Genomic DNA, 115,343 nt, shown 5'->3' with positions numbered 1-115,343 from the left:
TTTAACGGCATGATCCCTTGCCCTGTTATATTCCTGTCTTTTGCCATACAGAATGGAAAGTCCCATATACGGTTCAGCTTTCCCTCTCGAAATATTTATTTTACCCATAATCTCAAGTGCCGTTTCATAACATTGAATTGCCAAATCCGGATCATAATGATCTGTCAATTGAACCGCATGACCCATTCGCATCCAGCCGCAAGCCTCCACAAAAGGTGCCTGTATGGAGAGACCTAATTGAATCCCCTCGGAAGCAAGCTGCTTGCTTATCTCGGCATTGCCCATAAAAGCTTCAATAATGCTTAAAATTATATCCGTCTCACGATGGGATTGAGGCAAATGCTTCTGCTCATTGTGATTTGCTCCCTTTTTTCTCTCCAGTAAATTCGCTCTTGCCTTATCCAACCGCCCGGTGCGGAGGTAAATTCTTGATTGTAAATTATTTTCCTCTATCGGCAGATTAAGCCGCTTTGCCCGTTCAAACCATGCTTCTGCTTTGGACGCTTTACCGGCGTTCAGCAAATTTTCTGCCATCAGCAAATACAATTGTGCCATATCCTCCGGCAGTGCCTCGGCTTTCTCACGGTACTGGATTGCTTGATTCACAAATCGTTCTGCTTTATCTGGCTGGATTGTATCAAGGTAAATACGTGCCATCCCTTCTAACGCCAGACTGCGGAGATAATGGTTCTCCTTTGATTGCTGAGGCAGTAAATGAAGAATCTGTTCATAATGATTCACCGCCAATTCATATAATGAGTGGTAGCGTTCAATTTCCCCCTGATAAAAGTAAAGGACCGGATGCTGGGCTTTATGAACCTCCGGCAAATCCACCAATAGATCATAGAGTGTTTTAATCCTCCCCGAATGCAGCATGTCCATTCCATTATCTTTCAGCAAATGTGCAATCGCCGGATATTCCTTTACTTTCTGGTAATGGGTGAGTGCTGATTCCATATCATCGTTTTTTTCAAAATAGCTGGCTGCACGGAAATGCAATTCACTGTATTCGCTTTCATGTTTCTTCACTAAAAGATTTTCCAAAAAAGCTTTAAAAAGTGCATGATACCTGTAATAACCGCTCTCACCTTCAACAATGAACAAGTTCTGCTCTACCAGGCCTGACAATATATCTTCTGAACCGTTTATACGCAATACTTCATCACATACTTCAGGAGTGAGAACGTCGAATATGCTCGACTGCATGAGAAACTGCTGAATGATGAAGGACTGCTTCGTCAATACTTCCGCAGCGAGGTAGTCAAAGAGATCCCTCAATGATCTCTTTTGATTCGCAAAGATCTTTTCCAGCGATGTACCCGCATTGATTTGCTGGATAAGCATATTAAATGCAATCGCCCAACCTTCCGTCAGCTGGTAGATTTTAGTTGCCTCTTGTTCTGTCACTTTCACGTTGTGTACATCTTCCAGAATGTAATGCATTTCTTCAGGGGAAAAGATTAGATCCAATTGCGTTATTTCGAGTAAATCCCCCTTCACCTTCAATTTGGGAAGTATTTCCCACCTTGGTTTTTTCCTGCTGGACAGTATAATATGGAGATTTGAAGGAATATGGTCAAATAAATACAGCATCCAGTTTTCAATCTCGCTGGAATTTGCAGCATAATGAAAATCATCCAAAACAAGAATGACTTCTTCCTGCAAATTAATGATTTCATTGATAAAGGATGTCGCCAGTGAATAAATATGTTCCAATTCAACATATTTATCGAGGCTTTCCAGTTCTTGAAAAATCGAATCACCAAAATCAACATGGCTTTGTCTGACCGATTGGGCAAGTTTGCTTAAAAATGGCAGGATAGCGGCATCATTTCGAGAAACAGAATACCAGCAGACATCTTTATTTATCGTTTGAACAAACAAGGATAATGCTGTGCTTTTTCCATAACCAGCACCAGCATATAGCAGTGTCAAAGGATATTTCTGGATGTTCACCAGCTTTTTATTTAATTTGCTCCGCTGTACAAATCGTTCTCTCACCTGTGGCGGTGCAAGCTGACTTTGAATGATTGGTATCGTCCTCAAATGCTGTACCCCCCTTTTTGATTTGTCTTAATCTTCTATTATTTTATCACAAAATTCACTTGATTTGATTGGTTTTATCTAATATATTCAATATTATTCCTACTTCCGATCGAATAGAATATGATTGGCCTGCTTAGAAAACAGCCTTAGTTGCACTTATGCAGAAAGAAAGGTTTTATACTTTCCTGTCTGCAAACAAATGAGCATACCTTTAATTCAGATATGCTCATTCTCATTGTTATTCTTTTTTGCCTGGCATTGTTTCGGGTTGAACTTCCGTTTCCGGTTTTATTGGATTACTTTTCCCGGCAGGTTTTTTCTTTGGATTCATCAATCTGCCTTTACGCACCTGCTTCACCCAGAAACCGCCATGTATTTGTTTTGGTTCGTAGGATATGATGAAAGCCTTTGGATCAATCTCCTGAATAAATTCATATAGTTTGAGTTCATATTTTCTCGGCGTCAGGATTTGCATGGACAGCCGATCTCCATCCATCCCATAGGAGGACCAGCTCGTTACACCATACCCCTTTTCCCTTATTTTCCGAGTGAAATTAAGATCTGGATTTGTTGAAACAACATTAACCGTTATATAACCCAGTGCCAGTTTTTCTTCAATTTTTGTACCTGCAATTACACCAGTTCCAAAACCGACAGCGTAGGCAATCAGATTCTGAATTTCATTTAAGTTATCGAGCACCAAGCCAAGCCCGACAACATAGATCACAACTTCAAACATACTTACCAATGCAGCTATATACCGGCGTCCCTTCAATGTAAGAATCATACGTACCGTCGATAATGATACATATACGACATTGATGACAAAGATGATTGCTACCATTATGAATGCATTTTCCAACAACGTCATCCCTCCTAGTGTCTATTCTATAAGCATACATGAATTTGAAATAGGTTGGAAATATTCCACTGCCCTCTATTATATAATGGTTATTTTCACATATTTAATGTTTATATACCCTTTATTCATTTTTACAATCAGTTCTTTCTGTGGCATGGGATGTTTTTTGCCGAACTTATTCTGATGGAACATCGTCACGAGTTCTTTACTATGAAAATGGATGTGGCAGTTTATGTATGTGAACAAATCGTCTTAAAAACCTCTCAGTCTTTTCCGTAGGGAATTTCTCCAAATTCCACCGAGGAGTTCACAGGAATATAACTCGTCTGCTGCCCGTAAATTATGCTTATCCAAAAAAATGACTTCCGTACATGCGGCAATCGACCATTGCGGGTATGGGCGGTCAATCAGTTCCAAATCTGTTCCTCCACGAATCTCCCCCTCCTGGACAACCCGGAAGTACCAACCTGTGTTCAACCCGTTCTGCAGATGTTTGGCCGTAACAGGCCCAGGCTGTGATACTTGAATAATTGCTTCACCCATTCGGAATGTATCACCAATAAAAACGGTGAACTCATCCATTTCAAGCACTGCAAAATTTTCTCCAATGGTCCCCATGCTGTCCTCGGAGTTTCTTCCTTCTGTATGGTCCTCTGAATAATGTTTAATTGGATACGTGAACACAGCCTTGTCCATTCCAAGGCTTTTCGATTTATGAATATCAATTTCGTTCAAGAATCCATGCTTTCTTAAAAGGAAAGGACCTTTGAGTTCCTGTTTTACAAGAAAAATTTTATGTACATATGGCTCTTCCACTATGTCACCTGCTTTACATATATGTTATATTAATTTTATTCTACTAAAAAAAATATACGAAACATACTAAATACACTTTGGGGGAAAACAATTATGACAATAAAAAAAGCGACATTCGCTGGCGGCTGCTTTTGGTGTATGGTTAAACCATTTGATCAGTGGGATGGTGTCCACAGTGTAATTTCAGGATATACTGGCGGCCATGTAGAAAATCCTTCCTACGAAGAAGTAAAACAGGGGAATACAGGACATTTGGAAGCAGTGGAGATCACCTATGATCCGCAAATTATTTCCTACGAGACAATGCTTGATCTTTTTTGGAAACAAATCGACCCGACTGATGATGGTGGGCAATTTGCCGACAGAGGAGACCAGTACAGAACTGCAATTTTTTATCAAGATGAAGAACAAAAAAATCTAGCCGAGGCTTCCAAACAGGAGCTTGCTGCAAGTGGCAAATTTTCGAAACCGATTGTAACACAAGTGATCCCGGCAGAAGTATTTTATTCAGCAGAGGATTACCATCAGGACTTCTACAAGAAAAATAAGAAGGAATACGAAGAGGATCGCGCAGAGTCCGGAAGAGATGAATTTATTGATACCGTTTGGAAATAATCCACCATTCAGGTTGGAACGGAGCTAGGATAAGAGTGGTTTAATAATAGAAAAATCCGAACCAATTCGAATGTCAGAATTCGAATTGATTCGGGTTTTTTAAAAGATTGCTTAGGTTGTTTTTAGTGATGCCCCAGTCCCGTTTCTTTATGATGGCTTCCTGCACGCTTCAATAAAACCTTGATAGATTTTAAGGGATGGATCACTTTCATCATGAATTAAAGCTTCCGGGTGCCACTGCAGGCCAAGCACAAATGAGTGGGACTTACTTTCAATTGCTTCAATAATGCCATCACTTGCTTTTCCGCTAATCTGAAAATCTTCTGGAACAGATCTGTTCGCCTGATGGTGAAAGCTGTTTATTCGAAATTTGTCTCGCTCTGTCAAACGATGCAGTAATGAGCCTTCTTGGACTTCCACAAAATGGGAACAATAATCAAAAGGGGCTTTTTGTGAATGCTGCAATAGATCGGCGTTAATTTGAGAATAGATATCCTGATACATATCACCGCCGGCAGCGATATTCAAAACCTGACTTCCTCTGCATACTCCGAGGATCGGTTTGTTCTTTTCAAGCATTTTTTTCATTAAGATTAGTTCCGTCTGATCCCGCTCAGGAATAATTGTCCCAAGTTTAGGGTGGGGCTCTTCATCAAAAAGAATTGGATCGATGTCATATCCTCCTGTAGCATACAACCCGTCAATTCGATCTACTATGTGGTCTGCATCAGCCTCATCTCTAAAATAAGGCAAAATCATCGGGATTCCTCCCGTTGTCATAATAGCTTTCATATTCCTGTTTGCAACTGCATAATAGGCTCTATCCGTTTCCATGGATGCTGTAACACCAATAATCGGTTTCATCACACTTCCCTCTTTCCATATCATCTTCCATCAGTTTAATTTATTTTTCAATCGATAACCAGTTCGATTGGCTTAATCTTTAAATGTTTTACTTATCTATTCTATTTAACTGCAAACAATCGTGATATAGTTAGTAAGTAAAATAATTTGTGCGGATGTGCTATTCCGATGAAAGCCACCGCTTTTAGAAGTCAGGAGAGCTGAACGAATTTGTCAAAAAAGGAATCATTAATACCGTTAAAAACCTTATTTATTAGCTATCATGCATCAAATACGATTCTCATTAGTTTTTTACCTTTATATCTGCAGTTTCGCGGCTTAAATGGTACACAGATCGGCTGGGTACTTGCTGTTGAATCACTTGCATCGATACTTGCACAGCCATTTTGGGGATATTTAAGTGATAAATATAAAACAGTTAAAAAAATATTGCTTGTTTGCATAATCGGATTGCTCATTGGAGGTACGCTTTTCTTTCAAATGGACACATTGCCAACCATTCTTTTTATGGGTGCGCTATTCTACTTTTTCGCCACACCAGTTGGTGCACTTACAGACAGTCTGGCACAACGCAGGTCCACCGAACTAGGCGTATCTTTTGGTTCCATCCGGATGTGGGGATCGGTCGGTTTTGCCCTGTCATCCCTGCTTGTCGGAGAAATATTTGCCAAGTTCGGTATTGAATATATGGTCTGGGTCTATTTGTTATTTGGATCTTTTGCTTTAATTACATTGTTGCCTTTAAAAGATGTAAAGGTTGATGCTCAACCGATTAAATTAAAAGATTTGAGCAGAATTGTCAAAAATAAACCTTTCCTTATCTTTTTGGCAGTTATCGTGTTCATCACCGTTACACACCGGATGAATGATTACTATATGGCAATTTATATAACAGAGCTCGGCGGAACGGAGGGCATGGTAGGAATAGCTTGGTTTGCCGGGGTTATTGCAGAAGCAGCAGTATTTGCATTGGCTGGTTTATGGTTTAGAAAGTACCATGCCATGATATTTATCATTGGGGCTGCCTTCCTGTATACGGTACGCTGGTTCCTTTATGCCACTGTAAGCGATCCGATGTATATCGTCGCACTCCAATTCATGCACGGATTAACCTTTGGTGTATTCTACACAGCGGCGTTCGATTATGTGACTAGGTTGATTCCAAAGTTATTGCAATCAACCGGACATCTTGTATTTTTCTCCGTATATTTCGGTTTATCTGGAATCATTGGTTCCCTTGCCGGTGGTCCAATCATTGAAAACTTTGGCGGAGACACCATGTACATCTATATGGGATGGATAGCAGCTGCAGGAACAGCCCTACTCCTAACCTACCACCTCCTCCCTTACGGCAAAGAACTCGATTAGGTGCCTGTCACTTCCCGGTTTTTGTTGGAATTTGTCGAATGGCCCGTATCCAAGGGGAATTATTTTATTCTCTCTTGAAGTTATCGTATGATAACGATAAATTGCTTTAGTTGCACTTATCCAAGAAAGAATGTTTGTACTTTCTTACTTGCCAAAAAAGGGCTGAACCCACATGGATTCAGCCCCTAATAATATTTCTAGCTCAAGAATATAAAATACAGAACAAAGACTACGAACAAGCCATACATGATCGGATGTATTTCTTTTGCTCGACCTTTTACAATCATTGTAATTGGATAGAAAATAAATCCGATTGCAATCCCTGTAGCGATGCTATATGTTAATGGCATCATCAATACCGTCAAGAACGCTGGCACTGCAGTTTCAAACTCGTCCCATTCGATATGTTTCAACGAGGATGCCATCATGACACCGACGATAATCAATGCTGGTGCAGTTACTTCTGACGTGACAACACTCAGTAAAGGTGAGAAGAATAGTGCAAGCAGGAAAAATCCTGCAGCAACGATTGCTGTGAATCCAGTACGACCACCTACACCGACACCTGCTGTCGATTCTACATAAGAGGTTGTAGTAGATGTACCGACAGTTGCACCGACTACAGTTGCAGCTGAATCTGCAAATAACGCTTTTCCGGCACGCGGCAGTTTGTTATCCTTCGTCAAACCAGCCTGAGATGTTACTGCAACAAGTGTCCCTGCGGTGTCAAAAAAGTCTACGAACAAGAATGTTAAAATGACAACCAACATTTCTATCGTGAAAATATCACCAAAATGCAGGAAAGCCTGACCGAAAGTTGGTGCCACACTTGGAACACCACTTACAATGCCACCAATTCCAGATGGAACACCAATCAATCCAACAATCATCCCTGTAATAGCAGTAATGATCATTCCGTAGAAAATCCCTGCTTTAAAACCAAAAGTAAGTAAGATAACAGAGACAACTACACCAAAAACAGCCAATAGTACCGTTGGAGAAGTAAGGTCACCCAAAGCAAGCATTGTTGCCGGATCTGATACGACGATACCTGAATTCTGTAAGCCAATAAATGCAATAAATAGTCCAATCCCTGCTCCAACAGCCATTTTCAAGCTAGCTGGAATGGCATTAATAACTTTTTCCCGAATTCCAGTTAATGTTAATACAATAAAAATAAGTCCAGATGCCAAAACACCAGCCAATGCTGTTTCCCAAGGGATTCCATAGCCTAGTACAACCGTGTAGGCAAAAAATGCATTCAGTCCCATACCCGGTGCAAGAACGATAGGGTATTTAGCTATAAGTCCCATCAGGATAGAACCGACTGCTGCTGCAATCGCAGTTGCTGCAAATACTGCCCCATCATCCATTCCCGCTTCACTTAAAATGGATGGATTGACAAAAAGAATGTAAGCCATAGCTAGAAATGTTGTCAAACCAGCCATAAATTCCGTTTTATAGCTTGTACCAAGTTTTTCAAACTGAAAATACTCCTTCATTCGAAACTCCTCCTAATTAATATAAAGTGCACTTTAAATAACTTCCTGTAACATACGGGATAAATCCACGGAAAACTTGGCAAATGCCCATGCCTGCTGAAGGGCGAGTCTTCATTGCATTCACGCAATAGAAATGTTTCCTATACATTAGTTTATGTAGGTTTGCAAGTTTATCCTTTCCTACCTGCCTAAAAAAACACCCTTGGATTTCCCCCAGGAGTGCTACTTTTACTATACAGAACAAGCAGTGCTTAACCGAATGGCCAATCACTTTATTCCGCGTAGTCAGACCATTTACGGCAGTCTGGTAGAAACTCTGGGCCATATCCCCGAAATTATACGCTTTTTTATTAAATTACAATACTATATTACTAACCATTTTAATCCATGTCAATAAAATACGAACAATAAACGGAAATAACGTGTGATTTGTTCGTTTTATGGGACTTTTCTAGAATTTAATCAAAAAGAAAATACCTTCAACCTAAGGCTGAAGGCACTTCCCCTACTCCCATTCAATCGTCGCTGGCGGCTTACTCGTAACATCATACACAACACGATTGATATGCTCGACATCATTAACCAATCTAGTTGATATTTTTTCGAGTACATCCCACGGTATACGGGCCCAATCAGAGGTCATCCCATCAATGGATGTGACTGCACGGATTCCGATTGTATGATCATACGTTCTGGCATCACCCATTACACCGACACTTTTTATATTTGGTAAAACAGTGAAATACTGCCAAATGTCACGGTCAAGACCTGCTTTTGCGATTTCTTCACGTAACACAGCATCCGACTCACGCACGATTTTAAGTCTTTCTTCAGTTACTTCACCCAATATCCGGATTGCAAGTCCAGGACCTGGAAATGGTTGACGCCATACAATCCGGTCTGGAATACCAAGCTGTGATCCCAGTTCACGGACTTCATCTTTAAATAATGTATTCAATGGCTCAATCAGTTCAAACTGCATATCTTCCGGTAATCCACCAACATTATGATGTGATTTGATCGTCTGCGCTGTCTCTGTTCCACTTTCAATCACATCGGTATACAGTGTACCTTGTGCAAGGAAATCAATTTCCTTTAATTTCGCAGCTTCATCGTCAAACACATAGATGAATTCATTACCAATGATTTTACGTTTTTTCTCCGGATCAGTTACTCCTGCAAGTTTGGAAAGGAAACGATCTTTCGCATCCACCTTGATAATATTAATCTGGAAATCTTCAGCAAATACCTTCATTACATCATCTGCTTCATTTTTCCGAAGCAGACCATGGTCAACAAAAATACATGTGAGCTGATCACCAATCGCTTTATGGATAAGTGCCGCTACTACAGAAGAATCAACTCCACCGCTTAATGCACAAAGCACTTTACGGTCTCCAACTTTATTTTGGATGTTTTCCACTTCCATATCGATAAAGTTTTCGATACTCCAGTCCCCTTTGCAATGGCAGACATCAAAGACAAAGTTATTCAATACATCATTTCCATATTCGGAATGTCGTACTTCCGGATGAAATTGCACCCCATACAAATCTCTTTCTGTATCACTCATAGCCGCAATCGGTGTTGAAGCGCTTGTTGCATCAACTTTGAATGAAGGAGGTGCTGCAGTCACTTTATCTCCATGGCTCATCCAAACGGATTGCTTCGTTGGAGTATCCTTGAATAATGTTGGGTCAAGATTTAATTCAATAAGTGCTTTTCCATATTCCCGAATTTTTGACTTTTCCACAGTTCCACTGTAATGCAATGCCATGAGCTGCATTCCGTAACATATTCCCAGGATAGGAATACCGAGATCAAAAATTGCCGGGTCACATCTGAAACTATTTTCGTCGTACACGCTATGCGGACCACCGGATAAAATGATTCCTTTAGGATTCATTTCCTTAATTTCCTCAGCGGTCAGTTTATGCGAGTGCAATTCACTGTATACGCCAAACTCTCTGATACGTCTTGTGATCAGCTGATTATATTGGCTGCCAAAATCTAGTACGAGGATTAATTCATTATTTTCCATGGATTGATCTCCTATCTGCTTTGTGATGTTCGTTTAGCTGTACCGGGCAATTAGCTTCATGTACAGTATTCCCCACATCGTGCTATCTTTATTAAAGGGTGTTTCTAAAAGTTTGGGACTGCGCTTACTCGTCCCAGAGAAAAAACTGTTCTTAAAAACAATATATGTAACGTGCGACGCGGGATAAGCAGTTCTAATGAACCGCTCTTGGAAAAACACCTGCGTCGCACTTTATATCCACTGCAAAAAACTAAATGCAACAAAACTCACGAAAAGTGCTTATTAAAAAAACCTGGTTTCCCTTCTTGCATTCTATATAAAATAACATATAGATAGCTGCAAAAAGGCAGAAATCCAGGTATTCAAACCAGATTCTGCCTTCATAGTCAGAGCATTTACGGTGCCCCGGTAGAAACTTTCGACCCATATTGTCGAGGATATACGAACGGCATAATTATTATTTGCATATTTAAACTACATAAAGCATCTGTTAGCATACTGTATGTTTTAGTACATTACTTTTTTCACAAGTCTTATTCTACTAACCAAGCTCCGGCAGGTCAACCCATTATACGGTAAATTAAATTTTTCCATAATTGAGTAACTTCATTTATTTTTGGTTGATTTGCACCATTTTTATAAAGCATCTGTTCATAATACCCCGTCAGCTGCCCCATTTCATCTGTGGAATACCCTGTATCAACCAGCTCTGCAAACTCTCGTAACGTCTGATCCGGATCCCTTGTATATCCATGATCGCCAAGTATCTTAATAAGATAATGATAGGCATCCTGGAACGTTTCTGCATCTTTATTTTTATGAAGTTTTGCTGTAAGCACCTTCGTCTGCCAACGGTACCTGGTTTTATAAATAAATATGGACGGTACAGTGATCACAGACAATATCAGTAATATCAGCCACCAATTAATGTTGCCTGCAGTATTTGCAGCTGTTTCCTCTGACGCGGCAGTATCCGCTTCAGCCTCTTCCGGTAAATCAGTCTCAGGCTGTTCGGGTGTTTCTATTTCGGGCGCTTCCAGGAGATCACCCTCACCTTCTTCCGGATTGCTATCCACATCTACATGGAAATCAGATAGATTGGAAAATCCCTTCGTAGGCTCGAATGGCACCCACCCTGTCTCAGGAAAGTATACTTCCACCCAAGAATGAGCATTTGCATTTGTTACCTGATAAATAGTGTTTGAGCCGTCTTCATCAACTACAACTCCGCTGGTAAAGCCTTTGGCCCATCTTGCAGGTATATCGAGAGTGCGAAGCATAATAACCATCGATGTCGAAAAGTTATCACAGTATCCAATTTGTGAATCGAAAAGAAATTGATCGACATAATCCTCATTCGCTGATGGAACGGGGACATCGGTTGTTTGGTAAACATAATCATTGCTTGCGAAATAACGCTCAATTGCTTTTGTTTTATCATATCTGGTTTCATGGACTGAAGTAATCTCCTCTGCCAGATCACCGACACGTCCAGGAAGTGTATCCGGGACCTGTGTATATTGCTCCATAATTTCTTCTGGATCACCCTTGGTGCTGTTACGCAGCGTATTCATTTCATAGGACGGATGATCATATTCCAAATGATATCCTGCCAAATGGGCCACCGCTCCATTGATCCGTGCCTCTATAGCTTCCGTATTTGTATCAAGGAAAAATTGCGCTTCATCCCCAGTAGTCACTTCATTGATTCCATAAGGATAAACCAGCTTATTAAGCGCTTCATTATCGTAAAACTCTACATAAGAATCTACACTCTCTGCTTCCACACCCACACCTTCACCAAAGGTATCTAAATCGATGGAACCATTATTTTGTTCGACATAATTTGGTTCTGAAGAAGAAATCCATCCTTTACCCGTATACACATCTTTCGTTTCTATCCTCCAGTAGTGGTTCTCTGAGGTATACGCATTAAATACCGGGCTGTCATCCTGGATAAAGGAGCCTCCAAGTCTGGAATCGTCTTCACCATAACCAACCTTCTGAACAGCTGAATTGCCACCTCCAGCATTTTCAGCGGTGCTTTGTATAAACGGAACCGGATCGGGCCACTGCGGCTCAGCCTTTGGTGCAGCTAAACCAATCATGGCAGAGAAAAAAACAATCGCAAGGAGCGGCATTAACCATACGAATGAATTTTTAAGCCAGCCAAAGCGCATAAATTCCCTGTCCATTTCCTTAATCAAATTAGCTATTCCAAGGGCTGTAAAGGAAATGACAAACACCCTGATGATGGAAATGGAGGCATCATACACCGTAAATGTATCAAGGATAGCCAAATAAATAAAGGTCAGCAGGATAAAAAGGAATACACGCTTCATTTGGACAAACCAATAGTACAATAAGTAACTCATGAGCCAAATCAACAGCAGGAACAAGAAGCTGCGAAACATGGGAGTCAGATAATACCATTCTGCAGAAAATAATACCTGCAGATTGAATGATACTTCCATTAATAGTTGTTCCATCCATAAGGGACTTAGCATTGCTTCCGTAAAATATAAGCCATTTAAGATAAACAGCAATGCAAATCCTTTAAGAACCAAACCAATCCACCATCGTAATTTAAAAAGGGAAATGAAAAAACAAAAAAATGTATAGATGACAAAAATTATGCTGTTAGTCGTGTCTGAAACCTGTTCCAGGGGATACAGCCATTCAAGAAACAGGAAGAATCCGCAAAGGTATAGAATAGTAGTGTAAAAGAATATCGATATATTTTTTTGCTCATTCATCCTATTTTCACCTCTATTGGATCCTTACTTAATTTTGTCTCATTCAGCAATTGAATCCCCACATTGACATAATGAAGCTGTTGGATCAAATGTCGTTCTTCCACGGAAAGTGAGTCACTGGACTTTACTAAAACAATGACAACATGTTTTGTTCGAAGTCTGAACTGTTGGATCGTCTGCTTTAAATATTCATCAAGTTGCGTAATAATGAAAACAACCAAATCCCCTTTATCCATTCGCATGATCTCTTCTTTCACTTTTACGGAAAATGGCATGGTGCCTCCAGGCTGCAGTCGAGTCAAATGCTGGTTTACTGGGGAGCTGTTCCCAATACGATGGTGGGGTTTAAAATATGCTGTCTTTTCTCCAATGGAAAGCAAACCCGCCTGAAGATCCTGTTTCCGAAATTCCTCCATAAGCGCAACACAAACTTCGATGGTGGCTTCAAAAGCAAGAGGATTCATGCCTTCAACGTGACAACTATCATGAACCAGCAGAACGTCCGTACTTTTTTCCTTTTCGAACTCCTTTATCATCACTTCATTTTTTCTGGCTGTCTGTTTCCAATCAATCCAAGAAAAACGGTCCCCTGGTGCATATTCACGAATTCCTGCAGTCACATTTGTATTGTTCGGGCTAAGAGAATTTGAAGCAACAGAACCCTGTTCAAAGCTATTGAATTTCTCCGCGATTTTCAGTATACGTTTATTTGGATAGGCAATGATTTCATCGGATACTTCAAATAAATGCTCTTTTATTACAAAGCCGAAAATATCTCCGGCTCTGATCCGGACTGCCTGCAAACGATGTTCACCCCGCGGCACCTGCTGGATGGAATAGGTGAAATTCATACTGCGCCTGAAAAGAGGAAAAATCATCTTTTTGATCGAACGTTCTACATTTATCTTATTAGGTTGATTTATATATTGGTATTTTTCTTTGCCACTGTCGACCTTCATTAATGATCCAGGAAAAACCTCTTCAATAATGCAGTAGTATAGTGGAAATGGAAACGACCTTTCCAGTTTGATAGTTGCGGAGACACTACCCCCTGCTTCGATGATAGGATGTGAGATATCCCTTGATACATTCCATTTTTTCAATGAATACATCAGGAATCCTATTTGGTAGAGAAAAATTGGCGAAAAGCTGAAAAACAGAAACCAGCTGACAAATCCCCCCTGAAACATTGCATAGGAAAACAGTATAGCAAAGAGTGTTAAAACGAACACAACATTCCATATCTTCCGGAGTGAATCTCTCATCAACTAAAATCCCTTCGTATTGGAACATGTGTCGATTTTACAATGGACGCTATTGTGTCTTCAGGTGTTACTCCTTCATATCTTGCTTCAGAAGTTAAAATGATTCTGTGGGAAAGTACGAATGGCGCAAGAAATTTCACATCATCAGGCAAAACATAATCCCTGCCGTATATGTATGCATATGCCTTGGATGCCTTCATCAGAGAGATGGAACCCCTTGGGCTGACTCCAAGATAAATTGCACTGTTCTCTCTCGTTCTCGTAACCAAATTAATGATATATTGCTGTACATTTCTATCAATGTATATTTCCTTTACTTCTTCTTGCATTTCCACCAATTCATCTCTGCTTGTAACTGCTTCTATTGTTTCGATAGGATGGTTTCCTGTAGTCCTCTCAAGCATCTTAAGTTCATCTGCAAAGGATGGATACCCCATTCTCAATTTTAAAATAAAGCGGTCGAGCTGTGCTTCTGGCAATGGATATGTTCCTTCATATTCAATAGGATTTTGGGTAGCCATAACAAAAAAAGGCTTTTCTAGAGGTTTTGTTGTCCCGTCAATAGTTACGTTTTTCTCTTCCATTGATTCAAGGAGTGATGACTGTGTCTTAGGGGAAGTTCTATTGATTTCATCTGCAAGTATAATATTTCCAAAGATTGGGCCGCCACGGAATTCAAATTCCATTTCTTTTGGATTGTAAATGGAAACCCCGGTGACGTCGGAAGGAAGTAAATCTGGTGTGAACTGAATTCGTTTGAAATCACAGCCAAGTGATTTTGCTAGTGTTCGAACGAGCATTGTCTTTCCGACACCTGGCACGTCTTCGAGCAGCACATGTCCCTCGGCCAGTAAAGCTACAAGGCTCAGGGTCGCTACATCCTCTTTGCCTATCATTACTTTATTAATATTATTCAATACTCTTTCTATCTTTTCGTTATAGACTTTTGTACCATGTATCAATTACATCGCCCTCTCCCTCAGAACCTCTAATACGTTCTCTGTCTACTTTAACTATACAAGAAAAAACAGTTAAGTTAAAGATAATTGCAAGACATTTAGAACTATTATAAACATATAGCCGCCTTCTTATACGAACCTTTTTACTACATATCCAACGGGCAATATTACCCCCACCTCAGAATTCCAAAGAGGCTGAGGGGCGATGGAGGTGGATCCCTTAACTTTATGAGAGCGCCAGATTTCATACACCCAAAAAGGAGAGGGATGTTTACACCCCTCTCCTTTTACGAATCTATATTTAATAGTTTTTTTCTTAAGAGTTATTATTGTTACGCTGATTTCCGCCTTTTTGACCGATTTCGCGGTAGAAATCTTTGTCGTGGTTATCGGAAGTTGCGTTTCCACCCTTTTGACCAATTTCTTCATAGAAATCTTGGTCATATTTATCGGAAGTAGTTTCTCCGCCCTTTTGACCGATTTCTTCATAGAAATCCTTGTCATATTTATTGGAAGTGGTTTCTCCACCTTTTTGACCGATTTCTTCGTAAAAGTCTTTATCATGATTGTCGGATGTGGCGTTTCCGCCTTTTTGTCCTATTTCCTCAAAAAATTCCTGATCATGGTTGCGTGCTGTTTGATTGCCACCTTTTTGACCTGCTTCTTCACGAGACATTTTGCTGTTATTGTTTCTAGCCATTCTTAACCTCTCCTTTCGGAATTAGTTAGCATCTTGCACTTCGATTTAAGATCTTTCACGTTTGCTGCGCTATACTGATTTCACATTTTTTCAATTAGGAATTGTTGCTTCCATGTCCACCATTGCTTCGCTTGCCGCCTTTGCGGCCAATTTCTTCATAGAAATCCTGATCATGGTTTCTGGAAGTAGCTTTTCCGCCTTTTTGACCGATTTCTTCATAGAATTCCTGGTCATGGTTTCGTGCAGTTTTGTTACCGCCTTTTTGACCTGCTTCTTCACGAGACATCTTATTATTATTGTTTTTTGCCATTTTAAAACAGCTCCTTTTCAATAGTGTTAAGCGTCTTCGCTTACAGTTATTGTTTTCCACGTGTACATTTAAATAAACATGTAGAACGTCTTTTAATCTTTTTGTAATATTGAGTAACTTCCATGAAGTGTTTTTTATTTACCGTATTTTTCATTTAACTTTTCAAATACCTTCTCTGCAACCTGGTCTTTTTCGGCTTTCTCTTCTTCCTCCAAATCAAAATCCAACTTGTCATTCTTTGGCAGATTAAAGTACTCCTTCTTTGGCTTATCTTCTTTTAGAGGCATACCCTTCATCCCTTCCTGAATTTAAAATCTGGCATTGATCACCGGGTCAACGTAATTTTTCCGTTTCATCCAAACAAATCCGTCCCCTTTTGTAATCACCGCAACATCAATCGGAGGGCCAACAGATTCGGTCGCCCTTGTAACTCTGCGTTTGAAGGAAGTCAAATTAACAAGCGCTTCGGCCATTTCTGCTAGATCCTCTTTAGGCAATGAACGGACAATGCCCATTAACGGTTCAATATAGTTCTTTTCCTGGTATTCCTCTACAGCATCTTCAATGGACCGATATAAGTCATTACCCATATTTTCCATTCCCTTAACCTGCTCGTCTGTAAATTTAATATTTAAGTACTTTTGAACTTGTACATGGTAACCTGTTAACACCTTTTTTATTATATTAAATATGGTATCTTCCATATTCGGTTCTATCCCGCCAATAAACGAATCTACCATTTCCCTTTGTGCAAAAGCGGTAATGGCAGCCGTTCCATCCTTGCAATCACTCGTATAGCTGATTTTCTTTTCCTTTAGCTTCTTATACTTCAACTGACCGAAAACAAACCCTTCCAACCGGTAATTCAACAGGTGTGGAAATATTTCTTTTTCCCCATAACCGGCAATGACAATTCCCGTACTGCCAAGACTGAAATAATCTTTTCTCGTAACTTCATATGCCAGCTCATGAAGGTTCTCCATAAGTTCATCAGGAAGCTCGAAGGATATTAATTCCTCTTTAATTTCTTTAACAACCGCTCCGAATTCTTCCTTGAAACGGCTATATTCCACGGTTAGAAATACTTCCTCTTTCTCCCTGTACACGGCCAAAGTTCTGCCGATATAACCTGAAAGCATTTCGGTTACTTCGTCATTGGTCATTTCACTACCACTGTTCTTCTCATTCTCCATATCATCCTCAACTTCTCTTACGATACGCTTCAAAATATCCGAGAATGAGCGGTAAACAATAATCTCTTCCAATGCAGTGTTCTTGAATCTATCATCCTGACGAAGAAAATTGAGAAGATCCTCCAAATATAATGTAAGATCGGAAAATTTACGATCCCCAACATAATCTCGATAGGACTTGATGATGACATCCCATGGTACTTCCATAAAGGATGCGGCACCATATACCATTATCCCGACTGGATGATCGCTCGATAAGGAAAACAGTTTATTTGCTGAATTATAAACCTTCTGTACACCATCACGACCACTAGTAATTGCACTATCTGCAGCCAATGACATCCCAAGCTTATTCATTATCGCAACTTCTGCAGTCATTACTAACCACCCTCCCCTCACCAACCTATTCCCCGATCAGGTGCCTGTCACTCCCCGAATTTTGTCGAAAAAAATGGCATTACCCAATTGCTGAGTAATGCCATTTCCGTTTATAGATTTGTTTAATATGTGAGTGGTCCGCCTGGTCCAAGTGGTACTCCAGCCAGCATCCAAATGATCAGCATAATTGTCCAACCTATCAGGAAGTAAATGGTATATGGAAGCATAACAGAAATTAATGTTCCAATTCCCATTTTCTTATCATACTTTTGCGCAAAAGCGATAATGATTGCAAAATATGTCATTAATGGTGTGATAATGTTGGTTGTTGAATCTGCAATACGGTAAGCCATTTGAGTAAGCTCCGGTGAATAGCCCAGCTGCATCATAATCGGCACAAATATCGGTGCCATCATTGCCCATTTTGCAGATGCACTTCCAATAAAGATATTTATGAATGCAGTGATTAAAATGAATAATAATATCAGCGGAATACCTGTCAAGTTCACGCTGTCAAGGAACTCTGCACCATATACTCCAAGAACAATCCCCATATTTGATTCATTAAAGTAAGCTACAAATTGACCTGCCGTAAATGCAAGAACAATAAACATTCCCATAGATGCCATCGTATCCGACATTTGCCCGGCAACATCTTTGTCATTTCTAATTACTTTCGTGACAATACCATACACAAGTCCTGGGATTAAGAACAGAATAGCAATAATCGGCACTAATGAGCTCATAAACGGAGACTGAACAATTTGCGCCATCGTGTCACCCTCTGTCCCACGTAACGGGGCACCTTCAGGGACAATGAGCAATGCCGTTAAAATCAATCCTATTGCAAGTGCAATACCCGACCAAGTCAGCCCCTTCTTCTCAAGTGGCTGAATACCTTCCAAGCTTTCCTTCTGATCACCGTCATATGAACCAAGGCGAGGTTCCACGACTCTCTCCGTAACCCATGCACCTATAAAGGTAAGCACAAATACAGAAGCAGCAATAAAGAACCAGTTCATTGCAATATTCATTGTTTCAGCATAAGCCGGGTCTATGATAGCCGCTGCGGCAATCGTCATTTCCCCAAGCATTGCGTCTGTACCGGATAGGAGCAAGTTCGCACTGAAACCTGCTGACACACCAGCAAATGCGGCTGCAAGTCCTGCTAATGGATGGCGTCCAAGTGCGGCGAATATCAATGCACCAAGCGGCGGCAATACCACATAACCTGCGTCAGATGCCACACTGGACATGATACCGGCGAAAACCAAACCTATTGTTATAAAACGATTAGGTATTGATAAAACAAAACCTCTCAGTAAAGCACTAATTAACCCTGTACGTTCAGCTACCCCAATCCCAAGCATTGTTACCAGAACAACACCAAGAGGTGCGAAGCCAATGAAGTTATCTGTCATGCTTCCGAATATATATTGGATCCCCTCTGCATTCAGCAGATTTTTTATTTCCACCATCGTTCCTTCTTCACCTGGGTGTTCAACACTTATCCCAAGCGGCTGCAATGCAGCTGAAAGCAAGAGGACAAACAACGCTAAAATCGCAAATAATGTAACCGGATGAGGCAGCCTATTCCCGACGAGCTCAACACCATCCAATGAACGTTGAAATATTCCCTTTCTACCGTTTGCCATTTCAATAACTCCTTTCTCACCTTTGAAGATATAATATTCTGATAAAATTATCCGTAATCGGAAACGTTTCCATTATGCATTCCTAATCCTAAAGACTAAATTTCCCAAAAGGGATATATCAATGAAAGTTTCTCCAAGATCAGGGCTGGGAGCGTTTCTTTGAAAATCAGGAAAAACTGAAAAAGAAGGGCTTATATAGACAGGGCCATCCATCAAAAAAACTATATGTATTTCCAATCCTATTAGAAATCCTGGCTGTCCAGGACTTTCGGGCGACAGCCTCGGTTGCATTTATGTGTTTGGTAGGTTTGTAGTTTTACTGTCTATCAAAATACGGATTCCCTTTCATCCCGATCCATAAACCTGATTGCTCCAATTTATCGGCCAACTGAAGCAGCCGATGTTCTTCCCCTTTCTGCGCCAAAATTTGCACCCCTAAAGGAAGACCATTCCGAGACAGGTGCAGTGGTACAGACATTGCTGGTTGTCCGGTCAGATTCGCAAGCTGGGTAAACGGTGTATACGTTAAGCTTGGCAAAAACATGTCATAAATCAGTTCCTGCTTGCCACTCCTATTTGCTTTTTCCATATATGACAGCAATTGCTCCTGTTCCTTTTCAGAAAACGTCAGCTCCCCTACTTTCGGTGCTGTATTTGCTGTGGCAGGTGTAATATAAAAATCATATGTGCGATGGAGGTGAGCCATCTGTGCCGCCGCAATGTCCCATGATGCGAGACTTGCCGAAAACGCAGCTGCAGAAATTGATTTTCCTGCTTCGTGCAGCAACCATGTTTCAATTTCTACATCCTCGGCAGTAATTTCACGGCCAATCATTTGCTCCAAACCTAAGATCGTTGCATTCATTTCCCCGCTATTCATGATGTAGTAATCCCTCATCAGTTGGATTCCGTCCACATCATTTTCTTTTTCCTCTATATGATGGCCTTGTCCTTCCAACCACTGGACAGTTTTCTCCACAGCCATTTTCGCTTCTTCAGACACAGGCGTACCGACCGGTGACTTGGTGGAAAAAGCGACACGTAGTGGTCTGTCAAAGTCTTGCTGCATGGCATCTTTATAACTACCTGCAAATAATGGGACCTGAAAGGCCGCTTCCGGCTGGACAACTTGAAGGATATCCAGCATTGCAGCACTGTCACGCACCGTCCGGCTTAATACAAAATTAATGGAGGCACCTTGCCACTGCCGACCGACTCCAGGACCAACGGGTGTACGTCCCCTTGTCGGTTTCAAACCGAAAAGACTTGTGAACGAAGCTGGAATGCGTATGGATCCACCACCATCGCTCGCCCCTGCCATCGGGACAATTCCTGCTGCAATTGCAGCGGCTGCTCCGCCACTTGATCCTCCCGGTGAATACTCTGCATTCCACGGATTTCTGGTTGGTCCGTACAGCTTTGGTTCTGTAATATTCTTTAAGCCAAATTCCGGTGCATTCGTGTGCCCCATAAAATGGAAACCGGCATCACGAAATTTCTTCACAAAATAGGAATCATGTTTGGATCGACTTTCTTTAAGAAGCCTCGAACCGGAAGTCAATGGTTTCCCTTCAACACTTTGGGAAATATTTTTCATCAATATAGGGACACCATTAAACGGCGCATTCTCTATCGATATTCGCTCCGCTTCTTCAAGGGCTTGATCCATTCTTGTATGTGTGGCAATGTTTAAGAGTGGATCAGCTTTTTCCAGTTGCTTGAAGGCGATTTCCAGTAATTCTCTTGAGTTTACTTCTTTTTTCCGCACCAAATTTGCCATTTCGGTCGCATCTAATTTTAAATATGTTTCTAAATTCATATGTACATCACTCCACATGGTCTTTACCATTCAGTCTATCACGAAGCAAAAATAGTTTCAGTATTTTACCTGCTTGCAAAAACCCAAGTGCAATGATTGATAGCTTTAGCATGTAAGCATTAATTTAGTGGCTGCTGATCCTTGGCTTGCTTGTCCATTTCCTCTTTTTTCCAAGGGGGATCCCCATCCTTGTGCAGCATCGTATTTATTTTGTATGTTATATATGGTATAAAAAAAGCCAGGAATACGAAAATAAATCCAATTGTACCCGGCAATCTCTCCATCAGCCAGTTCCACATGTTATTCCTTATCCCCCTCTTTTTTTAACTGAATGGTATTCCCCGGTTCTCTCAGAGTTGCAGTGACATTAAAGGTGACATCACTTTTTGAAAAATAGTTTTCTCCATGATCCCAATTATCTTTCACTTTTTCCCATAATTCATAGTGATGGCCTCGAAGGTGGTCAGCGAAAGTTAAAACATCAACCTGCAAATCATCCTTCACCTTTTTAACCGTATCTGTAGCTGTTTGTTCAATTTTATCCTTTAACGCCTTCTCAAACTTTTCGAGATTTCCTTTTTTGTAAAAATCCTTGTTCCCTCGGTATTCAGTCAATTGGGCTTCTACTTCGACATCCACCTGAAATTGTAAATTTTGTTTATCTTTATTTGTAAGCTTAATTTTGCTGCTGCCTTCCAGCACTATAAATCCCACCAATTCTCCTTCCAGCTCTGCCGTGACACTTCCTAATTGCTCCTTACCAGTAATATAGTTCAGTCCCTTGACTTCATCACCTTTAAGTGTATCTACTATCTTACTTGTATGGCCATCAAAGACTGCAACTCCATCATAATTGATACTGTTATCCGAAAAAATGGCAAGTTGGGGTATTGTAAAACTTCTGTTATTCAACAGCTTCTCTTGTATGTCCCCAACTCGAAACGGTTCAATTGTTTCTGGTGTTGCAGGATTTTCCATCAATTCACTTATATATCTTGCGGGTATTTTCTCATGTTCTGGTTCGATGTCAAGCAGTCCTTTAGCCTTTTGATCATTGCCATCCGCAATCGCGAGCAATATCCCTCTTCTCATGCCCGGTTGTCGAAGGAAAACATCCATAATATCAACAAATAAACCCTCTTTTTCTGAAATCTGCCCGGAGACAAGTACCACGTCCAAATGCTCTGTATTTATCCGACGATTTTCCTGCCTGGAGATATCTGAGTTAATCCCAAATATGCTCTCTCCGGTTTGGCTTAAATTACGAAACGCCTTCCCTCCCCCGCCTTCTGATGCTGTACCTATTGCACTAGGTACAGCAAATTGAAGTGTCATTTCATATACAGGTCTATCCCCTTCTCCTTTTTCATCTGCAAAATCAATTGCAACTCCGGACAGCAACGCCCGGTCCTCCACTTCTATTTCGTCCCAGCATCCAGAAATAAGCATAGCCAGTAAAACGTGTATAAGTATCAGGATGTACTTTTTATTTACCACTTTGTTTGACTCCTTTTACTTTAACTATTATCCAAAACACAAGTGCCACCATTCCTGTTAATCCCCAGCCATAATAACTCGCGAAATCCCCGACCTTCCCAATATCCAGGAAATCATTTGGAAGTGATGCAATAAAGTATATGAAGGGCGATAACACTAATATTATTTTTATTTTAACTACTTTAGAAAAAATAGAATTCAAGGCTATTACAGAAACATCAAACGCCATCGCAGCAGTGTTGAAAATTGCCATAATCCAGATGATAAAAAATAACGATTCTATCCGTTCGAAAAAGCCACCTGGAACTTCTACCGTTTTGGCTAACTCGATAAGCGGGAAGCGAATATTCGCGGTTGCCGTTTCCCCAAATACAACTATACAGGTTACATAAATTAATATATATAGACCGACTGCCCATGACATGCCGAATGCGGCCATGGCAGGTGCTTTTTCAGGCTTCTTTACTAATGAAATATAGAAAAACAAGATCCCAATCCCGGTAAACGATGTTGTACTGGCCAACGTTCCTTGTAAATATCCTCGAGCATCTGTCTTAAAGACAGGCAATAAATGTTCTGTATGTATAAACCCTAAGGAAAAAAAAATCAGCAATATGGTTGCAGCAAAAATGATCGGCAAAAACATGGCATTGAGACGGAACAGTCCTGCTCGGGAACCCGAAACAGCATACACGACGACAAGTAAAAAACACAATGAGACGACTTCTTGCGGTGTCTGATCAAATAAGTACTGATGCGAAATATCTGAAATAGCACGGACTTCAAAAGCTGAAACGATGATTCCTTGAATAGCGAACATAAAAGTTAAGACGATTGCTACTGGTTTTGTCACCAGATAGGATGCATAAGAAAGAAAGGATTGGTTGGGAAAGTTTGCAGCCAATTTTGCGACAAGCCAAACTAACAGAATTGCTATTCCTCCCCCAATTACGATAGAAACCCATCCATCCGCTGCTATCGTTTTATCAGCAAGCTCTCTTGGGAAAACAATAATTCCTATTGCAATCACCATAGAAGGAACGGCGATCATAATATCACGTGATTTAATTTTCTCATCGCCGTATTTAAAAGTACTCATACCCTATTCCTTCCTTTAATTCGATTTTGTCTCTTTTGACTGATCATCTGTTGTTTTAAGGAAAGCCGGTCGCTGTGTCAATTTTGTAACAGGAGCACGAAAAATCAAGTCCTTCCAGTCAGTAACAAAAATCGGAGCAAATGGTGCAACGTAGGGGACACCAATACTTTTCAAGTTAACAAGGTGAATATTGACCATAATGTAAATAAGGACAATGCCATACAGACCTAATATGGAGGCTGCTATCATAAAAGCAAATCGTAACATCCGGAATGTAATTGCAACACTATAGGAAGGAACACTAAAGGTTGCGATTGCTGTCAAAGCTGTAACAATAACCATAAGTGTACTAACAATTCCAGCGCTGACAGCCGCTTCCCCAATTACCAGTCCACCGACGATACCGATTGTCTGCCCGATCACCTTTGGCAGTCTGATCCCAGCCTCATGCAGGATTTCAAAAGTCACCGCCATTAATATTGCTTCAATGGCTGCCGGAAAAGGTACACCTTCACGCGATGCTGCAATGGAAAACACAAGTGTACTGGGAAGCATTCCCGGATGATAGGAAACAAGCGCAATATAAATGGCAGGCAGGAAGATGGCAATAAAGGCCGAGAAATAGCGAAGCGTTCTCAGCAATGTTGCCGATAACCAACGTTGATTATAGTCCTCCATCGAGAATAATGCTTCTCCCAGTGAGATTGGAGCAAGGAGGACAAAAGGAGTTCCCTCCACTAAAATCGCAACCTTCCCCTGCAGCAATACAGCTGAAACTTTGTCTGGTCGCTCTGTGTTCAAGAATTGCGGGAATATCGATAAAAAACTATCCTCTATCCATTGTTCTACATATGCTGAATCGGAAGCAATATCGACATCAATCGTCTTCAGTCTGCGCTCTATTTCTTCTACAATTTCAGGGTTTACGATTCCCTCCACATAACTGACAACTAATTTTTGCTTTGACCTTCTTCCGACTTCATGTTGTTTAAAGCGCAGATTTGGATCCTTAATATCACGGCGGATCAACGCAAGATTCGTTTCGATACTTTCAACAAATCCATCCCTTGGTCCCCGAATCAATGTTTCTGAGTCAGGCTCTTCAATGGAACGGGTTTCACCACCTGAAGTGCCCATTAGTAAAACGGTTTCCATTCCATCTATATAAAAAGCTGTGCCTCCGTTTAAAAGAGCTAAAGATACCTCGTCCATCGAGTTTGCTTTTTTAGTGTCTGTAATCGCTATTACTTCCTCAAAAATCTTATCCAGTACATTTGATTCAAATTGCTTAAGATTAAGCTGTATGGTCTTTAAAATATTATTGTTAATTAGATTTTTATCTGTTAATCCATTTATGTACATGATTGCTGCTCTTGTTTCCAAACCACCTATCATCAGCTCGCGAACAACGAGGTCACCTGGGTTCCCAAGCATTGTTTTCATATTTTCCAGATTATCGTCAAGGCTTTTCTTTAGTTTTGCACTAAACTTAGGTTGCTGTGTGTCCTGGTTACTTTGCTTATTCTTTTTCTTTCTGCTGAAAAAAGATCTCGCCATGTAATCCCCTCGATTAAGTAAGATAGATTCTACCCCTTTTCTTTCCCATAACGGTCTTTTTTTATACAGGAATAGGATGATAGCATGCTTTGCCCTCTGGATATGATCAGATGATTGTCCGAGCAAACGCATATTTGAAGGAGATTCGGGGTAGAGAACCTACATAATTAAAAAAAGGAGTGATCTTCTTGGAAACGCTAAAAGCCTTAATTTTGAATTGTTCTTTAAAGAAATCTGAGGAACAGTCAAATACGGATGTAATGCTGAAAGATTTTACGAATGTATTTGACAGCAAACATATGAAGTCAGAGGTAATTCGTGTAGCAGATTATAATGTCGCTTATGGGATTGCGGCCGACATGGGCAATGGTGACGAGTGGCCGAAATTACTCGAAAAAGTCAAACAGGCCGATATTTTAATACTGGCTTCACCAGTCTGGCTCGGTGAAAAAAGCAGTATTTCAAAAAAAGTTCTTGAACGTTTAAACGGATCCAGCAGTGAAACAAATGAACAAGGCCAGCCTATTTTTTATAATAAAGTGGCTGGAGCCGTTGTTACCGGTAATGAGGATGGAGCGAAAAATGCAGCTGGCGATCTTATTTTTGGCCTTGCACAGCTTGGATTTGCCATCCCGCCAAATCCCATTGCATATTGGGTTGGAGAAGCCGGACCGAGGCCTTCCTATATTGAAGCGGAAGGATATAAAAGTGACTTTACCCAATCAAACATTCAAATGGCGAGCCACAACCTTGTTCATTTGGCAAAAATTTTACAGGAGCACCCTATCCCTGCTGAAGGCAATGTTTCTGAATAGAAATCAAAAACCTCTCATTCTTTGAGAGGTTTTTGATTTCAACAATCTTACTATAATATTTTTAATCAGGCATGATCACGAAAGCATTCTTCTCCGGTTCCACATACAAGCACAGCTCTGTTTTATCGCTAATATCGAGTAACCTTCTAAATTCGGCAGGAATCGTAATTGTTCCATATGGTGAAATATACCGTTGATTTTCAGTCGTATCATTTTGACAGTGACATATCCATATTTGCCTTCTCCGCATACGGATTTCAACCAATTCTCCACAGTCGAATCCAAGTTCAACCCGCCATTTCTTTGGAAGATTAATTAACCCATGATTATTGATTGTTTTACATTTTTGCAGGGAATACATATTACTCACCTCTACAATATGTATTAGCCTCATATTGTAAAAGAAAACCTGTTTTAATAAACTGTATTCCGGTTGTAATAAAGTGAAATTTCAATTAGACAATTTTACATCCCACATCTGATATTTCCCTGAATAACCAAATTTTTGACTGGAGGTTATTCGTGCTGCATGCGGGATAAAACTATCTTTGCATCATCCACGACCAGGCTTCTTCCAGCTGACTTGAAGCAAAATGTTCTGTAGTGACGCCAGGTAAATAATCACCTATTTTCACTGAGGTTTTTATCCAATTTTCATCACTGATAATGGCGAATTTCCTGAACTGCTTCCACCGTTTCGCATCAAATTTCACGCCTTCCGTAAAGCCTTTCAGTGTCGTACCATCTATTTCCTTAATTACCGCCAAAATATTAAAAGGAGCATCATCCCCAAACTCATTCTTCACATATTGATCAAGTCTCTGTGCATCCTCTTTTGTCGCATTCCCTTCAATCTCTACTGGAATTGTATGGGGATCCCTGCTCGGCAGAAATGTAAACATACTGAATCGCCTCCATATCCTTGTTTTTCATTTGATATCTACCCCTTGCTCCTCTGGATTGAAATTAGAAAACTTGGTTGTCACCATGCCTTTCGGTGACGGCCTTAGCTGCACTTTTGCAGGTTGGTAGTTTATACTTAAAAGGACTGTCCAACTGGTAAGGACAGTCCTTGCTAATACTTATTAAAAATCGGATGAAGTTTCATATCTTCGGTTCGTACCGTAATCTTTCTTCCTAATATACTCATGGAAGAAATATTCACCGATTGCCATAATCAGAGCTGAGATAATTGCCGCTCCAGCCATTGTCCCTGCATCAAGACCTGTAAGGGGTATTCCCAACAGCCAAAGGACCAGAAAAGCCATCCCCAGATCGGCTCCTGTAGCCGTCATATTAGATGTTTTCGGCAGAATATATAGATCCCCAAGTGCGTAGGAAATGACACCTAGAATAACTGTGAGCAACAAAACATTCCAAAAGGATATTCCGAAGCCAAGTCCCAATACCAAATACAGAACGACAAGTGTCATAATCCCTTTAACTGCAATTGCTTTTCCATGATTCACCGTGTATTTCCTCCTTTATATTGGAATCTTCTTACATCATACTCATTCCCGCTTCACATAAATTTACTCCTCTATGTGGAATTTTTTACCTGGATAATCAGTAAAATGAAACCTGCAAGAAAGGTCATGTTTGCAAGCGAAAGAAATAGGTTAATTAAATTACATAGTCAATATTCGTTAAACTGGAGGTGAAATAATGGCTGACGAAACTAAAAACAACAAGCATAATGACGATTCAAAAGAACAGAAAATAAAGGAAAAGGATCCTGAGCGTGATATCAGTCCACAACGGGAGGATAATTCCAGACCCAAGCAAAAATAGATTGCTTGCCTTAAGGAAATGATAACTGTAATTACTGATCAAAAGCCCTGGCAGAAATACCAGGGCTTTTCAGAAAAGATTGTTTTTAAAGGAGAGGGAAAATGTCCAACGATATTCTGAACACCACTGAACATCGTGACGATCGGTTGCCAAAAGGAGCATGGTTAATGACTCAAAAATGGGAACACTTATTATTCATGCATCTTCCTGTTTCAAGGGAAGTAATCAAAGAATTTATTCCCGACGGTTTGGAGTTGGATACGTATCATGATAAAGCATGGATTTCCATTATCCCTTTTCAAGTTAATCATATGCGGCTCCGTTCAATGCCACCGATTCCTTTCCTGCATTCTTATCTCGAGCTTAACGTTCGCACATATGTAAAACGTAATGGTGTGAAGGGAATTTACTTTTTCAGTCTGGACGCAAATCAGCTGCTTGCGGTAATTGGAGCCAGAATAGCAACGATACCTTATCATTATGCGAAGATGAAGATGAACAAAAAGAAAGGATTTTTTCATTACGAATCGATACGCAAAGGAAAAACAAAGGCCAATTTTAAAGGGGCTTACCGGCCAATTTCCGAACCCTATTATCCGGATAAGGAAAGCCTGAGCAGCTGGCTGCTTGAAAGGTATTATATGTAGTCCTATCGCAATAACTCACTGTTTAGGGTGGACATACACCATAAGCAATGGAAAATACAGGACGTTGAGACTTATATCGAGGAAGAAAATATGAAGCCATTTTTACCGGATGATACTGATATCGGAAATCCACTCTTTCATTATGCCCCATCGATAAAAGTGTTGTTCTGGCCTATAAAGAAAGTAGAATAAAAAGCTTCCGGCACCAATGCAGCGAGAAGCTTTTTTATTTATCGCCAAGTCAGATTGGGATTCCGCTAATCGAGCGACCTTTCCAGTTCAAGCAGTCTCTCCTTCATCGGGATACCTCCACGATAACCGGCCATTTTTCCACTTTTGGCGATTACCCGATGGCAAGGTACAACAATCAGCACAGGATTAGATCCGATTGCCGTTCCTACAGCCCTGACTGAAGCAGGCCTTTTGATTTGTTCTGCAATAGTGGAGTATGTCGTTGTTTTTCCAAATGGGATTTTTTGCAGCTCTTCCCAAACAGCAGTTTGAAAAGCAGTTCCGATTAAATCAATCGGCAAATTGAAATGCTCCCTCTCGCCTTTCAGGTACTCCAGCAGCTGTTCCTTATAATCTGATAATCTATTCGCATCTTCAATTAATCTCGCGTCGGGCCTGCGTCTCGCAAACCAGCTTTTCATTTCCTCGTAACCTTCATTATAGGAACCAACAAAGCAAAGCCCTTTTTCTGTTGCCGCAATATAAATAGACCAGTCATCCGCAACTATTCGCCCATAATAAACTTCTTCCTGCACATCGCTTTTCAACATTCTGACCTCACTCTCTTTTTTTATAGTCACCCTTATACAATAAATAGTAAACCATTATTGAAAGGAATAAAACTATTTATCTATTGCTTTAGTTTGAGTGACAGGAATCTGGGGTAAAACCATATAAACCTTTTAGAAAAGGAGTAGTAAAATGAACCCGAATGAGATTGGATTCGCGCTGCTGTATCTTGGGTTGTTTCTTCTAATCGGAAAATGGGTGAGAGTTCGGGTAAAATGGCTGCAAAATCTATTTCTGCCATCCTCTGTCATTGGTGGATTTATAGCTTTAATACTAGGCCCACAGGTTCTTGGCAGAGTATTGGAGCCTTATTTGGGAGAGCAGTCATTTTGGGCCACAGGCATGATTACCCCGGAAATCATGGATGTGTGGGGCGAACTGCCGGGTCTGATGATCAATGTCGTATTTGCTAGTCTATTTTTAGGAACCGTACTCCCCGGTCTATCAAAAATATGGAGAGTCGGTGGACCTCAGCTTGCTTTTGGATGGACATTGGGCTGGGGACAATATGTCGTTGGGATTCTGTTGACATTATTGGTGCTGACCCCGTTTTTCGGGATGCCACCAATGGTTGGAGCCCTCATTGAAGTATCTTTTGAAGGTGGTCACGGTACAGCTGCAGGTCTTCAGGGAACGTTTGAAGAAATGGGTTTTCCGGAAGCCTATGATCTTGCAATCGGACTCGCAACGGTAGGTATTTTATCAGGTGTCATCATAGGAATTATCATTATAAACTGGGCTGTCCGAAGAAACAAGACAGCTGTCATAAAAGATGTAGAAGGCTTTTCCGCTTTAAAAAAGGCTGGAATCGTTGAATTTGAAAATAGAGAACCCGCAGCAAAAATGACCGTGCGTCCCGAATCGATTGAACCGCTTTCCTTACATTTCGCTGTAATTGGTGTCGCAATTATAGTAGGTTATGTGCTGCTCCAAACGCTCGTATGGGTTGAAGCAACTGTATTTGGTTCGGACTTCATGACATATGTACCGTTATTCCCCCTTGCAATGATTGGTGGAATACTCGTACAGTTATTTTTTAATAAGATTGATAATACCGATGTATTAGATCGACAAATGGTCAGTCGGATTCAAGGGTTTTCTCTGGACGTACTGATCTTGGCGGCAATTGGAACTGTATCACTGGATGTTATTGGAAGCCACTTCATTCCGTTCCTTCTACTTGCCATCGCCGGCATTGCATGGAATGTAATTGCATTCTTTGTGCTTGCACCAAGAATTATACCAACCTATTGGCTTGAGAGAGGGATTGGAGATTTTGGACAATCAATGGGAATTACAGCAACCGGTCTGCTTTTAATGCGTGTTGCCGATCCGAAGGCAGAAACCCCTGCTTTCGAAGGGTTTGGTTATAAGCAGCTTGTTTTTGAACCATTTCTTGGTGGCGGACTTGTAACCGCCCTGTCTATTCCACTTATTTTCCAGTTTGGACCATGGCCATTTCTCATTCTCGCAAGCATCATGTGCCTTACCGGCTTACTGGCAGGACTATTTTATTTCGGTAAAAAGAAAAGCTAAAATCTAACCCCAGCCAATTAAGGTTGGGGGTTTTTTTGGGCTGATAGGATAATAAAACTTTCCATCCTGCATCCAAGTGCAACTAAGGCTGTCACCGAAAGGCTTGGTGACAGCTAAGTTTTCTATGTTTATTCCACTTTGGGAGGGTATATACCCCTGTTCTTCTGGCTGTATACAAGGCTGCTACCAGTTTTAGACGCGGGTAAATCTATAGAGAACCTGGGGAAAAAGTTATATATAAAAAGTGTAAGATAGTAATTTATACATTTTTGCGTCTTAATTTAATTTGTTACAATTATGCTTATTCACAATAGTAATTTGGTTAAGGGGACGAATAGATGAACTACTTGGAAATCGCACAAAAACATAACCTTAATCTAATTGAGGTAAGTATACTTATTCAGCTAGAACAAAGATACCCACAGGCAGTAGCAATTGAAGAAATAACAAACGACGAAAAGGTTTATTGGAAAGTCAGAAAGAACGTCAATGAATTAATCCAAAAAGATTTTATTGAGAAGGAAGAGCAGAAGTACAAGATTAAGAGGATATTTTAATTGGCCGTATGGAAAAATGAATGATTGTGCATGAGGTAGGAATATCTGTTACAATCAAAAGGGAAACATAATAAAAAGTCTGCAATAATTGCAGGAGAGGTTCTAGCTACACCCTCTATAAAAAACTAAGGTTGGAACTGTACCTCCCTTATAGGTATGGTTTTTTTTATTTGGGTGAGCAGATTCTCTTTTTCTATATGAAAGGGGAATTTTTTTATGGGAAAAAATAAAGCTGTCGTCGTATTCAGTGGTGGTCAGGATAGTACCACCTGCTTATTTTGGGCCTTGAAAAAATATGATCAAGTAGAAGTGGTGACATTTGATTACAATCAACGGCATAAAGAAGAAATCGAAGTAGCAAAGGAGATCGCTGCTGACCTGAACGTACGGCATCATGTTTTGGATATGTCGCTTTTAAGTCAATTGGCTCCAAATGCGTTAACACGTGATGAAATCGAAGTAAAAGATGGGGAGAATGGAGACCTGCCTTCTACTTTTGTTCCAGGCCGTAACCTGCTCTTTCTTTCTTTTGCCACCATTTTGGCAAAACAGATTGGGGCAAAGCATATTATTACCGGGGTTTGTGAAACAGACTTTAGCGGTTACCCTGACTGCCGTGATGTTTTTGTTAAATCACTAAACGTAACACTGAATTTATCAATGGATGATCAGTTTGTAATCCATACACCATTAATGTGGCTGGATAAGGCAGAAACCTGGGAACTTGCCGACGAGCTTGGTGCCTTTAACTATGTCCGGGAAAAAACACTTACCTGTTACCATGGTATTCGTGGCGAGGGATGTGGGGAGTGTCCTTCATGTAAGCTGCGGAAAAATGGACTGGATAGCTATCTGCAAAAGAAGGAGAATTCCTGATGTACGGATTTACCATTGTGGAGAACTTGCAGAAGATGGACAAAGACATTAAACAGCATGAGCTAAAATATCATAAGAAACGTGTCCTGGTAAGTAAGGAATTCACGTTCGATGCAGCCCACCACCTGCACTGCTATGAAGGCAAATGTAAGAACTTACACGGACACACGTACAAGGTTATTTTTGGACTTAGCGGGGTTCCCGACGAGATTGGCATTGTCATCGATTTTAGCGAAATTAAGAGAATTTGGAAAGAACAAATTGAAATTCACCTTGACCATCGCTATTTAAATGATACTCTTCCAAACATGAATACTACGGCCGAAAATATGGTCGTCTGGATTTATGAAGAGATGGAGAAAGCACTCATCAATAATTCAAATGAATGCCGAGTAGAATTCGTTAAACTCTATGAAACACCGACAAGCTATGCCGAAGCAAGACGGGAGTGGATGATAAATGAATAAGTTTCCGATACTTGAAATCTTCGGACCAACCATTCAAGGGGAAGGAATGGTCGTCGGTCGAAAAACAATGTTTGTAAGAACGGCCGGCTGTGATTATCGTTGTTCTTGGTGTGACTCCGCTTTCACATGGGACGGCAGTGCAAAAGAAGAAATTGAAAGATTGACCGCCGACGAAATTATTACCCGCCTTAAACAAACGGGGGGAGAGCATTTTGATCACGTAACCATTTCAGGTGGAAACCCGGCACTTCTGGCCAATTTAAATGAACTAGTGGAAGCATTACACAAGTTAGACATGGAAGTCGCCCTTGAAACACAGGGCAGCCGCTGGCAGAACTGGTTTCTTTCAATTGATGATCTCACCATTTCTCCTAAACCGCCAAGCTCCAAAATGAACACAAATTTTGAAACGCTTGATTTTATTATTGAAAAATTAAAAATCAATAATCGCCTTAAAAATACTAGTTTAAAAGTTGTCATTTTTAATGATGAGGATATATCCTATGCAGAAATGGTGCATGAACGATATCCAGAGCTTTCCTTTTTCCTACAGGTTGGAAATGATGACCTGACAGAAAATGAAGCACCCAACCTTGCCAACAAACTTTTAACCAAGTACGAATGGCTGATCGACAAGGTTGTTGCATCAACTAAGTTGAATCATGTTCGTGTCCTCCCGCAAGTACATGCCCTTATCTGGGGGAACAAACGCGGAGTGTAGTGGACCAGGGGGACAGGAACACTGGTCCACTTTTAGTCCAGAACCAGGGGGACAGGAACATCGGTCCTAATTAATCTACTTAAAAGTGGACCGAGGTACATAGTCCCCGTGGTTCTGCATCTAATGAGTAGATACCATACAGTGAAAAATTATTTTAAAATACCTACACAATGGAAGCACTAGAACCGTCCCTCTGCTTCTTTTTCCCTGTCCCCGTGGTTCACTTGGTAATTTGGTTAACCCGGGCTTTTTTCGGAACATCTAAACAAGTAATTGAAACCCAAAATTCCTCTGTAATTTCGGTGGATTTGAAACACATGCTAAGTCAGGGTCGACGTCTTGTTTAATTGATTTAATCTATCCCATTTTTAGACGTTCATTTACATATTATTTGATATATCGGATGACCTACGTGTAAGGATATAAAATTTTAGTTATCTTTATTATGGAGGATCGCTATGCTGATACGGTTACAACTTAGTATTTGAACTAAATTCTATTGTATTAAAACCTAGGTAAAGTGCGCTTATTCGGTCTTATTTTTTGTCGATAACCAAGTCAAAAAAACATTTACAACCTATTAATCTTGAGTTAATACCGAGTTCACAATATACAGTTAAAATTAAGGAAAGAAAAATAATTAGTTTAATTATATAAAAGTAATTCATATTTTGTTTAGCGCGATGAACTAGAGAAAGCACTAAATAAAAAGTGACACTTGAAGTGTGAAGTGCCAACTTTTTATGTAGTGTTTTTCTTATTTAGAAGGGGGAAATAAATGAGTCTCTTACATTTAATCGGAAAAAAACCTATTATTGCAGCATTAAGAGATATCGATGATTTTCAGAAAGCAATAGATAGTAATGTGGATAATATCTTTTACATGGGAGGAGACGTCCAACAGGTTATTGAAGGTGTTAGACTTGCGAAAGAGCACAACAAACGTTCATTTATACACATCGATTTAATAAAAGGCATATCCAATACGGATAAAGAAACCATTTCATTTATTAAACACTATATACAAGCGGATGGTATTGTTACACCTAAAAAGCACTTAATCCGAGAGGCAAACAAACATGAACTATATGCTATATTTCACTTGTTTATTCTTGACTCGCTTTCAATGATGAATGGGACGAGTGTTGTTGAATCTGTTCAACCAGATGCAATCGATCTTATGCCTGGGGTTATTCCAAAAATAATTAATAAATTTGCAACCGATTTTATAGATATCCCTATTATTTCTAGTGGATTAATACAAACTGTTGAAGAAGCAAAGATTAGTTTGGATGCTGGGGCTACTGCACTCGCAGTGAGTAATGGTGATTTATGGAATTTAACTTTTGATGAACTAATTTAAAGGAGTCAATAAATGATATCACTTTCGGAACTAAAAGCATTTTTCTTTGATTTAGATGGTTCCATATATCGTGGAGCAGAACCCTTTCAAGGTGTTATCCCCTTGCTTAATCAGCTTAGAAAGTATCATAAAACAATTGGATTTATAACGAATAACTCCACGCATACAGCAAGAGAAATAAAGGAAAAATTAAACAAGATGAATATTATTGCATTCGAGGAAGAGATTATTTCAGCTACAGATTATATGGGAATATATCTAGCTGATAATTTCGGTTCATTAACGCTAAAAGTGTTTGGAACTAAAGCACTTCAAGACTCAATAGAATCAAAAGGGCATACGGTTTTACCTGTATTAAGCAAACAAAATCCAGATATGATTGTCATCGCAAGGGATACTACCTTTAACTATGACAGTCTAAAATATATTGTCAATGCAATAAAGTCAGGGGTAAAGGTTATTAGTACCAATGTAGATACGCATCACCCAGGCACTAAGGGCGAGATTATCCCGGAAACAGGATCAATAACTGCTGCTATTGAATACATTTTCGGAATGGAAATACAACATATTGCAAAGCCGCGACCTTTCATATTTAATTATGCGATGAAAAAATTTTCTTCAAACGCAGAACAGAGCATCATGATTGGTGACAATTACAATACGGATATTACAGGAGGATATTTTGCAGGCATGAAGACAGCATGGATTAATGTAAGTGGTATACCTCGAGGCCCTAAATCATCTGTTGCTTTTAATGTAAAACCGACAATCATTATCAATGAAATTCGAGAATTTATAGAAATATATCATTCATCAAAACTTTTATAATTATTTGATATTATCTTAATAGAGGATTAACATTGTGACGTTATAATTAAAATATAAGTAAATACGAAATTGAAATATTCAATTTTTGTTTAGCGTGATGACCTAGAGTAAGCACTAAATAAAAAGATTAGGCACTTGTAGTCCTATCTTTTTATTTGGTGCTCTTTTTATTGTAAGGAAAACAACATCTCTTTATTTCACAACTAGCGTGAATAATTTTTAATTAAAAAGGAGGAAATAGAAATGAAAATGAAAATGAAATCGATGTTTGTCAAAAATCTTGTTTTTTTTGCTGCAATGCTCGTAATGATTTTGGTGTTAGTTGCTTGTGGGGCAGAAGCAACTTCAAATGAGGAAAGTGACGAAGAAGCTGCTAGCGGAAATTGGCCTGAAAAGTTAGTTTTTACACCTATCCCATTAGAAGATCAACAAGAATTAACCAATCGATATGAACCTTTTGCTGAATATTTAGAGGAAGTGTTAGATATTCCGGTTGAAATCTATCCAGCTACAAACTATGCAGCGACTGTAGAAGCTATGCGTAATGGCCACACCGATCTTGGTTACTTTGGTCCTTTTGCTTATATTCATGCAGAATCGAGAGCTAACGCTGAAGCATTTGCAGGTGGAATTACAGAACCTGATGAAGAACCAACTTATGAATCATACTTTATTACCCTTGAAGATTCGGGTATTGAGTCCATCGAAGACTTAGAAGGAGCATCGTTTTTGTGGGCAGATCCGACTTCAGCATCTGGACATCTATTTCCAAAAGCACATTTAGTGAATGAGTTGGGGATTGAAGTAGACAAAGTTGATGATATGTTTGGTGAAGTTGCTTTCTCAGGTAATCATGAAGCATCTATGCTTTCTGTATTAAATGGAAATGTTAGTGCAGCTGCTGTGTATGATGTTACTTACAATATGATTCTTAGAGAGAACGCAGATCATCCAAATATTGATAATTTAGTTATTATCGAAAAAACCGACCCGATTCCTTTGCCTCCATTCACAGTGCGTGGTGACCTACCTGAAGACTTAAAGGAAACCATAAAAGATGCATTTTATGATGCGATTAATGTACCTGAGTTACAAGAGTTTCTGGAGGATACTGGACACGGTGGAGGATATGTAGAAGTAAGTGATGAAGACTTTGAAGTCGTTCGTATGACAGCCGATGGACTTGGAATGTCGCCAGAGGAATTGTTAGATTAATGATTGAAAACATGTGATTAGATAGTAGATTGAGTCTGCAGGAGTTATTCAGCAGCTCGATCTATATAGTTGAATTAATTTTATAATCCTTCTGATTCACAAAATTGATTTGGATAGCTTTTTAATTCGTAATGGGGGATCGAAAAAATGGAAAATGAATCGATACTCGTCCTTAAAAATATACAAAAGACTTATAAAGACGGAACAGCAGCATTAAAAAAAATTAACTTATCTATTACGAAAGGCCAGGTTGTATCTATTATTGGCCCTAGTGGATCAGGGAAGAGCACCTTAATTCGTTGTATCAATCGTTTAGTCGAGCCAACATCTGGGGCGATAGAATTTGAAGGAAAAGAAATTATGAAATTACGTGGAAAGAGTTTGAGAAAAGTTAGAAGTAAAATTGGAATGGTATTTCAAAGCCATAACTTAATAAAACGGGCTCACACGATACAAAATGTGCTACATGGTCGTCTTGGCTATACGGGAAGCATCAAAGGCAGTTTAGGTATGTTTGAAAAAAGAGATGTTGAAGTGGCACTTTCGATTTTGAATCGAGTTGGTATAGAAGAGTTTGCATACAAAAGAGCAGATGAATTAAGTGGTGGACAACAGCAACGTGTTGGGATTGCTCGTGCTATTTGTCAAAAACCGTCCATTATTATGGCAGATGAGCCTATCGCAAGTTTGGATCCATCTGCATCACGTACAGTAATGGAGTATTTACGAAACATATGTAAAGAGGACGGTATTACAGCAATTATTAACCTGCACCAGGTTGAATTTGCTAAAGAGTTTTCTGATCGAATTGTGGCGGTAAAATCCGGTGAAATTGTTTTTGATGGTACCCCTGATGAATTAATGGAAGCAAAAATATTTCAAATCTACAATTAGATGATAAAAGAAGAGGAGGATTCTTATGGGGAATTCAGAAAAAATACTTTCCTCAAAAAATGATGTTAAGACTTTTTATCAATCAAAATCATCTCCATTTGAGGATTATAAACAGCGAAAAAGAATAAGAACAACAAAGAAAGCTGTTATTTATTCGTTTTTAATTGCTGTTGTCATATGGGCTTGGTATGGAACAGAATTTACAATGTTGAGCTTTATTACAGGGATAGGCAATATTGTGAATTTCATTGCTTTTGATATGTCTCCTCCAGACTTTTCAGTACTAGGAACATTAATAATCCCTGTAATGGAAACTATTTATATGAGTATAGTTGGCGTTGTTATTTCAATTTTTTTCTCTATTATATTCGGATATTTAGCAGCAACAACAACATCCGTACATCCCGTCGTAGCTCATATATTTACTTCTATTATTAGTTTTTTACGTTCTATACCAGCAATAGTTCTAGCCATGTTTTTAGTAGGGTCATTCGGTCTAGGGAGCTTTGCTGGAGCTATTGCTCTTGGGATCTCTGGTATAGGGATTTTAGGCAAATCTTATAAGGAAATACTTGAAGAAATTGACATGAGACAGGTAGAAGCTTTGAAAGCAACAGGTGCCGATTGGTTACAGATTGCCGGTCAAGCAATCTGGCCTCAATTTAAACCTGGGTTTGTGAGTTGGTCTTTTTACAAAATGGATCTTAATATTCGTGAAGCAGCAATCCTGGGTATGATTGGTGCAGGAGGGATTGGTTATTCTCTGCAACTTAGTATTAACCTATTTAACTATGAGCAAGCAGCTACTGCAATTCTAATGATATTCCTTCTGATTGTTATTGTTGAATACATTACCCTGAAATTAAGGAGACACATGTTATGACGGCGAAAAATAACAGTTGGATAAAACATATTAGACATCCCAATGCTTTAATCATCATTGCAATCCTTTTCGTATTTAGTTTTTCACAATTGAATATAACATTTACACAGTTTTTCGAATCCTTTGAGCGAGGGAAATATATGTTAGATCGAATGTTCCCGCCACAAATATCTGAACCTATGATTTTATTTGAGGCTGTCATTCAATCGCTCCAGGTTGCGGTGGTTGGGACTGTTCTTGGAATTATTATTTCTTTGATTCTAGCTATATTTGCCGCATCAAATCTATCACCTTATCCTTTGGTAAGCTATGTCATTAAAGCCTTTGCTGCATTTGTGCGTTCTGTACCTGCTCTGATTTGGGCAATGTTATTCATTATTGCTGTCGGTTTCGGACCTACACCTGGTATTTTAGCGATAGCTGTTAATAGTATAGGGATGCTTGTAAAAGTTTATGCTGAATCGATTGAGGAAATGGACGTCGAAATCATCGAGGCGATTCGTTCCACGGGTGCTTCTCCCCTTCAAGTTATTTTCCAAGGGGTGTTTGCATCAATTGTAAGTATATTAATCTCATGGTCTGTTTTTAGATTTGATATTAATGTCCGGTATTCATCAATTCTTGGTGTTGTTGGTGCAGGAGGAATCGGGTGGGAATTAATGGCTGCAACACAGTCTTCTCGATATGATCTTGCTCTAGGAGTTACTTTTGTAATCTTTCTAATGATTATTTCCATAGAGTATTTTACTAGATTTATTAAACGTCAATTAGAGAGTATTTAATAACTTTCGTTGAAAAACGAAATCAGGAAAAATTACTAAAATGCTATAAACGTAAATAATAACCAAGTGTATTTTTAAGGAGGTGATTGGCTGGGATAGAAGACCTATAATAAATAACTCTATTATAGCTCCTGCGAATTTATTGACATGGTAAGATAATCAGGTGAATTTAATCCAAAAAATTAAAAAGGAATGGTGTACATGAAGAAAACAATTAATTTCGTTTTTGTTATGACGATGATTTTCAGTTTATTGGTAATTCCTTATCTTCCAGGATTAAACAATGCAGAGGCAAAGGCAGAGGCTAGCTCTTCAGCTTTTAAAATTGCTATCCTGCCAGACACTCAAAACTATGCATCAAGGGAATTAGAAATCTTTAACACTCAAACGCAGTGGATTGTTGACAATCATGAGGAAGAGAATATCGAATTTGTCGCTCACTTGGGAGATATTGTTAACAATAATAATGTACCCCAGTGGGAGTTCGCATATAATGCAATGCGAGCTTTAGATGGAGTTGTTCCTTATTCTGTTACACCTGGAAATCATGATATGGGTGATAACGGCTCAGCAAATACACGAGATACCACTTTATATAATACGTATTTTCCGGTAAGCGATTATTCTGGAACAGAGACTTTTGGTGGGGTTTATCCAGCAGAACCAGATAACTATGATAACAATTTTCATACCTTCCATGCTGGAGGAACTGATTGGTTAGTGCTTTCGCTAGAATTCGGACCTAGAGATTCTGTATTAGATTGGGCTAATGAGGTAGTTTCTTCTCATCCCGAACACCGTGTTATTGTAGTAACGCACGCTTATATGTTTTCTGATGAGACTCGTTATGGTGAAGGACATGCCTGGAATCCGCATAATTATGGTGTAGGTTCAGACCCAGCTGGGGTTAATGACGGGGGTGAAATGTGGGATAAATTCGTTAAAAAACATCCGAATATCTCAATGGTATTGAGTGGGCACGTGTTGAATGATGGCCAAGGTCGTCTTGTATCTGAAGGAGACTATGGTAATCAAGTCTATCAAATGCTTTCTAACTACCAGATGCTACCAAATGGAGGAGAAGGTTTTCTACGTCTACTGGAAATTGATCCAGAAGCAGGGACTATAAATGCAACTAGTTACTCTCCTCATCTTGATGAGTACAAAACCGACTGGCAAAATCAATTTGAATTTACAAACGTTGATCTTGGTACACCTGATTCAGATGTTAAAGCTCCAAATTATATGTTGAAGGAAGACTTCGATATTGAAGAAGCGTCATACTGTAAAAGTGAACATAAGAAATTTAACTGTAATGGGAATTTGGAAAGATGGACTACAGTAGATGAAGGAACGATTGATGCACCATCCAATTGGTCGATAGTGAGAGGCGAATTAGTACAGTCTTCTAATATCTATGGTCCGAATGTTCCTGCTGTTGACAATCGTAAGGGTACCTTTGCATATTACGATCATGGTCGCGCGCTCAATGCTTGGGAGGATTACTCATTTAAAGCTAATGTACGCTCCACCGATGATGACGGAATTGGCTTAATGTTCCGCTATCAGGATCCCGATAACTACTATAAATTAGATTTAGACCATCAGCGTTCATTCATCAAGCTTTTCAAAGTCGTCGATGGAGTGGAAACTACACTGGCTCATGTAGAAAGACGAGGATATGTTGTAGGCGCCAATTTTGAACTAGAAATTAAGGTCGTTGGCAATGAGATTCAGGCGTTCCAGGACGGAATCGACATATTTGGAGAGCCCATTATAGATGATTCACATTCGACTGGTACGATAGCTTTATATTCTTGGGGAAATGCGAGTAGTCACTTTGACGATGTACGGGTTACAGAAGAATAAAAAGTAAAACAGGGAATTTGTAGAATCTAACGAGAAGAAACACGGATTTTCATTGAAAGGCTTTGTAGAGAAGAATCTCTACAAAGCCTTTTTGATGTGCCCGGCATGGGCTATAACTAGGTGGTGTAAGTCCACTACACGCTGAGGCCCACAGGGACAGGAACACTGGTCCATTTAATCTACTCAAAAATGGACCGAGGTTCCTGTCCCCGTGGTTCAGTCCCCATGGTTCACTGTCCCCATGGTTCACTTCACTTGTTCCAGTCGTCTTTCAATTTCTGACATAATTTCGGCTGCTTCTTCCCAGTTCCCATTTGAAAGAGCATCCTGATAGTCACCAAATAGCTCAGAGAATTCCTGCAGTATTTGATCTGAATCTCCGGATGGTACTTGTGAAGGTGTTTCCTCTTCTTCCGGTTCTCCTTCGATATCTTCTGTTGATGGTCCTTCAGGCTCTAGGTCACTCTGATCGATTTCCCCGCCGGCTAATTCAAGTATGCGATCCAATGCTTCATCGAACGTTGCTTCCATGACGATATAATCCTGATAAGCAACGACCACTTGTTTTACTTCCGGCAATGATGTTTCATTGGAGGATTCAATATAGATTGGTTCCACATATAGCATTGTATCGTTAATCGGGATGGACAGCAGGTTTCCGCGAATGACTTGGGAACCACCTTGCGACCAGAGGTTTAACTCTTGAGAAATAACGCTGTCCTGGTTAATACGATTTTCGATTTGCTGAGGACCATAGACGTTTTCCTGTTTTGGAAAACGGTAGACAAATTTTTCCCCGTAATGTTCGCCATCATTCCGTACACCAATCCACCCGATCATATTCTGACGGTTTCTAGGTGTGTATGGCATCATGAGGATAAATTCTTCTTCCTCATATTCTGGAAGTTTCATGGTTACATAATATGGTTCCATTTCAATATCTTCATTAAAATAATGCTCTGTTGGGAATTCCCACCGGTCTTCCCGATTATAGAATATCTCCAGATTGGTCATATGGTACGTACCATATTTGTCTGCTTGAATCTTAAATAACCCTTCTGGATAACGGAAATGGCTTTCCACATCTTCCGGAATTTCTGTTGTAAACAAATCAGGGAATATATTTTGATATGTCTGAAGCAGTGGATCATCCGGTTCGGTAACAAAGAAATTGACTTCTCCGGTGTACGCATCAACCAGAACTTTCGCTGCGTTTTTAATATAGTTTTTGTTGCCTTCGTAGTTTTCCGCGTACGGATAGCCTTGATCTATTAAATAAGCGTCAATAATCCAGGCTAATGTGCCATCATCACGTACAATGATATACGGATCCTCATCATAGTCGAAAAATGGTGCAATTCGATTGATCCGATCCACAATATTTCGGGTATCGAGCAGTTGACTGTCACCCGAAATCTGGTCTGAGACGAGCATACGGAATGATCCTTCATTTATAGAAAATAACAGACGGTTCCAGCCGCTAAGCGGAATCCCCTTATCCGCTTCATAGCGATTGGTCATATTTTCATCACCAGACGGATAGTCAAATTCATTGACTTCTGAATTTACGATGACATTTGGATAATCCATTTCACCAAAGTAAATTTGTGGAAGCTCAACGTCCACAGTCCCTTCTGGCGGGAGATTCTTTACAATATACTCTGGCTGTCCTTGGGAAGTGATCTCATTGACTTGACTCATCGCTATCCCGTATCCATGCGTATAACGTAATGTACGGTTCACCCAGGTTTGGGCTTGTTCCGGCAGGTCAGCTGTGTTTAGTTCCCTAGCACCAAGAAACACCTGCTGATACTCTCCGTCAATTTCGTACCGGTCAACATCAATATCATTAAATTGATAATAGGTACGGAACGTCTGTAATTGGTTGTAAATATCAAGCAATGGTCGTGCATCATTGATCCGTACATTATTAATTGTTAACTCATTATTCTCAATCATATCTTCATCCAGTGTATCCTGATTTCCCGGATGTTCCGAAACATCGATATTTTCGAGATCATAGGCTTGCCTTGTGTAATCCAAATTATGCTGTAAATAAGGCTCTTCACGCTGAAATTCATTTGGCTCTACAAGATAGTTTTGCACCAGCACGGACGCCCCTTGCCCAAGAACAACGAGGGCAATATAAGCAACAATCGGAATCAGCATGGAATTGAAATTGCCTTTTCTTAATGCAAGAATGACCCAAACAGCACCGATAATCGATACGGCAGCTAAGATATAGGAAACAGGAATATTAATGATGCGGTCGGTGTAACTCAGGCCGTGGACCACACTTCCCTGAAAAATATTCACCTGATTGGACAGCAGCGTTTGAAATGGTGTCAGCAAATGAGAGCCAGCTAACAGCACACCGATAACGGCAATCGTCAGCCCTAGGTGAATTTGTGCCGAACGGTTCATCCGGTAAATATGAAACACCGAATACGCTCCAGCCACAACTAATAACATGAAGAAACCTAATCCAAGTAAAATATTAATGATCATTTCTAAAAATGGCAAAACAAACATATAGAAAGAAATATCTCTGTTGAAAATAGGATCGCTTTCCCCGAATGTTTCATAGTTTAAGACTTTTAAAAGTGGTTCCCAGCCTACACCCTGGACAATCACACTGCCAATAAGGCCTGCGAAAACAGCAATTACGATTATAATCCCATTCATGACCATTTTCTTCTGATAGAAAAATGCCGGAAGCTGATTCGGGTCAAAATGGCTTAAATACGATCTGCGCACCCAAAACACGGTCAGCCAGGTTACGATACCAAAGATGACAAAACCAGCAGCACCAAGCATAAGTTTGCTGCCCAAAACAGTCATGAAAACAGTGCTAAAACCAATGGAATCCATCCAAATATACTCTGTGACCCACTGGAAAGCGACAGTACCTAAAATGAAAAGAAGAAACAGAACTACAATAATTACCCCAGACCAACTGCCGAGCTTTTGTAACTTTTTCATTTGATTACGATTTATGTTTCTTTTAAATTCCATATATCCTCCTTTTATCGGTTCCATTCTAATAGACTTCTGGCTTCTTCTTAAGTCTTCAGGCAAAAAGAAACAAGGGACCGAGATTTATATATTAATATCTATTCCATTATTTTAACAATAATACAACTGTAAGTCATTCGGGATTGCGGTATTGTTACAAGGGTTTCGTTTATAAAGCTGAGAATCAGATATAAAAATTTAGGAACAATCCAGTTTTAATAACTCCAGTCTCTACTTAGGAGAAATAAAAATTTTCGCTCAACCCTTGTCTTGATACTTGTTCAGCTACTATAAAGCAATCTCTGCCAGTTGGAAAGAGCAAAAAGACAGCCTTTCCTAAAAAGAAAAGGCTGTCTCCCCATTATATTTAATTTAGTTTATTTCACTCCAGGAACCCAGCCTGGAACAGAGGTGATGACTTTCCACAATGCTTCTGGAAAATCCAGTGCTTCCTTCCCGTTCAAATCTAAAACCGTATTAATTTGTGCTTCATTTCCTTGCTCAATCTTCTGAACCCATTCCGGGTCGATTAGGAGTTCTCTTCCAAGCGCAATAAATTCTATTCCTGTCTCCATTGCTTTGGCCGCATCGTCTGCTGTATAGAGTGACCCGACACCGACAAGTGGAACACGATTGTTGATGGTTTCCTGAAGTAAGTTTATACGTGTTTTCGACGTATCAGCTTCTCTCCTTGCTTTCGACCAGAAGTCCATTAATGAGACATGCAGATAATCAAGCCCCTTATCAGACAGTACATCTACCAGCTGGAGTGTATCACCCATAGTAATCCCTGGTGTCTCCGGCTCTTCCGGTGAAAAACGATAACCAATCATGAATGGTCCTTTCGCATATTCTTTTACGGTATGCTGAACTTTCTCAATTACTGCCAGCGGAAACGACATTCGTTTTTCTACACTGCCACCAAATTGATCGCCCCGACGATTGGAATGTGGGGAGAAAAATTGTTGAATGAGATATCCATTTGCCCCATGAATTTCCACGCCATCAAATCCTGCTTCAATCGCACGACGAGTCGCTTCGCCAAATGCTTCAATAATTTCCTCAATTTCAGAAACAGTTAATTCTCTGGGCACTGTCGGATTTCCCCCCTGCTCAGCAGGGATAGATCCTGGTGCAACTACATCGTTGTTTGGAACAAGTTCCGGCGGGCTCATTCGTCCTGCATGGAAAATCTGCAAAACAGCTTTCGCGCCTTCTCCTTTAATTGCCTTTGCTAACTTTGCCAAACTTGGAATCAATTCATCCCGGTCACAACCTATTTCTCCAGGAAATCCCTTTCCGCTGGCAGTCACGTTGGCAACAGCCGTGATGACGGTCCCCACTCCTTTTGAACGACGGGCATAATAGGCTACCTCATCTTCTGTAACCGAGCCATCCGGATTGGAAGAATAATTGGTCATTGGCGCCATCATAATTCTATTTTTTAGTTCAATTCCATTTGGTAATTGATACGGCTCAAATAGCGCAGCATATTTAGGGTTCATGTTTTTCCTCCATCTCAAGATAAATAAATTAGTCTCTTTTGTATTTGATATTTAATCAGAGTACCACTTCTTTTTATCAAATTGCAATAAAATGAAATCATTCTATGTATACCATCTGTTATATTTCTTAAAACATTCATCATAAATATAAATGCTGGCGGTAATGCTGCTATTTATCACGTGTCGCTTCCCTGTTTCAGGGACCGCTCAACCTGCCAATTGATTCTTTTTGATTTTGTGGTTTCACATTAGGAGACTGGCCCTTTTAAACCAAGAAAAAAACCGATAATTTGAATCCGGCTTTTGCAATTACTTATTCTATAAATTTATCTCTAATGTGCAGGAATTTTAGTACCAATCTCTGCAACGATTCAATCTATGATCATGGGATGTTGTTCCTATTTTGGCCATGGCGAATTTATTATACAACTGCAGAGATTCTTATTTTCATATTCCCAAAAGTCGTTTCCGGCTTATGCCTGAACCCCTCGTTAAATCAGGAATAATTTCTTTTTTGTAATTGTTACTTGGAAAAGGTTTTATCATTTCCTCTCGATGATGTGAAGGAAAACCTACTGTTCAAAACCACCCCCATCACATCAAAGCCAACATTAGAAAAAGCAATCCCACTTCTTATAAATGCTTCACTTATGCAGGTTGGTAAGTTTATACTACCTGCCAAAATGCTAACCAGCTTTTATCAGTTAGCTTTCCTTCAAATTTATTTCACAATCAGCACAGGGCAATTTGCTCGTTTAGCTACCTTATGACTTACACTGCCAAGCATAAATTCCTGTAATCCATTTAGTCCTCTGCTTCCGATAATTACGATATCCGATCCGCTTTTATCCGCATAATCTACGATGGTAGGGCCTGGTTCTCCATGCAGTATTTTAATTTCATAAGATACTCCTGATTCCTTGGCAAGCTTTTCTGCATTTTTGAGTTGTTTCATCCGTGAATCATTTACATCGACAGAATTCCAATTGTTCAGTACATCTGATTTTGCTTTACTGGCGTCTATCACATAAACAACATCAACTTTGGATCCTTCAGTACATTTGGCGATATTGATTGCATTCTCCAATGCCCGTTTTGAATGTTCCGATCCGTCTGTGGCAAGTAAAATATTTTTATACATCTGTATTCCCCCTTATTAATGTGATCCCAGTTTATTGTGCAACCTACCTACCAATTCGGTACTGGCCTCATTCATGCCTGTGACTTCCACATTTTTCCCGTTTTCTCTGAACCTGGCTGCAATTTTCTCTATCGCAACAACCGCTGAGTCATCCCAGATGTGGGAACGGCTCAAGTTTATTTCCACCTCTGTAATACTGGCCTCCTCATAATTAAATTTTGGCAGCAATTCGGTAACAGATGCAAAAAACAGTTCACCCCGAATGCTATATATTCTCTTATTTCCTTCCAATGCACTTTCCACATGTACACGAGATATTTTGGAAACAAAGAAGATCGAACTTAATATGATCCCCGTAAAAACACCTATCGCTAAATTATGTGTAAGAACCACTGTTAATACCGTCACAATCATTACAGCTGCATCACTTCTTGGGACCAAGTGGATCGTTCGAATGGAATTCCAATCAAATGTACTGATCGCAACCATGATCATAATTCCTGCCAAGGCAGCCATGGGGATTTGAACTACAATATCTCCGAGTATTACAATCAATAGCATAAGGAAAATTCCAGCTAATAATGAAGAAGTTCTACCTCTTCCACCAGACTTTATATTAATTACAGATTGTCCGATCATGGCACAACCCGCCATTCCGCCAAAAAATCCAGTTATGATATTTGCTATCCCCTGCCCCCTGCTTTCAACGTTCTTATCACTTTCTGTTCCGGTAGAATCATCCACAATGGAAGCCGTCAACAAAGATTCCAACAAACCTACGATAGCTAGAGCAAGGGCATAAGGGAAGATGATTGATAGCGTTTCCAAATTAATCGGAATTTGTGGAATCAGGAATATTGGTAAGGTCTGTGAGATAGACCCTATATCGCCTACACTGCGAACATTAACGTTCATAAAAATCGCAATCGATGTTACCACCACCAATGCAACCAAGGTTGAGGGTATCGTTTTAGAGATATATGGAAACAGATATATAATCAACAAAGTAACTGCTGCCAGAACATACATTACCCAAGATTCTCCAACAAAGTGCTGCAGTTGGGGCATAAAAATCATGATGGCTAAAGCGTTTACAAAACCTACCATAACCGAACGAGGAATAAACTTCATATACCTAGCTAACTTAAATATACCGAATAGGATCTGAATTATACCAGTTAATATCGTTGCCGCCAATAAATATTGAAGTCCATGCCCTGCAACTAAGTCAATAAACAATAAAGCCATCGCACCAGTGGCACCTGAAATCATCCCCGGCCTTCCACCAACAAACGCAATCACGATACAAATAGTAAAAGTAGCATATAGGCCAACCATAGGGTCAACACCCGCGATGATGGAAAAGGCAATCGCTTCCGGTATTAAAGCAAGAGCGACGACCAGACCGGATAGTATATCCCCTTTCATATTTCCAAGCCAAGTGTGTGCATAAGTAATCTTAGTCATTTTATATTAATCCCTCCACAAGTACCAATAATAGTATGTGTAGAGAAATCGGCGGAATATCTGTAAGTTTTTGGTAATCCGGCTACTTTTTATTACTTAAGACTGGATTTTTGTGAAATAAAGCATCCCCCCAAAACGTCAATTGTTGCTTATTCAATTAATGAATGCGCTATCATTTATAAGTACCTTTTTCCCATCCCTTATCACCGCTCAGCCATTACTTGTCCTTAAACAGTATATTTTGTTTTGAATAATTATACCATATACATGCAAATTATCTTCAATTATAATATATTATAATTAGTAATCAAAACAATTACTTTAAGGGGACTGCCATGGAGGAATTTTTTGAAGGCTTATCGAAAGAAGACCAGATCAGGTATAAACGGCTATCGAAGGAACTAAAGGAAACAGATAATATCGATAAGATGAAGAAATATATACCGAAATTAATTATCCTGGAAGAACGAGGGAAAATTGCAGTGGAGAAAAAGAGAAAGTCCCAGGAACGTTGAGTGAAGAGCAAAATCATCCAGAAAATCCCTTACAGGAACAGTTTGAAAAATTATCAGGTTAACCGGATACGCTAATTTACGGCGATTTGCTGCTTTTTCCGGAAGGTGAATATTGGAAACCCTCTACACACTAAAAAACCTGAGTTCGATAGGTGAACTCAGGTTTTTTGTTTAGCATATCTGATTACTGTCTTATTTCACAATAAGAACCGGACAATCCGCCCTTTTGGCCACCTTATGGCTGACACTTCCAAGTATAAAGGACTGTAATTCATTCAACCCACGACTACCGATCACGATACAGTCAATTGCGTTTTCATTTGCAAATTCAACAATTTCCGGACCTGGTTCTCCGTGCAGTACATGAGTATAGAAATCTGTACCTGATTTCTCCAATAACTCCCTCATCGGTTTTAATTTCTCTTTTCGCTTTTTTTCAATTTCAAATTTATTCGTTGCATGCAGAACATCTTCTTTCGCTGTACTGCTATCGACCACATAAATGACATCAATCGTTCCATTAAACTTTTCAGCAAGCTCTGTTGCATACCGGGCTGATCGTAAAGAATTCTCAGATCCGTCTACCGCCAATAATATTCGATTAAACAAATACCCACCCCATTAGCTATTATTATTATTTTTTTAATTAGATTAATGTCCGGAAGCGTTTGAGAGGCCGCCGATTTTGTTTTTCAATTGCTTACTCTCTGCATTGACCCCCGTGTAAATAACTTTAACATGATTCTGCCCAAACTTCATTTCTATTTTATCCAATGCCCCTATTGCAGAATCATCCCAAAGATGTGCATTTGTTAAGTCGATCTCTACTTCTTTTACCGAGTCTTCAAAGTTAAACTTAGCCGGAAAATCACTCACAGATGCGAAGAACAGTTGCCCTTCAACACGATAGATTTTCTTCTGATCCCGTAATACCAGCTCCTCGGTTACTTTAACTTTGGAAATTTTCGCTGCGAAGAAAATGGCGCTCAATAATACACCGGCTAATACACCGATAGCTAAATTATGCGTCACAAGAACAATGATGACGGTAGCAACCATGACGATCGCATCTGTTTTTGGAAGCTTTGCCAGGTTTTTAACCGATGACCAGTCAAATGTACTGATGGCGACCATAATCATGACGCCTGCCAATGCTGCCATTGGAATCTGAACAACCACTCCACCTAGTACAATAATAAGAAACATTAAAAATATACCTGCTACCAATGAAGACAGACGACCATTTCCACCGGATTTCACATTAATAACTGACTGTCCAATCATTGCACAACCGGCCATTCCGCCAAAAAATCCGGATACGATGTTCGCAATTCCTTGTCCACGGCTCTCTTTATTCTTATTACTCTCTGTATCTGTCATATCATCAACGATATTAGCTGTTAACAAGGATTCTAGCAATCCGACAATTGCCAATGATAAAGAATAAGGTAGAATAATCATTAATGTTTCAAATGTAAATGGGATGCTTGGAAACAGAAATACAGGCAACTGTTGTGTCAGGGCTCCCATATCTCCAACTGTTCCCACATTTATATTACCGAAAACAGCAACTACTGTTACAACTACAATCGCTACAAGTGTCGATGGTACCGCCTTTGTAATTCGAGGTAAAAGGTAAATAATTGCCAATGTCAACGCGACAAGTGCATACATTACCCATGTTTCATTAACAAAATGCTGTAGCTGTGATGTGAAAATCATAATGGCAAGTGCGTTCACAAATCCAACCATCACGGAACGTGGGACGAATTTCATCACTTTTGCCATTTTAGATATTCCAAATATTATTTGTATAACTCCTGTTAAGATGGTTGCAGCCAATAGATACTGCAGTCCATGATCGGCAATTAAATCTATCATGAGTAACGCCATTGCCCCTGTTGCAGCAGAGATCATTCCCGGTCGTCCACCCACAAAGGCAATAACTACCGCAATACAGAATGAAGCGTATAGGCCCACCATCGGGTCAACACCTGCAATAATTGAGAAAGCAATCGCTTCTGGTATAAGGGCCAGAGCAACAACAATTCCCGCTAATACATCGCCTCGCACATTTCCAAACCATTCCTGTTTTAATTCTTGTACTTTCAATTCAGCACCTCTTTTATAGTTTTATAGTAACTTTTGACTCTCACAAAAGTTAAGTTCCGTTTTCAACAAAACGAATCATATCACAGAAATTCACAATTACAAAACCTGAAGAAAACGCAACCATTGTATTAATACTCTTCATTACTCGTTTAAACATCAATTACCTACCTTTTTCAACAAAAGGTATAAAATACTATATTTGAATATAATCAATTATATTTGAATGTATTTCGCTATAAAATTTCATAAAAAACTTAACAATTATGATATGATTAGCGTAAGTTAACAGTTTGGAGGCATCCTTTATGACGCACGAAATAATGACCATCTCACAGGTTGCGGAATATCTGCAGTTAAGTGAAATGACGACATATAAATTAGTACAAGAAGGAAAGCTTCCCGGATTTAAAATCGGAAGGCATTGGAGAGTAAAAAAAGAAGATCTAAATGAGTTCATCGAAAAACTGAAAAAGGCAGAACGAATCTAAACATTAGAAAACTTGGTTGTCACCAAGCCTTTCGGTGACAGCCTTAGTTGCACTTATGCAGATAGGAAAGTTTTATACTTTCCTGTCTGCCAAGCAAAAGACCCTCAATCTAATGAAGGGTCTTATTTGTTCAGCTATGCGTTTCGGCAATCTGGGATTTTTCAGGTTTTTTAGCAATCAAGGAACAAACCACCCCAATGATTGGAAATATTAATGTAGCGAGCAATACGGGTGTATAATTTTGGAATAGGTCATATCCTATCCCAAAAGGAAGTGGTCCCAGTGACGAACCTATTACAGTAATCGTTACACCAACACCATTAATACTTCCTATATGCTTCCTCCCAAAATAGTTTGGCCATATGACATTCAAACTTATCCGTTCCAGACCGTTTGCAAGCCCCCATATAATTCCAAATAATATAGCCAGCCAAAAACGGTTTGTCACCAGTAACATCAATAGTAAAATAATCTCTATCAGGAAAATAACCACCAGCAGATAGTTGGTCTGTATCTTATCCGTTATATAACCTGATACAAAAGACATTGGAATTCCCACAACAGCCATTAAACTTAAGACCATTGCGGCTATTTCCGGGGATAAACCATTTGTACCGAATATGGAGATGATATGGAATGTAATGCCTGTATTGACCATTGCAGGTATACCAACACATACAAGAATCGCCCAAAATGCTTTTGTTTTCTTTGCTTCCTGCAATGTCCAGTCCTGCTCGGCCTCTTTAACCTTCAACCCTGTTACTGGCCTTTTCACTGTTTTCTCATCAGCTGGCCATCCATCTGGTTCCATTCCCATGTCCTCCGGTTTATTACGCACACCGAAAAGAGCGATCGGCACAAATACAAAGAGTAATAAAATCCCCCAAAATTGCCAAGCAAACCGCCAATCCCAGGTGTTAATCAGCCACGTATTAATGATTGGAAGGGACATGGCACTCGCAAAGCTCCCTAATGTCATAATGCTGAAGGCAACACCTCTGTTTTTGACAAACCATTGTGCCACCAATGTATTTGGAATAAGCGTCATGCTGCCTTGCCCCAACAGGCGGATTAAAAAGAAACCGATCATCAGCATCCACATGCTGGAAACCATGCTATTAAAAAAGCAGGCAAGCCCAAAAAGTGTACCTATTGATACCATCATGGCCCGCTGACCGAATCTGTCAATAAATTTCCCAACAAAAATCATTGCTATCCCTGCAATTAATGTTGCGGTGGAATATAATCCGGATACCTGAGAACGGGACCAGCCAAATTCATTTATATATTGATCTATAAATGCCGAATTGGAATAGGTTTGGCCGGGACCCGAAAAGAATACTCCCAGCCCAGCAATTAAAACGATTACCCATCCATAATAAAAATTTCGAAAGAACCCCACACTAATTTCCCCCAGTAATATTTAATTATAGAAATGAGATATATAGGGAAGAAATATTTTATAATAAGTTTCTTCAGTGTAAATCCCATGACGAACATATATAAAGCATAATATCATTAATTTTTTAATGCGCACAAAGAAAACAATCGGACCACGGGGACAGGAACGTCGGTCCAATTATTCTATTTAAATAGCGCGGGGACCACAGGGAGAGGGACCACAGGGACAGGAACCCTGGTCCAATTGTTCTATATAAATAGTGGACAAGTTTTCCTATCCCGGCTAACAGAATAAGCATTATCATCGATGTGGATCTTTTCTCGTGCATCCAATTTTGGCACCCTCATACACTTGAAGAAGACTTCTTCTCTGGTCTCTCGCACCTTTCCCTTGTTCCTACCAAAAAGTGGCCGAGGTTCCTGTCCCCGTGGACCTTCCCCGTGGACCTCTTTCTGAAAATAATATAAACTAGTAAACAGAAGACAGCTTACTGAAAATTTCAATCTTTCTTTTTACGATTGATTAATGAACATTTAGGGAATACATTTTTATAGTTCAAAGAGGAGGTTTTTGTAATGACGACTATAACAGCTGACAAATTAAAAGATGAGTACCTACGTATTCGTTCGTACTCCGAACAATTAGTTGAGCCGCTAGAGATCGAAGACTTTATTGTCCAAGCCGATACGCATGTCAGTCCAACGAAATGGCATTTAGCACATACCACTTGGTTTTTTGAAACATTCCTTTTAAAGAACTATCTCTCAAATTACACTGTTTTCCATAAGGATTATAATTATTTATTCAATTCGTATTATGAAACCGTTGGAAAATTTCACCCGCAAAAATCCAGAGGCCTAATCACACGTCCGACTGTTTCAGAAACTTTTTCTTACCGAAAATATGTAGATGACCATATTCTTTCATTAATAAAAGATATAGACCAAGTGGATGCTGAAAAAATCAGACAGCTGATCGAGATTGGTTTAAACCACGAACAACAACACCAGGAGTTACTGCTGACCGACTTAAAATACAATTTCTCTTTTAATCCAACTAACCCTGTTTACATAACCAATGACACGTTTGGTAACTCTTCTGCTCAAGACTTGAATTTTGTGGACATAAACGGAGGATTAGTGGAAATTGGGAACGATGGGGAGGGCTTTTCTTTTGATAATGAAGGGCCGAGACATAAAAAATGGCTGGACCCTTATCGCTTAGCAAATCGTCCTGTCACAAATGGTGAATATCTGCAATTCATCGAGGATGGGGGCTACACACAAGCAGAATATTGGCTATCCGATGGTTGGAATGCTGTTAAGACTTATAAATGGCAGGCTCCACAGTATTGGGAAAAGCATGACGGTGAGTGGTTTGTTTATACGTTATCAGGTTTGTTACCAGTCAACGAGCACGCGCCGGTCAGCCATATCAGTTTTTATGAAGCAGATGCATATGCCAGATGGGCTGGGAAGCGCCTCCCAACTGAAGAAGAGTGGGAACACGGATTAAAACAAACCCCTATCAAAGGGAACTTTGCTGAACAAGGATATTTTCAGCCAATTGCAGAAAATTACGGAGAACAGCCCTTTTCAAAAGGATTTGGCGATGTTTGGGAATGGACCCAAAGCGCCTATTCCCCTTACCCAAGAAGTAAACCACTAAAAGGTGCTCTAGGGGAATACAATGCCAAATTCATGGCAAACCAGATGGTCTTAAAAGGTGGTTCCTGTGCGACACCAGAATCTCATATACGTCTGACTTACCGAAATTTCTTCTATCCACAAATGAGATGGCAATTTAGCGGATTGCGCTTAGCGGAGGATGGCGAATGAGTGTCGTAAACCAAGAGTCTTCCAATATTACAAACCTTTCCCCTAAGCAGGATGATATGTTTACGAATATTATTAATGGCCTGACATCAAATCCAAAAACGATTGCCGCTAAATATCTTTATGATGAGTCAGGCTCGAAACTCTTTGAAAGAATTACGGACTTAGAAGAATATTACCAAACACGCACAGAGTTTGATATTTTAAATCAATCTCACGCATCTATCGCTAAATTAATGGAAAAAGGTGCAGATTTAATTGAATTAGGAAGTGGCAGCAGCACGAAAACGCACGTCCTATTAGACGAAACTAACTTGAACAGCTATATTCCCATTGACATCTCTTCAACAATGCTGACAAAGACGGTTTGTCAGTTAGAGAAAGACTATCCTAGGCTGAAAATACATGGCATTGTTGCCGATTACACACAATCCTTTTCGTTACCTGAACTGGGAGGAAATAAAAGAGTTGTCTTCTTCCCAGGATCAACAATTGGAAATTTTGAACCTTTTGAGGCAGCTATGTTCTTAAAGCAACTTTCCAATACACTGAATAAAGGAGACGGATTACTAATCGGTGTGGACTTGAAAAAGGACCAGGATATGTTAGAAAAAGCCTATAACGATAAACAGGGAATTACAGCTGCATTCAATATGAATCTGTTAACACGAATGAATAGAGAGCTCAACACCGATTTTGACGTGGAAAACTTTTACCATCATGCATTTTATAACGCAGCAAAAAGTAGAATAGAGATGCATTTGGTAAGTAAAGTTAATCAAACTGTACATCTAGGAGACCGAAAAATAGATTTTGCAGAGAGCGAAACCATCCATACAGAAAATTCCTACAAATACTCGATTAATTCTTTTCAAAAAATCGGTTCGAGATGCGGGTTTAAACCTGTGGAAGTATTTGTCGACAAAAACAAATGGTTTAGTGTTCATTATTTAGAGGTGGAATAGGATACACCGCGGGGACAGGAACCCTGGTCCAAATTAACCTGCTGAAAGGTGGACCGAGGTTCCTGTCCCCGTGGTTCATTTCATTAAGGGAGGAATTTTTATGTCAGAATTTAAACTTGGTAAACCGGTACCAGATTTTACGCTTCCAGCAGTGTCTGGAGACAATTATCACTTTGAAGATTACCGAAAACAAACAGGTGGTTGGCAATTAATCATCTTTTTCCGAGGATCTTGGTGCCCAGCATGCATGGGCGAATTGGAAGAACTTGAAAAAAGTAAAGGATACTTTGAAGGGAAAAACATTCATCTCACAACGATTTCTACAGATAACCTGGATGCTTTAAAGAACATGGTGGAGAAACACAATTATACCTTCCAGGTGCTTGCAGATGAAAAACTTGAGGTCTTAGAAAAGTATCAAGTACATTACCATGGTGAGAACGCACCTTATGAAGATCATGGGATTCACGGGGAACCGGCCTACTTCCTAGTTGATGAGCTAGGAAATCTTCTGTATCAGCAAAGGCAAACAAGCCCATTTGGAAGACCCACTCCAACTGAGTTAAGAAAAATCATTCAATACATTAGTAAAAATTTAAAATAAACGATTACAATTATACAAAAGTAAGGGTGTATCAAATCTATCTTTGGTACACCCTTTCTGATTCCCCATGTACAAACCGGAATACACCGCGGGGACAGGAACACTGGTCCAGATTAACCTGCTTATTAGTGGTCCGAGGTTCCTGTCCCCATGGTTCACCTTACCAACTAGATTTTTTCACTCCAGGCACCTGTCCTTTATGCGCATATTCCCGTAAAGCAATTCGAGACATACCAAACTTCCGCATGTAACCTCTAGGACGGCCGGTAACCGCACAACGATTTTTCAAACGTGTTGGAGAAGAATCTCGTGGCAGTTTACGCAGTGCTTCGTAATCACCCTTTTCCTTCAATTCTCTTCTAATTTCTGCATATTTTTCTACCATAGCTTGTTGCTTCATTGCTTTAGCTATTTTTGATTTCTTTGCCATTGCTAGCTTCCTCCTTCATTTAATTGAGTTAAACCCGTGCTGACGGTCTAAACCTTTTCTATTAGCCTTTTTGGATATTCCAATTGAATGGGTCTGGTAGAGAACTCCAATCACTCTCCATCTCTTCCGGTGTTAACAGGCATTGATCCAGCTCACTGACAATTGTTTCTTTATCTAAATCTATGCCGATGAAAACGAGTTGCGTCTTACGATCCCCAAACTCGGGATCCCACGCTTGCTCTACTTCTGGGTTTTCCTGTAAAATCTCTTCCTGTCTTTGTTTCGACAGGGCTGCCACCCAATAAGTAGCCGGTTCGATATTTGCATTTAAGCCTGCTTGCGAAAGCAGTAACGCAAATTCATTTCGGGTCGCACACCACATAATTCCTTTTGACCTCACAATATTTTCAGGCATCGTTTCTATAAATTCCATTAATCGAACAGAATGAAAAGGAAGCTTGCGTTCATATGTAAACGAACCAATCCCATATTCTTCCGTTTCAGGTGTGTGCTGTTCTGGTCCATTGGTTAACTCTTTCAGCCAGCCTGCTGATGCACTTGCTTTCTCAAAATCAAAAGACTTTGTCAATAAAATTTCTTTTGGATCAACTACTCCGTAACATGTTTTAATAAATTTAGCCTCTGGCTGAAGCTTTCTTAAAACCTTCTCTAATTTATTTAACTCAGCTTCACTAACAAGATCACACTTGTTTAGAATGAGTACATCGCAAAATTCGATCTGATCGATCAATAAATCTGCAATTTCCCGTTCATCCTCCTCCGAAATAGCTTCCTTCCTATCTATTAAACTTTCGCCAGAACCAAAATCATGCCAAAAGCGACTGGCATCCACAACGGTTACCATCGTGTCCAGAGTGCAGTGTTCATTAAGATCGATTCCTAATTGATCGTCCAAATACGAAAAGGTTTGCGCTACAGGGATTGGCTCGCTAATACCTGTAGATTCAATAAGAATATAATCAAACTTGCCATCCTTGGTTAATTTTTCTACTTCAATCAGTAAATCCTCACGTAACGTACAGCATATGCATCCATTAGACATTTCTACCAGCTGCTCATCCACTCTGGATAGTGTCCCTTCATTTTCGACGAGACCTGCATCAATATTGATCTCACTCATGTCATTTACAATAACAGCAACTTTCATTCCTTCCTTATTATGTAGAATATGATTAAGCAGCGTTGTTTTACCAGATCCTAAATAGCCACTTAAAACGGTGACTGGTACCTTCTTTTTCATATAATACTCCTCCTTTATCAGTTATAGAACGTAATCATTACGATTTAAACATTAAAAAAATTACCTTCCTTACGAAGGTTGAAATCCTCACCCATGCAATATCGGAACCCCTTGTTAAAGTCTTCCTTATTTAACTTGCTCCCGATAAAAACGAGTTCACTTTTTCTAGTTTCATCATTTTTCCATTTCCGATCTTCCGTACCAGCAAAAAGCATATGAACTCCTTGAAAAACCACCCGATAGTCCGTATCTTTTACATTTAATATTCCTTTATAGCGGTACAGAGACTCTCCTTTTATTTGAACAAGGTAGGAAAACCATTCATTTACTCTATCCATTAAGAGGGCTCTATCTGCTTTTAGAACAACAGAATTAATCTTGTCATCGTGATGGTGATGATTGTCGGTTAGCATGTTTGGTCGAATTTTTAGTTTCTCACTCAGTTGAAACGAAGCTATGCCTAACAGTTTATTTAAAGGTATTTCACTGTTTGTTGTACTGATAATTTCAGCAGTCGCATTCATCTGTTTTAGCCGAAACTTTAAATCTTCAATCTCCTGAGAAGAAACTAAATCCGTCTTGTTCATAACAATCAAATCTGCAAAGGCAATTTGCTCTTGTGCTTCTTCCTGATCTAAATGAAGAGGCAAGTGTTTCGCATCCACTACCGTACAAACACTGTCGATATCAAACCAAAATGACATCACTTCGTCCATTAGAAAGGTCTGAATAACAGGTCCTGGATTTGCTAGACCAGTCGTTTCAATGATGATGCGATCTAGTTGTATATCTCTTTTGTTAACCTTGACAATTAAGTCCTTGAGTATTTGAATCAAGTCTCCTCGTACATTACAGCAAATACAGCCCTTATTGATCTCTATAATTTCTTCTTGCGTCTTAATTACGAGCTCAGCATCTATACCAGTTTCACCGAACTCATTAATAATAACGCCAGCATGCTGATTCCGAACATCTCTCAATAACCGATTTAGTAACGTTGTCTTTCCAGCTCCTAGAAACCCTGTTAGAATGGTAACGGGAATTTTATGTTGACGTAACATTTTTGCGCCTCCTAGAATAAGCATTCTCCAAGCCTCACTGAAAACTTAGGAATCATGCATAGTTGTTAAAGTATTAAGCTTCGTGATTCCTAATTTAATGTGCCATCATTTCATGGGCAATATCATGTCCATCCATTTCTTATGGGTAGTAGTTGGCCAGTTGGTGACAAATGGGAATAAGACTGAAGCGTGACATAAACAGTGCCATCTCTCATTAACAATTACTGGTCCAACTAAAGGATTGGAGTCTGTCTGCCCTTTCCTTGCCCTTACGTTTTGTATAGTTCTTCCATGTACTAATGACTAGTCATTACTGCTTTTCTCCTCTTCTCCAATATGACCCGAACGATTTACTTTTGTTGCTAAATATTTTTCATTAAACTCTGAACGATTTCCCCATAATGGCTCTCTTCCTGATACCAATAAACCAGCATTTTTTAAAGCCTCTAATTTTTTGGGGTTATTGGTCATTACGGTAACAGGTTTACTTCTTAATGCTTTTAAAACATTAATCGCATTACTGTAATCTCTAGAATCATCAACAAAGCCAAGCGCTTCATTTGCCTCAACAGTATCGTAGTCATTCTCCTGAAGAATGTAAGCCATCGATTTGCTGAATAGACCTATTCCTCTTCCCTCCTGATTTGCTATATAAAATAAAGCACCTGTTCCTTGTTCGACAATCTTTTTCATTGATTGCTTTAATTGAAATCCACAATCACACCTTTTGCTCCCGAAAATATCTCCTGTATGACAGATAGAATGCATTCTAATGAGGGCATCATCGCCATAACTAAAATCACCGTAGGTTAAAACACTGGATTGCTGTAATTCAGCTAAATTAGCTGAAGATAACTTTTCAATAAGCCGATTGAAGTCCTCCGTTACCTCCTCATAATTCAGCCAACAGTACCATTGAAAATTAACTGTCTCTCCATACAAATTAACAGGTAGTTTTATAGGTCCAACTAAATAGATGGCGCCCTTCTCCATTTTTATTAATTGAATTTTGTCTTCAAGTATCGAAAGGTGATTCCTTGATTTGGATTTTTGTGTCATCCGTATTCCACCCTTTTTTCTTAGTTTGTATTTAAGTTATGGTTCAATGCCTAATTGACCGTCCAAGTAGGAAAAGGGTTAGGCTACAGGTTCGATAATACCTGTAGCTTCAATAAGAATATAATCAAACTTACCATCCTTGGTTAATTTCTCTATTCCAATCAGTACATTTTAATATTGTTGACGTAACATTTTCACATCCTCTAGATTATGCATTCGCCAAGCCTCACTGGAAACTTTTGAATTATGCATAGTTATGAAAATAATAATCTTGGTTCCTAATTTAATGCGCCATCATCTCATGGGCAATATCATGTCCATCCATTTCTGATGGGTAATAAGTTGGCCAGTTGATGACTTCATCCAATAAAGCTTCACGATCGTCACCCCAATACAGGTGATAGTGATCAGCTTCCGTCGGATAGATACTATGATCACTAAACTGAATATACTGAGGAAGCCCCTCCGTTTCTTCTGCTAGTTTAAATATGTATCTTACTCCCCTATTTCCAGCCTCATATGTTAGGATTTCGTACCCATCCTCGATGTACACACCAGAATATTCTTCACCATTTTTGAAAAATGTTACAGCATTCTTTTCAATCACGATGCGATCAACATCTGTTTGATACCCTTCATTATAATAATCCTTATATTCTTCAGCTGTCATGTCACCTTCATGCTCCGCTTTATAAGTAAACACCTCGTCAAGCGTACCATCTTGAAGATATGGATATACAGATTTCCAATCTCCCTCCCAATCGGAAAGCGAACGATCTTTCACCTGGCTGTCTTCAAAATAACCGTCATAGATTTTTCCTGTTTCTTCATCATGTGCATGACTATGATCGGACTCATGGTCATGATCACTTTCATGTGTGTGACTTTCAGAGGTTTGCTCCTGCATTTCAGAAGAACCTTCTACAGCTGATGAGGATGATTCTGTTTCATCAGCAGAATCGCTCTCAGATGAGTTTGAAGTCTGACACCCTACTAGTAGTGAACTGATAGCTAATACGCTTAACCATTTTGCAAATGAAATCTTCATATATAACACCCTCTCAGAAATCGTAATGATTACGATTTGAATAGTATCACTTACCTTGTGTGACTGTCAAGGAAAAATATAACAAAGTTTCCTAGGCTATTAAAATATGGATAAGACAGCAATCGCTGAAAAGTGACGCGTTCATCTATTCAAGAGCTGGTATGGAAGCTTTTGCTGAAGGTACTGCTGGTGCATTAGCATTGCAGAAGGTAAAACTAATTGAAATTGAAAAACATAAGGAACTTTTCCATGCATATGAAGGCAGAAAAATAGCCAAGCAAAGACATCCAGCTAAATATGAAAAACAATTTTTTTACAGTCATGTCTGAGGTGATGAAATTTCTAGATTATTTGGAGAATCAAGGGGAAATAATTAAAGAGTTTGTTTGGCATTATTCTGCCAAACAAACTCTTTAAAGCAAGGTACAAGGAAAAACACCGCGGGGACAGGAACCCTGGTCCAAATTAACCTGCTGAAAGGTGGACCGAGGTTCCTGTCCCCGTGGTTCTTCCTTCTCATTTAATAAAACTCTTCATAAAACTCTTCATACTTTCGTCTATCTCGACATTCCTTACATCTTTTAGGAAAATCAAAGCCTTTCTGTTTATAAAACTGTTGCTCACCGACCGTGAATGTAAACCTGTTGCCACATTCCCAGCATTTAAGAAGCATATCCTGTGGTGCTGAACCCAATAATGCTTCCTGGATTTCTGCTTCTCTATTTTGTATGGCCATATGATCAATTTCTTGATTGGATTCTATGGCTTCTATGCTCGAGCGAATTTTTGCCCTTACCTTTTTATATTCTATCTTTTCCCACGCTTTAAGATAAGGAATATATTTTCGATCTCCAGTCTCTTTTACTTTTTCCAGAAACAGAAGTATCAGATTTCGGTTACGGTCTTTTAAGTATTCCATATTTGGCAAAGGTCTATCCTCTTCTATCCATGTATCCCATTCCGCTAAAAATTCATCTGAAAGCTGATCAGACTCAATTTTCCAACCACGTTCCGTAAAAACTATCTTTGGTAACTTTCCAAAGTATTGAATGTCCAAAAAGTCATAATCGATCATCCAATCTACTTTATCTACAATATCAGCTATTTTTTCTGATTTGAAATAACCGTAGACAGGGCATTTATCCAATCCTAATGCCAGAATTTTTTTCTCACGTGAACCTTTTAGAATCTTAGCAAGAAGGTTGCGACCGCCTTGCGCAATGAGTTCATCAGCAGCTCTTAATATCGCCAACTTTTCATCTACTGTTAATTCCATTTTCAATTACCTTTCCAAACTTGTCTTCATATAAATCTCTAATCCATATTTTAACAGGTGCCTTCCACTGTTGATTGGGAGCTGGTATATTTTTAATTAAGCTTTTTGGTTTCAACCCTAGTTCTTTTGCCATTTGTATATCTGCTTGATTCAAGCGGCAACGTTTTTTAGCCTCTGCCCAATCAGACTTATTGTTCTTTTTTACCATTTGTTTCATCCCTTTCAATAATCTTCAATTCTAAGATACTACTTTATGGCGGGAGTAAAAAGCAGTGTGATCTGACTATAATCCAATGATTCAATTAGATAACTATAATTAAATTCAAATCCATCATTTCCCGGTCGTGTTGATGGATTTGATACATACGCTGAGCCCAATCATAATCATCAGACCACTCAGGGTTTTTGGGTGGGAAACGATAGCGGACTCCAGCCTGTGAATGATTATATCCTCTACACCAATAACATAAATCACGAGTTCATTTTCCAATTCCATTTCAATAACCTTATCCTTACTTCCTTCTAAATAATTGTCTGGTATCTCTATAGAAATTTCCAATTCCTCGTGATACCAACTCCGACCCTCTTTGGTAAAGCCAAGTTCATTCGTAAGTAATTTATCAAATTGGTCTCTTCCATCCGTTACTAAATCAATATCATAGGTTGTATAGTTATTTCTGGTGTAGATCTCGACAGATAATCCACCGACTATGATCGGTTGAATATTATCTTTCTGAAAATAAGCAGCTAACAATCCACAAACATGCACCATTCTTTCATGCTTTGAAAGGTGCTTGAGTTTATCAAATCTATCCTTCAATTCATTCAGAGGGATCATAGTACATTCTCCGCTTTCCGATCATTTTCATTTTGCCTTCCCTTTTTGCCCTCTCCACGCTTGCCCTTGTAATTTCAGTTAAAGCCCTGCGTTCATCCGCAGAACGTGGTCGAAAACGTCTAATACGTGGATTCTGACCCCGTTCTTTATAAAGCATTGCATTTACCTTTTTCCGATTATCAGCTATATTATCGTTAACCTGTGATCTTTTAACAGAACGCACGATAGCACCACCTTTTAATATTATTATACATTATAGACAAGAAACTGTTCATCTATATCTACCTTCAGGTGGACCAGAGGGACAGGAACACTGGTCCAGATTAATAATTATTCCATTTAAAAACAGGCGCATTCATAAGAAATGCGCCTGTAATATACTATATTTAGTTACTCACTTTTTTAGTCCTGATCAAACCACAATAGCTCTTTGTCATCGGTATCCCCATTGTAATTGATCAGAATCTCATCTCCTGCTTTTATATCTGTATAAGCATAGAATTCAAATGTGTGATTCTTAAAATTAATGTCATACGTTGCATTCGGTTCATAGGAATGGTTAAACAACATTCCATAACCAAGAAGGATAGCAGAATGATTTATCCCATACTCAAACGCATAATCTGCAAGTAAGGTTTTCTCAATGTGTGGATGCTGATCATTTGGATAAGAAATCACAGGTGCTTCATGTAAAAGCTCTCCTTTTTTTATGTCACGTACAGCAAATACCCCTCTATTGAATTCCCCATCACTTAGTGAAGATGTTTTTATCTCAATCATGCTTATCGCCTACTCACTTTTTAATTATTCCTTCTACTATAACATTAATTTTACTATTATGGTTCAGAGGTGGTCCAGAGGGACAGGAACACTGGTCCAAATAATAATTAATCTACTTAAAAGTGGACCGAGGTTCCTGTCCCCGCGGTGCACTCAGAATAAGTTTTACATAAAATTATTTAGGGTAAATAATTTAGAGAGTAAACAAACTCCATTTTTAAAGCAAAAGAAATTAAATACTAGCCAACATAGATTAAAATCGGAATTAATTCCTGATTTAATCTAACAAGGAAGAATGTTTAAAAACTTACTCACCTATATAATCAATACTTAGGTAAACGACTAAGTATACTTATAAACAATTATCAGGAGGAACATTGAATCATGCAAAAGCTTTTATTGACTTTAGTTTTGTTGACTTTGTGGGTTATCTTTCCTACAAATTCAATCGAAGCTAAGACAGAAACATATACGATTACACCAAATAGCGATACATACAATAGCGATTTCATGAATGCTTCAACCTATAATAAGCATACGAAACATTATTATTTAATTCGTTCCTATCTTGAACAACTTGAAGAAACAGGTGGAGGCACACTCGTATTAGAAAAAGGAACGTATACGGTGTCAAACGTATTATTCATACCTTCAAATGTAACGATTAAATTAGAAGATGGTGCAAGGATTGTAAATGGTAATGAAACAGGTACATCTAAATTCGATGCAGATAAATCGATTTTTCAATTGATCCGTCCTTCTCTTGGGAAAGAAGAGGGTGTCTATGGCGGATACAATGGTGAAAAAAACATCTCCATCATTGGATCCGGTACTGCGACAATTGATTTGAATTTCGAAAAAGATGGTATTGCTATTATTGCTGGCCATAATCAAAATATCAGAATCGAAAATATTAATTTTCTAAACATGTATTCCGGCCATTTCATTGAGATTGATGCAACAAAGGATGCTGTTATAACCAACAATAAATTTATGTATTCAAAACCTTCGTCATCCGAAATCAAAGAAGCGATCAATATCGATACACCCGACAAGCTAACGAATGGCTGGAGCTCTAAGTGGAGTAAGTTTGATAAAACACCTAACTCCAATATGACGATAGAAAAAAGCTTATTCTATGACCTGGACCGAGCAATCGGCACACATAAATATTCTGGGGGGAAATTTCATGACCAAGTCATTATCAGGAATAATAGAATAGAGAATATGCGTGAGGATGCCGTTCGCGTGTTGAACTGGAGTAACGCTACGATAGAAAACAATATTTTTAAAAGTGTTGACCCTGGGGAAGATAACGCTAATAGGGGAATCTTGGCAAGTGGTACCATCAACCCTACCTTCCAAAATAATGTGTTTGAAGATATACCGCGGCCAATGCAATTTATAGCTTGGAAAAACAGTAATTCTGGTTCTGAATATGATGTAACTTATAATAAATTAAGTGAGGAAAATAAAGAAGCTCTTTCTACAAATACCATTATTAATTATGTAGAGGATTTTATCCGTATCAATCCGAAATATAAAAAATACGATAAAGAACATACTGAATTTATACCCGTAAAAACAGCGCAAGAGGGCTCAGACGGTCCAGAAACGAAGAATTTTACCGTAAATAACGCCATTAATAAGTGCTCTGAAAACCCATTCAGCTTTAATGAAAATCTATTTTACTCGAAGATACTGCTGTTACATTTTCAAAACCATTGGAACATGAATCACTGGGAATGTGCCAAAACATTGTGAAGTAAGTGGTCCACGGGGACAGAACACTGGTCCGGTCCACGGGGACAGGAACACTGGTCCGGTCCACGGGAGTGGTCCACGGGGACAGGAACACTGGTCCAGATAATATTTAATCTACCTAAATGTGGACCGAGGTTCCTGTCCCCGTGGTTCTTCCTAATCCTTAACGTGAAGTATAACCAGCATCAGCATGTATGGTTGTACCTGTTACATATGATGATGCATCAGATGCTAACCAAAGTGTAGCTTGTGCGATCTCTTCTGCCTGACCAAAGCGATTTAGCAAGCTTAATTGTGGTGCATATTCCTCTTCACTTAAGCCAAATTGTTCCAGTGCCCCACGTAGCATTGGCGTATCAATTGCGCCTGGTGCTACGGAATTGACGCGGATATTAAATTTACCGTTCTCCAAGGCTGCTACTTTTGTTATCCCTACCACACCATGTTTTGCTGCCACATATGCGATGTTGTTCGGTTGGGGACGGTAACCACTTACAGATGATATATTAATGATTGAACCACCATTTCCTTGCTTTTTCATTTGTTGCAGTTCATATTTTTGGCATAATGCCGCACCTTTTAAATCAACAGACATTAAGCGATCCCAGTATTCTTCATCAAATGAATCAGCTGGTTTATCGTCAGGGGTTAATGCTGCATTGTTTACCGCAACATCTAATTTACCGAATGTATCAACAGCAAATTGCACCATTGCCTGAACTTGCTCTGAGTTGGAAACATCTACTTTTACAAACGCAGCCTCGCCACCTGCTTTTTTGATTTCATCAACTACTTTTTGACCCTTTTCTTCATTGAAGTCTGCTATTACAACTTGTGCTTTTGACTCTGCGAAAAGCTTCGCTGTCGCTTCTCCCATACCCATTGCAGAACCTGTTACGATTGCTACTTTACCTTCTAATACCGGAAATACCATAATGTCCTACCTCCCTTATTTTCTATCTTGATTTTAGTTCAAGAAATTTCAAAAAACAATCAATAGAACATACAAAATTGTTCATTATCAGACAAAATTGGATATTTTGTTCATTTAAATTGCTTTCTGTGAATCACTTGGAAATAATAGAGAAGGAGGTGTCTATATGGCAATCTATACCGACAAACGCATTCAACGTTCTACAAAGGCTATCAAAGCTGCTTTTATAAATTGCTTAACCAAAAAACCGTTTCAAAAAGTGTCAGTAACAGAAATAATTCGTGAATCCAATTATAACCGTGGCACCTTTTACGCACATTTTGATTCAAAAGAACAATTGCTGCAGGAAATCATTGATGATACACTGCAAGAAATGATTGAGCAAATCCGCGTCCCATATATAAAAAATACAGAAGTTCATCTATCTCAATTAAATATTGAGGATATTACATTATTTAAATACTTCCAGCGTCATGCCGATTTGTACAAACTTCTTTTAAGTGATCATATACAAGTTGATTTCCGGTATCAGCTGGCTCTTGCCATTGAAGAATTGTTTATTAAAGAATATCAATACGACATTTCCTCCAAAGAGCTTGATTTGAAATGGTTATATATTTACCGCTCCCACGGTATCGCGGGAATGATCATTCGGTGGATTGAGGAGGACTTCAAAACTCCGCAAAGCGAAATGTCCAAGCAAGTAGTAGAGCTGATGCTGGTTTCAACGGAATCTTTTCGAATCAAAGATCGTTAACGTATGAAACCTGGTGTACAGTAAAGCTGACCAACAAAACTTCTTAAATAGCTATAAGTTTCTAGTTGTTTCATAATTTTAAGAACCTCTCCCTCTAGTGTGGAAGGATTTCTAGATCAACAAGCATTTATGGGAACCCCTTCTTGATAGAAGTGGACTGACACCGAATTTCTCAGAGAACAGCACCTTCTAAAAAAGCCTCGTATCAGTTATAATAATGATACAAAAGGAGGTGAAAAATGTGGAACAAGAAACAGTTTTAAAAGAAGTCTTAAACGCCTTTAAACTTCATGCCAATCATATCGATGAAAAGATGGATACAATGAGATCCGATTTAGAATCCAAAATGGATAACATGAAGTCTGAATTAGAAACGAAAATGGACAAGGGCTTTGCTGAAGTTAACCAAAAGATTGATCATTTAGGGAAAAAGGTTGATGGTCTTCGCGTTGAATTAACTGAAACACAAGAGACGGTTGATTTTTCAGCCAGCAAGGTTGTCCAACATGAAAAAAAACTCCGTCAACTAAATATGCAGCAAAACTAGTTGCTCCATGCTGCATTATTCCAACTTAATTGAAATTCCCTTCACTTTCCCCATGTTGAGCTCTGTAAAATAAACTGCGGAAAAGCGAAGGGATTTATATTTTCACCCATGGTTATTCATAGAAATTCACAATAACCAAATAATGCTTATCTAACTGATAATCAAGCTTTAACAGTGGTATTTAAACCATTATGGTTCAAACTAAATTCCAATACCAAAAAATCCAAATTAAATTCAACGCCGCCATCGTTAAAAGCGTATAGTGAATACGGCCAGGAATTCGCCAGTATCTTTTCCGCCAGGCTAGCACAGTGAAGATTATTAATACAGCTCCCAATAGGGACAGTACATATGGAAATAGGTCTACAATCGGGCTCCACGAAGGCAAGATACCCAGGGCGGTCTTTGGCAATCCATATACAGGATCTATTTCACCTGTTATTGCAACTCCGCCAATCACTCCTAAGTAAATAGACCAAATGCAATGGCAACGCTTCTTGCTATTATCGCATCTTTTGGATGTTGGATTTTTTTATGTTTAATTCTTCGTACAATTGAAGCGACACTCCAAAAAATCAAGCTTCCGGCAAATAACAATACAGGAACAATGATTGATAAGAATGTGAATCCGCTTGTCGCATACCAAGGCGCTTTCGTATAGGTCATAGGTCCATCAACTGCTAGCATAATGTTGCCAAAAGGATCCTCTTTAAAAGCAATTGTCCGGAATTCTCCGTATGCATCCGGTGTGGTTCCTTCCCTTGTATTGAGGTAGATTCCTTCTCCCGTTTCCACAAACCTGTTTGTTACACCAGCATACGTCACCAATAAATCGCCATTTTCATTCACTTCAATCATTATTCCTGTTGTTAAGCTCACGAGACTTTCCGATGTAGTAAAACTCTTACGATTTGGGTGGTATTCGCCTGCAAACTCTTTTGAACGATTGAACGCACCTTCTGCTTGTATTGGAGTTGCTGTATGAACGGAAGGAAAATATTGCTCCATAAATGTCTGAAAAATATCGGTGTGGGTGAGATAATTGCTGCCACTGTAAGAAATGAACAGTCCGACATTTTTATCCGGAAAAAGATAAACCCCAGTATCAAAGAGCGTAGTGCTTCCACCATGAAATAGGACCCGTTCATTATTGATGGTTTTCTCCATGAAGCCGAGGGTCATTCCATCCAGCTCTGGATGTTGAGTAAACTGTTGCTTAAACATTTGCTGAACAGTTCTTTCTTCTAAAATTCGACCATTTTCATTTTTTCCACCCTGCAAATAAGCTATCATGAATTTAGCCATATCCGTTGCTGTGCTGCTCATACCCCCTGCTGGTCCAGGAACAAATTCAAAATCGCCTTTACGGTATTCACCATCAACAAACCGATAGGCCTGCACCATGTTGGAGGAAAGTTCCTCAGACAGGGGTTGTCGGAATGTACTTTGTTTCATTTCCAATGGTTCATATATATTTCTTTCTACATATTCCGGAAAAGGTAATCCTGAAACCTGTTCTACAATATAACCTGCCAAAGCGGTCCCATAATTGGAGTAGGCTGTTACTTCTCCTGGAGGAAATACGCGGGCTGGCATGTATTCCCGTACATATTCTCTAAGGGGAAGCAATTGATCAGCGGAAAGTTTGAAAATAGAATCCGCGTAGTCCTCAAATCCTGGTGTATGTGTCATTAAATGAAAAAGCGTTATCGGCTCTGCCTCACGTAGACCGCCACCTTTCAATTTAGAAGGGATTTCAAAATCAAGGTACTCATTGATGTCGGTTTTCAGATCAAGACTCCCCTGCTCTACAAGCTGCATGACTGCTGTCCACGTAAATAGTTTAGAGACCGAACCCATCCGAAACATCGTCTTTTCTGCATCAACCATTTTTTGATCTTCCAAATTAGCATGTCCATAACCTTTTTCAAAAATCACTTTTCCATCGCTCACAACGGAAACTGTTGCATTGGGAATGTGGGATTTCTCCATTTTCTCCTGTAAAACCTTATCCATTAATGCCTCTATATCAGGGGAATCTATCAAGATGGCAGAGGCGATGGAGGGATTAGAAAACACTGTTAAACCTGTGAAACAACTAACAATTAATAAGACTTTTAATAAAAACTTGAAGCAAACCACAAGCGGCTACTCTCCTCTACTATCATATTTGAATACTTCTTCAGTCCACTTTAGAAGGGGGCAGGCATCACTATTACAATATTGTGTGGAATAAGGTTTCATGTTGTGCTTGCTACAAAGGAGAATTGGAAGGTCTAAGTCCGCCATCTGCTTTCCCGCTTGAAGTATATTATCTAATAGATGTAAAGATTGAGTTGTCCAATCTTATTCTCTTGCGCTTTTCGTAAAAGAATGACTTTGAAGTGTTTATTTCAAATATCCTTTTTTCGAAAACGGGCACCGACTATGACATCATCAGCAGCACTGTCTAATAACTCGATTGTCATTTGCTCACTCAATTTTTCTGAGAATACTTGCTACACCCATGTCATGAAACGGTTTTTCCAGTATCTTGTTCAATTAACATTTGTTTACTAATCTCGACAATTTTCATTACTACTGCCTCATTTAGTTCCTCAACATCCATAAAATTAACGTAATTCGGTGCAATAGAGCTTCCTAAGCGACTAGAGACTTTTCTGATTGTAATACCAATTATTCCTTCCGTGTTAATGTTTATTTTACATAGAAACGACCTTATGTAAAGTAGTCTTTAGAAGATTTTGAAGACTTAACAAATCCTTAAAGTAAGGAATTACAAGATGCCTCCACGTAACGGAAAAATTCAAAAAAGGCCTCCCAAAAGTTCAGTGAACTTTTGAAAAGCCTCTATTAATAACCTCAATGTTAACAAAATGTTGGCATTTCCCTCTCATCTTACTTTAAAACCGACTCATTTAAAGGGTTTGGGGGCGTGATTACATAATGCCGCCCATATATCCACTGCTTTGTAATATATTTAATATGAGTATATGAGGGTTTATTTAATCGCGTCCTATAGACATTCTTTAGAATTAGAATTGTAACATCTTTAATGATAATTAATTGATTTTAATAAGATTATGTTACTCTTTTGTTACTCCAATTTATTAACAAGATTAAATAGACTTTAACTATAAAGTGTTTGCACAAATGGATTAAGTAGTACCTAAAACTAAAGCCACCGATTCCTTTCCAACCCAAACCCTAAAGCAGTAGTGACGTAGCTTTCTGAGCATAGATTTGTAATTTTGAAAATATGATTCAATCTGCTGAATAGCAAGCGTGGGGGCGGTTCTTCTGCTTCCTTTCCACGGTTCCTGGGTTTGGGGAACTCTATTCGCTGTTAAATTCTAAAATTCGCCGATAACCAGCGGGGTTGCTTGACCCGCAGCCCCCTCCTACAGTTAACACAATATCTCCTTTTAATCCTCTCGGCAAATTCCAATAAAGTCCGGTAGGCATCCAATAAGAGAATTCGCTTCTTACTAGTTAATAGAATCATTAATTTCTTTTATTTTTTCTAGTGCTATTTTTGGTGTTCGGTCTTCTTTTAATAAACCATTAATTTCTTGCTGAACATCGGTCGTTTGTGTATAACAATAACCACTTATATATGGTATTGATTTAATTGCATTTGTAATTTTACGATACCGTTTCAAAAACTCCTCTTCTGTATTCACTTGGTTTCCATACCCCCAACCACTATCATTATTAAAAGCAATGCCACCATATTCCGTTATAACAACAGGCTGACCTTTATATTCATAACCCTCTGCAAATGCATATTTACGTGTATTATGAGGAATTTCATTAGTCAGTATTTTTTCTTTGTTAATATAACGGTCGTAAAATACTTCCCCATCCTCCTCGTAATCGTGAAGCGCAATAATATCGGAAACGGTATGTTCCCAACCGTCGTTAACAATAACTGGCCGCTCTGGGTCTATTGTTTTAGACAGATAATATATAGATTCGGTAAAAGCTTGTTGTCTTTTATTTGTAAATATGTTTGGGACACCCCATGATTCATTAAATGGTACCCACGTAATAATGGAAGGATGGTTATATCGTTGTTCCATTATCTCTATCCATTCTTTGGTAAAGTTTCCAACAGCTTCATCGGAGAATTCATATGTGGCAGCCATTTCAGACCACACGATTAAACCTTTTTTGTCACACCAATACAGAAATCGTTCATCCTCAATCTTTTGGTGCTTACGAACACCATTGAATCCCATCTGTATCGTCTTCTCTATATCTTCAATCATGGCTTCATCTGATGGAGGAGTAAGCATGGTGTCTTGCCAATATCCTTGATCAAGTAGAAGTTTCTGATAAATTGGCATGTTATTAAGGAGAACTTTACCATCTTTAATAGATACTTTTCTCATACCAAAATAAGATCTTACTTCGTCTACCACTTCGTTATTTACAGAAAGTTTAAAAGTAACATCATACAAGTGTGGGTTTTCTGGTGTCCAATGCATCACTTTCCATTCATGCAATTCTGAAAGCAGATCTACTTCGAATGTAATATTTGCTCGATCAGGAATTATTGAAAAACGCTTTATCTTCCTACCTTCATAACTAATAATTGTTTCTAATTTCCAATCTTCCTTAACGATACCATTAAACTTGTATTCAAAAATAACTGAATTTTGATCAACATTTGGGGTGATTTTGACATTATCTATACTTTCCTCCTGAAGAAACTCCATCCAGACCGTTTGCCATATACCAGTATTTTGGACATACCAGCATCCAAAATTCTCATCTTTCCAACGTTGCTTGCCTCTTGGTTGATAGCAGCTTTGACTGTCCTCCACTTTCACAACCAATATGTTTTCCTTCGTGGGATCAATGGCATGGGTAATAGGGAAAGAAAATGCGGCATTCCCGCCGGCGTGATTTCCAATATAGTTTCCATTAACCCATACCTTTGTTAAGTAATCCGACGCTTGAAACCTTAGTATAGCTCGCTTCCCCAACTCCTCTTCCGGTATTTCAAATGTTCTCTGATACCAAACATATGGATGGAAGGATTCATCCCCAATCCCACTAGCTTTTGATTCATAGGTAAAAGGTACTTGTATCTCTTTAGAAAAAGAGGAATTCTCATACCACAAATCTTTTTCTCCAATATTTTGATCATCAAATGAAAATTCCCAAGTTCCATTTAAATTCACCCACAAATGCCGTTGAAATTGAGGTCGTGGGTATTCTGTTCGTTGATACATTGCATTAGTTTTCATTGTTGTTTTCCTTTCCGCTAGTATTAACCTTTAATTCCCGTAAAACTGATCCCTTTTACAATCTGTTTTTCAAAAAATAAAAATACAATAATTACAGGTAGGGATGCTATTGCGTTAGCCGTCATAGGTAATACATAAGCTTGTGAATAGGTTGAATTGAATACCGGCAATCCAACTGGTAAGGTATATAATGTTTCAGACAAAATCGATAAATACGGCCATAAAAAGTCATTCCACGACCCGATAAATGTAAATATCGCAATTGCTGCCAACGCAGGCTTAGCCAGGGGTAAAACAATTTTGTAATAGAGCTTAAAATAGGAGCATCCATCCATTATTGCACTTTCAATAACCTCCTTAGGAACACTATCAAAAAAGCTCTTTAGTATTATTACACCAATTGGCGAGGCAATCATTGGTAATATGAGTCCAGCATAACTGTCTATCAGATTAAGATTTTTGGCAATCTCATAGAGTGGAATAATCGTTGCTTCACCGGGGATCATCAATCCCACTAAAAAAAATATATAAATGATATTTTTATATCGGAATTTCATTTGTGATATCGCAAATGCTGCCAGAGAAGTAATGAATAATGTTAAAACCGTGGTAATCAGCGCTACAATGAAACTATTAAATACCCACCTTAATATCATGCTATTTAAGAGCAAGTCAATATAGTTAGCAATAGTAAACGGAGGTGTAAACCAATCTAATGGATTAGTTGTAGAAAATCCATCTGGTTTCAAAGACACGAATAACATCCAAATGATTGGAAATATGAATATTATTGCAACAACCAATCCTATTGCTTTTTTAACATTGCGTAAAGGATCACGATTCCGATCAAGCACACTGTTTTTTTTCATTTTAACTCTCCTTCAATCTTTGACTTCTAAGTTGGATAATCGATATAATTAATAGGATGTAAAACAATGCATAGGACATTGTAGCTGCGTAACCCATATTATTTTGGGTAAACCCTACTTCATAAATATATTGGATTAATGGTCTTGTTCCCCCTGCAGGCCCACCACCCGTAATTAATAGGATTTGAGCAAATACTTTATAGGAGGCTAAAATCTGCAGTAGTATCACTACTCTTCCTATCGGTATTAGCTGTGGGATAGTAATATAACGGAACTGTTCCCAACGAGTTGCCCCATCAATTTCACTTGCTTCGTATAAAGATTCAGGAATTTCCTGCAAGGCAGCTAAGAATAAAACCATATTAAAGCCAACTGACCACCATAACGTAACAACAACAATACTCACCCATGAAAGTATTTTATCTGCCATCCAAAATGGTTCCGCTTCAATACCAATACTGTGCAGACCGGTATTTAATAGTCCTGTATATGGTTGAAGCATAAAAATAGCTAGAAATGAAATAACTGCTACGGATAAAATGCTTGGCAGGAAGAATGCCGTACGAAAAAAGGTTTTTAGCTTTGAATTCAAGTTTGCCAGTAGCGCTAACCCTAAAGCAAGTAACACCATCGTTGGTGTCGTTAAAATCACAAATAGAGTTGTGTTCCAAAGTGAACGCCAAAAATGGGGATCAAAAAGCATTTTCTGATAGTTCTCAAATCCGACAAACTCTATTTTCCTAATTAAACTCCAATCATAAAAGCTCATTTCCAAGCCCTTAAATACTGGAAGAATAGTAAAGATTATGTACACTACCAAAAAAGGAAGAAGAAAAGGTATTACCTTTATGTCGCGCATCCAAAGATTTTTATTCATAACCAGGCCTCTTTCACTAATAAGTTAAAAGTAGATGCCTCTAAAATATCGGAGAGTCAATTTAAAGACATCTACTTCACTATTATTCTCCTATTAATTCCTTCACTTCAGTTTCAATTTTTTTAAAAGCTTCTTCTGCTGTAACTTCACCTGACCACACAGTATCCAAGTGGCCTATTAATATTTCTTCTATCCCACGGGCATAAATATTCCGATCGGCAAAATTTCCATAATTCGCTACCTCTGCATACTGATTTCGATATGGAAGTTCGTTAAATTCTTCCGATTCAATAACTGCTTTTTTAGCTGGTATGTGTCCAGCCTGCGCCCACATAGCACCATTATCAGTAGCAAAGTCCATAAACTCTATAGCTGCTTTTTGAACTTCTGGATCTGTATCCTGGTAGTAAGGTAAAACAAATGTATGAGAGTTTGCCCATGCACCTTTTTCACCAAAAACATTCGGGATCGGCATTGGGGTAATATCAAGACCCTCCGTAATCTCCCAAGTGCCTGTTGCCCACACTCCTGCAGTTATTGTTGCTGCATTTCCGGCTTGAAAATCTGGGTAGTAGTCACTTACATTGAGCCTAATTATCTCCTCGTCATGATATAAGTCCTTTAGGAAATTTGCTGCTTGAATTGCTTTATCCAAATCAATATTATATGTTGGATTTTCGAGACTATCTTCTGATACAATATTTTCTCCTCCTAGCTGGGTATAAAATCCCCACCATAACCAATAAGGATTACCACCAGCTGAAGAAGAAGCAAATGGTAATGTACCTTCAGGAAGTCTTTCCTTTAGAGTTTTAAAAAATTCAATATATCCTTCAGGAGATTTGTCCATTTTGATAGTACCGTCTTCATTTAGCAGTCCGGCTTGATCTACAAGTTCATTATTTATGTACATGATTTGAGGATGAATATCAATTGGTAACGCGTAATGAACGCCATCATAAATAGTAGCATCAAGAATATTTTTATTAAAATCCTCCCACACTATTCCAACATCTTTCCCTAAGTCATTCAACTCAGTTACAAGGCCTTGACTAACTAGCTCCGGTAAAACGTGCATATGTGATATAGCTAAATCAGGGCCTTTTCCAGAACTGACACTTGTCATTAGCTTTGTATAATACTGAGCATTTTCCTGAGTAACATTGTTAACAAAAATTTCGCTCTGGCTTTCATTGAACTTATCTACAATGTTTTGCATGTATTGCGCGTCACCAGCAGCAAAGAGATTCCACATTTCAACCTCTATAACTTCTTTATCATTCTCGGACTGACCATCAGCTTGCTCTTCTGATCCGCCAGTGCAAGCTGTTAAAAACAACGCTCCGACTAGCATTAAGCTTACAACAATCAACCACTTTCTCATGTCAATTCCTCCTTTAATTTTCCCGCAATCATTTAATACAGAAAATCTGTTTTATTACTGTATTTTTGTGACTACACTAGATAGAATATACACTTCCCTAATCTGAATCAATGAAAGTTTTGTAAATTTTGTTTTAAAATAAATTATTAATCAACAAAAAAGTTGTTAAAAGAATATAGAATCATACTCTTTTAACAACTTTATGTAAATATACCAAATCGATTACTCAAAATCTATATGAAGCTTTATATCTTGCGGATAGTCACCAAAATCTCGGCCGAATAAGTTAATTCCACCTTTATGGATTGCGTCTTCTTTAATTCCTATCTTAAACGTTAAATAATTTCTTTCCATTATATTAAGATCTTGAACAGTAGTATTAGATAGTACAATATCATCTATCGTAGTTTGATCACTTGTCACTTTCCATGTTTTTAAACTACCGTATTGCGTATAAGTTTTTTCACTCCATTTTTTGGGATTTAGCTTACCAGGGCGATCGCCAAAGTCTCCAGGGCTAGTCCATGTTCCAATATCAACATTATTAATCCATACTGTGATATCAGATGGCCAATTAGAATCATAGTTCGGTGCCTCCGAACAAATCTCCACTGAAAACTGCACTTCTTTAATTTCTGATTTTGGAGGGATCCCTATTATCGGAAATTTATATTCAAAAAAGCCTTTTCTTGTCCATATTAATTGAGCTTTTGAACGTTGGGGACTATAAAAGTGAACGGGTTCATCTTCAGGAATGATAAATCCATCATGATTAGCGATACCACATGTTGGCGCAACCTCAAAGTCAACATAATGCCCAATAGGCATCTCTATTTGAAAGTGTTTATACTTTCTTGAAAATTGATTTTGGCTGTTTAACTCAATGTGAATATCATCAAAGTTTCTTGTAGCTACTTTCATTGCTCCCCTACTTGCTGGGCGTAACTCTGTTAAAATTAAACCAGATTCCTCCAATACCTTAATATGCGAAGCTGTTGTAGATATAGGAATATTAAGCGTCTCAGCCAACTGATGTACATTCATATTTCCTTTGTTTAAGAGACTAATTATGTTTAAACGAACTTCAGAAGATAATGCATGTGCAACTATTTTTAATTTACCTGGTTCCTTTATAGATAGTTCTAACAATTTTATCCCTCCAAGCCATGCAATTATTTCGTTATATTGCAATTAATATTCATCTTACTCTAAGATAAACGAAAAACCTGCAAATATCCATAATTTTTGTAATTAATAGAAGTAGAAAATGACCGCTTATCACAAAGGGGATATAAGGAAGAGAATTAAAACAGAAAAACTAAGTAGATAACTTTTCTTTTCCCTATATCTAACTAAAATAAAAACTTACGATTTATTCCCTGATTTTGTGAGAATAAAGATCTACGGGCTCGGGGCAAAACATCGTTACGCTTTCGATACTTACTCAGCGGTTCAATGGTTTTTGTCTCCTTAATACTCACCTAACAAAGTCTAGTCCTACCTTTTCCCTACCGCTCAATACCATAACTTTTGACTACAGCACCTTAGGGTGGTTTGCAATATCTACCTGTATAGCGATTGCGAGACACATGGAACATCGGACCATTTTTTTTACTTCAATCACTTGGTCTTGGAAGTTTGTATAGTAAATCTTTTGTGTTTCTTTTTCAATCAATTTACTTAAGTCTATCATGGTTTGAAATTTCCTGATTGGCCCATCTAAAGTATTAGGACAGAAAATATAAATAAAAGTATGGGTTATATAAAAAAAAGAAAAATACAAGTAAAATTAAATAATAAATACAAACAGTTCGATTGCCGGAATAATTTCCTTTTCCAATAACTCATCGTATATTTGATTGGACCTCTCCATTAAATTATCACTATACTTCTCCACGGATTTGCGCCAAACAAAGGTGAATTTATTTGCGTTCGCTTTAATCTTTGTCCCGTCAATAAATATCGCTTCTTCCTCAATTAAATTTTCTTGAACGAGTTGGCTACGAAACTGCACAAAACATTCACGAAGGATTTCTTCAACTAGTGGATTAGAACGAAAGCGATTGATGTTCCGGTAGCTTGGTTCGTAACCTTGAGATAGCCACATCATGCGTACACTATCTTCTAATAATCCTGCGATTTTTCTTCCAGAGAAAACAGATTGTGTATACGCACATAAAATAATTTTCATCATCATTCGTGGATGATATGGGGGACAACCAGTTTGGTGAATAAAGCCTTCGAAAGCTTTACTAGGTATACTTTCTACTAATTCATTTATGGAAAAGGCAACATCATCTTTTTTTAATTTAACTTCTAAATCTAAAGCAAAACTACTTGATTCATGTTATAATCTTTAAACATAAGGACACCTCCGATGGTTATTGTTTGGTCACTTTAATTTTATCAAATGGTGTCCTTTTGTTCACTAAAATAATAAATAGAAACAGAAAAATAAGCGTGATACCTTTTTTCCAATTTTCATGGAATGGTATCGCGCTTATTTTTATTTACTGGGGTTTTGTCCCAGCCTCTTTTCAATTAGTGAGAAACACAATATAATGAACCGAAAACACTTTTTACTAACTATACATTATTCACTGCAAAATCCACATCCTTTTTAATCCTATAAATTGTATTTCGTGCCTCCCTAACTTCTCGATTATAAATAACTTTATCTTTTCCGGTTGCCTAGTATGATATTTTTTCGTTCTAGCTTTAAACTTTCCTTCACACTGTGCATTTCTAATTCGTTCCCTTCCTCTTCAACCATCCATGACGGCAAAGTTAAAAACCAAACTGTCCATTCCTTCTAAATCTTTGTATTTTCGTGTATCAAGAATAGGCATACTACAATATCAATCTCTTCATCAATAAGCGTTTTACCACTCGTTACGATCTTTACGAATCTCTTATTTATTCTGACCAAAACAAACTAAGATCATGAACATCTAACACATCACAAAAATCGCATCTTGGATCTCAATAAGCTTTTAACTCCTTCAGTTGCCTATTTAAACTTTTACCCTTTGAACTTATTCTTGCAAAACCAAAAATTATATAATCTCCACCCTACACTTTGAACAAGTCTATTTGAACATATCGTTAGCTTGATAGTATCACATTTCCGTTTGTTCTAAATAAGTGTACTCAGATTCAACATAAATAAAAATGAATCCTCAAAATACTTTTATGTATAAAAGACAATACCCATCAATAAATCATATAAGGAGATGTCATAATGGACAAACTATATATTATATGGTTTGTCCACAAAGGGGAAAATATGACATAAGAGAAGTAAAGTTATAGAAAAAAGCCAATCATTTACGTAGTCACGGAGCTCAACGTTATAAAATCTCGGTTTGATCAAAAATTGGTCAACACCGGAGATTAAAAGAGAAGATGAGTATAACCATCCTTATAAACAACGATAATATTAAGACATTATATGGGTTATAAGGAGTATATATTTCAATATTAAGTTAAATTTAAATGATGACGGGACAAATAAACTATAATTTTAAACCTTTAATTGTAAATAAAATAGGAAGAACTTCATTCTCTAAACATTGTAATGTTTAATAATAAAACCGAAGTGCTCCCTTAAACCTTTTTACATATAAAATACTTATTAACCCAAAATGGAAGAAACAACAGAAGTGTCAACATTTCCTCCAGAGCAAAGTGCAACAATCTTTTTTCCTTCTGCTTCCCTTGTCATAGCTGCTGCAACTGCAACAGCGGCAGATGTTTCAATTACTTGCTTCATTCTTGTAAGAACAATCGTAAATGCAGTTTTTATTTCTTCTTCATCAACCAATACAATTTCATCTACATACTTCTGAATGATAGGGAAAGTTAATTCACCCGGTGTTGCAGTCCTTAACCCATCAGCTATCGTAGTAGAACCCCCAATATTAACTCTTTCACCTTTTAGAATGGAAAGGTATGTATCATTTGCAAGTTTTGGTTCAACACCAATAATGCGAACATGTGGTTTTATTTCTTTGATTGCTGTTGCTACACCAGAAATAAGTCCACCTCCACCTATCGGCACATAAACCTCATCTACTGAATCTAATTGCTCTAAAATTTCAAGGCCGATTGTTCCCTGACCTGCCATAATTAAAGGGTCGTCGTAAGGTGGAACATATGGTGCATTTTCCTCTTTGGAAATTTGCTTAGCTCTTCCAAGCCTTTCTTCAGAGCTTTCCCCACAAAACTCTATGTTCCCGTGATAAGCCCGAATTCCTTTTTGTTTACAAGCCGCAACATTGGCAGGCACAACAATAGTTGGGGTAAGACCTAATTTACGTGCTATATAACTAACAGCCTGGCCATGGTTACCGGATGATGCAGCAACAATCGACCTTGCACCTTTACTAGCTTCATTTATAATTTTATTTGAGGCACCTCTAATCTTAAATGAACCTGTTTTTTGTAGGTGCTCACATTTAAAAAATATTTGATTACCCACTTCTGATGATATACTTTCCGATGTCATCAAAGGGGTTTCATTAATAATTTTGGAGATATTTTCTCTAGCCTGCTTTATTTTATTAAGATTTACCATTAGATTTTCTCCTTAACTCGAAATTTTAGCTTAAAAGCTATTTTTATCTAAGTGTATATCTATTCAGTCGCAACAATTAGTTCAATTTCAACTGGAGATTGACCTGGTAGATCTCCAGCTCCGATTGCTGACCGGGCGTGTTGACCTTTTTCTCCAAATATATCAACAAGAAGATTTGAAGCGCCATCAATTACAGTAGATTGATCTTTAAATCCATGTCTCGCATTAACAAAACCCGTCATTTTTACAATCCGCTTCACTTTATCAAGGGAGCCAAGCTCATAATTTAATACAGTCAAAGCATTCACAATACAAATGCGGGCAGCTTCCTGTGCTGTTTCAATGGTTATCTCTTCACCAACTTTTCCACAATATTTGAGTTGACCGCTAACGCGCGGTAATTGGCCACTCACGAACGCTAAATTATTATGAATAACAACAGGAACGTATTCATATAATGGTTTTCTTGCATTAGGTAGCGGATATCCTAATTGTTCCATTTTCTTTTCAATCATTTGTTTAGTTAATCCTTTCCTAGTTTAATAACAATCTAAAATAAAAACTTGTCACACCCTTTGAGTAATTTATGCTTATAAGAGCACAGAAGTAAAGAGTTGTGACAAAGAATCTATCAATATATCAGTTTTGAAAATCAGGAAACAAAAATTCATATTACGTATGAATTAGTTTTTCTAGTCTACCATTTTCCTTAATTAAATTTTTATTATAGGTTGAGTCTGGCATTTCACCTGAGATCATCATCTCAACTAATTCCACTGTGCGTAGTGAGAGTTCTTCATAAACTCTTGAAGACCAGCCTCCAATATGTGGAGTAGCGATAACATTATCCAATTTCACTAGTGGATTTTCTACAATATTAGGTTCTGTTGCAAACACATCTAATGCTGCTCCTGCAATTTTACCTTCAACTAAATGCTCATATAGCGCTTTCTCTTGAACAAGTAAACCGCGTCCAGAATTAATGAACCATGCAGTTGATTTCATTAATGAAAATTCCTTTTCCCCCATCATACCTTCTGTTTCACTATTTAAAACGGCATGCAGTGAGACAAAATCAGAGTTCTTTAAGAGTTCCTCCATACTGCAAAGTTGCTCATCGGATTCAACCTCATTAATAAATGGATCGTGGACTAGAATTTTCATACCTAATGCTTTTGCAACTTTAGCAACTTTTCTAGCAATTGCTCCATATCCAATTAAACCTAGAGATTTCCTCCATAAATCAGGTAACGTATATCTTTGGGCAACGCCATTTTTTAATTCAGTATGGTGTTTAATGATGCCCCTACTAATTGCACATAAGTAGCCAATAACTAACTCCACTACTGGAGCCTCATAGATGCCGGGGCAATTACATACTAACACCCCATTTCGAGCAGCTGCTTCCATATTTATATTTCTTATGTCTACACCAGACCGAATAAAGCTTATTAGGTTAGGACAGTTTTCAAATAGCTCCTCATTACCTTCAAATCTTACTGTCGTAATAATAAAATTTGCCTCATGCGCCTTTTCTATCATTTCTTTTGTTGTTAGCTGTCTATCATATGGATTAAGTATAACATTTCCTAATTGCTTAAGCTTATTTAGGGATTTTTCTGGGTAAAGCATTTCTAGTTCTTTTGGTGTGTGGCTCAAGATAATGGTATACATTATATATCTCCTTCTTTAGGAATACCAATAATCAATGGCAACCATTTTTTAATAAATTTCCACTTTCCTCATGGCAAGATTCCCGTACTATCAGTTCATAATCTGGTATATTTATGGATGGTAATTCTATATTTGGTTCAAGTTCATTTAATAGCTCATATACTGACTTTCGCGCAATAGCTTCATGGTCTATTGCAATCGTAGTTAACCCTACTGACTCTGCAAAAGGAATATCATCCCATCCAACTAAAAAAACATCCTTTCCTAATTTGAGCTTAGCACGACGTAAATAATTTAATACTCCAAAAGCAGCATAATCACTTGCGGTAAAAATTGCTAATGGCACTCCCCATTTTCTGATTAGCTTTTCTGCTGCCTTTTCTGCATCTTCAAGATCATAACCACCTTGTACAATTAAATCTGGCGAAAATGCTTTCCCGTGTACTTTTAATGCCCTTTTATAGCCATTTATCATAAAGTTTGAATTTGGATGGTTTCCCGGAGATCCAATGTGTGCTACAATAGAATGATTTTGTCCCAATAAATGTTCTGTTGCGATATATGCCCCGTATTCGACATTACTCACTTCAGAAACTGAAAGTACAACACTGTTTGTGCTATATTGGTTAATGGAGGTTAGGGTTTTCTCATCTAAAGCAACAACAGAATAAATTAACCCATCTAACCTTCCCCCTCCACAGAACGATATAATTGCATCGTTAACCCTTTTTTGCCCATATGTTGTGAAAATGGATAACCTGTAACCATACTCAGCCAAAGTTTTTTCAATATAATTTGCATATTGTACGAAGGTTGGGTTAGAAATATCTCTTAATATTAGTCCAACAACATTTTTCCTTTTTGATCTTAATGCTGCAGCAGCAGAATTAGGAACATAACCTAACTCTTTTGCTGCTTGTAATATTTTCTGTTTTGTTTCTTCCTTTAAATTACCTTTATTATTTAATGCATAAGAGACCATCGCTTTAGAATAACCTGATGCTGCAGCAACATCCTTAATTGTAACCATATATTATCCTCCACTCTTAAAATATATCACCTTCATTCATTTTACCAATCTTCTGTGATTTGGCAATTTCTATAGAGACTTACGATATATATCTTCAATTTCCTTTGCATTTACACGACGCGGGTTAAAGTTTAGTAGTCCATGAACTTTAGCCTGATCAACCATTGGGGATATATGTTCTTCTTTCACTCCCACATCCGCAAGACCTGATGGTATTCCTACATCTTCAACTAATTTTCTTACTGCATCTAGTGATTTTTCAGCCGCAATATGCTTTGGAAGACCTTCTACATTTTCACCCATCGCTTCCGCTATTTGTGCAAATTTCTCAATTCGTCCATTTAAATTAAATTCCATACAGTGTGGTAACAAGATTGCGTTTGCAACACCATGCGGAACACCGGCTACTGGTGAAAGTGGTTCAGACATCGCATGGACAATTCCTAACTGCGCATTATTGAATCCCATTCCAGCAATGGTTGCTGCAAACTGCATGTTTAAAGTTGTTGTTACATTTTTAGGGTCGGCTACTACCGATCTAAGATTATCAGAAATGAGTTTAATAGCCCCAATTAGTAATGAATCTGTTAGTGGAGTTGCAATATTTGACACATATCCTTCAATAGCATGTGTTAATGCGTCAACTCCAGTTGCAGATGCAACAGAGGCTGGAATATTAGCAAGCATTAAAGGATCTAAAAATGCTACATTTGCACGCATTCTGTCGCTACCTACATTTAACTTTCTAGAGCGAGAACTTTCTGTAATGACGGAACCTCTCGTTACTTCACTTCCTGTACCACATGTAGTCGGGACTACCATAAATGGAATAGGATCATTAGGAAATAGATCAATACCTTCCCAATCAAGAATAGAACCTTCGTTAGTTCCCATCATTGCCATTGATTTAGCAGCATCAATGGAGCTACCTCCACCTATCGCAATGACAATATCACAATTGTTTTCTTTAATGATTTGTCCACCTTTATCAATTGTTTGCCAATGTGGATTTTCTTCTACTTCATTGAAAATTATTGTTTCAATATTATTCTTTTGTAAAGACTCAATAATCGGTTCCGTTAATCCTAATTTGCTGATCACAGGGTCTGTTACAACTAGGGCATGTGTTCCTTTTAATTTTTCTGCATGAGCTCCAACTTCACTAACACAACCAGGACCAGAAATAATACGTGTTAAAATAATATATTGATGAAATGCTTGTTGAAATTCAAATTGATTTGGTGATGCATTGTATATTCCATTCATATAAAAATCCCCCATCTTATTTAAAATAAATTACTTTTCTAGACGAATAGATACAGCTTTTGAATCAAGAAATTCCTCAATACCCTCTTTTCCGCCTTCTCTTCCAATTCCACTTTGTTTCACGCCACCAAATGGACCATGGTCAACAACAGGTGTTGTATCATTTACACCAACAACTCCAAATTCAAGTTGTTCACTTACTTCATAAACTTTCTTCAAGTTATTTGTATAGAAATAAGCAGCTAAGCCATTTGGTGTATTATTTACTCTTTCGATAATTTTTTCATCATCATCAAATTCTATAATTGGTGCAACAGGTCCAAATGTTTCATCTTTCATTAGTTCCATTTCTTCATGAATATCTTGTAAAATAGTAGGTAAATAGTAGTATCCCGTTTGCATTTCTTTGTTCCTGGATCCACCTGTTACAAGAGTTGCACCTTTATCAAGGGCATCTTTTACATGCGTTTCTATTTTCGAGATTGCTTCTTCATTTACCAAACTACCTAAATCAGTGTTATCTAAACCATTTCCTTGAGTTTTTTTATTCATTTTTTCAGCTAGTTTTGTTGTATATTCTTCTACTACGTTTTTGTGTACATAGATTCTGTTCGCACATACGCACGTTTGTCCAGAGTTTCTTAGTTTGTTAATTAATGTACCCTCAACAGCTAAGTCAATATCAGCATCATCATAAACGATGATAGGCGCATGCCCACCCAGTTCCATTGAGACGTGTTTTACCGTAGAGGCACAAGCTTCAATAATCTTTTTGCCTACAGCGGTCGAACCAGTAAATGAAACTCCCGCTACTTTTGGGCTATTAAATATTTCATTACCAATCTGTTTTGTGTCTCCTACGATGAAATTTGCTACTCCTTTCGGAAATCCAGCTTCTTCAAATAATTTAGCAAGTGCAAGTGCAATTAATGGAGTGTCACTAGCTGGCTTAACAAGAACTGGACACCCTGCAGCTAAAGCTGCTGAAATTTTTCTACATAAAATATGTAGAGGGAAGTTCCATGGAGTTATTGCAGCAACAACACCGATTGGCACTTTATTAACAAAATTTCTTTTCTTACTATCAACATTTGGAAGGGTTTCACCATTTATTCTTTTAGCCTCTTCAGCATACAGCTCAAATATCTTTGCAGAACCATTCACTTCCATCTCAGCCTCATATAACGGTTTCCCCTGTTCCATTGTTAATAAGCGTGTTAGACTCTCGGAATTTTCAAGTATTAGATTTTTAATTTTATGGAGCAATTCAGATCGTTTGAATACCGTTGTTTTAGCCCATTCTTTTGATGCGTTATACGCAGCATCAATTGCCAATTTTGTCTCTGCTCCCCCAGCTTTCGGTACAACAGCTATAATTTCTCCTGTTGATGGATTGATAGAAGGAAAAGTTTCTTTAGATAAAGCATCCATCCACTCACCATTAATATATAACTTATTAGTAATCATAACTCCTTCACTCCCCTGTAAAGTTTGGTTTACGCTTTTCTAAAAATGACTTAATTCCTTCTGTTCTGTCATGAGATATAAATATTAAATCACTTGCCTTCTTCTCTAACTCAATGCCTGTAGGTAGTGTACCTAAACTAGACTGGTTAACTAAAGATTTGGCGACTTGAACAGCATATGGCGAATTTTTACTTATTTTTTCTGCTAACTCGAGTGCAAGCACTAATCCTGTTCCACTTTCCGCCACTTTATTCGCCAAGCCAACTTCCTTCGCTTCCTGGGCTGATAATGGAATTCCTGTTAATATCATTTCTTTTGCATTTCCTAATCCAACAATTTTGGATAGTCTTTGCGTACCACCCCATCCTGGGATCGTACCAATTCCCACTTCTACTAAGCCAATTTTTGCACGTTCTTCAACGATACGAATATCACATGCCAAAGCAAGTTCACACCCACCACCAAGAGCATGCCCATTTACTGCAGCTATGACAGGAGCTCTAAAGTTTTCAATCATCTGAAATACTTCATGTCCTAATTCAGTCTGTGTTTTTCTATCTTCCTTGGTTAACTTGATAGCTTCTTTAAGATCAGCACCTGCTGCAAAAACTTTAGGTCCACTTCCAGTTATAATAACTGCCCTAACCTCTTTATTATCCGAAAAAGACTGCAAAACATTTTTTAAATTATTTAACGTTTCAATGTTTAAACTATTTCTCTGTTCTTCTTTATTAATAGTAATGATCCCTACTGAACCTTGAATCTCAACTAATAAGTTTTCTGACATAAAATCACCTCCATTATCTATAAATACATGAGTCAATTGTCTTCAATTGTTCTGAAATGATTGGTTTAAATCTCATATGAGGTAAAATATCTTCCTCAACAGATATTCCAGGTGCAATTTCTATCAATTCGAATCCCTTATTCGTTAATTGAAATACACATCTTTCTGTTACATAGTAAATTTCCTGTCCTTTTTCTATTGCATTTTTTGCACTAAATGTTATTTGTTCTACTTGATCAACAAATTTTTGGTGTTTTCCTTCTTGATTAATTGTTACTTTATCTTCCACAAAACTAGCATTTAATCCGCCAGCGGTAAATGTCCCACAGAATACTATTTTTCTTGTTTTGTACGTTATATCTACAAACCCCCCACAGCCCTGTACTCTGCCTCCAAATTTGGATACATTTACATTCCCCTCTTTATCTATCTCTGCAAAACCTAAGTATGAAATATCTAGAAAACCTGCATCATATAAATCAAATAGAGATGGTGAATCAATTAACATTCTTGGATTATGTTGTAATGCAAAGAATAATCCACCTGGATTCACTCCTCCTAAAGCCCCATGTTCAACGGTAAAGATATGTTCATTTTCAGTTCCCTCTTCGTACGAAATTCGTGGCATTTCTCTTGGCATTCCAGCACCTAAATTAACAACCTTATACCCTTCCATTTCCTTAGCTGCTCTCTTTAAAATGTAACGAGCAGGCTTTTCTTTAGGTACTTTTGATATTTCAGGAACTGGTGATTTAATTTCTCCAGCAAAAGAAGGATCATAACCGTCATGTGTTAATAACTGACGTTGCTCTGGATCTACTACAACAGCATCTACAAGCATGCCAGGGATTTCTACCAATCTAGTAGGTATAGTTCCAGCTTCAGCTATTCTTTCTACTTGAACAATAACTTTCCCACCACTTGCTTTCGTTGCAAGAGCTTGTGCTACAATCCCTAAAGACAACACTTCTTTTTCCATGCTAATGTTACCTTCAGTATCTGCTGTTGTACCTCTAATAATTGCAAAATCTATCGGTGTTGCCTTGTAGAATAAATATTCCTCACCATCAACTTCTACTATCTCAACCATATTGTTTTCGGTTTTTTCATTGAGTGCCGTTCCTTCTACTCGAGGGTCAGGGAAAACACTTAACCCAACTTTAGTTAAATATCCTTTACTACCATTCGCTAAAGTTCGTAATAGTTGGTACGTAACACCCATAGGAAGTTGATGTCCCTCTATTTTGCCTTCCTCAATCATTTTCGTTAGCTTAGCCGCATCCCAACTACTACCAATTGTTTTACGAATCAAACCTTCATGAGCTAAGTGATCCAGCCCTGCCCCAGGAGCTCTACCTACCCCAACGGTATGAAAGTCAACCAGGTTATTCGGTTTTCCTGTTTCTAAAAAACGTTTTTCAAGGGCGGTTAATATCGCTTCTGGAACAACGTACTGATTACATCCGCATATTGTAATAGTGGAATTATCCGTTATCATTTCCGCAGCTTCTTTGGCAGAAACAATGTTTGGTTTCATTTTAAAGCTCCTCTTTATTTAATTCTTTTACAAGCCTAGAGAACTTACTCTTCTCTTCCTCGCTCAATTGATTAAATGGTTCTCTAACATGTGATGTTTCAATAATTCCTAACTCAACAAGAATTTGTTTTAATCTTGCCGGGATATCCGTTTTTGGATTTACATAAATAGAAGAAACAAGGTCGTAATATTTTGCCTCTAAATCCATCGCAGCTTTCATGTCCCCAGCTTTTACTAAATCCATTAATTCACTAAGAAAGTTAGGAGTCGCACTCGTTAACCCTAGCAGACCTCCATCAGATGGATACATACTTGGTGCTAGAACTGTATCAATACCTGTAAGTATTTCTGCTTGATGACCAACTTCTTTAACCGCCTTAACATCTGCATTGAATTTTTCCATATCAAACTGTGCATATTTGATACCGATTACTTTGTCTATTTTACTTATTTCTGCAAGTGTTTCAGAATCTACATGGGTACCGGAATTAACACGAGTTTGGAAAGCAATAATTGGTAAATTTGTAGATTCTGCAATAATCTTGTGAAACCTTACAGATACCTCAGGTGTTTGATCTACCCCTCTTGCAAAAGAGAATGGTTGGAATAATAAACTTACATCAGCCCCTGCCTCTTCTGCTATTTCAGTTTCTCTTATTACATCTTTAATTCCTTCCGCCCAAATACCTGCTACAACTGGAACACGACCATCAACCTGATCTACCATAATTTCAATAATTCTTTTTCTTTCTTCTGAAGTTAAATAAAACGTTTCACCCGCAAATGCATTACATACTAAACCTTTAACACGTGAACCTTTTAAATTATACTCAACTAATTTCCTTAAACTAACCTCATCAACATTAAAGTCATTATCAAAAGGGGTAATTGTTGCACCAATAATTCCATCCTTAAAGCTAAACTTCTTCATTTTACATTCTCCTTTTCTTTTTACCGATTAATTGAAACGATTCAATCGGTTAATTTTTATGTTAGTATACTAGGGATTATTTGTCAAGCAATTTTCTGATTATTTCTTTGTTTTAAATTATTGAAAAAAATAATTGTGCAAATTGTTCAGTAATACATAACTAATAAAACAACTACAAAAAGTGTTTCCACAAACATTGAATGTACTTTAAGTTCCTTTAATCTTTGAAGGAGGAGGGAGGAGGAAATCAAAGTCACAACCTTGGTCTGCTTGTAACACATGTTTTCTATATAGCAATGGATATCCTCTATCAAAGTCATTGAAGTTAGGAGGAATGAAACGGTCTTTTCGACTTTCTAATTCCTTTTCTGTAATCAAAACATTCAATTGCCCTTTATCGATATCTAGTTCAATAATATCTCCATCCTTAACTAATCCAATTACCCCTCCAACAGCTGCCTCAGGAGCTACATGAAGAACGACAGTACCAAATGCTGTACCACTCATTCTACAATCTGAAATGCGTACCATATCCCTAATACCTTTTTTTAATAATTTCTCAGGAATTGGAATCATACCAGCCTCAGGCATCCCCGGCGCACCAACCGGACCAGCATTTTGTAAAACCAGTACACTTTCTTTATCTACATCAAGATTAGGATCATTAATGCGACTTTCCATTTCGTTAATAGATTTAAAAACAACAGCCTTTCCTTTATGCTTAAGTAAATTTTGATCTATAATAGCTTTAGGTTTTATAATAGAACCTTGTGGTGATAAGTTTCCATATAAAACTTTGATTCCACCATATTTATGTATTGGCTTATCAATAGGTTTAATAATGTGTCTATAAACAGGGTTGACTTCTACATCTTTGAGATTTTCCCTTAAAGCAGAACCAGTTACAGTCATTTCATCTAAATTTAATAACGAAAATATTTCTTTTAGTAGAGTTTGAACCCCACCAGCATGATAAAAGTCTTGCATTTGATATTCACCTGCAGGCCTTAAATTTGCCAAGAAAGGTGTCGTTTCACTGAGTTTATTAAAACGTTCTAGGTTCAAATTAATTCCTAGCCTTCTTGCAATCGCTATTAAATGAATAACGGTGTTTGAAGAACCCCCAACTGCCATAAGTGCACGAATACCGTTGTCAAATGCTTCTTTTGTCAGTATCTGAGAAGGTCTGATATTTTTTTCTACTAAATTCACAATGCTTTTCCCTGTCTCTTTCGCTAACCTCATTCTCTCGTTTACCGTTGCAGGAGCAGCTGCAGCACCAGGCAACATCATTCCCATTGCTTCTGCACAAGTAGAAATAGTACTTGCTGATCCCATTACCATACAATGACCTGATGTAGGGGCTAATTGTGAATTAATATTATTAATTTCTTCTTCTGAAACTTGACCTGCTTTGTATTCTTGCCAAAAATAACGGCAATCCGAACACGCCCCTAAAGTTGTGCCATTATATTCGCCATTTTCCATTGGACCACCAGTAAATAAAATTGCAGGTTTATTCGCGCTAGCAGCTCCCATTAATTGAGCGGGTGCCATTTTATCACACCCTCCTATTAATACCACTCCGTCAATTGGTTGAGCAGAGATCATTTCTTCTGTATCCATAGCAACTAAATTTCTGTATAACATTGTAGTCGGACTTGTAAACATCTCCCCTATAGAGATAGTTGGAAATTCAAGAGGGATTCCTCCTGCCATTAATACCCCACTTTTTATCGCTTGGACCATTGGTTGTACATGTGAATGACAACGATTCACTTCACTGTAAGTATTGCAAATTCCGATAATCGGCTTGTCAAAGTCTTTTTTATCAAATCCAAGGTTTCTCTGAAAAGCCATTTTAATAAATTTACTAAAGCCTTCATCTCCGTATGAAGTATGCCTTTTTTTCACTTTTATCCCTCCGCCCATTAAATATGAAACCCTCCAATAACTAATCAACTTTGTTACTTCTTACATATCCACATTTAATTTTACTTCACTCCCTGTATAAGAAGACCGATAAATTGCGTCAATAACCATGTTATTCAATAACCCGGACATTGCAGATGTAATAGGTTTTTCCTCTTTACGAATACAATCAATGAAATGTTGGCTCATTCTTTTTCGTGGTCCTTCGTCTAATTTGGGGAGTTCGAAGTTAATGTCAGATTTATGGTCCAATAACTCTGTCATGAAAACGCCCTTGTGTTCTCTCACGGAGATTCCACCCTTTGTTCCCATTAAATGTATAAATGGAGCATTATCGGTTTCTGTATGCGCCGCCCAACTTACCTCTAAATTTAAAACGGAGCCATTATCCATTTTAATTTGAGCAGAAGCTAATTCATCAACATCAAAATAACCATTCCAATTTTGCTTTCCCCAAGAACCTATTCCTTTTTTAAAAGTACCAAGTTCTGAAAAAACAGTACCATAAACTGAAATAGGTTTAATTTCCCCCATCATCCAAATTGCTAGGTCAAGCATATGAACACCAATATCCATTAAAGCGCCGCCACCGGAATCTTTTTTCTGCGTAAACCAACTTCCCCACCCCGGAATTCCCTTACGACGTATGTATCCTGTCTTGACATAATAAATATGACCTAATGCTCCTTTATCAATAAACTCTTTTGCTTTCATTATGAAGGGATCCCATCTTCTATGATGTCCTAACATGAAGACCTTTTTTGAATCCTTTAATACATGTACAATATCTTTTGAATCATCAGCATTCATCCCCATAGGTTTTTCTAATAGTACATGTTTACCTGCTTTAAGTGCTTGAGTCGCCATTTCTGAATGAAACTTATTTGGCGTTGCAATAATAACAGCATCTACATGTACATCTTGAATAAGATCCCTACTATTGGAATAGACTTTTTTAATACCAAATTTCTTTGCACGTTCCCTAGCAATAGATAATGTATTATTCATTACTGCTGTTAATTCAACATCAGGTAATTCACTAAATTGTTTCATATGAATAGTGCCTATTGAACCAGTACCTATAATTCCAAGACGTACTTTATTAAATGCATTCATAACTCACCCTCCAATATTGAATAGGTACAGTATCAGTATTAATTTAATAGTTTATTGTATTATAGATTTAATATTACAATTATTGTAAAGTTAACCTTACCTCTAATTAGTTGCTTTCAATATATTCCTTTTATTTTTAACGTTGGGAGACAGGGATATATAGATGGAATTAATTTCTTAAAAAAGTGTTCCTATATAAATTAGTAACTCTAAGAAGCATTTAAAGTTAATCCATAAAGTTATGAGGAAGAAATGTAACCAGACCAGGGAATATAACAACTAGTAACACTACTATAAAAAGTGTTGCGATAAATACTGAATGTATTCTCAGCACTTTCATTACACTTATTTCTCCGATTGCACATCCTAAAAATAAGAGCACCCCAACCGGAGGAGTTAACGCACTAATAAAAGACGTCATAATCATGATTAACCCAAAATGAATCGGATCAAATCCAAAGTCCACCGCTATCTGCATAAATGGAAGAGAAAATAACATTAGGATGACTACTGTATCAATAAACATACCTATTATGAAAATAAAAAGAACTAATAATAAAATAATCAGAAATGGATCCGTCGTAAGAGATTGCAAAAAGGCCGATACTTGTTCTTGAAACCTCAATCTAAATAGGACCTCTGCAAATAATGTAGAGAATGCTAACAGTAACATAACCATGGATGAAGTTAGTGCGGTATTAACACATACCTTTTTTAATTTAGCAAAGGAATTAATTTCTTTGTATATAAAAACTCCTATAAATAAGGATAATACTACAGCCAAGACCCCTGCCTCTGATGCGGTTGTTGTCCCTGTAGTGATTCCTAAAATGATAGCTAAAGGAACTAATGTTGCCCAAATTGCCTTTTTACCTGTCTCCTTGACTTTTGGCCAAGAAAAAGGTTCTTTCTCTTTATAATCCCTCTTTATACAGATTAAGTAACTTGTAATTAGTAAACCTGCACCTATTATGATACCGGGTATTATTCCACCTAAAAACAATTGACCTATAGATTGTCCTGTTAGAGCACCAAGTATAATCATCATAATACTAGGAGGTATGATACCACCTATAGTAGAAGAGGTTACTGTTAGAGAAACACTAAAATCTCTATGGTAACCGGACTTTACCATAGAAGGAATCAAAACAGGACCTATTGCGGCTGTATCAGCTGTTGTAGAACCTGAAATTCCACCAAATAACATACTTGCTACAACGTTAACATGTGCTAGTCCTCCACGCACACTTCCAACTAATGCTTTTGAGAAACTGACAATTTTATCCGTAAGTGAACCTTCATTTAATAATTCTCCAGCTAAAATAAAAAGTGGTATTGCAACAAACGTAAATGAATTTAATTCAGAAATAAGTAAAGAAGGAATAATTGATAGTGGAATATTACCCAATAAAAGTATTACAACAAATGCAGATAATCCAATGCTAAAAACCACAGGCATCCCAAAAAAGATAAGCACTAACATTAACCCAAATAACAATAATAATTCCATGTAAACTACTCCTCCCTCCATTTCAAAGTTGTAAGACAGAATAATTCAATGATCATTAGCGCCATACCGATAACAACAAATATATAAAGGTAAGAGATAGGCATTTTAAGTGCCGGTGAAATTTGACTTGTAGTACCCATATATTCAAATGTAACGATCATTATAATACTTAGTAATGCGATAACTAAAATGTTTATAATTGTCGTTATTATTTTATTCCATACCCCGGTTATCTTTTCTAATAGTAAATCTAAACCCACATGTATTCCTTTTCGTATAGACAAACCCGAAACCAGGAAAACCAACGTGATGATGCTAAATCTAGATAACTCTTCTGTCCAAACAACAAATGGTAAAAAGGTAAGGGTTCTACTTAAAATACCATATAATACCGAGACTACTATTGTAGTTAAAAGAATAAAGGCACTATATTCCACGAAAGTTGTATACACACTTTTAATTTTATTAAAGTAATTCAATGTAACGCTCCTTTCTAATCTTGACTTTGGTAAAAATATAACAGTCTTTTCGTATCAAAAGATAAACCTGAATTCGCCAGGGAGTTGCCCTGGCGATTTCATTATTCGTTTATTTTTAAGATAGTTTCATAGAGTTCTACTGCCTCTGGTCCCATCGCTTCAGCTAGGCCTTGTCTTTTATCAGCTATAGCCTCTTTAAATGGAGTAAGATCATCATACTTAACAATGTTTACACCTTCAGCTTCCAATTGTTGTAAGTCCTTTTCTTCCTGATCCTCTGCTAATCCTATTTGGTAGTCTTCAGAAATTTTCGCCGCCTCAAGCAGTATTTCCTGAACATCTGAAGAAAAACTCTCAAAGTAATCTTTATTCATAACAAGATATGACGGAGTATACATGTGATTAGTCATATTTAGATTATTTGCAACTTCGTATGTTCTTTCTGATAATGTTGCTGTTAAAGTTGCTGTATACCCTTCAACAACACCTGTTTGGAGAGCATTATAAACTTCTGTATATGGAATAACATTAGGAGAACCACCCCATGATTTTAACAATTCAATTGTTATATCAAATTCAGGCGCTCTAAAATCTCTACCTTTATAGTCCTCAATGGATTCTAACGGAGAAGTAGACATTATATGTGACGCGCCATGGTATCTAAAAGCAAGTAATTTCATCCCATTATTTTCTAAATTTTCACTTAGTAACCCTCTTACTTCTTCATTGTTTAGAATTTCCCTAAAATCTGCGAAATCATCAAACAAATATGGTAGTTCATTAATTGGTGTAGCATTCATTCCAAACTGAGATAAGCCACTACTTCCAACCTCCCCCATTTCAATTGATCCAGCGAGAATTCGCTCTATACTGTCAGCCTCGTCTCCTAGTTCTGCATTATGATAAGGATCTATCTCAACTCTTCCTTCCGATAACCTCTCCACTTCTTCAGCAAACTTATCTAATGCAAGGCTTGTTATTTCCTTTTCGTTTTTATAATTTGCAGCCCTTATTACAATTTTCTCTTCTTCTGACCCCGAGTCGCTTGAACCTTCACTAGTAGAAGATTCGTCAGCCCCACCACAAGCAACTAATGACAAAATTAAAATAGAGAACAACATCATTTTTAATAACCTCAATTTTAAAAACCCCCAGTTTTTTTATTTGATAGAATAATAATCTATTTAACTAAATTATTTATTTGCTACTTTGTCTGCAGCTAATTCCTTTAGTTCTTGTAGTAGTTTTAATGAAGCTTCAATAACTATCTTGTCTGCAGATTCAGTTAACTTACTTGAGCGTGCAACTCTGGTTTCATAGCCTCCATGTTCAAAAGCACGTTCAGTAGGTAAATACCCAACCCAGTCGTTACTTAGTTCAGAAATCATCGTATTGTTAAAAGGAGATTGTTCCTTAATCTGCAACCCAATTTCCACAAATACTTCGGCTGGTATTGCTAAAATTGCAGAATCCCCAATGGAAATTGCATGTATTTCCATCTCTACATTTGTTCCCTCTAAGGAATAAACTTGTAAAGCTTCTTTTGCTAGGGTTTTTTCTCGGTAAGTTGAATTAGGATTGTTCATAGTTTCATTAGCCCATGCCAAAGTTTCTTCATCGACTTTTCGGATTGGAACAGATATCTTCTTGCTATAACTAACTAATGACCCACCACGTAAACGATCATTCATTGTAAGAGCAGTTTTTACTACCTCACATCCCAGAACAGTTCCGTATTTATTCATCTTTTCTTCACCTTTACTATCCCAATATCTTCCACGCGTGCTTATATCATCAGAATTGAAATAGTTTAAATGTTGAATATCTCCACAAGCTCCATTTAGAAATACTACTCCTACATCTTCCCCTAGTAGTTTTTGTATAGTCTTTGTCATAACACCAGGGTAGTCTGCAGAATATCGCCTTCCTGTTGGGATATCCAAATGATTCCCATAGTTTACAATTACAGAAACTGGTTTTCCATTTTCATCATCAATTCTTACAACGTTAACGGACGGATCAATTGGTCCTTCAGGGGTCAAATCTGTTTTTCCGTGTTTTTGATCAATAGTCATTTCTACTTGATTATCTGAGTTCAAAAGACGTCTATTAAACATAAACGAATCATCTGATCCTTCCCCTACAGAAACATTAGCAGGCTTTAATCGGTTATAAGCTTCTATAATAGTATTGGCAATTTGTGCTTCCCAATCTTTCAACCAATTAAAGTCGGGAACCGTATTAAATATTTCAACAGTTGTCGGTGCTGTATGCGAATGCGATGCCGCAATCATGATATTAGGTCCCGGGATGCCTGTTTGCTGTTCAACTAATGTCCTAACATTTCGAACAGACTCACCAGTAACGGCTAATACATCAACTCCAACAAAAGCAACTAGGTTCTTTGATTCCTGAAGAACAACTGCTGAAATAAATAAATCATCTAAAACACTATCTGCAGTCCGTTGTTCTGTATAACCCGCCATCTCCAAACCAAGTTCAAGTTTCGGTGTGAATTTCTCCGAGTAAAAACCTGATTTCCACTTTGTCATTAAAATCCATTCCCTTCATTAAGTATACTTCCATTTATGTCTGCTATCTTTTAGCTCTCAACACATGAATGCGTTTCCATTTTAATCTAAAAAAATATGAAGCTTTGTATAAAGATTGCAAAAACCTTACCATTCTAGTTTAATTGTTATATTATAAATAGCCGTTTAGTAACAATAAGCTATAAAAAATAACTTTAAATAACACCATCTTCTTTTAGTTTATTAAACTCCTCTTCTTCAAAACCAAGCTCATTTAAATAAACTTCTTGATTATGTTGACCAATTAATGGAGGGTCATAACGAATTTTTCCAGGGGTATCTGATAATTTTATAGTAATTCCGCTCACAGGAATCTCCCCTACAGTTGGGTGATTTACATTAATAATTTGCTCTCTCTCCCTCAAATGCTCATCACTCAATAAATCTCCCACACTCTGTACTGGGCCGCATGGTATACCGTACTTATCTAACAATTCAGCGGCCTCTTCACGATTGTACTCTGCTAACCATTGCTGAATTATATCATCAATTTCATTCACATTTTGTACACGAAGACTCACATTTTCATATCTCTCATCTGTTGCCAAATCTTCCATTTGCATCGCTTTACATAATTTCAACCAAAGTCTATCATTAAAAGCATTTAGGTAAATCCAGCCATCTTTAGTCTGATATGTGTTTGCTGGAGCTGAATATCTATCCTGGTTCCCTGTTCGTTTTGGTATACTTTGATTCAAATGATAGTTAGGTATAGCACTTACAAGCATTGATACAGCACTCTCATATAATGACACATCTATTACTTGTCCCCTATTTGTTCTATTTCTGTGATGGAGTGCGGAAAGTGCTCCAATCGCTGCATGCATTCCCGTAGAATAGTCAATAATTGATGTACCAGATAATAATGGTGGGTCTTCACTTCTTCCAGTCATATTCATCAACCCACTCATAGCCTGAGCAATAGGATCAAAACCAGGACGGTGCTTTAGCGGACCAGTCTGCCCAAAACCAGAACAACGTACAATTATCGCACTAGAATTAATTTCATGAATTTGATCAGTTTTAAACCCCATTTTTTCAAGCGTACCAGGACGAAAATTCTCTATAATAATATCCGCCCACTTAAAGAGCCTTGTTAAAACATCCTTTGATTTTTGGTGACGGAAGTCTAAGGTAATTGCTCTTTTATTTCGGTTTAAAGCAACAGTATAAAGACTGTCTTGCTCTACAAGCGGTGGTACATGTCTAGTATCTTCACCAGTTAATTTTTCTACCTTAATGACTTCAGCCCCCATATCCGCAAGTAACATACCACAATAAGGACCAGCAATAAGTCTAGATAAATCAACTACTTTAATTCCATTTAGAGCCCCATTCAACATAGTTCCTCCTTTTATCAAAAAAGTAGATAAAATAATATACTTAAGTGTAGCCTTTTAAACAAAGTCACTATCTATTAACTTTTATATCTTAGCACTTGCCCATCCAACAGTTGTCAGTTCACCCTTATTATTCTCTGTCCAAACCTCCAACTTAATTGTTTTGGTATCACCGTTATTAATAATATCCTTTATAACACCACGGACCAACACACTTTCATCCGTTCTTACCGGACGGATAAATTTAACCTTCATCCACCCAGTACTAAACCAATTACATTCAAAGAAATCCACTAACATTTCTATTAAATAGCCAACTTGTTGTAAGGCTTGAACTATAGGAAAATCTAAATCTGATTTTCGAGCGTAATTTAAGTTATTATGAATATTCTCAAGATAATCACCCACAAAAGAATAAACAGCTGCTTGTTCAGGTGTGATTTGCTTCTTTACAGGAAATAATGATCGGCCGATTCGAATCTCGCCATTCGCTTTTTCTATTGGTTCGAGACTTTTATCATATTCACCAGTTACGATATTTTTTTTATCTATAGCATTTTTCTTTTCCTTTTTAGCTCCCTTTGACTCCAATCCGGTTTCATCCCCAAATATCTCTGTTCCACGTCGGGTAATTATCTTCCTGCCATCTTCACCTTTTGCCTCTGCTTCCATAACCACGTAACCTTTATTATTTTTATTATATTTTTCTACATATTCTGCCGAGAGAGTAACTTCTTCGTTTACAAACACGGGATTATGAAACCATATCTCTTCTTCTGTATGAAGTCCTCTGTTAGTGTTGGGATCATAGTTTAAATAATAAAGTGCTGCTAGATCATTTAATAAAATTCCAGCTTGAGCTGTCCTCCTCCCAAAGGGTGATTTACCAAATGTCCATGAGTGATAATAATCCTGTGTAAAAGCATATGTTTTCACCTTATGCTCATCAACTAAACGCTTAATAGGACCAAATTTCTCAGGAATATGAATATTATCAAGAGAAGCTACTTTTTCACCAATTTTTTCAAATAGCAAGCAACCAACCCCCTTACAATAGTATTAATAATGTTTTTAGAAAACTTCATTATTTGTTTTTTTTATTTCAGATTATCAAAATAATGACCTCCTATCTTTTTTTGAACGGTTCATTGAATCGTTTTTATTGCTTATTCAGAATAATATTATAATTTCTATCTTTTGTCAACATTCAGTATCTTATTATTGTTTTAATTTTTTAGATATTAATTGATTACTTAATTTGTACAAAGAAAAGCTCCTATCATCAGTTCTCCTTTACCATCAATTAACTTACGATTTGTTGCTTCCCTTGGTTAAGCTATAGGCTCTGTGTTGCATTTATTTTTTATTTTGTTAACTATTACTCACTAATTACCTTTGACAATTAATTAAAAATCCCTCTTGTGTGAGGTCTAATGACTGGTATTACTGCATATTTATGTTTTGAACAGTGTTCATCTTGAACGATTGAACATTTTACTTAAAAGATCTAGGAACTGGTAAAAGGAAGCAAAAAAGTGGGAGGATTTTAAAGAAAAAGATGCTGAGGCTGCGCTAAGAAAGGTAATATTAGAAATGGATGAAAACCGATATATTGAACCAAGTAAGAAAATTTTTTCTACATTTATTGAGTTTTGGTTTGCTTCTCACTACCGGAAGAGTATCAAGGAGACAACTATAGCTAACAGAGAATACATCCTCAAAAAGCATTTAATTGAAGAAAACCCTTTTTCTAATAAAGTGGTATCAAAATCACTACTGATGATATAGATAACCTTTATAACATGAAACTTGAAAAAGGGTATAGTACTAGCTATATATAAAAATACATCAGATGTTGCATCAGTTTTTTGAACAAGCTGTTAGATGGAATGAAATACCTGTCAACCTGTTACCACTTCTAACCCACCGAGTGTAAAACAGGAACAAATGAAAATATGGTCGTTTGATGAAATTAGTCGTTTTTTTAAAGCTTATAGGAATGAAAAACATTACTTAGCATTCCTCCTAGCTATTTACACAGGACTGCGTGAGGGAGAAATCCTAGGGTTAAAATGGAGCGATATTAACTTCAATGACAAATATCTTCAAGTGAATCGTTCTCTTTTTCATATGTTTCAAAAAAGTATTTTCAACTCCTAAAACTAAAAATGCGAGTAGAAAGATACCCATTTCAAACTTAGTGGAAAAAGAATTACTTATTCATAAAGAGAAGAAGGCAGAATTAAAAAGACAAATAAGAAAAACATATCAAGATCAAAATTTGGTATTTTGTACAGAATCTGGTACCCCCTTATATCCTAGAAATTTAATTTTGATAATGAAAAGGATTATAAAGGTTACAGAAATTAAAGATATAAGTTTTCATGAAAAACGACCAAAGAATTTCAATAAGATTTAGGAGATGCATTTGATGAAAGGATCATTTTATAGAAGAAGATGTACTTGTAAGAAAAAAAGATGTGTTTGTGGTTCTAAATGGGCTTTTACTATAAATCTTGGTCCCAATCCAAAAACAGGCAGAAGAAAACAAAAACAAAGAAGTGGATTTAAAACAAGGGAAGAAGCAGAAAGAGCTGCAAACGCATTACTTTATGAATTAAATCAAGGAACATACATTGAGGAAAAAAGTACTTTATTTAAAGATTTTGCATTGCAATGGCTTACAATCTATAGTCAGAGTCGGGATGTCAAACCTGGTACCGTTCGAGTAAGAAAACATGAAACAGATAAATTAATGCCTTATTTTGCATACTTAAAACTAAAGGACATTACTTTAAAGCAGTATCAAGATGCTCTTAATGATACGCTGATAACACCTTAGATGGAATTCATCGAACTGGTAGGATGATTTTTAGAAAAGCCGTCGAGATGGAAATCATTAAAAGAGATCCAACGGAATTCGCTGTTATAAAAAAGGCAAAGAAAACCATTGAGGAATTAGAAATGCCGGAGGTTCCGAGGTATTTGGAGAAAGATGAACTGGCATTATTCTTAGAAACTGCTGTTAATAAAGGGCTAGAAATGGACTTTTTGGCCTTTTTGACACTATCTTATACAGGGATGCGAGTAGGCGAACTAGTATCTCTCAAATGGAATGACATCAATTTTAAAGAAAATACCATAAGAATTATAAAAACATACTATAACCCTTCTAACAATACGGTTAAATACCATTTAGTACCTCCTAAAACAAAAGGTTCGGTAAGAAAAATCATCATCGAAGATATAGTAATTAACGCGTTAAAAAAACACAAAGAGATGCAAGATAACGTTAAAATGGAAATTGGGGATTCATACTATGATAAGGATTTTATCTTTGCAAAGACGAGCCAGTATCCTGGATATCCCATTTTAATTAAAACGGTAGAAATGAGAATGAAACGGTTATTAAAAATAGCTGGGTTAAATCAAGAATTCACGCCCCACTCGTTAAGACATACTCATACTTCCTTACTTGCAGAAGCAAGAGTTGGTCTAGAATAAATAATGGATAGATTAGGTCATACAGAAGATAAAACCACCAGAAATATTTACTTACATGTAACAAAAGAATTGAAAAAGAGGCTTCTCAAAAGTTTGGTCAACTGATGAGAAGCCTACAATAATGCACCAAATGTTAGCCAAATGACCTTTTTCTTACACATAACCCTTATATATCAAGGTTTCTAGGGACAACTTACATCATGCCGCCCATTCCACCCATGCCGCCCATGTCAGGCATTCCGCCGCCGCCTTCATTTTCTTCCGGCTTGTCAGCGACAACTGCTTCTGTAGTCAGGAACATAGCTGCGACAGATGCTGCGTTTTGTAATGCAGAACGAGTAACTTTTGTAGGGTCAACGATACCAGTTTCAACCATGTTTACCCATTCGCCAGTTGCTGCGTTGTAACCAATACCAACAGTTTCGCCTTTAAGACGTTCTACAATGATGGATCCTTCAAGACCTGCATTGTGCGCGATTTGACGAACTGGTTCTTCGATTGCGCGAAGCACGATGCTTACACCAGTAGCTTCATCACCTTCAAGGTTAAGTTCTGCTACTTTATTATAAACATTCACAAGTGCAGTACCACCACCTGCAACAATACCTTCTTCTACTGCTGCACGAGTTGAGTTCAATGCATCTTCAATGCGTAGTTTACGTTCTTTCAATTCTGTTTCAGTTGCAGCACCTACTTTGATTACTGCTACACCACCAGCTAATTTAGCAAGGCGTTCTTGTAATTTTTCTTTGTCAAACTCAGAAGTAGTCTCTTCAGCTTGTGCACGGATTTGTGCTACACGGCTTGAGATTGCTTCTGGGCTTCCGGAACCTTCAACAACAGTAGTGTTTTCTTTTGTTACCACTACTTTGGATGCGCGACCCAATTGCTCGATTGTTGCAGATTTAAGATCTAATCCAAGATCTTCTGTAATTACCTCTGCACCAGTTAAGATAGCGATGTCTTCAAGCATTGCTTTACGACGGTCACCGAATCCTGGGGCTTTGACAGCTACAGCGTTGAATGTACCACGAAGTTTGTTTACAACCAATGTTGCAAGTGCTTCGCCTTCTACATCTTCAGCAATCAATAGAAGTGGTTTGCCTTGTTGTACGACTTGCTCAAGTACTGGCAATACTTCCTGGATGTTACCGATTTTCTTATCAGTGATCAGGATATATGGATCTTCTAAAACAGCTTCCATTTTATCCTGGTCAGTAACCATGTATGGAGAAGAATATCCACGGTCAAACTGCATACCTTCAACAACTTCAAGTTCTGTGTTAAACCCTTTGGACTCTTCGATTGTGATAACACCATCGTTACCAACACGTTCCATCGCTTCAGCAATCAGTTTACCTACTTCGTCATCGGATGCAGAGATTGCTGCAACCTGTGCAATGGATTCCTTGTTTTCAACAGGTTGAGAGATCGATTTTAACTCTGTAACTGCAGTTGCTACAGCTTTTTCAATTCCTCGGCGAATCCCAACAGGATTTGCTCCGGAAGTTACGTTTTTAAGTCCTTCACGAATCAATGCCTGTGCAAGAACAGTTGCAGTAGTCGTACCATCACCAGCAACATCGTTTGTTTTGGATGCTACTTCGGAAACTAATTGAGCACCCATGTTTTCAAAGGCATCTTCCAATTCGATTTCTTTTGCGATTGTCACACCATCATTCGTAATTAGTGGTGAACCGAATTTCTTATCTAAAACAACGTTACGTCCTTTAGGTCCTAAAGTTACTTTTACTGCATCTGCCAAAACATCCACACCACGCAGCATGGCGCGACGAGCGTCTTCACTAAATTTAATATCTTTAGCCATAAAAAAGTCCTCCTTTAATTTAAATCATAAGTATTTATTTTTATAAGTAGTTATATTGTGTCTTAATTAGCTAACTACAGCTAAAATGTCATTTTCACGAAGAATTAAGTATTCTGAACCTTGGTATTTCACTTCAGTACCAGCAAATTTAGAGAAAATGATAACGTCACCTTCAGAAACTTCAAGTGCCACTTTTTCTCCATTTTCCGTTACTCGACCTGATCCTACTGCAACAACGCGGCCTTCCTGTGGTTTTTCTTTTGCAGAGTCTGGAAGTACGATTCCGCTTGCAGTTGTTTCTTCTTGTTCAACAAGTTCGATAACAACACGATCTCCTAATGGTTTAATCATGTAGAATGCCTCCTTAATTCCATATCATTTTTATTTTATTAGCACTCTCACATGGTGAGTGCTAACTCCTAATTAATATAATAATTAATCACTCCTAAAAATGCAAGCAATGTATGTTTTATTTTTCCACTTTTTTTATACAATCAGGCAGAGGAAAAGATTGAAACCTCCGCCATTCTATTATAGTTACTTATCCAAGTTATGTTAAAATGGTTACTATGAGTAAAATGATTTGCATTTAGAAGGAGACGTTTTAATTTGGCTAAAAGATACTGGTATGTAATCCTTACTTATATAATAGTTCAATTCTCGGGAATTCTAGGTGCACCTTTGCTTTTAAATTTATTCCCAATATCACCTTTTGACGCTGTCGTTTATTGGACGATCTTCAGCTTTATCGTTGGTCTCATTGTCATCCTTTATATAATGAAACCGGACATGCAAATGGGAAGCACCCGTGATGCTTCATCAGCAGGATCTGTTATTCTTTGGTCCATACTCGGTGTATTTATGGCTTTATTTGCACAAGGTATTGCCGCAACAATCGAGATGGAATTGCTTGGCATTGATCCCGGATCGGAGAACACCCAGCAGATTATGGATATTACGAGGGCCGCCCCATTGTTCATGATCATCCCGGCAATTATTGCCCCGATATTGGAAGAACTGATTTTCCGAAAAATTATCTTTGGCTCCCTGTACAAGCGAATGAATTTCTTTTTCGCCGGGATGCTCTCTGCCCTTATTTTTGGACTCATACACGGCGAGCCACAGCACATCTTAATATATGCTTCGATGGGATTTGTATTCGCGTTCCTATATGTGAAAACAAAACGGATTCTTGTTCCGATCATCGTTCATGCAGGTATGAATACATTGGTTGTGCTTGCACAATATTCCCTTTCTCCCGAAGAAATACAAAGACAGCTTGAGCAATTACAGATGATTTTTATTGGAGGTTAATGAATGGGGAAATCAATTTTAATAAAGGCTATCGTGTATTCCATCATGGGAGTGGCGTTTATTTACATTGGAATCCAGAGTAAAGTCGATACTGTCTGGAATCCCGTTACACTTATTTTCGCTGCAGTTGCAGCAATGGATTTCTGGTTAGTCCTCAAACTGCTATCACAGTATTTTCGAATCAAAAAGAAAAAGGAGTAGAATTTTCACGTTCTGCTCCTTTTTCCTTTTAATTTATACTGTCCAGTTTTTCATGCCATTCTTCTTTATTTTCTATTGTTCTCCCCAACGCCGTATAACGTACGGCAAACAAGTCATTATCTTGTATGAAAACCGTTGCGACCTCTTCCTGATCCTGCTGCACTTCATCCCCTGCAAGGGAAAATTGGAAAGAGCCTTCTTCCTGCGAATGTTCCAGCGTTTCAAAGATGAAGTTACCTGTTGTCATCTCCGAAAGGTTAGTCTCCATCATGGAAATAAAGTTTTCCGTACCGATCCGTTCATTGCCATCAAGGTAATAGTGAATGGTTACCATTTCGGTGAAATTGCTGAAGTCCTCTCCAGCTGGAAGAGATTCTGCTATTGCTTCCCCTTCTACCTCCTGATAATTTGCCAGCTGCCAATCATCGCTTTCAAAAGGCACTTCCAGGTTAGTAATTGCGGCTGCATAGGAACCTTCTATTGTGGCTTCTTCAGGGAATACATTCTCCATTACATTCCCATCCACATCTAGAGCGATGACTTCAGTTGCTTCCGTGTGAAAGATTTTCCATTCACCGTTTTCCGGCTTTAATAGATGTACACCTGCAGTTTCATTGTTTTGGAACGCTGGCCCTTCCACTTTCATTGTTGTCTGTGTAAAAGATACCGTTGCCTCTTCTTCTGTTTTTTCATCTACAAAAACATCTGTAAGCTTCATATCCAGCTGATAATCGGATAACTGGTCAATTGTTTCTCCTGTCAAATCATATAACGGAGATTCCTTATGTACTGTATCCCTATATTTTTCATAATCTCCGGTTACCAGTGCCTCCATATTCTCTTCAATGGCTGCAACTAATTTCTCATCGGCAGGTACATCTTTTTCTTCTTTTACATCTTCTGCTGGAATTTCCTGTTCATTTTCCACAGCAACTGATTCATTGTCTGCATCATTTGCACAAGCGGTAAATAACAATGAGATCAATAATAGAGATAGTATGCCCCAAAAACTTTTCCTTTTCATTCCTGGTCCCCCTTTTTTACTTAAATTGTTAGTCGATCAGTACAAAACAAATAAGCCATTGAAATCTTAAATTTCAACAGCATTATTTTAAAAAGTCTATTTTTCCAGTGAATAGTGCTTCAGGAAGTAAACCAATGCCTGCAATTCAACAGCGAGATCAATATGATGTACCCTTACATGTTCAGGGACCGTAATCCTGGCGGGTGTAAAGTTCAAAATACCGGATATTCCCTTTCCAACAAGTTTATTTGCAATCGTATCCGCTTCTGCTGCAGGTACAGTCAAGATGGCAACCTTCATATCATTCAGTTTTTCTTCCAGCTCGTCAATGTGATAAACTGGTATTTCGCCTATATTTGTGCCCACTTTTTCATCATCGGCATCAAAGGCCATAGTGATTCGGATATTATTATTTTTCAGAAAATTATAATTAAGGAATGCGGTACCAAGATTGCCTACTCCGATTAAAGCAACCTCTGTAATTTCATGCTGGTCCAGCGTGCTTTTGAAAAAGCCAAGCAAATATTCGACATTGTAGCCATACCCTTTTTTACCAAGTGCACCAAAGTAGGAAAAGTCTCTTCTTATTGTAGCGGAATCCACCTTAACTGCTTCACTTAGTTCTTTTGATGAAACTCTTGTCTTCCCTTGCTGATTAAGATTATTTATAAAACGATAGTATAATGGCAAGCGTTTTGCTGTGGCTTGGGGGATTTTGTTCTGTTCCATAAAATTTCCTCTTTTCAATCCTGTATTCGATAACGTTTCCAATCTATTTTAACAGAAATTCACAGATAAGTCGTGATGTTTTTCACAACTAAGTTGCCACCATAAATGACAATAAGATACACTATGAATGATGGGGTGAATAAATATGATACTGATGCAACTAAACGGACTATCAAAATCCTTCGGTGCTGAAGAGATTTTATCCAATATAAAAATAGAGATAAAAGATAACGAACGAATTGCCATTGTCGGAAGGAACGGCGCTGGCAAATCGACCCTGCTTAAAATTATGGCTGGCGAGTTGACTTATGATGAAGGAGACTTCTTTAAACCGAAGGATCTTACTTTCGGATATCTTTCCCAGCATATGACACTTGAATCCGGCAAAACCATCTGGGATGAAATGATGGAGGTATTCTCACATTTAAAACGGCAGGAACAACAACTTCGCTCGATGGAAAAAGAAATGGAACAAACATCCAATTTGACTGGTGAGGAGTATGAAAAGCTGCTGAAGGATTATGATAAACTTCAGCTTGCATATCAGACTGGCGGAGGGTACACCTATGAATCAGATATAAAAGCAGTACTGACCGGACTTAACTTCGCAGATTATGATTACAATACACCGATTATGGAGCTTAGTGGCGGTCAAAAGACACGGCTCGCACTCGGTAAACTTCTGCTTCAGAAACCACAGCTGCTCATTTTGGATGAACCGACAAACCATCTGGATATTGATACACTTTCCTGGCTTGAAAACTATTTAGTCAGTTATCCTGGCGCAGTTGTCATTGTTTCACATGATCGCTATTTTCTTGATAAAACGGTTTCGATTGTTTATGAAATTTCACGGCATAAAACGAGTAAATACCATGGAACATATAGTAAATATCTCGAACAAAAGGCTTTAAATTATGAACAGGAACAGAAGGAATTCGAAAAGCAGCAAACCGAAATCAAAAAAATGGAGGACTTCATCCAGCGTAATATCGTACGAGCTTCAACGACCAAAAGAGCCCAAAGCCGAAGAAAACAGCTGGAGAAGATGGAGCGAATGGACAGGCCGCTTGGTGACGAGTCTTCTGCATCATTCTCCTTTCAAATCGATAAAAGAAGCGGGAATGATGTTCTGAAGATAGAGCAGCTAAGTTTTAGCTATGAAGATGAACAAGAGCCTATCTTTTCCAATATAAAGCTACATGCAAACCGCGGTGACCGCATTGCACTTGTCGGTCCAAATGGTGTAGGGAAAACTACACTTCTCAAAGCTATATTGGGCAAACTGAAAACGGACAGCGGATCCATTCAGATCGGTACGAATGTACAAATCGGGTATTATGATCAGGAACAGACAGAGCTGAATTCTTCCAAAACCATTTTGCAGGAATTATGGGACGACTACCCTACCATTAACGAAAAGGATATTCGTACAATCCTCGGTAATTTCCTTTTTTCGGGAGAGGATGTACTAAAAGCCGTTCATACGTTAAGCGGTGGTGAAAAGGCACGGCTCGCACTTGCAAAATTAAAAATGCAAAAAGCGAATCTGCTTATACTGGATGAACCGACCAACCACTTGGATATTGACAGTAAGGAAGTCCTTGAAGCCGCACTTAATGAGTTTCCCGGCACAATCATTTTCGTATCCCATGATCGCTACTTCATCAACAAAATTGCCGACCAGGTTGCAGAGATGCAGCGAAACGGTATCACCATCTACCTTGGTGACTATGACTATTACTTGGAAAAAAAGGAAGAAGAAGCGGAACTGAAAAGACTTCAGCAGGAGAAAGAAACGGTCACTGAATCAAAAAAGAAAAAGCTTAGCTTTAAAGAAGGAAAGCAACAGCAAAGCGAAAAGCGTAAAATCCAGCGCCGGATTACTGAGCTTGAAGAAACCATTGATCGGCTGGAATCGGAAATTTCCCAAATGGAAGAAGAAATGACCAAACCGGAAGTCTATCAGGATCATGAAAAGTCACTGGAGCTCACAGACAAAGTGAGCAGCACCAAACAAGAGGTGGAACAAATGATGGAGGAATGGACATCTCTTCAAGAGGAAATGTAATATTTAGTAAAACAGCAGTAGCTCAAGGGCTACTGCTGTTTTTATCTAGAGATTTAAATTGTACTTATCTTCAAACTGATGGTGTTCCCACCTCGAAAACCAGCCTATTTAAATAGATAATCATTTTGTATCGTATACTCCACTGCCACCCGATAGACAATCCCCAGCCCGAGCATGGTGGACAATATCGAACTTCCTCCATAACTGATCAGTAATAAGGGAATTCCGGTTATAGGCATTATTCCTAGTGTCATGCCTATGTTTTGAAAAACATGGATCAGAAGGAGACTCAAAAAACCGAAACAGAAATACGAACCAAATGTTGAATTTTTGTATATACTGAGTCCTAGTGTTACAAGCTTATATAAGAGCATAAAATATAAAAATATTACAAGCGCACTTCCAATAAAACCAAAGCTCTCTCCGATGACCGAAAAAATAAAATCAGTATGTGCCTCCGGATAGTTTACTTCCAGGCTGCCCATTCCTTTACCGAAAAGCTGTCCAGATCCAAGTGCCAAATACGCACGGTCAAAATGGAAGGTAGCATCACTGGATTGCTGAGTAGGATCAAACCACGTTAGAATACGATTTACTTGGTATTGCTTAATTCCAATCAAATCCTGCGCAAGCTCCGGAAATTTTATAATAAAACCGATAACCGCTGCAGAAACTGTAGATATAATCACGGTCAGGCTCATAATGATTTTCCAGCTGATTCCAGATAATATTATCATCATACCTACTATAAACAAGTAAACCATTGCGGTCCCAAAATCAGGCTGTAATAAAATTAAGAATACCGGTACTGCAGTTATCACCAACAGCTTTACTAATAGAAAGGTGTCCGTTTTCAGGTTACTTCCTTCATATTTAGCCTTATGTCGGCTTATGACGGCAGACAAGTAGAGAATGGTCGTAATTTTAGTGAACTCTGCCGGCTGGAGGGACAGCCCTGGTAACGTAAACCAGCTTTTCGCTCCATTGATTGTTCTTGCAATGGATTCTGGACTTATCAACAACAAGACAAGAATGAAGATGCTGGCACCATAAATATATATACTTGCTTTGTAAAGCTGCTCCAAATCCAGAAATTGTATAGCTGCTACAATACACGCCCCAACAGCGAACCACAGTATCTGCCTCAAAACAAAGTTTGTACCCTCATACTGCTCCAGCTGTTGCGCATTATAGATCGCAAGGAGGCTTACACAGACAAACAGGACAAATAAAAATATCAAATCCGTTTGCATATAATAAGATTGTTTTTTAGTCATCACATCATCACCTAAACTTCTTTCCAGTTCATTTCATTGTCCATTCCTCAGGATTTCAGGATCAGAAAACATATCCACAACCAGTGCAGCATAAAAATAGCTGAATATATGGTTATTAACAAGGTTATGCACATTATCCACAACTTAAATCTAGTTTATTAACAGTTTTCATCCACAATAAAAATGTTTACCCTACCATTAGTTCTAGTCATTATCCACAGACCTGTGAATAACCTGTGATTATTTTAGAAGTAATGATGCATTTGCATTCAAATCCATTCCTGAACGTCTTCCCTGTTCAAAAGCAATTGTACCTGCCGCAGCTATCATTGCAGCATTATCTGTACAAAGCTTGATGTTCGGAATCAGCAAGGGAATTTCCGTTTCGCTGAATCTCACTTCCAATTCTTTTCTTAACCCTCTGTTGGCAGCTACCCCACCTGCAACAATGACCTGTTTTACATTGAATTCTTTAGCAGCTCTAAGCGTTTTTTCTATCAGCACTTCCACAACACTTGCCTGAAAACTTGCAGCGATATCCTCACTTTTTAGCGTTTCGCCACGTTGCTTTGCATTGTGGATTTTATTAATTACTGCCGACTTTAGTCCACTGAAACTAAAATCATAGCTGTCCTCCAGCCACGCTCTTGGGAAATCAATGGTTTCTTCTCCCATAGCTGCTAAACGGTCGATGTGCGGACCACCAGGGTATGGCAAACCGAGCATTCTTGCGACTTTATCATAAGCTTCTCCAGCTGCATCATCACGTGTTTCTCCAATTAATTCATAGACACCGTGTTCCTTCATTAAAACCAGTTCTGTATGGCCGCCTGAAACAATGAGGGCCAGTAAAGGGAACTCAAATTCCTTTTCTAATCGATTGGCATAAATATGTCCAGCAATATGGTGAACGCCCACTAATGGTTTTTGCTTAGCAAAAGCGAGCGCTTTTGCTGCATTAACACCTACGAGCAGTGCCCCAACCAAACCAGGGCCCTCCGTAACCGAAATGGCATCTATTTCATCCCAAGTCACCTGTGCTTCCTTAAAAGCTTCTTCAAGAACAAGCGTAATTTGCTCAACATGGTGTCTTGAAGCAATCTCCGGTACTACACCGCCAAAACGTTTATGACTTTCAATTTGAGAGGCTACAACATTTGTAATTATCTCTGTACCATTTCTTACAATGGCTACAGCAGTTTCATCACAACTCGTCTCTATACCTAACATTAATGTATTTTTTTTCATATTAAATTCACCCACATAACGATAGCATCTTCCTGATTATCTGTATAGTAATTTTTGCGGACCCCACCAGGTACGAATCCAAACTTTCTGTAAAGCCGCTGTGCAGGAATATTCGATTCCCTGACCTCCAGAGAGAGACGTTTTACGCCCATTTCCAGAGCATACTGCACCGTATAGCCGAAAAGCTTCTCCCCCAGTTTATTACCGCGATAATCTTTCATCACAGCAATATTCGTAATTTGCGCATCATCGATAACAATCCAAATACCAATATAGGCAATCACGATACCATCCAATTCAAGTACAAAATAATGGGCGTGCTTATTATCGATTAATTCCTGATAAAAAATATCTGTCGTCCACGGTGTGGCAAATGATGCCCGTTCTACTTCCAATACCTGATTAACATCTGAAAGTTCCATTTTCCTTATTATTACTTTAGCCATGATTTTCCTTTTCCTTCTGTTCCTTTAACCAATTTGCCTCTGCTTCCGCAAGACGCAAATAATTCGGTACTAATTCGTGGGCAGTTTCTGCTTCTTTTTCTAACCCTGCCAATCCTAAATGCCCTGCCTGCGGAACGTGGTATGGACCTTCTGGAATCACTGCAAGGTCTCCAAGGGATTGTTGTATAGCTTCTTTGTGAACAGCAATATCGGGACTTAAGAAAAGAACTCTCTTTTGCTCTTCCTTAAGTTTTTGCAAGACGTTGTCCATCAATAGATTATTTTCATCCATGACTTTCGAAAGCTTATTATTTTCCCATTTATACAGGCCTGTAAAAACGAGCCCTCTTCTAGCATCAAAAAAAGGACAGATATATTCATTAAAGAACCGTCCCTGGTATGCAAGTACTTCCAGACTGGATACACCGACAACCGGGATATTTAAGGACCATGCCATTGTTTTGGCAGTAGAAATACCGATCCGGACTCCTGTATATGACCCTGGACCTTTAGCAACGACAATTCTGTCCAGCTGGTCTGGATCCATTGAAACCTCACCCATCAGTCTCTCGATTGCAGGCATTAACCTTACGGAATGGTTTTTTGTCAGATTTGTCATTATCTCTCCAATGATTTGGTCATCCTTCAGTATGGAGACACCTAGAACCTGATTGGAAGTATCTATTGCAAGTATATTCATTACATTTACTCCTAACTCATCAATTCATTGACAATCCATTTAAAACGAGTACCAGTTGATGTAAATTCCAGTTCTCTTTTATGTTCGTCTATATAGCTGATTCTTATATTTAAACGCTCTTCAGGCAGATAATCCTCTATAAACTGTGCCCATTCCACAACTGTGATTCCATTTCCATGAAAATATTCGTCAAAACCAATATCCTCCTCGGAGTTCTCCAGCCTGTATACATCCATATGGTACAAAGGAAGTTCTCCTTCATATTCCTTAATAATCGTAAACGTAGGGCTGCTGATGTTTCGTTTTACACCAAGACCATTTGCCAGACCTTTGGTAAATGTCGTTTTCCCAGCACCCAATTCTCCTTCCAGAGTAATTACATCCCCTGGTTTAAGCAGTAATGCAAGCTTCTCTGCCAGTGATATTGTTTCATGTTCTGTATTCGTTTGGATTTTTTCCATGCAAACCACCTACTTTAAATGTGTGTAACCCTTCTTCTCCAGGACTACATCGGTTTTATTACTTCGTTGTAAAATTACCTGACCTTTACCTTCAGTTTCCGTAACATAGCCAATCTTAGTCAACTTTGTGTTCGTGCGGGCAGCAATCTTCTTCACTTCTTCCCAATCTTCAACTGAGACTGTACCAATCAATTCAAAATCTTCTCCACCGTATAATTTCCATTGTTGCTGTAATTCCAATGGGAACTGATCATAATCAGGACTTGTTGGCAGGCAAGCTTCATTCAATGTTAGCTTGACATTTGATATGTCAGCAATCTCATTAGCTTCACTCGCTATTCCATCACTGATATCATTCAATGCAACTCTGGACAGGTTTTTCAAATTACTTGCAAATTCCACTCTGGGAACAGGCATACGATGTCTTTCTATAAAATATTCCGGCTCTATAAAATTACCGGGATTTGTTAAAATATGAAATCCTGCTTGAGAATCACCGAGTGTGCCAGTGGCAAAAACAATATCTCCTGGCTTTGCATTACTTCTGTAACGTGCTTTATCCCGATTTGTATATCCAATCACCGTAATGGATACTGTAAGTTCACTGCCTGATACAGTGTCTCCCCCGATCAGGTCCATCTTATATTCTGCTGCTAACTTTTTCATTCCATCAAAAATTTGAATAAGTTGTTCCTGATTCCATTCTTTCGGGATAACAATTGATACAAGATAAAAGGCAGGCAACGCACCCATTGCAGCAAGATCGCTAATATTTGCAGCAAGCGCACGATAGCCTATATGAAATGGTTCCATCGTTTCTTTTGAAAAGTGAACATCTTCCACAAAGGTATCCACTGCTGTAATTATATCATTTTCAGTTCTAAAAACCGCAGCATCATCACCAATACCTTTGACTAATGATGGCTGACTGTATGAATGCTGTTTAATTGAATCTATAAAGGAGAATTCGTCCATAAGTATTCACCATTCTTTCTACAACTATGATAGCAAAAACATAGGAAAAAAGGAAAAATAAAAAGGGTAAGAGGATGTTATGGAAGCGAGGAGTCAATCATTTCGTAATGTATGTATGGTAAAAATGTTCCCTATAAAAATCAAAAAACACACGTTTCGTCTTTACCGAAATCATGTGCATAATCATCGTTATATTATAAAGTGGCGGTCCGGACGGGACTCGAACCCGCGACCTCCTGCGTGACAGGCAGGCATTCTAACCAACTGAACTACCGGACCAATTATATAAGCTAATCATCCAGTATTTCAAGATTGACACTGGAATTTTTAAATCCCAATTAACTAAGGAGTTTATCCGAATTGGTTAACTGAAATAATTTGGTTGTACTCTTCAAGTACTACTGATTTTCAATTATCAAAGAAGCCTATTCAACGTAGTTAATTGAAATATTTTGGTTGCGGGGGCAGGATTTGAACCTGCGACCTTTGGGTTATGAGCCCAACGAGCTACCAGACTGCTCCACCCCGCGATATGAGGGAATATGTTAAATAACAAATAATAAACTAAAGCCTGGCGGCGTCCTACTCTTGCAGGGGCAAAGCCCCAACTACCATCGGCGCTGAAGAGCTTAACTTCTGTGTTCGGGATGGGAACAGGTGTGACCTCTTCGCTATTGCTACCAGACAATCCTTAAAAACAAGGACAAGTTCTATTATATGCATTTCCATAATAAAATGCAAGGTTTTTTTATTTATACCTTGAAGACTAAATAAGAGTGAATCAAGACAT

Annotated in this window: 104 protein-coding genes, 2 tRNA genes, 1 rRNA gene, 4 pseudogenes and 2 riboswitches (1 of these 113 running past the window's edge); of the genes and pseudogenes, 32 read left to right on the top strand and 79 right to left on the bottom strand. The window is 38.2% G+C overall.

Translation table 11 applies throughout. The features are described from left to right. The 3 genes from A4245_RS02030 to A4245_RS02020 all read right to left on the bottom strand — a co-directional run. Positions 1-2,046: the 5' portion of an AfsR/SARP family transcriptional regulator gene (locus A4245_RS02030; RefSeq protein WP_067725186.1), read on the bottom strand. 1,206 nt of this gene lie to the left of the window's left edge; 2,046 of the gene's 3,252 nt are visible here — the first part of the coding sequence; it begins with the start codon at positions 2,044-2,046; its stop codon lies beyond the left edge, outside the window. Between the two features lie 238 nt (positions 2,047-2,284). Then, positions 2,285-2,911, bottom strand: a complete 627-nt coding sequence (locus A4245_RS02025) for a DUF2179 domain-containing protein (RefSeq protein WP_067725184.1) — start codon at positions 2,909-2,911, stop codon at positions 2,285-2,287. A gap of 249 nt (positions 2,912-3,160) precedes the next feature. Then, a complete protein-coding gene (locus A4245_RS02020; RefSeq protein ID WP_067725182.1) occupies positions 3,161-3,724 on the bottom strand; it encodes an MOSC domain-containing protein in 564 nt (187 codons plus the stop codon). A 93-nt stretch (positions 3,725-3,817) separates the two neighbouring features. Between A4245_RS02020 and msrA the strand changes: the two genes are divergently transcribed. Next, positions 3,818-4,339, top strand: a complete 522-nt coding sequence (gene msrA / locus A4245_RS02015; RefSeq protein ID WP_067725180.1) for a peptide-methionine (S)-S-oxide reductase MsrA — start codon at positions 3,818-3,820, stop codon at positions 4,337-4,339. Between the two features lie 147 nt (positions 4,340-4,486). Here the strand turns inward: msrA and A4245_RS02010 are convergent, their stop codons facing one another. Beyond that, a complete protein-coding gene (locus tag A4245_RS02010; protein ID WP_067725178.1) occupies positions 4,487-5,203 on the bottom strand; it encodes a gamma-glutamyl-gamma-aminobutyrate hydrolase family protein in 717 nt (238 codons plus the stop codon). A 210-nt stretch (positions 5,204-5,413) separates the two neighbouring features. Between A4245_RS02010 and A4245_RS02005 the strand changes: the two genes are divergently transcribed. Continuing rightward, positions 5,414-6,571 (top strand): MFS transporter, encoded by a 1,158-nt coding sequence (locus A4245_RS02005; RefSeq protein WP_067725176.1) that lies wholly within the window; start codon positions 5,414-5,416, stop codon positions 6,569-6,571. 197 nt (positions 6,572-6,768) lie between these two features. Here A4245_RS02005 and A4245_RS02000 read toward each other — a convergent pair whose 3' ends face one another. The 15 genes and pseudogenes from A4245_RS02000 to A4245_RS01935 all read right to left on the bottom strand — a co-directional run bounded on the left by A4245_RS02000 (position 6,769) and on the right by A4245_RS01935 (position 25,302). Continuing rightward, positions 6,769-8,073 (bottom strand): NCS2 family permease, encoded by a 1,305-nt coding sequence (locus A4245_RS02000; protein ID WP_067725174.1) that lies wholly within the window; start codon positions 8,071-8,073, stop codon positions 6,769-6,771. Positions 8,074-8,335: 262 nt separating this feature from the next. Beyond that, positions 8,336-8,436: riboswitch (purine riboswitch) on the bottom strand. Positions 8,437-8,578: 142 nt separating this feature from the next. Then, the gene (gene guaA, locus A4245_RS01995) at positions 8,579-10,114 is read right to left on the bottom strand and encodes a glutamine-hydrolyzing GMP synthase (RefSeq protein ID WP_067725172.1); all 1,536 of its coding nucleotides are present in this window, start codon (positions 10,112-10,114) and stop codon (positions 8,579-8,581) included. 363 nt (positions 10,115-10,477) lie between these two features. After that, a riboswitch (purine riboswitch) is annotated at positions 10,478-10,579 on the bottom strand. 95 nt (positions 10,580-10,674) lie between these two features. Continuing rightward, entirely contained in the window at positions 10,675-12,870 is a 2,196-nt protein-coding gene (locus tag A4245_RS01990; RefSeq protein ID WP_067725170.1) for a transglutaminase TgpA family protein, read from the bottom strand. Continuing rightward, the gene (locus A4245_RS01985) at positions 12,867-14,135 is read right to left on the bottom strand and encodes a DUF58 domain-containing protein (RefSeq protein WP_067725168.1); all 1,269 of its coding nucleotides are present in this window, start codon (positions 14,133-14,135) and stop codon (positions 12,867-12,869) included. The genes A4245_RS01990 and A4245_RS01985 overlap by 4 nt, the downstream gene beginning before the upstream one ends. Further along, the gene (locus tag A4245_RS01980) at positions 14,135-15,097 is read right to left on the bottom strand and encodes an AAA family ATPase (protein ID WP_067725166.1); all 963 of its coding nucleotides are present in this window, start codon (positions 15,095-15,097) and stop codon (positions 14,135-14,137) included. The genes A4245_RS01985 and A4245_RS01980 overlap by 1 nt, the downstream gene beginning before the upstream one ends. 313 nt (positions 15,098-15,410) lie before the next feature. After that, positions 15,411-15,794 (bottom strand): con-10 family general stress protein, encoded by a 384-nt coding sequence (locus tag A4245_RS01975; protein ID WP_067725164.1) that lies wholly within the window; start codon positions 15,792-15,794, stop codon positions 15,411-15,413. A 129-nt stretch (positions 15,795-15,923) separates the two neighbouring features. Beyond that, positions 15,924-16,104: pseudogene (locus tag A4245_RS01970) on the bottom strand (KGG domain-containing protein); the annotation flags it as partial. A 134-nt stretch (positions 16,105-16,238) separates the two neighbouring features. After that, complete coding sequence (locus A4245_RS19985) at positions 16,239-16,391, bottom strand: hypothetical protein (protein ID WP_157087636.1); 153 nt, start codon at positions 16,389-16,391, stop codon at positions 16,239-16,241. Positions 16,392-16,412: 21 nt separating this feature from the next. Next, on the bottom strand, positions 16,413-17,675 hold the full coding sequence (locus A4245_RS01965) for a hypothetical protein (protein WP_067725160.1): 1,263 nt from the start codon (positions 17,673-17,675) through the stop codon (positions 16,413-16,415). A 122-nt stretch (positions 17,676-17,797) separates the two neighbouring features. After that, on the bottom strand, positions 17,798-19,330 hold the full coding sequence (locus A4245_RS01960) for an AbgT family transporter (RefSeq protein WP_067725158.1): 1,533 nt from the start codon (positions 19,328-19,330) through the stop codon (positions 17,798-17,800). Between the two features lie 316 nt (positions 19,331-19,646). After that, positions 19,647-21,149: an amidase gene (locus tag A4245_RS01955; RefSeq protein WP_067725156.1), complete on the bottom strand. Its 1,503-nt coding sequence runs from the start codon at positions 21,147-21,149 to the stop codon at positions 19,647-19,649. A gap of 119 nt (positions 21,150-21,268) precedes the next feature. Then, a complete protein-coding gene (locus tag A4245_RS01950; protein ID WP_067725154.1) occupies positions 21,269-21,448 on the bottom strand; it encodes a hypothetical protein in 180 nt (59 codons plus the stop codon). A gap of 1 nt (position 21,449) precedes the next feature. Continuing rightward, positions 21,450-22,646: a Ger(x)C family spore germination protein gene (locus A4245_RS01945; RefSeq protein ID WP_067725151.1), complete on the bottom strand. Its 1,197-nt coding sequence runs from the start codon at positions 22,644-22,646 to the stop codon at positions 21,450-21,452. Then, positions 22,636-23,745, bottom strand: coding sequence for a GerAB/ArcD/ProY family transporter (locus A4245_RS01940; RefSeq protein WP_067725149.1), 1,110 nt, complete (start codon positions 23,743-23,745; stop codon positions 22,636-22,638). The genes A4245_RS01945 and A4245_RS01940 overlap by 11 nt, the downstream gene beginning before the upstream one ends. 15 nt (positions 23,746-23,760) lie before the next feature. After that, on the bottom strand, positions 23,761-25,302 hold the full coding sequence (locus A4245_RS01935; RefSeq protein ID WP_067725147.1) for a spore germination protein: 1,542 nt from the start codon (positions 25,300-25,302) through the stop codon (positions 23,761-23,763). Between the two features lie 188 nt (positions 25,303-25,490). On the opposite strand from A4245_RS01935, the gene A4245_RS01930 reads away from it, so the two are divergent. Further along, positions 25,491-26,117 (top strand): flavodoxin family protein, encoded by a 627-nt coding sequence (locus tag A4245_RS01930; protein ID WP_067725146.1) that lies wholly within the window; start codon positions 25,491-25,493, stop codon positions 26,115-26,117. 61 nt (positions 26,118-26,178) lie between these two features. Here A4245_RS01930 and A4245_RS01925 read toward each other — a convergent pair whose 3' ends face one another. The 3 genes from A4245_RS01925 to A4245_RS01915 form a co-directional block, all read right to left on the bottom strand. After that, entirely contained in the window at positions 26,179-26,478 is a 300-nt protein-coding gene (locus tag A4245_RS01925; RefSeq protein WP_067725144.1) for an AbrB/MazE/SpoVT family DNA-binding domain-containing protein, read from the bottom strand. Between the two features lie 181 nt (positions 26,479-26,659). Further along, the gene (locus tag A4245_RS01920) at positions 26,660-27,019 is read right to left on the bottom strand and encodes a SpoIIAA family protein (RefSeq protein WP_067725141.1); all 360 of its coding nucleotides are present in this window, start codon (positions 27,017-27,019) and stop codon (positions 26,660-26,662) included. A 183-nt stretch (positions 27,020-27,202) separates the two neighbouring features. After that, positions 27,203-27,586, bottom strand: coding sequence for a DUF2512 family protein (locus A4245_RS01915; RefSeq protein WP_067725139.1), 384 nt, complete (start codon positions 27,584-27,586; stop codon positions 27,203-27,205). Between the two features lie 196 nt (positions 27,587-27,782). Here A4245_RS01915 and A4245_RS20730 point away from each other — a divergent pair, with 196 nt between their 5' ends. Next, a complete protein-coding gene (locus tag A4245_RS20730; protein ID WP_267886888.1) occupies positions 27,783-27,908 on the top strand; it encodes a hypothetical protein in 126 nt (41 codons plus the stop codon). A 101-nt stretch (positions 27,909-28,009) separates the two neighbouring features. Beyond that, positions 28,010-28,555, top strand: coding sequence for a YqjF family protein (locus A4245_RS01910; protein WP_084268630.1), 546 nt, complete (start codon positions 28,010-28,012; stop codon positions 28,553-28,555). 257 nt (positions 28,556-28,812) lie between these two features. Here the strand turns inward: A4245_RS01910 and A4245_RS01905 are convergent, their stop codons facing one another. Then, positions 28,813-29,337 (bottom strand): methylated-DNA--[protein]-cysteine S-methyltransferase, encoded by a 525-nt coding sequence (locus tag A4245_RS01905; RefSeq protein WP_067725137.1) that lies wholly within the window; start codon positions 29,335-29,337, stop codon positions 28,813-28,815. 151 nt (positions 29,338-29,488) lie between these two features. On the opposite strand from A4245_RS01905, the gene A4245_RS01900 reads away from it, so the two are divergent. From A4245_RS01900 to A4245_RS19545, 12 genes are all read left to right on the top strand, one after another. Continuing rightward, a complete protein-coding gene (locus A4245_RS01900; protein ID WP_067725134.1) occupies positions 29,489-30,892 on the top strand; it encodes a sodium/glutamate symporter in 1,404 nt (467 codons plus the stop codon). A 338-nt stretch (positions 30,893-31,230) separates the two neighbouring features. Next, positions 31,231-31,449, top strand: a complete 219-nt coding sequence (locus tag A4245_RS01895) for a hypothetical protein (protein WP_067725132.1) — start codon at positions 31,231-31,233, stop codon at positions 31,447-31,449. 216 nt (positions 31,450-31,665) lie between these two features. Beyond that, positions 31,666-32,325, top strand: a complete 660-nt coding sequence (gene queC / locus A4245_RS01890; protein WP_067725130.1) for a 7-cyano-7-deazaguanine synthase QueC — start codon at positions 31,666-31,668, stop codon at positions 32,323-32,325. Beyond that, positions 32,325-32,792, top strand: a complete 468-nt coding sequence (gene queD, locus A4245_RS01885) for a 6-carboxytetrahydropterin synthase QueD (protein WP_067725128.1) — start codon at positions 32,325-32,327, stop codon at positions 32,790-32,792. The genes queC and queD overlap by 1 nt, the downstream gene beginning before the upstream one ends. Further along, on the top strand, positions 32,785-33,513 hold the full coding sequence (gene queE / locus A4245_RS01880; RefSeq protein ID WP_067725126.1) for a 7-carboxy-7-deazaguanine synthase QueE: 729 nt from the start codon (positions 32,785-32,787) through the stop codon (positions 33,511-33,513). Before queD ends, queE begins: the two co-directional genes overlap by 8 nt. A gap of 778 nt (positions 33,514-34,291) precedes the next feature. Further along, positions 34,292-34,876: a glycerol-3-phosphate responsive antiterminator gene (locus A4245_RS01875; RefSeq protein WP_067725124.1), complete on the top strand. Its 585-nt coding sequence runs from the start codon at positions 34,292-34,294 to the stop codon at positions 34,874-34,876. Positions 34,877-34,888: 12 nt separating this feature from the next. Next, complete coding sequence (locus A4245_RS01870) at positions 34,889-35,707, top strand: HAD-IIA family hydrolase (RefSeq protein ID WP_067725123.1); 819 nt, start codon at positions 34,889-34,891, stop codon at positions 35,705-35,707. A gap of 243 nt (positions 35,708-35,950) precedes the next feature. Next, complete coding sequence (locus tag A4245_RS01865) at positions 35,951-36,922, top strand: phosphate/phosphite/phosphonate ABC transporter substrate-binding protein (RefSeq protein ID WP_067725122.1); 972 nt, start codon at positions 35,951-35,953, stop codon at positions 36,920-36,922. A 147-nt stretch (positions 36,923-37,069) separates the two neighbouring features. Then, positions 37,070-37,816, top strand: coding sequence for a phosphonate ABC transporter ATP-binding protein (gene phnC, locus A4245_RS01860; RefSeq protein WP_067725121.1), 747 nt, complete (start codon positions 37,070-37,072; stop codon positions 37,814-37,816). A 25-nt stretch (positions 37,817-37,841) separates the two neighbouring features. After that, positions 37,842-38,699: a phosphonate ABC transporter, permease protein PhnE gene (gene phnE / locus A4245_RS01855; RefSeq protein WP_067725120.1), complete on the top strand. Its 858-nt coding sequence runs from the start codon at positions 37,842-37,844 to the stop codon at positions 38,697-38,699. After that, positions 38,696-39,481, top strand: coding sequence for a phosphonate ABC transporter, permease protein PhnE (phnE, locus tag A4245_RS01850; protein ID WP_067725119.1), 786 nt, complete (start codon positions 38,696-38,698; stop codon positions 39,479-39,481). Before phnE (A4245_RS01855) ends, phnE (A4245_RS01850) begins: the two co-directional genes overlap by 4 nt. Positions 39,482-39,682: 201 nt before the next feature. Continuing rightward, complete coding sequence (locus A4245_RS19545; protein ID WP_199860636.1) at positions 39,683-41,350, top strand: metallophosphoesterase; 1,668 nt, start codon at positions 39,683-39,685, stop codon at positions 41,348-41,350. A gap of 246 nt (positions 41,351-41,596) precedes the next feature. On the opposite strand, the gene A4245_RS01840 is transcribed toward A4245_RS19545, so the two are convergent. The 4 genes from A4245_RS01840 to A4245_RS01825 form a co-directional block, all read right to left on the bottom strand. Then, positions 41,597-44,365: a UPF0182 family membrane protein gene (locus A4245_RS01840; protein ID WP_067725118.1), complete on the bottom strand. Its 2,769-nt coding sequence runs from the start codon at positions 44,363-44,365 to the stop codon at positions 41,597-41,599. Positions 44,366-44,742: 377 nt separating this feature from the next. Beyond that, complete coding sequence (locus A4245_RS01835) at positions 44,743-45,870, bottom strand: NADH-dependent flavin oxidoreductase (protein WP_067725116.1); 1,128 nt, start codon at positions 45,868-45,870, stop codon at positions 44,743-44,745. Between the two features lie 721 nt (positions 45,871-46,591). Continuing rightward, complete coding sequence (locus A4245_RS01830; RefSeq protein ID WP_067725114.1) at positions 46,592-47,011, bottom strand: universal stress protein; 420 nt, start codon at positions 47,009-47,011, stop codon at positions 46,592-46,594. Between the two features lie 15 nt (positions 47,012-47,026). Beyond that, on the bottom strand, positions 47,027-48,478 hold the full coding sequence (locus A4245_RS01825) for a SulP family inorganic anion transporter (protein ID WP_067725112.1): 1,452 nt from the start codon (positions 48,476-48,478) through the stop codon (positions 47,027-47,029). A gap of 335 nt (positions 48,479-48,813) precedes the next feature. Between A4245_RS01825 and A4245_RS01820 the strand changes: the two genes are divergently transcribed. After that, on the top strand, positions 48,814-48,993 hold the full coding sequence (locus tag A4245_RS01820) for a hypothetical protein (protein WP_067725110.1): 180 nt from the start codon (positions 48,814-48,816) through the stop codon (positions 48,991-48,993). A gap of 192 nt (positions 48,994-49,185) precedes the next feature. Here the strand turns inward: A4245_RS01820 and A4245_RS01815 are convergent, their stop codons facing one another. Next, positions 49,186-49,602, bottom strand: a complete 417-nt coding sequence (locus A4245_RS01815; RefSeq protein ID WP_067725108.1) for a universal stress protein — start codon at positions 49,600-49,602, stop codon at positions 49,186-49,188. A 42-nt stretch (positions 49,603-49,644) separates the two neighbouring features. Then, positions 49,645-51,105 (bottom strand): SulP family inorganic anion transporter, encoded by a 1,461-nt coding sequence (locus A4245_RS01810; protein ID WP_067725106.1) that lies wholly within the window; start codon positions 51,103-51,105, stop codon positions 49,645-49,647. Between the two features lie 305 nt (positions 51,106-51,410). Here A4245_RS01810 and A4245_RS01805 point away from each other — a divergent pair, with 305 nt between their 5' ends. Beyond that, entirely contained in the window at positions 51,411-51,593 is a 183-nt protein-coding gene (locus A4245_RS01805) for a helix-turn-helix domain-containing protein (RefSeq protein WP_067725103.1), read from the top strand. Positions 51,594-51,723: 130 nt separating this feature from the next. Here the strand turns inward: A4245_RS01805 and A4245_RS01800 are convergent, their stop codons facing one another. Further along, complete coding sequence (locus A4245_RS01800) at positions 51,724-52,995, bottom strand: MFS transporter (RefSeq protein WP_234402327.1); 1,272 nt, start codon at positions 52,993-52,995, stop codon at positions 51,724-51,726. 575 nt (positions 52,996-53,570) lie between these two features. Here A4245_RS01800 and egtB point away from each other — a divergent pair. The 3 genes from egtB (at position 53,571) to A4245_RS01785 (ending at position 56,399) form a co-directional block, all read left to right on the top strand. Further along, positions 53,571-54,833 (top strand): ergothioneine biosynthesis protein EgtB, encoded by a 1,263-nt coding sequence (egtB, locus tag A4245_RS01795; protein WP_067725099.1) that lies wholly within the window; start codon positions 53,571-53,573, stop codon positions 54,831-54,833. Then, a complete protein-coding gene (egtD, locus tag A4245_RS01790; RefSeq protein ID WP_199860635.1) occupies positions 54,830-55,795 on the top strand; it encodes an L-histidine N(alpha)-methyltransferase in 966 nt (321 codons plus the stop codon). The genes egtB and egtD overlap by 4 nt, the downstream gene beginning before the upstream one ends. Positions 55,796-55,895: 100 nt before the next feature. Further along, entirely contained in the window at positions 55,896-56,399 is a 504-nt protein-coding gene (locus A4245_RS01785) for a peroxiredoxin family protein (RefSeq protein WP_067725097.1), read from the top strand. 160 nt (positions 56,400-56,559) lie between these two features. Here A4245_RS01785 and rpsN read toward each other — a convergent pair whose 3' ends face one another. The 6 genes and pseudogenes from rpsN to A4245_RS01760 form a co-directional block, all read right to left on the bottom strand. After that, entirely contained in the window at positions 56,560-56,829 is a 270-nt protein-coding gene (rpsN, locus tag A4245_RS01780; protein WP_067725095.1) for a 30S ribosomal protein S14, read from the bottom strand. A 61-nt stretch (positions 56,830-56,890) separates the two neighbouring features. Continuing rightward, the gene (locus tag A4245_RS01775; RefSeq protein ID WP_067725093.1) at positions 56,891-58,090 is read right to left on the bottom strand and encodes a GTP-binding protein; all 1,200 of its coding nucleotides are present in this window, start codon (positions 58,088-58,090) and stop codon (positions 56,891-56,893) included. 44 nt (positions 58,091-58,134) lie between these two features. Continuing rightward, positions 58,135-59,151, bottom strand: coding sequence for a CobW family GTP-binding protein (locus A4245_RS01770; protein WP_067725091.1), 1,017 nt, complete (start codon positions 59,149-59,151; stop codon positions 58,135-58,137). Positions 59,152-59,454: 303 nt separating this feature from the next. Beyond that, the gene (locus tag A4245_RS01765) at positions 59,455-60,210 is read right to left on the bottom strand and encodes a GTP cyclohydrolase II (protein ID WP_067725089.1); all 756 of its coding nucleotides are present in this window, start codon (positions 60,208-60,210) and stop codon (positions 59,455-59,457) included. Between the two features lie 81 nt (positions 60,211-60,291). Continuing rightward, a pseudogene (locus A4245_RS20505) lies at positions 60,292-60,369 on the bottom strand (hypothetical protein); the annotation flags it as partial. 124 nt (positions 60,370-60,493) lie between these two features. Continuing rightward, positions 60,494-61,258: a ZinT family metal-binding protein gene (locus A4245_RS01760; RefSeq protein ID WP_067725087.1), complete on the bottom strand. Its 765-nt coding sequence runs from the start codon at positions 61,256-61,258 to the stop codon at positions 60,494-60,496. Positions 61,259-61,419: 161 nt separating this feature from the next. Here A4245_RS01760 and A4245_RS19980 point away from each other — a divergent pair, with 161 nt between their 5' ends. Then, positions 61,420-61,587, top strand: a complete 168-nt coding sequence (locus A4245_RS19980) for a hypothetical protein (RefSeq protein WP_157087634.1) — start codon at positions 61,420-61,422, stop codon at positions 61,585-61,587. A 191-nt stretch (positions 61,588-61,778) separates the two neighbouring features. Here the strand turns inward: A4245_RS19980 and A4245_RS01755 are convergent, their stop codons facing one another. The 5 genes from A4245_RS01755 to A4245_RS01735 form a co-directional block, all read right to left on the bottom strand. Further along, positions 61,779-62,534 (bottom strand): RQC-minor-1 family DNA-binding protein, encoded by a 756-nt coding sequence (locus A4245_RS01755; protein WP_067725085.1) that lies wholly within the window; start codon positions 62,532-62,534, stop codon positions 61,779-61,781. Next, on the bottom strand, positions 62,515-62,742 hold the full coding sequence (locus A4245_RS01750; protein WP_084268629.1) for a hypothetical protein: 228 nt from the start codon (positions 62,740-62,742) through the stop codon (positions 62,515-62,517). Before A4245_RS01750 ends, A4245_RS01755 begins: the two co-directional genes overlap by 20 nt. Before the next feature lie 123 nt (positions 62,743-62,865). Beyond that, positions 62,866-63,372 (bottom strand): DUF6036 family nucleotidyltransferase, encoded by a 507-nt coding sequence (locus A4245_RS01745; protein ID WP_067725081.1) that lies wholly within the window; start codon positions 63,370-63,372, stop codon positions 62,866-62,868. After that, a complete protein-coding gene (locus A4245_RS01740) occupies positions 63,356-63,595 on the bottom strand; it encodes a hypothetical protein (protein ID WP_067725080.1) in 240 nt (79 codons plus the stop codon). Before A4245_RS01740 ends, A4245_RS01745 begins: the two co-directional genes overlap by 17 nt. A gap of 179 nt (positions 63,596-63,774) precedes the next feature. Further along, positions 63,775-64,152, bottom strand: a complete 378-nt coding sequence (locus A4245_RS01735) for an SET domain-containing protein (protein ID WP_067725079.1) — start codon at positions 64,150-64,152, stop codon at positions 63,775-63,777. A gap of 384 nt (positions 64,153-64,536) precedes the next feature. On the opposite strand from A4245_RS01735, the gene A4245_RS01730 reads away from it, so the two are divergent. Further along, positions 64,537-65,916: a right-handed parallel beta-helix repeat-containing protein gene (locus tag A4245_RS01730; RefSeq protein WP_084268628.1), complete on the top strand. Its 1,380-nt coding sequence runs from the start codon at positions 64,537-64,539 to the stop codon at positions 65,914-65,916. A 163-nt stretch (positions 65,917-66,079) separates the two neighbouring features. Here the strand turns inward: A4245_RS01730 and A4245_RS01725 are convergent, their stop codons facing one another. Then, complete coding sequence (locus A4245_RS01725; RefSeq protein WP_067725077.1) at positions 66,080-66,850, bottom strand: SDR family NAD(P)-dependent oxidoreductase; 771 nt, start codon at positions 66,848-66,850, stop codon at positions 66,080-66,082. A 166-nt stretch (positions 66,851-67,016) separates the two neighbouring features. On the opposite strand from A4245_RS01725, the gene A4245_RS01720 reads away from it, so the two are divergent. Together A4245_RS01720 and A4245_RS01715 are read left to right on the top strand one after the other, a co-directional pair. Beyond that, a complete protein-coding gene (locus A4245_RS01720; protein ID WP_067725074.1) occupies positions 67,017-67,607 on the top strand; it encodes a TetR/AcrR family transcriptional regulator in 591 nt (196 codons plus the stop codon). A 241-nt stretch (positions 67,608-67,848) separates the two neighbouring features. Continuing rightward, positions 67,849-68,154: a hypothetical protein gene (locus A4245_RS01715; protein ID WP_067725072.1), complete on the top strand. Its 306-nt coding sequence runs from the start codon at positions 67,849-67,851 to the stop codon at positions 68,152-68,154. 462 nt (positions 68,155-68,616) lie between these two features. Here the strand turns inward: A4245_RS01715 and A4245_RS01710 are convergent, their stop codons facing one another. From A4245_RS01710 to A4245_RS01595, 24 genes and pseudogenes are all read right to left on the bottom strand, one after another. Continuing rightward, on the bottom strand, positions 68,617-70,170 hold the full coding sequence (locus tag A4245_RS01710; RefSeq protein ID WP_157087633.1) for a serine hydrolase domain-containing protein: 1,554 nt from the start codon (positions 70,168-70,170) through the stop codon (positions 68,617-68,619). 1,472 nt (positions 70,171-71,642) lie between these two features. Further along, on the bottom strand, positions 71,643-73,409 hold the full coding sequence (locus tag A4245_RS01705) for a glycoside hydrolase family 2 protein (RefSeq protein WP_067725070.1): 1,767 nt from the start codon (positions 73,407-73,409) through the stop codon (positions 71,643-71,645). Between the two features lie 23 nt (positions 73,410-73,432). Further along, positions 73,433-74,278 (bottom strand): carbohydrate ABC transporter permease, encoded by an 846-nt coding sequence (locus A4245_RS01700; protein WP_067725069.1) that lies wholly within the window; start codon positions 74,276-74,278, stop codon positions 73,433-73,435. Position 74,279: 1 nt separating this feature from the next. After that, entirely contained in the window at positions 74,280-75,155 is an 876-nt protein-coding gene (locus A4245_RS01695; protein ID WP_067725067.1) for a carbohydrate ABC transporter permease, read from the bottom strand. 82 nt (positions 75,156-75,237) lie between these two features. Beyond that, entirely contained in the window at positions 75,238-76,539 is a 1,302-nt protein-coding gene (locus A4245_RS01690; protein ID WP_067725065.1) for an extracellular solute-binding protein, read from the bottom strand. Between the two features lie 222 nt (positions 76,540-76,761). Beyond that, entirely contained in the window at positions 76,762-77,688 is a 927-nt protein-coding gene (locus A4245_RS01685) for an ArsR/SmtB family transcription factor (RefSeq protein WP_067725063.1), read from the bottom strand. A 661-nt stretch (positions 77,689-78,349) separates the two neighbouring features. After that, positions 78,350-78,903, bottom strand: a pseudogene (locus tag A4245_RS01680) (transposase); the annotation flags it as partial. A gap of 1,270 nt (positions 78,904-80,173) precedes the next feature. Then, positions 80,174-81,115: a threonine ammonia-lyase gene (locus A4245_RS01675; RefSeq protein ID WP_067725059.1), complete on the bottom strand. Its 942-nt coding sequence runs from the start codon at positions 81,113-81,115 to the stop codon at positions 80,174-80,176. A gap of 59 nt (positions 81,116-81,174) precedes the next feature. Next, positions 81,175-81,630 carry a RidA family protein gene (locus A4245_RS01670; protein ID WP_067725057.1) on the bottom strand — a complete coding sequence of 152 codons (456 nt, stop codon included), beginning with the start codon at positions 81,628-81,630 and terminating at the stop codon, positions 81,175-81,177. Positions 81,631-81,787: 157 nt separating this feature from the next. Next, positions 81,788-82,789, bottom strand: a complete 1,002-nt coding sequence (locus A4245_RS01665) for an NAD(P)-dependent oxidoreductase (protein WP_067725055.1) — start codon at positions 82,787-82,789, stop codon at positions 81,788-81,790. 31 nt (positions 82,790-82,820) lie between these two features. Next, a complete protein-coding gene (locus tag A4245_RS01660) occupies positions 82,821-83,819 on the bottom strand; it encodes a LacI family DNA-binding transcriptional regulator (RefSeq protein ID WP_067725053.1) in 999 nt (332 codons plus the stop codon). A gap of 69 nt (positions 83,820-83,888) precedes the next feature. Further along, the gene (locus tag A4245_RS01655) at positions 83,889-85,085 is read right to left on the bottom strand and encodes an iron-containing alcohol dehydrogenase (protein ID WP_067725051.1); all 1,197 of its coding nucleotides are present in this window, start codon (positions 85,083-85,085) and stop codon (positions 83,889-83,891) included. A 30-nt stretch (positions 85,086-85,115) separates the two neighbouring features. After that, positions 85,116-86,552: an NAD-dependent succinate-semialdehyde dehydrogenase gene (locus tag A4245_RS01650; protein ID WP_067725049.1), complete on the bottom strand. Its 1,437-nt coding sequence runs from the start codon at positions 86,550-86,552 to the stop codon at positions 85,116-85,118. 7 nt (positions 86,553-86,559) lie between these two features. Then, positions 86,560-87,339, bottom strand: a complete 780-nt coding sequence (locus A4245_RS01645; RefSeq protein WP_067725047.1) for an enoyl-CoA hydratase/isomerase family protein — start codon at positions 87,337-87,339, stop codon at positions 86,560-86,562. 13 nt (positions 87,340-87,352) lie between these two features. Continuing rightward, a complete protein-coding gene (locus tag A4245_RS01640; RefSeq protein ID WP_067725045.1) occupies positions 87,353-88,876 on the bottom strand; it encodes an acyl CoA:acetate/3-ketoacid CoA transferase in 1,524 nt (507 codons plus the stop codon). Between the two features lies 1 nt (position 88,877). After that, complete coding sequence (locus A4245_RS01635; RefSeq protein ID WP_067725043.1) at positions 88,878-89,807, bottom strand: dihydrodipicolinate synthase family protein; 930 nt, start codon at positions 89,805-89,807, stop codon at positions 88,878-88,880. Positions 89,808-90,014: 207 nt separating this feature from the next. Further along, positions 90,015-91,739 (bottom strand): dihydroxy-acid dehydratase, encoded by a 1,725-nt coding sequence (locus A4245_RS01630; protein ID WP_067725041.1) that lies wholly within the window; start codon positions 91,737-91,739, stop codon positions 90,015-90,017. A 42-nt stretch (positions 91,740-91,781) separates the two neighbouring features. Further along, the gene (locus A4245_RS01625; protein WP_067725039.1) at positions 91,782-92,855 is read right to left on the bottom strand and encodes a Gfo/Idh/MocA family protein; all 1,074 of its coding nucleotides are present in this window, start codon (positions 92,853-92,855) and stop codon (positions 91,782-91,784) included. A 226-nt stretch (positions 92,856-93,081) separates the two neighbouring features. After that, entirely contained in the window at positions 93,082-94,365 is a 1,284-nt protein-coding gene (locus A4245_RS01620) for a TRAP transporter large permease (RefSeq protein WP_067725037.1), read from the bottom strand. 5 nt (positions 94,366-94,370) lie between these two features. Continuing rightward, a complete protein-coding gene (locus A4245_RS01615; protein WP_234402329.1) occupies positions 94,371-94,802 on the bottom strand; it encodes a TRAP transporter small permease in 432 nt (143 codons plus the stop codon). Between the two features lie 143 nt (positions 94,803-94,945). Further along, positions 94,946-95,983, bottom strand: coding sequence for a TRAP transporter substrate-binding protein (locus tag A4245_RS01610; protein WP_067725033.1), 1,038 nt, complete (start codon positions 95,981-95,983; stop codon positions 94,946-94,948). A gap of 54 nt (positions 95,984-96,037) precedes the next feature. Then, on the bottom strand, positions 96,038-97,396 hold the full coding sequence (locus A4245_RS01605) for a hypothetical protein (protein WP_067725030.1): 1,359 nt from the start codon (positions 97,394-97,396) through the stop codon (positions 96,038-96,040). 194 nt (positions 97,397-97,590) lie between these two features. Then, positions 97,591-98,775 (bottom strand): CaiB/BaiF CoA transferase family protein, encoded by a 1,185-nt coding sequence (locus A4245_RS01600; RefSeq protein ID WP_067725028.1) that lies wholly within the window; start codon positions 98,773-98,775, stop codon positions 97,591-97,593. 84 nt (positions 98,776-98,859) lie between these two features. Beyond that, positions 98,860-99,810, bottom strand: coding sequence for a MaoC family dehydratase (locus A4245_RS01595; protein WP_067725026.1), 951 nt, complete (start codon positions 99,808-99,810; stop codon positions 98,860-98,862). Between the two features lie 558 nt (positions 99,811-100,368). Here A4245_RS01595 and A4245_RS20920 point away from each other — a divergent pair. The 3 genes and pseudogenes from A4245_RS20920 (at position 100,369) to A4245_RS01585 (ending at position 102,401) form a co-directional block, all read left to right on the top strand. Next, positions 100,369-100,563: a tyrosine-type recombinase/integrase gene (locus tag A4245_RS20920; RefSeq protein ID WP_067725024.1), complete on the top strand. Its 195-nt coding sequence runs from the start codon at positions 100,369-100,371 to the stop codon at positions 100,561-100,563. A gap of 159 nt (positions 100,564-100,722) precedes the next feature. Next, a complete protein-coding gene (locus tag A4245_RS20915) occupies positions 100,723-100,935 on the top strand; it encodes a tyrosine-type recombinase/integrase (protein ID WP_084268623.1) in 213 nt (70 codons plus the stop codon). 271 nt (positions 100,936-101,206) lie between these two features. Next, positions 101,207-102,401: pseudogene (locus A4245_RS01585) on the top strand (site-specific integrase). A 71-nt stretch (positions 102,402-102,472) separates the two neighbouring features. Here A4245_RS01585 and groL read toward each other — a convergent pair. Together groL and groES are read right to left on the bottom strand one after the other, a co-directional pair. Continuing rightward, entirely contained in the window at positions 102,473-104,107 is a 1,635-nt protein-coding gene (gene groL, locus A4245_RS01580; protein WP_067725022.1) for a chaperonin GroEL, read from the bottom strand. Positions 104,108-104,173: 66 nt separating this feature from the next. Continuing rightward, positions 104,174-104,458, bottom strand: a complete 285-nt coding sequence (gene groES / locus A4245_RS01575; protein WP_067725020.1) for a co-chaperone GroES — start codon at positions 104,456-104,458, stop codon at positions 104,174-104,176. A gap of 258 nt (positions 104,459-104,716) precedes the next feature. Between groES and A4245_RS01570 the strand changes: the two genes are divergently transcribed. Together A4245_RS01570 and A4245_RS01565 are read left to right on the top strand one after the other, a co-directional pair. Further along, positions 104,717-105,421 (top strand): CPBP family intramembrane glutamic endopeptidase, encoded by a 705-nt coding sequence (locus A4245_RS01570; RefSeq protein ID WP_067725018.1) that lies wholly within the window; start codon positions 104,717-104,719, stop codon positions 105,419-105,421. Positions 105,422-105,424: 3 nt separating this feature from the next. After that, the gene (locus A4245_RS01565) at positions 105,425-105,622 is read left to right on the top strand and encodes a YdiK family protein (RefSeq protein ID WP_067725016.1); all 198 of its coding nucleotides are present in this window, start codon (positions 105,425-105,427) and stop codon (positions 105,620-105,622) included. Between the two features lie 28 nt (positions 105,623-105,650). Here the strand turns inward: A4245_RS01565 and A4245_RS01560 are convergent, their stop codons facing one another. Together A4245_RS01560 and A4245_RS01555 are read right to left on the bottom strand one after the other, a co-directional pair. Beyond that, entirely contained in the window at positions 105,651-106,646 is a 996-nt protein-coding gene (locus A4245_RS01560; protein WP_067725014.1) for a hypothetical protein, read from the bottom strand. Between the two features lie 96 nt (positions 106,647-106,742). Beyond that, positions 106,743-107,375: a redox-sensing transcriptional repressor Rex gene (locus A4245_RS01555; RefSeq protein ID WP_067725012.1), complete on the bottom strand. Its 633-nt coding sequence runs from the start codon at positions 107,373-107,375 to the stop codon at positions 106,743-106,745. A gap of 145 nt (positions 107,376-107,520) precedes the next feature. Here A4245_RS01555 and A4245_RS01550 point away from each other — a divergent pair, with 145 nt between their 5' ends. Further along, the gene (locus A4245_RS01550) at positions 107,521-109,446 is read left to right on the top strand and encodes an ABC-F family ATP-binding cassette domain-containing protein (protein WP_067725010.1); all 1,926 of its coding nucleotides are present in this window, start codon (positions 107,521-107,523) and stop codon (positions 109,444-109,446) included. Between the two features lie 104 nt (positions 109,447-109,550). On the opposite strand, the gene A4245_RS01545 is transcribed toward A4245_RS01550, so the two are convergent. The 9 genes from A4245_RS01545 to rrf form a co-directional block, all read right to left on the bottom strand. Next, positions 109,551-110,723: an FtsW/RodA/SpoVE family cell cycle protein gene (locus tag A4245_RS01545; RefSeq protein WP_067725008.1), complete on the bottom strand. Its 1,173-nt coding sequence runs from the start codon at positions 110,721-110,723 to the stop codon at positions 109,551-109,553. A 240-nt stretch (positions 110,724-110,963) separates the two neighbouring features. After that, a complete protein-coding gene (gene tsaD / locus A4245_RS01540; RefSeq protein WP_067725006.1) occupies positions 110,964-111,971 on the bottom strand; it encodes a tRNA (adenosine(37)-N6)-threonylcarbamoyltransferase complex transferase subunit TsaD in 1,008 nt (335 codons plus the stop codon). Continuing rightward, entirely contained in the window at positions 111,968-112,420 is a 453-nt protein-coding gene (gene rimI, locus A4245_RS01535) for a ribosomal protein S18-alanine N-acetyltransferase (protein ID WP_407668344.1), read from the bottom strand. Before rimI ends, tsaD begins: the two co-directional genes overlap by 4 nt. After that, the gene (gene tsaB, locus A4245_RS01530) at positions 112,410-113,117 is read right to left on the bottom strand and encodes a tRNA (adenosine(37)-N6)-threonylcarbamoyltransferase complex dimerization subunit type 1 TsaB (protein ID WP_067725003.1); all 708 of its coding nucleotides are present in this window, start codon (positions 113,115-113,117) and stop codon (positions 112,410-112,412) included. Before tsaB ends, rimI begins: the two co-directional genes overlap by 11 nt. 11 nt (positions 113,118-113,128) lie before the next feature. Then, on the bottom strand, positions 113,129-113,578 hold the full coding sequence (tsaE, locus tag A4245_RS01525) for a tRNA (adenosine(37)-N6)-threonylcarbamoyltransferase complex ATPase subunit type 1 TsaE (protein WP_067725001.1): 450 nt from the start codon (positions 113,576-113,578) through the stop codon (positions 113,129-113,131). Positions 113,579-113,587: 9 nt separating this feature from the next. After that, positions 113,588-114,553 carry a thiamine-phosphate kinase gene (thiL, locus tag A4245_RS01520; RefSeq protein ID WP_067724998.1) on the bottom strand — a complete coding sequence of 322 codons (966 nt, stop codon included), beginning with the start codon at positions 114,551-114,553 and terminating at the stop codon, positions 113,588-113,590. A gap of 202 nt (positions 114,554-114,755) precedes the next feature. Continuing rightward, positions 114,756-114,832: transfer RNA gene (locus tag A4245_RS01515), tRNA-Asp, on the bottom strand. A 174-nt stretch (positions 114,833-115,006) separates the two neighbouring features. After that, positions 115,007-115,083: transfer RNA gene (locus A4245_RS01510), tRNA-Met, on the bottom strand. Positions 115,084-115,122: 39 nt separating this feature from the next. Then, positions 115,123-115,238, bottom strand: a 5S ribosomal RNA gene (gene rrf / locus A4245_RS01505). Between the last annotated feature and the right edge of the window lie 105 nt (positions 115,239-115,343).

The organism is Oceanobacillus damuensis (genome assembly GCF_001618145.1).
GTDB lineage: Bacteria > Bacillota > Bacilli > Bacillales > Amphibacillaceae > Oceanobacillus > Oceanobacillus damuensis.
This window is presented reverse-complemented; position numbering and strand designations above follow the sequence as displayed.

What these genes read in the sequence shown, in the direction of transcription:
- msrA (WP_067725180.1), top strand. Translation starts at nt 3,818, where the DNA reads ATGACAATAAAAAAAGCGACATTCGCTGGCGGCTGCTTTTGGTGTATG.
- A4245_RS02010 (WP_067725178.1), bottom strand. Translation starts at nt 5,203, where the DNA reads ATGAAACCGATTATTGGTGTTACAGCATCCATGGAAACGGATAGAGCC.
- A4245_RS02000 (WP_067725174.1), bottom strand. Translation starts at nt 8,073, where the DNA reads ATGAAGGAGTATTTTCAGTTTGAAAAACTTGGTACAAGCTATAAAACG.
- guaA (WP_067725172.1), bottom strand. Translation starts at nt 10,114, where the DNA reads ATGGAAAATAATGAATTAATCCTCGTACTAGATTTTGGCAGCCAATAT.
- A4245_RS01990 (WP_067725170.1), bottom strand. Translation starts at nt 12,870, where the DNA reads ATGAATGAGCAAAAAAATATATCGATATTCTTTTACACTACTATTCTA.
- A4245_RS01985 (WP_067725168.1), bottom strand. Translation starts at nt 14,135, where the DNA reads ATGAGAGATTCACTCCGGAAGATATGGAATGTTGTGTTCGTTTTAACA.
- A4245_RS01975 (WP_067725164.1), bottom strand. Translation starts at nt 15,794, where the DNA reads ATGGCTAGAAACAATAACAGCAAAATGTCTCGTGAAGAAGCAGGTCAA.
- A4245_RS19985 (WP_157087636.1), bottom strand. Translation starts at nt 16,391, where the DNA reads ATGCCTCTAAAAGAAGATAAGCCAAAGAAGGAGTACTTTAATCTGCCA.
- A4245_RS01965 (WP_067725160.1), bottom strand. Translation starts at nt 17,675, where the DNA reads ATGACTGCAGAAGTTGCGATAATGAATAAGCTTGGGATGTCATTGGCT.
- A4245_RS01960 (WP_067725158.1), bottom strand. Translation starts at nt 19,330, where the DNA reads ATGGCAAACGGTAGAAAGGGAATATTTCAACGTTCATTGGATGGTGTT.
- A4245_RS01955 (WP_067725156.1), bottom strand. Translation starts at nt 21,149, where the DNA reads ATGAATTTAGAAACATATTTAAAATTAGATGCGACCGAAATGGCAAAT.
- A4245_RS01950 (WP_067725154.1), bottom strand. Translation starts at nt 21,448, where the DNA reads ATGTGGAACTGGCTGATGGAGAGATTGCCGGGTACAATTGGATTTATT.
- A4245_RS01940 (WP_067725149.1), bottom strand. Translation starts at nt 23,745, where the DNA reads ATGAGTACTTTTAAATACGGCGATGAGAAAATTAAATCACGTGATATT.
- A4245_RS01935 (WP_067725147.1), bottom strand. Translation starts at nt 25,302, where the DNA reads ATGGCGAGATCTTTTTTCAGCAGAAAGAAAAAGAATAAGCAAAGTAAC.
- A4245_RS01925 (WP_067725144.1), bottom strand. Translation starts at nt 26,478, where the DNA reads ATGTATTCCCTGCAAAAATGTAAAACAATCAATAATCATGGGTTAATT.
- A4245_RS01920 (WP_067725141.1), bottom strand. Translation starts at nt 27,019, where the DNA reads ATGTTTACATTTCTGCCGAGCAGGGATCCCCATACAATTCCAGTAGAG.
- A4245_RS20730 (WP_267886888.1), top strand. Translation starts at nt 27,783, where the DNA reads ATGGCTGACGAAACTAAAAACAACAAGCATAATGACGATTCAAAAGAA.
- A4245_RS01910 (WP_084268630.1), top strand. Translation starts at nt 28,010, where the DNA reads ATGTCCAACGATATTCTGAACACCACTGAACATCGTGACGATCGGTTG.
- A4245_RS01905 (WP_067725137.1), bottom strand. Translation starts at nt 29,337, where the DNA reads ATGTTGAAAAGCGATGTGCAGGAAGAAGTTTATTATGGGCGAATAGTT.
- A4245_RS01900 (WP_067725134.1), top strand. Translation starts at nt 29,489, where the DNA reads ATGAACCCGAATGAGATTGGATTCGCGCTGCTGTATCTTGGGTTGTTT.
- A4245_RS01895 (WP_067725132.1), top strand. Translation starts at nt 31,231, where the DNA reads ATGAACTACTTGGAAATCGCACAAAAACATAACCTTAATCTAATTGAG.
- queC (WP_067725130.1), top strand. Translation starts at nt 31,666, where the DNA reads ATGGGAAAAAATAAAGCTGTCGTCGTATTCAGTGGTGGTCAGGATAGT.
- queD (WP_067725128.1), top strand. Translation starts at nt 32,325, where the DNA reads ATGTACGGATTTACCATTGTGGAGAACTTGCAGAAGATGGACAAAGAC.
- queE (WP_067725126.1), top strand. Translation starts at nt 32,785, where the DNA reads ATGAATAAGTTTCCGATACTTGAAATCTTCGGACCAACCATTCAAGGG.
- A4245_RS01875 (WP_067725124.1), top strand. Translation starts at nt 34,292, where the DNA reads ATGAGTCTCTTACATTTAATCGGAAAAAAACCTATTATTGCAGCATTA.
- A4245_RS01870 (WP_067725123.1), top strand. Translation starts at nt 34,889, where the DNA reads ATGATATCACTTTCGGAACTAAAAGCATTTTTCTTTGATTTAGATGGT.
- A4245_RS01865 (WP_067725122.1), top strand. Translation starts at nt 35,951, where the DNA reads ATGAAAATGAAAATGAAATCGATGTTTGTCAAAAATCTTGTTTTTTTT.
- phnC (WP_067725121.1), top strand. Translation starts at nt 37,070, where the DNA reads ATGGAAAATGAATCGATACTCGTCCTTAAAAATATACAAAAGACTTAT.
- phnE (WP_067725120.1), top strand. Translation starts at nt 37,842, where the DNA reads ATGGGGAATTCAGAAAAAATACTTTCCTCAAAAAATGATGTTAAGACT.
- phnE (WP_067725119.1), top strand. Translation starts at nt 38,696, where the DNA reads ATGACGGCGAAAAATAACAGTTGGATAAAACATATTAGACATCCCAAT.
- A4245_RS19545 (WP_199860636.1), top strand. Translation starts at nt 39,683, where the DNA reads ATGAAGAAAACAATTAATTTCGTTTTTGTTATGACGATGATTTTCAGT.
- A4245_RS01840 (WP_067725118.1), bottom strand. Translation starts at nt 44,365, where the DNA reads ATGGAATTTAAAAGAAACATAAATCGTAATCAAATGAAAAAGTTACAA.
- A4245_RS01835 (WP_067725116.1), bottom strand. Translation starts at nt 45,870, where the DNA reads ATGAACCCTAAATATGCTGCGCTATTTGAGCCGTATCAATTACCAAAT.
- A4245_RS01830 (WP_067725114.1), bottom strand. Translation starts at nt 47,011, where the DNA reads ATGTATAAAAATATTTTACTTGCCACAGACGGATCGGAACATTCAAAA.
- A4245_RS01825 (WP_067725112.1), bottom strand. Translation starts at nt 48,478, where the DNA reads ATGACTAAGATTACTTATGCACACACTTGGCTTGGAAATATGAAAGGG.
- A4245_RS01820 (WP_067725110.1), top strand. Translation starts at nt 48,814, where the DNA reads ATGGAGGAATTTTTTGAAGGCTTATCGAAAGAAGACCAGATCAGGTAT.
- A4245_RS01805 (WP_067725103.1), top strand. Translation starts at nt 51,411, where the DNA reads ATGACGCACGAAATAATGACCATCTCACAGGTTGCGGAATATCTGCAG.
- egtB (WP_067725099.1), top strand. Translation starts at nt 53,571, where the DNA reads ATGACGACTATAACAGCTGACAAATTAAAAGATGAGTACCTACGTATT.
- egtD (WP_199860635.1), top strand. Translation starts at nt 54,830, where the DNA reads ATGAGTGTCGTAAACCAAGAGTCTTCCAATATTACAAACCTTTCCCCT.
- A4245_RS01785 (WP_067725097.1), top strand. Translation starts at nt 55,896, where the DNA reads ATGTCAGAATTTAAACTTGGTAAACCGGTACCAGATTTTACGCTTCCA.
- rpsN (WP_067725095.1), bottom strand. Translation starts at nt 56,829, where the DNA reads ATGGCAAAGAAATCAAAAATAGCTAAAGCAATGAAGCAACAAGCTATG.
- A4245_RS01775 (WP_067725093.1), bottom strand. Translation starts at nt 58,090, where the DNA reads ATGAAAAAGAAGGTACCAGTCACCGTTTTAAGTGGCTATTTAGGATCT.
- A4245_RS01770 (WP_067725091.1), bottom strand. Translation starts at nt 59,151, where the DNA reads ATGTTACGTCAACATAAAATTCCCGTTACCATTCTAACAGGGTTTCTA.
- A4245_RS01765 (WP_067725089.1), bottom strand. Translation starts at nt 60,210, where the DNA reads ATGACACAAAAATCCAAATCAAGGAATCACCTTTCGATACTTGAAGAC.
- A4245_RS01760 (WP_067725087.1), bottom strand. Translation starts at nt 61,258, where the DNA reads ATGAAGATTTCATTTGCAAAATGGTTAAGCGTATTAGCTATCAGTTCA.
- A4245_RS19980 (WP_157087634.1), top strand. Translation starts at nt 61,420, where the DNA reads ATGGAAGCTTTTGCTGAAGGTACTGCTGGTGCATTAGCATTGCAGAAG.
- A4245_RS01755 (WP_067725085.1), bottom strand. Translation starts at nt 62,534, where the DNA reads ATGGAATTAACAGTAGATGAAAAGTTGGCGATATTAAGAGCTGCTGAT.
- A4245_RS01750 (WP_084268629.1), bottom strand. Translation starts at nt 62,742, where the DNA reads ATGGTAAAAAAGAACAATAAGTCTGATTGGGCAGAGGCTAAAAAACGT.
- A4245_RS01745 (WP_067725081.1), bottom strand. Translation starts at nt 63,372, where the DNA reads ATGATCCCTCTGAATGAATTGAAGGATAGATTTGATAAACTCAAGCAC.
- A4245_RS01735 (WP_067725079.1), bottom strand. Translation starts at nt 64,152, where the DNA reads ATGATTGAGATAAAAACATCTTCACTAAGTGATGGGGAATTCAATAGA.
- A4245_RS01730 (WP_084268628.1), top strand. Translation starts at nt 64,537, where the DNA reads ATGCAAAAGCTTTTATTGACTTTAGTTTTGTTGACTTTGTGGGTTATC.
- A4245_RS01725 (WP_067725077.1), bottom strand. Translation starts at nt 66,850, where the DNA reads ATGGTATTTCCGGTATTAGAAGGTAAAGTAGCAATCGTAACAGGTTCT.
- A4245_RS01720 (WP_067725074.1), top strand. Translation starts at nt 67,017, where the DNA reads ATGGCAATCTATACCGACAAACGCATTCAACGTTCTACAAAGGCTATC.
- A4245_RS01710 (WP_157087633.1), bottom strand. Translation starts at nt 70,170, where the DNA reads ATGGATAAGGTTTTACAGGAGAAAATGGAGAAATCCCACATTCCCAAT.
- A4245_RS01705 (WP_067725070.1), bottom strand. Translation starts at nt 73,409, where the DNA reads ATGAAAACTAATGCAATGTATCAACGAACAGAATACCCACGACCTCAA.
- A4245_RS01700 (WP_067725069.1), bottom strand. Translation starts at nt 74,278, where the DNA reads ATGAAAAAAAACAGTGTGCTTGATCGGAATCGTGATCCTTTACGCAAT.
- A4245_RS01695 (WP_067725067.1), bottom strand. Translation starts at nt 75,155, where the DNA reads ATGAATAAAAATCTTTGGATGCGCGACATAAAGGTAATACCTTTTCTT.
- A4245_RS01690 (WP_067725065.1), bottom strand. Translation starts at nt 76,539, where the DNA reads ATGAGAAAGTGGTTGATTGTTGTAAGCTTAATGCTAGTCGGAGCGTTG.
- A4245_RS01675 (WP_067725059.1), bottom strand. Translation starts at nt 81,115, where the DNA reads ATGGTAAATCTTAATAAAATAAAGCAGGCTAGAGAAAATATCTCCAAA.
- A4245_RS01670 (WP_067725057.1), bottom strand. Translation starts at nt 81,630, where the DNA reads ATGATTGAAAAGAAAATGGAACAATTAGGATATCCGCTACCTAATGCA.
- A4245_RS01665 (WP_067725055.1), bottom strand. Translation starts at nt 82,789, where the DNA reads ATGTATACCATTATCTTGAGCCACACACCAAAAGAACTAGAAATGCTT.
- A4245_RS01660 (WP_067725053.1), bottom strand. Translation starts at nt 83,819, where the DNA reads ATGGTTACAATTAAGGATGTTGCTGCAGCATCAGGTTATTCTAAAGCG.
- A4245_RS01655 (WP_067725051.1), bottom strand. Translation starts at nt 85,085, where the DNA reads ATGAATGGAATATACAATGCATCACCAAATCAATTTGAATTTCAACAA.
- A4245_RS01650 (WP_067725049.1), bottom strand. Translation starts at nt 86,552, where the DNA reads ATGATTACTAATAAGTTATATATTAATGGTGAGTGGATGGATGCTTTA.
- A4245_RS01645 (WP_067725047.1), bottom strand. Translation starts at nt 87,339, where the DNA reads ATGTCAGAAAACTTATTAGTTGAGATTCAAGGTTCAGTAGGGATCATT.
- A4245_RS01640 (WP_067725045.1), bottom strand. Translation starts at nt 88,876, where the DNA reads ATGAAACCAAACATTGTTTCTGCCAAAGAAGCTGCGGAAATGATAACG.
- A4245_RS01635 (WP_067725043.1), bottom strand. Translation starts at nt 89,807, where the DNA reads ATGAAGAAGTTTAGCTTTAAGGATGGAATTATTGGTGCAACAATTACC.
- A4245_RS01630 (WP_067725041.1), bottom strand. Translation starts at nt 91,739, where the DNA reads ATGGGCGGAGGGATAAAAGTGAAAAAAAGGCATACTTCATACGGAGAT.
- A4245_RS01625 (WP_067725039.1), bottom strand. Translation starts at nt 92,855, where the DNA reads ATGAATGCATTTAATAAAGTACGTCTTGGAATTATAGGTACTGGTTCA.
- A4245_RS01620 (WP_067725037.1), bottom strand. Translation starts at nt 94,365, where the DNA reads ATGGAATTATTATTGTTATTTGGGTTAATGTTAGTGCTTATCTTTTTT.
- A4245_RS01605 (WP_067725030.1), bottom strand. Translation starts at nt 97,396, where the DNA reads ATGACAAAGTGGAAATCAGGTTTTTACTCGGAGAAATTCACACCGAAA.
- A4245_RS20920 (WP_067725024.1), top strand. Translation starts at nt 100,369, where the DNA reads ATGGATGAAAACCGATATATTGAACCAAGTAAGAAAATTTTTTCTACA.
- A4245_RS20915 (WP_084268623.1), top strand. Translation starts at nt 100,723, where the DNA reads ATGAAAATATGGTCGTTTGATGAAATTAGTCGTTTTTTTAAAGCTTAT.
- groL (WP_067725022.1), bottom strand. Translation starts at nt 104,107, where the DNA reads ATGGCTAAAGATATTAAATTTAGTGAAGACGCTCGTCGCGCCATGCTG.
- groES (WP_067725020.1), bottom strand. Translation starts at nt 104,458, where the DNA reads ATGATTAAACCATTAGGAGATCGTGTTGTTATCGAACTTGTTGAACAA.
- A4245_RS01565 (WP_067725016.1), top strand. Translation starts at nt 105,425, where the DNA reads ATGGGGAAATCAATTTTAATAAAGGCTATCGTGTATTCCATCATGGGA.
- A4245_RS01560 (WP_067725014.1), bottom strand. Translation starts at nt 106,646, where the DNA reads ATGAAAAGGAAAAGTTTTTGGGGCATACTATCTCTATTATTGATCTCA.
- A4245_RS01555 (WP_067725012.1), bottom strand. Translation starts at nt 107,375, where the DNA reads ATGGAACAGAACAAAATCCCCCAAGCCACAGCAAAACGCTTGCCATTA.
- A4245_RS01550 (WP_067725010.1), top strand. Translation starts at nt 107,521, where the DNA reads ATGATACTGATGCAACTAAACGGACTATCAAAATCCTTCGGTGCTGAA.
- A4245_RS01545 (WP_067725008.1), bottom strand. Translation starts at nt 110,723, where the DNA reads ATGACTAAAAAACAATCTTATTATATGCAAACGGATTTGATATTTTTA.
- tsaD (WP_067725006.1), bottom strand. Translation starts at nt 111,971, where the DNA reads ATGAAAAAAAATACATTAATGTTAGGTATAGAGACGAGTTGTGATGAA.
- tsaB (WP_067725003.1), bottom strand. Translation starts at nt 113,117, where the DNA reads ATGAATATACTTGCAATAGATACTTCCAATCAGGTTCTAGGTGTCTCC.
- tsaE (WP_067725001.1), bottom strand. Translation starts at nt 113,578, where the DNA reads ATGGAAAAAATCCAAACGAATACAGAACATGAAACAATATCACTGGCA.
- thiL (WP_067724998.1), bottom strand. Translation starts at nt 114,553, where the DNA reads ATGGACGAATTCTCCTTTATAGATTCAATTAAACAGCATTCATACAGT.